At 68.0% G+C, this 93,690-nt stretch carries 90 protein-coding genes, 1 tRNA gene, 1 other RNA gene and 1 pseudogene (1 of these 93 only partly in view); 37 read left to right on the top strand and 56 right to left on the bottom strand.

The window, feature by feature from the left end:
• Positions 1–481 (top strand): integrase core domain-containing protein (locus tag FA743_RS06255; protein ID WP_246054850.1); only part of this gene is annotated, 481 nt, incomplete at its 5' end.
• A 665-nt stretch (positions 482–1,146) separates the two neighbouring features.
• On the opposite strand, the gene FA743_RS06250 is transcribed toward FA743_RS06255, so the two are convergent.
• From FA743_RS06250 to FA743_RS06240, 3 genes are all read right to left on the bottom strand, one after another.
• Positions 1,147–2,814, bottom strand: coding sequence for a mechanosensitive ion channel family protein (locus FA743_RS06250; RefSeq protein ID WP_136885003.1), 1,668 nt, complete (start codon positions 2,812–2,814; stop codon positions 1,147–1,149).
• A 227-nt stretch (positions 2,815–3,041) separates the two neighbouring features.
• Positions 3,042–3,548, bottom strand: coding sequence for a hypothetical protein (locus tag FA743_RS06245; protein ID WP_136885002.1), 507 nt, complete (start codon positions 3,546–3,548; stop codon positions 3,042–3,044).
• Between the two features lie 108 nt (positions 3,549–3,656).
• A complete protein-coding gene (locus tag FA743_RS06240; protein WP_169308784.1) occupies positions 3,657–4,655 on the bottom strand; it encodes a PRC-barrel domain-containing protein in 999 nt (332 codons plus the stop codon).
• A gap of 400 nt (positions 4,656–5,055) precedes the next feature.
• On the opposite strand from FA743_RS06240, the pseudogene FA743_RS20895 reads away from it, so the two are divergent.
• The 4 genes and pseudogenes from FA743_RS20895 to FA743_RS06230 all read left to right on the top strand — a co-directional run.
• Positions 5,056–5,151 (top strand): annotated as a pseudogene (locus FA743_RS20895) (IS5/IS1182 family transposase); the annotation flags it as partial.
• Between the two features lie 187 nt (positions 5,152–5,338).
• The gene (locus tag FA743_RS06235; RefSeq protein ID WP_136885000.1) at positions 5,339–5,479 is read left to right on the top strand and encodes a Hint domain-containing protein; all 141 of its coding nucleotides are present in this window, start codon (positions 5,339–5,341) and stop codon (positions 5,477–5,479) included.
• Positions 5,480–5,923: 444 nt separating this feature from the next.
• Positions 5,924–6,100 carry a hypothetical protein gene (locus FA743_RS20240; RefSeq protein WP_169308783.1) on the top strand — a complete coding sequence of 59 codons (177 nt, stop codon included), beginning with the start codon at positions 5,924–5,926 and terminating at the stop codon, positions 6,098–6,100.
• 530 nt (positions 6,101–6,630) lie between these two features.
• The gene (locus FA743_RS06230; RefSeq protein ID WP_136884999.1) at positions 6,631–9,312 is read left to right on the top strand and encodes a calcium-binding protein; all 2,682 of its coding nucleotides are present in this window, start codon (positions 6,631–6,633) and stop codon (positions 9,310–9,312) included.
• A gap of 228 nt (positions 9,313–9,540) precedes the next feature.
• Here FA743_RS06230 and FA743_RS06225 read toward each other — a convergent pair.
• Together FA743_RS06225 and FA743_RS06220 are read right to left on the bottom strand one after the other, a co-directional pair.
• Positions 9,541–9,615, bottom strand: a tRNA-Glu gene (locus tag FA743_RS06225).
• A 112-nt stretch (positions 9,616–9,727) separates the two neighbouring features.
• Positions 9,728–10,657 (bottom strand): AEC family transporter, encoded by a 930-nt coding sequence (locus FA743_RS06220; RefSeq protein ID WP_169308782.1) that lies wholly within the window; start codon positions 10,655–10,657, stop codon positions 9,728–9,730.
• Positions 10,658–10,726: 69 nt separating this feature from the next.
• Here FA743_RS06220 and gatC point away from each other — a divergent pair, with 69 nt between their 5' ends.
• From gatC to rnpB, 5 genes are all read left to right on the top strand, one after another.
• Positions 10,727–11,014 carry an Asp-tRNA(Asn)/Glu-tRNA(Gln) amidotransferase subunit GatC gene (gene gatC / locus FA743_RS06215; protein WP_136884997.1) on the top strand — a complete coding sequence of 96 codons (288 nt, stop codon included), beginning with the start codon at positions 10,727–10,729 and terminating at the stop codon, positions 11,012–11,014.
• Entirely contained in the window at positions 11,011–12,495 is a 1,485-nt protein-coding gene (gene gatA / locus FA743_RS06210) for an Asp-tRNA(Asn)/Glu-tRNA(Gln) amidotransferase subunit GatA (RefSeq protein WP_136884996.1), read from the top strand. The genes gatC and gatA overlap by 4 nt, the downstream gene beginning before the upstream one ends.
• 29 nt (positions 12,496–12,524) lie before the next feature.
• Complete coding sequence (locus tag FA743_RS06205) at positions 12,525–12,875, top strand: hypothetical protein (RefSeq protein WP_136884995.1); 351 nt, start codon at positions 12,525–12,527, stop codon at positions 12,873–12,875.
• A gap of 5 nt (positions 12,876–12,880) precedes the next feature.
• A complete protein-coding gene (locus FA743_RS06200) occupies positions 12,881–13,597 on the top strand; it encodes an N-acetylmuramoyl-L-alanine amidase (protein WP_136884994.1) in 717 nt (238 codons plus the stop codon).
• Positions 13,598–13,630: 33 nt separating this feature from the next.
• Positions 13,631–14,007: RNase P RNA component class A (rnpB, locus tag FA743_RS06195), an RNA gene on the top strand.
• A 10-nt stretch (positions 14,008–14,017) separates the two neighbouring features.
• On the opposite strand, the gene FA743_RS06190 is transcribed toward rnpB, so the two are convergent.
• The 5 genes from FA743_RS06190 to nth all read right to left on the bottom strand — a co-directional run bounded on the left by FA743_RS06190 (position 14,018) and on the right by nth (position 18,860).
• A complete protein-coding gene (locus FA743_RS06190) occupies positions 14,018–14,458 on the bottom strand; it encodes a hypothetical protein (RefSeq protein WP_169308781.1) in 441 nt (146 codons plus the stop codon).
• 91 nt (positions 14,459–14,549) lie between these two features.
• Positions 14,550–15,731 carry an endolytic transglycosylase MltG gene (gene mltG, locus FA743_RS06185; RefSeq protein ID WP_211242206.1) on the bottom strand — a complete coding sequence of 394 codons (1,182 nt, stop codon included), beginning with the start codon at positions 15,729–15,731 and terminating at the stop codon, positions 14,550–14,552.
• Positions 15,731–16,993, bottom strand: coding sequence for a beta-ketoacyl-ACP synthase II (gene fabF, locus FA743_RS06180; RefSeq protein ID WP_136884991.1), 1,263 nt, complete (start codon positions 16,991–16,993; stop codon positions 15,731–15,733). The genes mltG and fabF overlap by 1 nt, the downstream gene beginning before the upstream one ends.
• 179 nt (positions 16,994–17,172) lie before the next feature.
• The gene (locus tag FA743_RS06175) at positions 17,173–18,147 is read right to left on the bottom strand and encodes an adenosine kinase (protein WP_136885027.1); all 975 of its coding nucleotides are present in this window, start codon (positions 18,145–18,147) and stop codon (positions 17,173–17,175) included.
• A gap of 50 nt (positions 18,148–18,197) precedes the next feature.
• Positions 18,198–18,860: an endonuclease III gene (gene nth, locus FA743_RS06170; protein ID WP_136884990.1), complete on the bottom strand. Its 663-nt coding sequence runs from the start codon at positions 18,858–18,860 to the stop codon at positions 18,198–18,200.
• A gap of 233 nt (positions 18,861–19,093) precedes the next feature.
• Here nth and FA743_RS06165 point away from each other — a divergent pair, with 233 nt between their 5' ends.
• Together FA743_RS06165 and FA743_RS06160 are read left to right on the top strand one after the other, a co-directional pair.
• Entirely contained in the window at positions 19,094–19,765 is a 672-nt protein-coding gene (locus tag FA743_RS06165) for a YiaD family glycine zipper/OmpA-like lipoprotein (RefSeq protein WP_136884989.1), read from the top strand.
• 102 nt (positions 19,766–19,867) lie between these two features.
• A complete protein-coding gene (locus FA743_RS06160; RefSeq protein ID WP_136884988.1) occupies positions 19,868–20,659 on the top strand; it encodes a FadR/GntR family transcriptional regulator in 792 nt (263 codons plus the stop codon).
• A gap of 78 nt (positions 20,660–20,737) precedes the next feature.
• On the opposite strand, the gene FA743_RS06155 is transcribed toward FA743_RS06160, so the two are convergent.
• The 5 genes from FA743_RS06155 to FA743_RS06135 form a co-directional block, all read right to left on the bottom strand.
• Entirely contained in the window at positions 20,738–21,307 is a 570-nt protein-coding gene (locus FA743_RS06155; RefSeq protein WP_136884987.1) for a F0F1 ATP synthase subunit B, read from the bottom strand.
• Positions 21,304–21,945 (bottom strand): F0F1 ATP synthase subunit B', encoded by a 642-nt coding sequence (locus tag FA743_RS06150; RefSeq protein ID WP_136884986.1) that lies wholly within the window; start codon positions 21,943–21,945, stop codon positions 21,304–21,306. The genes FA743_RS06155 and FA743_RS06150 overlap by 4 nt, the downstream gene beginning before the upstream one ends.
• 76 nt (positions 21,946–22,021) lie before the next feature.
• Positions 22,022–22,258, bottom strand: a complete 237-nt coding sequence (locus FA743_RS06145; RefSeq protein WP_090743205.1) for a F0F1 ATP synthase subunit C — start codon at positions 22,256–22,258, stop codon at positions 22,022–22,024.
• An 83-nt stretch (positions 22,259–22,341) separates the two neighbouring features.
• Positions 22,342–23,091, bottom strand: coding sequence for a F0F1 ATP synthase subunit A (locus FA743_RS06140; protein WP_228461176.1), 750 nt, complete (start codon positions 23,089–23,091; stop codon positions 22,342–22,344).
• A gap of 2 nt (positions 23,092–23,093) precedes the next feature.
• A complete protein-coding gene (locus tag FA743_RS06135) occupies positions 23,094–23,441 on the bottom strand; it encodes an AtpZ/AtpI family protein (RefSeq protein WP_136884985.1) in 348 nt (115 codons plus the stop codon).
• A 198-nt stretch (positions 23,442–23,639) separates the two neighbouring features.
• On the opposite strand from FA743_RS06135, the gene FA743_RS06130 reads away from it, so the two are divergent.
• Genes FA743_RS06130 through FA743_RS06120 form a run of 3 tightly spaced genes read left to right on the top strand, consistent with a single transcriptional unit; the run spans position 23,640 to position 25,772 of the window.
• On the top strand, positions 23,640–23,996 hold the full coding sequence (locus FA743_RS06130) for an ArsR/SmtB family transcription factor (protein ID WP_135312981.1): 357 nt from the start codon (positions 23,640–23,642) through the stop codon (positions 23,994–23,996).
• A complete protein-coding gene (locus FA743_RS06125) occupies positions 23,980–24,858 on the top strand; it encodes a PfkB family carbohydrate kinase (RefSeq protein ID WP_136884984.1) in 879 nt (292 codons plus the stop codon). The genes FA743_RS06130 and FA743_RS06125 overlap by 17 nt, the downstream gene beginning before the upstream one ends.
• A complete protein-coding gene (locus tag FA743_RS06120; protein ID WP_136884983.1) occupies positions 24,855–25,772 on the top strand; it encodes a pseudouridine-5'-phosphate glycosidase in 918 nt (305 codons plus the stop codon). The genes FA743_RS06125 and FA743_RS06120 overlap by 4 nt, the downstream gene beginning before the upstream one ends.
• Here FA743_RS06120 and FA743_RS06115 read toward each other — a convergent pair.
• The 5 genes from FA743_RS06115 to FA743_RS06095 all read right to left on the bottom strand — a co-directional run bounded on the left by FA743_RS06115 (position 25,769) and on the right by FA743_RS06095 (position 33,262).
• Entirely contained in the window at positions 25,769–26,833 is a 1,065-nt protein-coding gene (locus FA743_RS06115; RefSeq protein WP_136884982.1) for a patatin-like phospholipase family protein, read from the bottom strand. The genes FA743_RS06120 and FA743_RS06115 overlap by 4 nt on opposite strands.
• A 102-nt stretch (positions 26,834–26,935) precedes the next feature.
• The gene (gene prfB / locus FA743_RS06110) at positions 26,936–28,063 is read right to left on the bottom strand and encodes a peptide chain release factor 2 (RefSeq protein ID WP_136884981.1); all 1,128 of its coding nucleotides are present in this window, start codon (positions 28,061–28,063) and stop codon (positions 26,936–26,938) included.
• Positions 28,064–28,249: 186 nt separating this feature from the next.
• Entirely contained in the window at positions 28,250–30,796 is a 2,547-nt protein-coding gene (locus FA743_RS06105; RefSeq protein WP_136884980.1) for a penicillin-binding protein 1A, read from the bottom strand.
• A 109-nt stretch (positions 30,797–30,905) separates the two neighbouring features.
• Complete coding sequence (locus tag FA743_RS06100) at positions 30,906–32,132, bottom strand: N-acetylmuramoyl-L-alanine amidase (RefSeq protein WP_136884979.1); 1,227 nt, start codon at positions 32,130–32,132, stop codon at positions 30,906–30,908.
• Complete coding sequence (locus FA743_RS06095; protein WP_136884978.1) at positions 32,129–33,262, bottom strand: pyridoxal phosphate-dependent aminotransferase; 1,134 nt, start codon at positions 33,260–33,262, stop codon at positions 32,129–32,131. Before FA743_RS06095 ends, FA743_RS06100 begins: the two co-directional genes overlap by 4 nt.
• 187 nt (positions 33,263–33,449) lie before the next feature.
• On the opposite strand from FA743_RS06095, the gene FA743_RS06090 reads away from it, so the two are divergent.
• Complete coding sequence (locus FA743_RS06090; RefSeq protein WP_136884977.1) at positions 33,450–34,202, top strand: DsbA family protein; 753 nt, start codon at positions 33,450–33,452, stop codon at positions 34,200–34,202.
• A gap of 43 nt (positions 34,203–34,245) precedes the next feature.
• On the opposite strand, the gene FA743_RS06085 is transcribed toward FA743_RS06090, so the two are convergent.
• From FA743_RS06085 to FA743_RS06060, 6 genes are all read right to left on the bottom strand, one after another.
• Positions 34,246–35,679 (bottom strand): mannose-1-phosphate guanylyltransferase/mannose-6-phosphate isomerase, encoded by a 1,434-nt coding sequence (locus FA743_RS06085; RefSeq protein ID WP_136884976.1) that lies wholly within the window; start codon positions 35,677–35,679, stop codon positions 34,246–34,248.
• 215 nt (positions 35,680–35,894) lie between these two features.
• Positions 35,895–39,509 carry a vitamin B12-dependent ribonucleotide reductase gene (locus tag FA743_RS06080; protein ID WP_136884975.1) on the bottom strand — a complete coding sequence of 1,205 codons (3,615 nt, stop codon included), beginning with the start codon at positions 39,507–39,509 and terminating at the stop codon, positions 35,895–35,897.
• Positions 39,510–39,920: 411 nt separating this feature from the next.
• Positions 39,921–40,475: a 5-formyltetrahydrofolate cyclo-ligase gene (locus FA743_RS06075; protein WP_136884974.1), complete on the bottom strand. Its 555-nt coding sequence runs from the start codon at positions 40,473–40,475 to the stop codon at positions 39,921–39,923.
• Complete coding sequence (gene mgtE, locus FA743_RS06070) at positions 40,472–41,872, bottom strand: magnesium transporter (protein WP_136884973.1); 1,401 nt, start codon at positions 41,870–41,872, stop codon at positions 40,472–40,474. The genes FA743_RS06075 and mgtE overlap by 4 nt, the downstream gene beginning before the upstream one ends.
• A 36-nt stretch (positions 41,873–41,908) precedes the next feature.
• On the bottom strand, positions 41,909–42,694 hold the full coding sequence (locus FA743_RS06065; RefSeq protein WP_136884972.1) for an inositol monophosphatase family protein: 786 nt from the start codon (positions 42,692–42,694) through the stop codon (positions 41,909–41,911).
• A 124-nt stretch (positions 42,695–42,818) separates the two neighbouring features.
• Entirely contained in the window at positions 42,819–43,178 is a 360-nt protein-coding gene (locus FA743_RS06060) for a helix-turn-helix domain-containing protein (protein ID WP_136884971.1), read from the bottom strand.
• Between the two features lie 189 nt (positions 43,179–43,367).
• Here FA743_RS06060 and FA743_RS06055 point away from each other — a divergent pair, with 189 nt between their 5' ends.
• On the top strand, positions 43,368–44,336 hold the full coding sequence (locus FA743_RS06055) for an NADPH:quinone oxidoreductase family protein (protein ID WP_136884970.1): 969 nt from the start codon (positions 43,368–43,370) through the stop codon (positions 44,334–44,336).
• Between the two features lie 105 nt (positions 44,337–44,441).
• A complete protein-coding gene (locus FA743_RS06050; protein ID WP_136884969.1) occupies positions 44,442–45,188 on the top strand; it encodes a Bax inhibitor-1/YccA family protein in 747 nt (248 codons plus the stop codon).
• A 68-nt stretch (positions 45,189–45,256) separates the two neighbouring features.
• Here FA743_RS06050 and FA743_RS06045 read toward each other — a convergent pair whose 3' ends face one another.
• The 4 genes from FA743_RS06045 to rplU all read right to left on the bottom strand — a co-directional run bounded on the left by FA743_RS06045 (position 45,257) and on the right by rplU (position 47,782).
• Positions 45,257–46,267 carry an LLM class flavin-dependent oxidoreductase gene (locus FA743_RS06045; protein ID WP_136884968.1) on the bottom strand — a complete coding sequence of 337 codons (1,011 nt, stop codon included), beginning with the start codon at positions 46,265–46,267 and terminating at the stop codon, positions 45,257–45,259.
• A gap of 120 nt (positions 46,268–46,387) precedes the next feature.
• Positions 46,388–46,960 carry a GNAT family N-acetyltransferase gene (locus FA743_RS06040; protein ID WP_136884967.1) on the bottom strand — a complete coding sequence of 191 codons (573 nt, stop codon included), beginning with the start codon at positions 46,958–46,960 and terminating at the stop codon, positions 46,388–46,390.
• A 123-nt stretch (positions 46,961–47,083) separates the two neighbouring features.
• Entirely contained in the window at positions 47,084–47,356 is a 273-nt protein-coding gene (gene rpmA / locus FA743_RS06035) for a 50S ribosomal protein L27 (RefSeq protein ID WP_135312997.1), read from the bottom strand.
• A gap of 12 nt (positions 47,357–47,368) precedes the next feature.
• On the bottom strand, positions 47,369–47,782 hold the full coding sequence (gene rplU, locus FA743_RS06030; protein ID WP_136884966.1) for a 50S ribosomal protein L21: 414 nt from the start codon (positions 47,780–47,782) through the stop codon (positions 47,369–47,371).
• A 301-nt stretch (positions 47,783–48,083) separates the two neighbouring features.
• Between rplU and FA743_RS06025 the strand changes: the two genes are divergently transcribed.
• Positions 48,084–49,055 carry a zinc-binding metallopeptidase family protein gene (locus FA743_RS06025; RefSeq protein WP_136884965.1) on the top strand — a complete coding sequence of 324 codons (972 nt, stop codon included), beginning with the start codon at positions 48,084–48,086 and terminating at the stop codon, positions 49,053–49,055.
• A gap of 18 nt (positions 49,056–49,073) precedes the next feature.
• Here FA743_RS06025 and FA743_RS06020 read toward each other — a convergent pair whose 3' ends face one another.
• On the bottom strand, positions 49,074–50,891 hold the full coding sequence (locus tag FA743_RS06020; protein ID WP_136884964.1) for an ABC-F family ATP-binding cassette domain-containing protein: 1,818 nt from the start codon (positions 50,889–50,891) through the stop codon (positions 49,074–49,076).
• Between the two features lie 127 nt (positions 50,892–51,018).
• Between FA743_RS06020 and FA743_RS06015 the strand changes: the two genes are divergently transcribed.
• The gene (locus tag FA743_RS06015) at positions 51,019–52,017 is read left to right on the top strand and encodes a Fe(3+) ABC transporter substrate-binding protein (protein WP_136884963.1); all 999 of its coding nucleotides are present in this window, start codon (positions 51,019–51,021) and stop codon (positions 52,015–52,017) included.
• Between the two features lie 205 nt (positions 52,018–52,222).
• A complete protein-coding gene (locus FA743_RS06010) occupies positions 52,223–53,161 on the top strand; it encodes a nucleoside hydrolase (protein ID WP_136884962.1) in 939 nt (312 codons plus the stop codon).
• Here FA743_RS06010 and FA743_RS06005 read toward each other — a convergent pair.
• The 9 genes from FA743_RS06005 to pyrH form a co-directional block, all read right to left on the bottom strand.
• Complete coding sequence (locus tag FA743_RS06005) at positions 53,120–53,863, bottom strand: OmpH/Skp family outer membrane protein (RefSeq protein ID WP_136884961.1); 744 nt, start codon at positions 53,861–53,863, stop codon at positions 53,120–53,122. The genes FA743_RS06010 and FA743_RS06005 overlap by 42 nt on opposite strands.
• Positions 53,863–56,163 (bottom strand): outer membrane protein assembly factor BamA, encoded by a 2,301-nt coding sequence (gene bamA / locus FA743_RS06000; protein WP_136884960.1) that lies wholly within the window; start codon positions 56,161–56,163, stop codon positions 53,863–53,865. Before bamA ends, FA743_RS06005 begins: the two co-directional genes overlap by 1 nt.
• A gap of 101 nt (positions 56,164–56,264) precedes the next feature.
• Positions 56,265–57,596, bottom strand: coding sequence for an RIP metalloprotease RseP (gene rseP, locus FA743_RS05995; protein WP_136884959.1), 1,332 nt, complete (start codon positions 57,594–57,596; stop codon positions 56,265–56,267).
• On the bottom strand, positions 57,584–58,750 hold the full coding sequence (gene dxr, locus FA743_RS05990) for a 1-deoxy-D-xylulose-5-phosphate reductoisomerase (RefSeq protein WP_136884958.1): 1,167 nt from the start codon (positions 58,748–58,750) through the stop codon (positions 57,584–57,586). Before dxr ends, rseP begins: the two co-directional genes overlap by 13 nt.
• Before the next feature lie 3 nt (positions 58,751–58,753).
• A complete protein-coding gene (locus tag FA743_RS05985) occupies positions 58,754–59,596 on the bottom strand; it encodes a phosphatidate cytidylyltransferase (protein WP_136884957.1) in 843 nt (280 codons plus the stop codon).
• A complete protein-coding gene (uppS, locus tag FA743_RS05980) occupies positions 59,593–60,324 on the bottom strand; it encodes a polyprenyl diphosphate synthase (RefSeq protein WP_211242200.1) in 732 nt (243 codons plus the stop codon). The genes FA743_RS05985 and uppS overlap by 4 nt, the downstream gene beginning before the upstream one ends.
• 7 nt (positions 60,325–60,331) lie before the next feature.
• Entirely contained in the window at positions 60,332–60,895 is a 564-nt protein-coding gene (gene frr / locus FA743_RS05975) for a ribosome recycling factor (RefSeq protein WP_136884956.1), read from the bottom strand.
• Positions 60,896–60,985: 90 nt separating this feature from the next.
• A complete protein-coding gene (locus FA743_RS05970; protein WP_136884955.1) occupies positions 60,986–61,777 on the bottom strand; it encodes an ion transporter in 792 nt (263 codons plus the stop codon).
• A 7-nt stretch (positions 61,778–61,784) separates the two neighbouring features.
• Entirely contained in the window at positions 61,785–62,510 is a 726-nt protein-coding gene (gene pyrH, locus FA743_RS05965; protein ID WP_136884954.1) for a UMP kinase, read from the bottom strand.
• Between the two features lie 82 nt (positions 62,511–62,592).
• On the opposite strand from pyrH, the gene miaA reads away from it, so the two are divergent.
• Complete coding sequence (miaA, locus tag FA743_RS05960; protein ID WP_136884953.1) at positions 62,593–63,483, top strand: tRNA (adenosine(37)-N6)-dimethylallyltransferase MiaA; 891 nt, start codon at positions 62,593–62,595, stop codon at positions 63,481–63,483.
• Between the two features lie 138 nt (positions 63,484–63,621).
• Positions 63,622–64,686: an AraC family transcriptional regulator gene (locus FA743_RS05955; RefSeq protein WP_136884952.1), complete on the top strand. Its 1,065-nt coding sequence runs from the start codon at positions 63,622–63,624 to the stop codon at positions 64,684–64,686.
• A 92-nt stretch (positions 64,687–64,778) separates the two neighbouring features.
• Here FA743_RS05955 and FA743_RS05950 read toward each other — a convergent pair whose 3' ends face one another.
• Together FA743_RS05950 and FA743_RS05945 are read right to left on the bottom strand one after the other, a co-directional pair.
• Complete coding sequence (locus FA743_RS05950; protein ID WP_136884951.1) at positions 64,779–65,522, bottom strand: RlmE family RNA methyltransferase; 744 nt, start codon at positions 65,520–65,522, stop codon at positions 64,779–64,781.
• A gap of 1 nt (position 65,523) precedes the next feature.
• Positions 65,524–66,645: a Ppx/GppA phosphatase family protein gene (locus FA743_RS05945; protein WP_136884950.1), complete on the bottom strand. Its 1,122-nt coding sequence runs from the start codon at positions 66,643–66,645 to the stop codon at positions 65,524–65,526.
• Between the two features lie 177 nt (positions 66,646–66,822).
• On the opposite strand from FA743_RS05945, the gene FA743_RS05940 reads away from it, so the two are divergent.
• Entirely contained in the window at positions 66,823–68,274 is a 1,452-nt protein-coding gene (locus tag FA743_RS05940) for a TrkH family potassium uptake protein (RefSeq protein ID WP_136884949.1), read from the top strand.
• Here FA743_RS05940 and FA743_RS05935 read toward each other — a convergent pair.
• Positions 68,271–69,632, bottom strand: coding sequence for a peptidoglycan-binding domain-containing protein (locus FA743_RS05935; RefSeq protein ID WP_211242199.1), 1,362 nt, complete (start codon positions 69,630–69,632; stop codon positions 68,271–68,273). The two genes, FA743_RS05940 and FA743_RS05935, sit on opposite strands and share 4 nt — an antisense overlap.
• 121 nt (positions 69,633–69,753) lie before the next feature.
• Here FA743_RS05935 and FA743_RS05930 point away from each other — a divergent pair, with 121 nt between their 5' ends.
• Genes FA743_RS05930 through glyS form a run of 3 tightly spaced genes read left to right on the top strand, consistent with a single transcriptional unit; the run spans position 69,754 to position 73,360 of the window.
• Positions 69,754–70,680 carry a glycine--tRNA ligase subunit alpha gene (locus FA743_RS05930; protein WP_136884948.1) on the top strand — a complete coding sequence of 309 codons (927 nt, stop codon included), beginning with the start codon at positions 69,754–69,756 and terminating at the stop codon, positions 70,678–70,680.
• On the top strand, positions 70,677–71,153 hold the full coding sequence (locus FA743_RS05925) for a DUF6446 family protein (protein WP_136884947.1): 477 nt from the start codon (positions 70,677–70,679) through the stop codon (positions 71,151–71,153). Before FA743_RS05930 ends, FA743_RS05925 begins: the two co-directional genes overlap by 4 nt.
• The gene (gene glyS / locus FA743_RS05920) at positions 71,153–73,360 is read left to right on the top strand and encodes a glycine--tRNA ligase subunit beta (RefSeq protein ID WP_136884946.1); all 2,208 of its coding nucleotides are present in this window, start codon (positions 71,153–71,155) and stop codon (positions 73,358–73,360) included. The genes FA743_RS05925 and glyS overlap by 1 nt, the downstream gene beginning before the upstream one ends.
• Positions 73,361–73,428: 68 nt before the next feature.
• Here the strand turns inward: glyS and FA743_RS05915 are convergent, their stop codons facing one another.
• The 12 genes from FA743_RS05915 to FA743_RS05860 all read right to left on the bottom strand — a co-directional run bounded on the left by FA743_RS05915 (position 73,429) and on the right by FA743_RS05860 (position 82,197).
• Positions 73,429–74,208, bottom strand: coding sequence for a succinate dehydrogenase iron-sulfur subunit (locus FA743_RS05915; protein ID WP_136884945.1), 780 nt, complete (start codon positions 74,206–74,208; stop codon positions 73,429–73,431).
• Between the two features lie 12 nt (positions 74,209–74,220).
• On the bottom strand, positions 74,221–75,045 hold the full coding sequence (locus FA743_RS05910) for a hypothetical protein (RefSeq protein ID WP_136884944.1): 825 nt from the start codon (positions 75,043–75,045) through the stop codon (positions 74,221–74,223).
• Positions 75,042–75,365 (bottom strand): hypothetical protein, encoded by a 324-nt coding sequence (locus FA743_RS05905; protein WP_136884943.1) that lies wholly within the window; start codon positions 75,363–75,365, stop codon positions 75,042–75,044. Before FA743_RS05905 ends, FA743_RS05910 begins: the two co-directional genes overlap by 4 nt.
• A 4-nt stretch (positions 75,366–75,369) precedes the next feature.
• Entirely contained in the window at positions 75,370–75,735 is a 366-nt protein-coding gene (locus FA743_RS05900) for a hypothetical protein (protein WP_136884942.1), read from the bottom strand.
• Complete coding sequence (sdhA, locus tag FA743_RS05895; protein ID WP_136884941.1) at positions 75,735–77,537, bottom strand: succinate dehydrogenase flavoprotein subunit; 1,803 nt, start codon at positions 77,535–77,537, stop codon at positions 75,735–75,737. The genes FA743_RS05900 and sdhA overlap by 1 nt, the downstream gene beginning before the upstream one ends.
• Positions 77,538–77,544: 7 nt before the next feature.
• The gene (locus FA743_RS05890) at positions 77,545–77,934 is read right to left on the bottom strand and encodes a succinate dehydrogenase, hydrophobic membrane anchor protein (RefSeq protein ID WP_135313024.1); all 390 of its coding nucleotides are present in this window, start codon (positions 77,932–77,934) and stop codon (positions 77,545–77,547) included.
• A gap of 12 nt (positions 77,935–77,946) precedes the next feature.
• Positions 77,947–78,339, bottom strand: a complete 393-nt coding sequence (sdhC, locus tag FA743_RS05885; protein WP_136884940.1) for a succinate dehydrogenase, cytochrome b556 subunit — start codon at positions 78,337–78,339, stop codon at positions 77,947–77,949.
• A gap of 269 nt (positions 78,340–78,608) precedes the next feature.
• Positions 78,609–79,643 (bottom strand): MaoC family dehydratase, encoded by a 1,035-nt coding sequence (locus tag FA743_RS05880; RefSeq protein WP_136884939.1) that lies wholly within the window; start codon positions 79,641–79,643, stop codon positions 78,609–78,611.
• An 8-nt stretch (positions 79,644–79,651) separates the two neighbouring features.
• On the bottom strand, positions 79,652–79,858 hold the full coding sequence (locus FA743_RS05875; protein ID WP_136884938.1) for a DUF1737 domain-containing protein: 207 nt from the start codon (positions 79,856–79,858) through the stop codon (positions 79,652–79,654).
• Positions 79,858–80,409, bottom strand: a complete 552-nt coding sequence (locus tag FA743_RS05870) for an NnrU family protein (protein WP_136884937.1) — start codon at positions 80,407–80,409, stop codon at positions 79,858–79,860. The genes FA743_RS05875 and FA743_RS05870 overlap by 1 nt, the downstream gene beginning before the upstream one ends.
• 42 nt (positions 80,410–80,451) lie before the next feature.
• A complete protein-coding gene (locus tag FA743_RS05865; protein WP_136884936.1) occupies positions 80,452–81,294 on the bottom strand; it encodes an HpcH/HpaI aldolase/citrate lyase family protein in 843 nt (280 codons plus the stop codon).
• Between the two features lie 81 nt (positions 81,295–81,375).
• A complete protein-coding gene (locus tag FA743_RS05860) occupies positions 81,376–82,197 on the bottom strand; it encodes a sulfite exporter TauE/SafE family protein (RefSeq protein WP_342774372.1) in 822 nt (273 codons plus the stop codon).
• 92 nt (positions 82,198–82,289) lie between these two features.
• Between FA743_RS05860 and mdh the strand changes: the two genes are divergently transcribed.
• The 10 genes from mdh (at position 82,290) to FA743_RS05810 (ending at position 93,476) form a co-directional block, all read left to right on the top strand.
• A complete protein-coding gene (gene mdh / locus FA743_RS05855; protein ID WP_136884935.1) occupies positions 82,290–83,252 on the top strand; it encodes a malate dehydrogenase in 963 nt (320 codons plus the stop codon).
• A gap of 301 nt (positions 83,253–83,553) precedes the next feature.
• Positions 83,554–84,747 (top strand): ADP-forming succinate--CoA ligase subunit beta, encoded by a 1,194-nt coding sequence (sucC, locus tag FA743_RS05850; protein ID WP_136884934.1) that lies wholly within the window; start codon positions 83,554–83,556, stop codon positions 84,745–84,747.
• Positions 84,748–84,827: 80 nt separating this feature from the next.
• On the top strand, positions 84,828–85,712 hold the full coding sequence (gene sucD / locus FA743_RS05845; protein WP_136884933.1) for a succinate--CoA ligase subunit alpha: 885 nt from the start codon (positions 84,828–84,830) through the stop codon (positions 85,710–85,712).
• A 69-nt stretch (positions 85,713–85,781) separates the two neighbouring features.
• Positions 85,782–86,183, top strand: a complete 402-nt coding sequence (locus FA743_RS05840; RefSeq protein WP_136884932.1) for a hypothetical protein — start codon at positions 85,782–85,784, stop codon at positions 86,181–86,183.
• Between the two features lie 34 nt (positions 86,184–86,217).
• Positions 86,218–89,184 carry a 2-oxoglutarate dehydrogenase E1 component gene (locus tag FA743_RS05835; protein ID WP_136884931.1) on the top strand — a complete coding sequence of 989 codons (2,967 nt, stop codon included), beginning with the start codon at positions 86,218–86,220 and terminating at the stop codon, positions 89,182–89,184.
• A gap of 4 nt (positions 89,185–89,188) precedes the next feature.
• A complete protein-coding gene (odhB, locus tag FA743_RS05830; protein ID WP_136884930.1) occupies positions 89,189–90,712 on the top strand; it encodes a 2-oxoglutarate dehydrogenase complex dihydrolipoyllysine-residue succinyltransferase in 1,524 nt (507 codons plus the stop codon).
• Positions 90,713–90,800: 88 nt separating this feature from the next.
• Positions 90,801–91,055, top strand: coding sequence for a hypothetical protein (locus FA743_RS05825; protein ID WP_136884929.1), 255 nt, complete (start codon positions 90,801–90,803; stop codon positions 91,053–91,055).
• A gap of 1 nt (position 91,056) precedes the next feature.
• The gene (locus FA743_RS05820; RefSeq protein WP_136884928.1) at positions 91,057–91,449 is read left to right on the top strand and encodes an MAPEG family protein; all 393 of its coding nucleotides are present in this window, start codon (positions 91,057–91,059) and stop codon (positions 91,447–91,449) included.
• A 72-nt stretch (positions 91,450–91,521) separates the two neighbouring features.
• On the top strand, positions 91,522–92,916 hold the full coding sequence (gene lpdA / locus FA743_RS05815; protein ID WP_136884927.1) for a dihydrolipoyl dehydrogenase: 1,395 nt from the start codon (positions 91,522–91,524) through the stop codon (positions 92,914–92,916).
• Between the two features lie 107 nt (positions 92,917–93,023).
• Positions 93,024–93,476, top strand: a complete 453-nt coding sequence (locus tag FA743_RS05810) for a lytic transglycosylase domain-containing protein (protein ID WP_136885024.1) — start codon at positions 93,024–93,026, stop codon at positions 93,474–93,476.
• A gap of 31 nt (positions 93,477–93,507) precedes the next feature.
• Here FA743_RS05810 and FA743_RS05805 read toward each other — a convergent pair whose 3' ends face one another.
• Positions 93,508–93,690, bottom strand: partial view of a lytic transglycosylase domain-containing protein gene (locus tag FA743_RS05805; RefSeq protein ID WP_136884926.1) — the end only. 438 nt of this gene lie beyond the right edge of the window; only the last 183 of its 621 coding nucleotides appear in the window; the start codon falls outside the window, past its right edge; its stop codon occupies positions 93,508–93,510.

Raw genomic sequence — 93,690 nt, 5'->3', positions numbered from 1 at the left:
GGTTCGCAAAACCACCATAGAGACCCGCGACCCGGTTATGGCCGGCCGCTGCGCAATTTTTGGGGCTGCGCAGGCGGACATAACCTTCAACAGCGCGTCATTCCCAACATGCTACGGCAAGGAGTTCACCGATCGTCTGTTCGGCCTTCGCCGCCGGGGGCCCACCGGCAACCACGATTTTGACCGCCTCCGCGCCGATCTCGGCATCGAGCATCGCCTGGCCCCGCCCATGCACCCGCAGACCAACGGCATGGTCGAACGCTTCAACGGCCGGATCGAGGACGTCCTGCAAAGCCACCGCTTCCGCAGCGGCGAGGATCTGGAACAGACCATCCTGCGCTATGTCCGGCTCTACAACGGTCAGCTTCCGCAATCGGTGCTGAAGGGCCGAACGCCCATCGATGCGCTCAAGGACTGGCAGAAACAAAGGCCGGACCTGTTCAGGAAGCGGCCTTATAATCACGCGGGATGTGACACCTAAGTCCTGTCCTGGAAAGATTTGGCTTTCCGGTCGACCGGGATCTTTATTTTCGCTTAAAGACTTTTTCACTTCGGCCTGTCGATCATCCGTTCAGGGCGCGGGAGTTCGGAGCCAGGATCGAACCCATGAATCCAGCTATCTGAAACCAGAAACAGTTCCTTATGCGCCCCATTCCGGATGATCGCGTAAATCTTCGCCGGACCGCGTTCTTTGTGGCAGGATCGATCCTGGGCGAGTTTCAGGATGGGAGGCGAGGATGCGGACCTCTCTTCACAACCAGGCAACGAAGCCCCCGAAGATCCAGGCAAGCACCGATCCGGCCTGACGGGTGGCGGAGCCTTGGCATCTTGGAGCAGGCCGTCTGCGAGGTGGCGGAGCAGGGACAGCATCCATGACCGAAGCCCCGTGGCGTGCAGGCCCACGCGGGCGCAGGAGGCTGTGGCAGTGGCGCTGCGCAAGTTCCTGCTGCTGCCGCCGGATGACCTCCGGTCGGTGGTGCGGGAGTGCCGACGGGCCGAACGCCCATCGATGCGCTCAAGGCCTGGCGGAACCAAAGGTCGGAGGTCTTGGGCAAAAAGACCGGATCATCACGCAGGATGTGACAGATCGCTTGCGGGACCGAGAAGGCCCGGCGACCGGGATCTTGCGCGGGGCCCGGGCCATGGTCACCTGCTCCATTCCGCAAGCGCCGGAGAGGCAAAGACGCGGTTGCCTGTGTCCTCGTCAAGCTGGGCCGCGCGGGCGATCAAGCGTTCCCGGACGGCGCAGGCCACCTCCCATGACGTGTTCGGATCGGCGCAGGGGACGCTGAACCAGACTTCGATCCCGAAAACGTCCTGATCGGCCACGGAGACGCTCGAGCCCTCGAGGTCCCCCATGTTCTCTCCGATGTCCAGCGCAGCCACTTCTCTCAGCGCACCGTCAAAGGCCTTGCGCAACGCGTCGATGTCGGCATGCGGGTCCAGTTTCAGCTTGATGACACGCAGCATCGACGGATCCTGCAGCGTCCAGTTCGAGAACGTTTCCGACACGAACTCCCTGACGGGGACGATCAGGCGCGTGCTGTCCCAGTTGCGCAGCTGGACGAAGGTCATGTTGATCCGCTCGACATGGCACAGCTCGCCCTGATAGACGACCCGGTCTCCGACGCGCGCCGAGTGGTTCATGGCGATCTGCAACGAGGCCATGATGTTGCTGAGCACGTCACGCGCGGCGTAGCCCAAGAGCAGGGTGATCGCCCCGGCAGAGGCCAGAAGGGACACACCGAGGTTTCCCGGCAGATTGGCAGAGGACAGCACGATTCCGACGCCGATCAGGAAGACGACGACGACAAGGATGCGTCTGGCTGCGTTCAGGCGCGTCGCCAATGTGCGGGCCTCGGCCTGCTTCGCCAGGGTCAGATCGACATCCTCGCCCGGTGCGACCAAGCCGTTCAGCAGCGCTTCGATGCTGCTGACGATGAACAGAAGCAGCGCCGTGACGAAGCCCGCGGCGATGGCGGGGGCAAGAAACACGTCGATGCGCCCCGAGAACACGAAGACGTTGCCGGTGACCCACCAGACAAGTCCGGTCACGCTGGCGATGATGAGGGGCATCGACGAGGCCGCGAGGATGCCTGTCGTCACCTCCCCCCGGGCATGGTGTCTGGCAAACTGAAGCAGACGATGGATGATCCGGCCCAGCAGGATCGACACGAGGACCAGCACGGGAAGGCCGATCCATTCCCATCGCATCAGCCCGCCGGCGGTCTTTTTCGTCAGCACCGAAGGCAGCGCCGTCTCGAACCGTGACGGCCCGTATCTGTCGTGCAATGCGGGGATATCCCGGACCGTCTCGACAGGGAAAACCCAGACAGGCTCGTCCATGCCTTCGGCCAGGATGCGGTTCAGGCGAATTTCAGCAGGCACGAGGTCCAGGCTGAGGTCGCGCAGCAGAAGCGAGCGGCGGGGCTCGCCGGCCATCGCATCGCTGTCGCTGCCCTGCGTGTGCAGACCGTCGGGACGATCCAGCAAGGCCGACCAGTCCAGCACGACCTTCCGTTCGATGATCTCGTAGAGGTCATGCGCAAGCTCGGGCCCCTCGGTCGCCTGCCGGGCGGGCGACAGCCCTCCCAGGTCGAGCACATGCGCTGCGGCGTCCCAATCCTCGTCATCCGCGGCCCGCAGGAAGCTTGCCATCGCGGCGCGCGGAGTCTCTCGGTTGATCCGTTCGGGAGCAGGACCCAAAGCTGTATTCAACGGCGGTGTCTCGAAACTGCTGTCCTGCGCCAGGAGTGGCAGCGTTCCCAAGCCGGTCGAGAGCCAGATGAAGATCAGAAGAATCGTTTTTTTCATTCAGCTTGCTCGTCGTTGGATTGGAGGGATCGCCCTGCCGCAGGAGTGTCTCGCGTTCAGACCCGAAAGGGCAGATGCGGACCCGGAGGTCAGTCATCTGCCTTTTGGAAGCGGCAGGCCTATTTTTGCACCGGCTGTGACGCGAGGCCAACTATAAAGGTCCCGGCGCAATCGCGCCGGGACCTTCGGTCCGTCCAGATGCCGCGCGGGCACCCGATGACCATGGATCAGTTGGCAGGCGTCGTTGCCGGCTCTTCAAGCGGGACGGTCGTGGTGTCCGTCTCGGCTTCGACAGGCGCCGGGGCCGGCACGTCGGTGGGCTCTTCGATCTCGACGGTGACGCTTTCCTGACCATCAGTCTCGCCGATGTCAGTGCTTGCCTCGGGGGTCGGCGCCACTGGTGCAGCCGGCTCTTCGACCGGGACAGGCGCCTCGGAGGCATCCGGATCAGCCATGTCGGTTTCCGGCACGACAGGCTCGGCCACCGGATCCTCGTCGGTCACCACCGGTGCCGGCGCCGCGTCGGAAGTCGCCTCGGTCGTCTCGTCCATGGTCTCCGTCTCGTCATCACCGCTGAACATGGGAACGATGAAGAAGAAGATGACCAGAAGAGCCACGACCCCGATGATGATCGGGACAACCTTGGACTTCTTTTCCTCTGGTTTGCTCTGATGGCCGGCAGTCGCGTGACGGTCGGCGGGATCGTTGGGGTCGTGAAGGGGCGGTTGGGCCATGGGGCGGGTATCCTTGTTCAAAACGGCAAAAGGCGGTCAATCACCTCGACGCGAGAGACCGCCTGAGACAGGTGGCGGCTGCGGGAACCCGCAGCCGCCTTGTCCCGATCAGTTCACGCCTTCGTATTCCGGCATGTCCTCGATCTCGGCCGAGGGTGCGGCGATGTAGCCGCGTAGGTCCTCGCCTTCGACCGCCTGCTGGAACGACACGTCGTCCATGGTGAAGGCGACGTCGCGCTCGCCCATACCCAGCATGCCGCCCACGCCCACGATGACCTGTTCGATCTGGCCGTCGGTGGTCATGACCAGGTCGTTGACCTGCCCGATGACTTCATCATCGGCCGAATAGATGTCGACGCCCTCGACGGTTTCCGCCGTCAGCATCGTGACGTCTGCGGCCTCATAGCCTTCGCGCATCTCCATCGCGCCCATCTCGGCGCCGGTCACGTCGACGGCAGGCTCTTCCTGGTTCACGTCGACATTGGCCTCGCCGCCATCCTGGATCTCGACATTCGGCTCGGGAGCGGCGGCAATGTTGACATCTGCCTCGCCACCTTCCTGGATATCGACCTGCGGCTCTTCGCTGGTCAGGTTGACTTGGGCTTCTTCCGCCGCATCGACGTCCACATCGGCTTCCGCCTCACGGACATTGACCTCGGCTTCGGCATCGCTCACGACGATGTTTGGCTCGGGGGCAACGTAGTTCACGACCGGCTCCGGGGTGTCGACCATGACGCGCGGCTCGCCCTCGACCACCTCGACGGTGGGATCGGCCATCCGGACGCCGACGATCGGCTGCGGAATGTCGACGGTGACGGTGGGCGGGGCCTGGGTCACGGTGATCGTGGGCGCGCATTGCTCGACGGTCACCTGCGGGGGGGCCTGCTGCACGGAAACGGTGGGCTCGGGCTGCTCCACGTTCACTTCGGGGGCCGACTGCGACACGTTAACGTCGGGGGCGGGGACTTCGACATCGACCTGCGGTTCGGCCTGATCGACGACCACTTCGCCGCCGGCAACGGGCGCCGTGGTCGCCGCATCCTGAGCCATGGCCGTGCTTGCGAAGATGGCGGTGGCAGCAACGCTACCCATGAGTTTGATAAGCATATGGCTGTATCCTTTCAGCATTGAATTGAAGTCTTCGATGCCGCTCCAACACAAGTCGGTGTGATTTGTTTCGAAACCCGGGGTTAAAAAATTTGAAGACAGGCCGCTGGATTATATAAATGCAGATGATGCAAGCGCATGCCATGAGCAATATATGGCCCAATATTCGAGGCAAGTCAGAGGACTATCGCGCGGGCAACCTTTATCAATGGAACATCTTCACGCGGGGCCTGAAAGCTTGAGGTCTAAATAGTTATCTTTATAAATGAGCATCTTGATTTGTCGAATGGCGCGTCAACCCTAAATATTTATTCATGAGACCGAAGTCCGTCGCCTCTCCACGGTTCAACTGGGCCCATTCATCAGTTCTGCGCGATGCTTCTGGCGAGTGAAGCGCGGATGGTACGACGCATTGAGGGCCGATGCGCCAGCGAAGACCCTCGATGATCACAGGAAGCGTTGGAGCGACCACGGGGTCTTCGCCCGCATCATGATCTGGAGGGCCCCATCGAGTGGTCCATGTCGAAGGTCAGTGCATCGTCGGCCCTTGGTCCCTTGATACGAAGGCTTCCCGTGCCGGCGGGCGGTCTTTCAGCAAGCTGCGCGGCCCGACGGCGTTTGCGTCACGTCGCCACCGTTTTCGGGGTCAGGGCGAAACGGTATTTCACGGTCCGAGCACCACCATGTACCGAACCTTCGAGGAGATCTGCGCCATCTGCGTCACCACCGGCACGCGGATCGATACGCCGCCCGGACAGGTTGCCGTCGAGGCGTTGCGCGTCGGCGATCTGGTGGCGACCCGCAGGGGCGCCCTGCCCCTGTGAATGTCGACCGTTCACCGACCAGCCGTCGAAGCATCGGCCTGATGGGCGACGGGCCTTTGCGGGGGGCTGATCGAAGATCGAAGAGACGCCGCCCGCGCGTTTCCGTCGGACGCTGCGCAAGGGCTTTCCCGTCTGCAGAGGCCCGGTCTGCACGGCCTCATGCCGACGCGCGAACAAATCCGATCAGACGACCCTGGATTGCAACCTTGAGACGAAACCCATTTCAAACGCCTGATTGATTGCGGCGCTTGCATCGCGAAATGGCGCGGATCTGCGGGCGTGACGGACTCCCCCGGACCCCGAGCCTTTGCTGCGGTCGAGCGCCTGTCTGACCTGGCCATTCATGGGCCTTCGACCGGCGAACCTGTTCGAAAAGTCAGGTTCGAACGCACTAAACCGTAGGGTATGCATAGATGTGTTTATTTCCCCAGTAAGAGGTTTCCCGTGCAGCCATTGAATGACCAGCGAAATCTGCGCGCCTGTGTTTCGGCAGATGACCTGAAGCTGATCCTCTCGGCCGTTGGCGCCTATGCGCATAACCGAGAATATCGCGAATTGATCGAGCGCCTGGAAACAAAGGCCGCAAATCTGGGCATCGTCCAGATGCGCAAGACCAAGTGATCCCCCAGGGAACCGCGTCGGCAGTCTAACATTCAGACCGCTGGCCGTCCTCAGGCATGGGCGGTCGTTCCGGCTGCCGGATTCGGTTTCCGCCCCTCCCTGTCCTGAACCATGCTGCCGCATCCAGCGTCCCGGGGATCTTCCCTCCGGGACGCTGTTCGTTTTGAAGCATCCGCCGGCGTGACGGCGCCGAGCGCAGCGCCGCTTCGGCAGGTCTCCGCCGGAACCGCAGCCATGGGCACCTTTCGCTGTGGCACCGCGAAAAATCTCCGGGACGCGGTTAATCAATTTTTAACATTATAACTTTAAAACAAATTGTTATCAGGCGCTTCTCGCCTTCGAGGAGTCATCGTCCTATGACAAGACAGCCTGGACATCCCTCTCTCCACGCACATTATATGCGTGTTCTGACTGTATCATTTTCAACTCATGGTTGTAGAATCGGTTCCGCCCCCCTGCCGAACACGACGGTTTACTGATAGCCCTCGCCCGGCAGACGCAGACACATCATCGTGACAGGAAGACAGCGCATGGGCGACACGACCAACCTGAACATCATCAATCTGCAGGTCGAGGCGCGCGATCAGATGGCCGCCGACAGGGCGAATGGCAGCTACGAGGCCAATCTTCGCGCCGACAGCAAATACTACCTCTGGCAGAGTGAGTTCCAGACGGTCCCGGTCGGCATGCACGGCAGCCCCGAGCTTTATGCGGCGGGATTGCGGGACTCCCTTCCGCTGGTCACGACCCTGCGCATTCCCTTCAACCTTCACAGCTTCGACGCCCAAGGTAACCTAGACCCCGAGTTCGAACGCTTCCTCAGCGCGGCCGCCAAGGAGGGGTTCACCTTCATCTTCGGCCAGTTCGAAGGGACTGCCCAAAGCCTCGGTGTGAGAGGCCCCAACCAGATCGGACAGGCGCGCGACACCCTGTCGGGGCCGGTCTATGACAAGATGGAGGCCGCCTGGACCGACATGCTGAACTGGCTTGACCGGAACCCCGATGTCGACCGGGCGGTGTATGGGCTGGAGGTGGTGAACGAACCCGCCGCCTACAATCAGGCCACCTTCCTGGCCGAGGCCCGCTGGCCCGCCCTGCAGGAATTCGTGACGCTTTATGCCGAACACATGGTCGACCTGGGCCAGATGATCGCCGATCGGTCAGATGCCAAGGTCCTGGTGGGCGGCTGGAACTATTCCGGTCAGTTCGCGGAGCTCGAGCGCGTCCAGATGGGCGATGTCACGGCACTCGACTACATCCGCGACGGTCTGGGCGATGATCTGGTCTGGTCGGCCCATTGGTACCCGGGCTGGAACGAGACCAAGGGCATGTCCGACCCCGATCAGGTCCGCGCGGTGCTGGAGACGGTCTTCCGGCCGATCCTGGGCGATGCGGTCATCCTGACCGAGACGAACGCGCCGGGCAACTCCGCCTACAATCTGCGCCACGAGAATGCCGAGGTGCGCGGGCTGACCGCCACGTACGAATGGTTCGCCGACAATGGCATTTCGACGGCTTGGTTCACCGGCAGCCAGTATGGCGCCTCGGTCCTGTCGCGCATGGATGCCGACGGGACCCTGCGCTTCGTGCAGCAGGCCAGCTACGCCGCCGCCCATGACGCGATGACCCTGGGCCACCAGGACCCTGCCCATGCGGCGGGCGAACTGGTCCGCCCCACCCTGATCGAGGGATGGCTGCGCAACCAGACCAGCGACCCCGATTATGACTCCCGCAATCCTTTTGATGCAGCGCGCTCCCTGGGGCTGGCCGCCGGGCATGGCGGCAATGACACGCTGATGGGCCATGCCGAGGCCAACAACTTCCTCTATGGCGGCACCGGCAATGACCGGGTGATCGGCAACGCGCTTGACGATTTCCTCTATGGCCAGGACGGCAATGACGTCGTCGATGGCGGCGGCGGCGGCCATGACCATCTGTTCGGCGGGCGCGGCAACGACACGCTGATCGCAGGCAAGGACGTCACCCAGATGCAGGGCGGGGCGGGGGCCGACAGCTTCGTGCTGCATCCGCAGGGCAAGGCGATCATCGTCGACTTCAATCCCTCTGCTGGCGACAGCTTCAGCATCGACGGGCTGTCCCTGACCCGGGCCCAGTTCATCAGCAATGCCCGCAGCGTGAACTGGGACAATCACGGGGCCCGCGACATGATCGTGACCCTGCCGGACGGCGGCTCGATCACCTTCGTGGGCATGGGCGAGCGGATCCAGGAGGTGGCAGGCGCCCTGCGCGCGCCCCAGGCCCTGCCCGACCGGCCCCAGCCCCAGCCCGCCCCGCAGCAGCCGCAGCCCGAACCCCAGCCGGTACCGCAGCAGCCCGCGCCGCTGCCCCAGACCCCCACCCTGCCCGAACAGAGCGGCAGCATCGGCGACAACCGCGCGAACCTGATCCGGGGCGACTGGAAGGACGACGTGCTTGCCGGCAACGGCGGCAATGACGTCCTTTACGGGAATGGCGGCAACGACCGGCTGTCCGGGGACAGTGGGAACGACACGCTGCACGGCGGACAGGGCAACGACCTGCTGTCCGGCGGCCTGGGCGACGACCTGCTTCACGGGGCAGTCGGCAACGACACGCTGGACGGCGACGACGGGAACGACAGGCTGCACGGGGGTCAGGGCAATGATCTGTTGCGCGGCGGAAATGGCAATGACCTGCTGTTCGGCGAGGCGGGCAACGACACCCTGTCGGGCGGCACCGGCAACGACACCCTGTCGGGCGGTGGCGGGAACGACCTGCTGCGTGGCGATGCCGGCAACGATATCCTGCGCGGCGATACCGGGAACGACACGCTGGAGGGCGGTGCCGGGGCCGACACGCTCTATGGGGGGCAAGGCAAAGACCTGCTTCTGGGCGGCAGCGGCAACGATCGGCTGCAGGGCGATGGCGGCGACGATCGCCTGGATGGCGGCACGGGCCGGGATCTGGCCTATGGCGGTGCCGGGGCCGACACCTTCGTCTTCGCCAGCAGCGGTCGCGGGAACATGCTGACCGTGACGGATTTCCGGACCGGCCAAGGCGACATGCTGGAGATCGAGGGCAGCCTTCTGGGCAGCTCCGTCTCGATCGAGGCTCTGGCGCAGCGCACCACCATCAGCCGCGACGGCACGCTGATCGAGTTCGACCAGGGCAGCAGCATCCTGCTGCAGGATCACTACCAGCGGCTGACCGCAGATAGCGTGGACTTCATCTAGCAGGTCGCAGCGCGATATGGGGGTGATCGAATGCGATCATCCCCGCATCGCGAGATATCAGCTTTCGTCTGACGTGAGGCGGCCGTTCATGGACGCATGTCCCGCCCTCGGCGCCGGGCTGCGCGACCGCACTTTTCCAGATGACCGGGGCCTTGAGATCACGCAAGACAAGCCACCGGGGACAGGCGCAGCCTGTGCGGCACTTTCGTCTTGATCAGGGGAAGGAAGTGGCAGCCCGTAGGGGAGTCGAACCCCTCTTTTCAGGTTGAAAACCTGACGTCCTAACCGATAGACGAACGGGCCACTTTTCCGCGCTGCCAGTCTTCCCGGCGGCGTGAGGCGGTGTTTAGGGAAAGCTGCCGGGGGCTGCAAGCCAAAATTCCTGCGAAAGACGAAAAAACCTGCGCCGACCCGGTCAGGCCCCGAAAAACCCAGCCAGGACAAGCCACAGGGGCAGGCTCAGCGCCGCCAGCACCGTCTGCCAGGTGAAGATCGCGGCGTAGAAATCCGCGTCGCCGCCCATCTGCCGCGCCAGGATATAGCCCACGGGCGCCCCGGGCGCCGCCGTCGCCAGAAGGCCCGAGGCCAGTTGGCCGGCAGGAAGGCCCAATGCCAGCGCCGCACCCAGGAAGATCACCGGGCACAGCGCCAGCCGCAGCCAGACCCCCAGCCACAAGGCGGGATCGCGCTGCCAGAGGCGCGCCGGATCGATCCCCGCGCCCACCGCCAGCAGGCCGACGGCCAGCGCCCCCTGCCCCAGCCAGTCCAGCGGCGCCAGCAGCGAGGCGGGCAGCACCACCCCCGACAGGTTCAGCGCCAGACCCGCCGCGCAGGACAGCACCATCGGGTTGCGCCCGATCTCGGCCCCGATGCGGCGCAGGGCTCCCGAGGGGCGCGGCCCGTCCGACAGCAGCGTCAGGGCCACGATGGCCGAGATGTTGAAGGCCGGGATCAGGAAGGCGAAGGCCACCGCAAGATCGCCAAGTGCTGCCGCACCGAAGGCCTGGGCCGCCACCGCCAGGATCAGCAGCGAGTTGAACCGCAGCGCGCCCTGGAACAGCGAGCTGGCGCGCGGCCCCGCCTCGCCCCGGCGCCGCGCCCAGATCAGCGCCAGCGCCCCGGTCAGCGCGAAGGCCAGCGCCAGCGCCCCCAGATAGGGACCAAGCCGCCCGATCGACAGGTCCGACCGATAGATCGAGGTCAGCAGGATCGCGGGGAACAGCACGCGATAGCCCAGCTGCTCGATGCCCGGCCAGCTGGTGGCGCCGATCAACCCGCCCCTCCGCGCCAGATGGCCCAGCAGGACCAGCGCGATCACCGGCAGGATCGACAAAGCGGCGTGCATGGGCACCTCCCTGCGGCTTGCGGCCTTTCGCGCGGGGTTGTAGACCCGCCCGCAACGAAAGGAAACGTCATGTCGATCACCGAGGATCAGGCCCGCAAGGTCGCGCATCTGGCGCGCATCGCGGTCGATGAGGACGCCCTGCCGGCCCTGGCGCGCGAGCTGGACAGCATCCTGCAGTTCATGGACCAGCTGAACGAGGTCGATGTCGAGGGCATCGAGCCGATGACCGGCGTCACCCCGATGCGCCTGAAGCGGCGCGAGGACGTGGTGAGTTCGGGCGGCATGGCCGACCGGATCCTGTCCAACGCGCCCGACGCGCGCGAGGGCTTCTTTGCCGTGCCGAAGGTGGTGGAATGACCGATCCGAACCGACTGACCATTGCCGATGCGCGCGACGCCCTTGCGCGCGGCGATCTGACCGCCGTCGAGCTGACCGAGGCCTGCCTGACCGCCATCGAGGGCGCCGGCACGCTGAACGCCTTCGTCCACCACACCCCCGACATGGCGCGCCAGATGGCCTCCGCCGCCGATGCGCGGCTGAAGGCCGGCGACGCGGCGCCGATGACCGGCATTCCGGTGGGCATCAAGGACGTGTTCTGCGTGAAGGGCGTGCCCTCCCAAGCGGGCAGCCGCATCCTGCAGGGCTTCGTGCCGGAATACGAGTCGACCGTGACGCGGAACCTGTGGACCGCGGGCGCGGTGATGCTGGGCAAGCTGAACCAGGACGAGTTCGCCATGGGCTCGACCAATGAATCGAGCTGCTACGGCCCGGCGGTGAACCCTTGGCGGGGCGCGGGCGGCGTGCAGCTGACGCCGGGCGGCAGCTCGGGCGGCTCGGCGGCGGCGGTGGCCGCCGATCTGTGCTTGGGCGCGACCGGCACCGATACGGGCGGGTCGATCCGCCAGCCCGCCGCCTTCACGGGCACGGTGGGGCTGAAGCCCACCTATGGCCGGGTCAGCCGGTGGGGGGTGATCGCCTATGCCTCCAGCCTGGATCAGGCCGGGCCGATGACGCGGACCGTGCGCGATGCCGCGATCATGCTGGGCGCGATGGCATCCGCCGACCCGCAGGACAGCACCTGCGCCGACCTGCCGGTGCCGGATTTCGAGGCCGCGCTGACTGGCGACATCCGCGGCAAGCGGATCGGCATCCCGCGCGAGTACCGGATGGAGGGCATGCCCGACGCCATCGACGCGCTGTGGCGCGAGGGGGCCGACATGCTGCGCGATGCCGGCGCCGAGATCGTCGACATCAGCCTGCCGCATACGAAATACGCCCTGCCCGCCTATTACGTCATCGCCCCGGCCGAGGCCTCCTCGAACCTCGCGCGCTATGACGGGGTGCGCTACGGGCACCGCGCCAGCCTGGGCGCGGGCGAGGGCATCACCCGGATGTACGAGAAGACCCGCGCCGAGGGCTTCGGAGCGGAAGTGCAGCGACGCGTGATGATCGGCACCTATGTGCTGTCGGCAGGCTTCTACGACGCCTATTACAACCGCGCCCGCCGCGTGCGCGCGCTGATCAAGCGCGATTTCGACCGGGCCTTTGCCGAGGGGATCGATTCGATCCTGGCCCCCGCCACCCCCTCGGCGGCCTTCCCGCTCGGCTCGGTGGACAAGGGCGATCCGGTGCAGATGTACCTGAACGACGTCTTCACCGTGACGCTGAACCTGGCGGGCCTGCCCGGCATCTCGGTCCCGGTGGGGCAGGATGCGCAGGGCCTGCCGCTTGGCCTGCAGCTGTTCGGCCGCCCCTTCGAGGAAGGCGCGCTGCTCAACCAGGCCGCCGTTCTGGAACGGGCGGCGGGATTTGTGGCCAAGCCGGATCGCTGGTGGTAACGTCACGCGAACGGCATGTCGGAGGCAGGATGCGCAGTGCTTTGGTGATGGTGGTGCTGGCGCTGGCCGGTTGCGGGGAACATCGGGGCTGGAACCCGAATTACGGGTTCGGCGAGGACCCCTACGGCCAGTACAAGACGGCGCGCGAGGTCACGCTGATGACCGGCGGCACCACCCGTCAGGGCATCCCGGTCGCCCTGCCCGCCCTGTCGCCGACCCCGGCCCAGATCGCCGGGCGCGACCCGGTCCTGCCGCCCCCCACCGCCGGCATCCGGCAGGTGCCGGTCAGCGGCGAGACGCAGGCGCCCCCCCGCCTGCCCGCCCTGCGCCCGGCCCCGGCCCTGCCCGTGGCGACCGCCCCTTCGGCCACGACCCCCTGAGAGCCATGCCCGGGACGACGGGCCTCAGCCCCAATCACGGCGACCGGCGCGGCCATCGCCCGTCGCTGATCGTCCTCCATTATACCGGCATGGCGGATGCGGCCTCGGCCCGCGCCCGGCTCTGCGAACCCGCGGCCGAGGTCAGTGCCCATTGGCTGATCGCCGAGGATGGCACGACCGAGGCCCTGGTCTGCGAGACCCGCCGCGCCTGGCACGCGGGCGCGGGCGGGTGGCAGGGCGCGGATGACCTGAACAGCCGGTCCATCGGGATCGAACTGGCCAATCCCGGCGACCGCCCCTTTCCCACCCCCCAGATGGCCGCGCTGCGGACCCTGCTGCACGCCATCATGGCCCGCTGGCAGATCCCCCCCTCAGGCGTCATCGCCCATTCCGACCTCGCCCCGGGCCGCAAGATCGATCCCGGCCCCCGCTTCGATTGGGAGGGGCTCGCCCGCGACGGCCTCGCGGTCTTCGCCCGCCTCGCGCTTTCCGACCGCGACCTGCCTCCGGGCCCGCCTTTGCCCGCGCTGCTCGATGCCCTGGGCTATCCCGCCACCGACGACCCCGCCCTGCGGCTGCACGCCTTCCGGCTGCGCCACAGCCCCTGGGCCCAAGGCCCCGAGACCCCCGACGACCGCCGCCTTGCCCTTCGCCTCCTGCAGCGGTCCGAAAATATCCCGGGGGAGTCGCCCTTGGGCGACGGGGGCAGCGCCCCCTCTTGACGCCCACCCCCCGCCCCGCCATACGGAGCGCGCGCGGAGGGCTGGATGACCGCGGTGCGGCGACGCGTCGAGGAAAGTCCGGACTCCATGAGGCAACGGTGCCGGGTAACGCCCGGCGGGGGCAACCCTAGGGACAGCGCCACAGAGAACAGACCGCCCGTCTTCGGACAGGTAAGGGTGAAACGGTGGGGTAAGAGCCCACCGGGGGGCTGGCAACAGCGCCCGCATGGCAAGCCCCACCGGGAGCAATGCCGAATAGGGATCGCGTGCGGGGGCAACCTCGCAGGGCCGCCTTGCCCCAGCAGATCCGGGTAGGCAGCTAGATCCGGCCGGTAACGGCCGGACCAGAGGAATGGTCATCCAGCCGCGCAAGCGGTGGACAAAATCCGGCTTACAGGCCCTCCGCGCATCCAGACGGGCTCATTTCTTCTTGCCGCGCGCCTCGGTGGCGGTCGCGATGGCATTGGCGGCCTCGCCCTGCATCTTCTGGGTGAAGGCGACCATCTGCGCGGCATAGGTCTCGGACCAGTCGGCAAAGGCGTTGCTGCCCGACCCGCCGCCGGCGGACATGGCCTTGGCGCGCATCTCCTCGCCCTGCTTCTGCATGGCGGCGAACTGATCCTCCCAGACCTTCTGCATCTGCTGCCACTGCGCCTTCATGGTCTCGCTGGCGCCTTCCATCCGGGCGACGATCTGGCTGTTCACCTCCTGCTGCTGCTGCAGGGCCGAGGTCTGCCATTTGCGCGCCTGCTCCATCGCCTCGTCCTGGCCCTTGGCCATGGCGGCCTGCCATTCGGTCAGGCGTTCCTGAAACTGGCGGGCATTGTCGGTCAGCGTCTTCAGCATGTCGGGCAATATCATCGCGGCTTCTCCCAAGGTGATGGGACCATGCAAGAGGCCCCCGGATGCAAGCCTGCGTCCGGGGGCCCCGTTTGTCAAATACCCTGTCTTATCAGCCGTCGGTCTGCACCGGACTGTCCGTCGGCAGACCCTGCTGCGCCTCGATCTCGCGCCAGCGGGCGACGGCGGCATTGTGCTCGTCCAGGGTGCGGCTGAAGGCATGGCCCCCCGTCCCGTCGGCCACGAAGAACAGGTAATCCGTCTCGTCCGGGTTCAGCGCCGCGTTGATCGCCGCCCGGCCCGGATTGGCGATGGGCGTCGGCGGCAGCCCGTCGATGCGGTAGGTGTTGTAGGGCGTGGTCGTGTCCAGTTCCGACCGCCGCAGGCCGCGATCCAGGATCCCCTGCCCGCCCGTCACGCCATAGATCACCGTCGGGTCGGTCTGCAGCCGCATCCCCTGGCGCAGGCGGTTCACGAAGACGCTGGCAACCTGCGGGCGCTCGGCCGCCTGCCCGGTTTCCTTCTCGACGATCGAGGCCATGATCAGCGCTTCCTCGGGCGTCTCGTAGGGCATGCCGAAGGGCCGCGCCTCCCATTCCTCGGCCAGGATCGCGGCCTGCCGCTCGGCCATGCGGGCCAGCAGCGCGTTGCGGTCGCCGCCCCGCTCCAGCAGGTAGGTGTCGGGGGCAAGGCTTCCCTCGGCGGGCGTTTCGGCCACCTCGCCGGTCAGGAAACTGGCGGCGTTCAGCGCCTCGACCACCTGCCAGCTGGTCACGCCCTCGGCCATGACGAGGCTCAGGCGCACATCGGCCAGCTCCTCGGCGGCGGCGATCTCGTCGGGGCGCGCGCCCTCTGCCGGGTTCCAGCGCGCCATGTCCTCATAGGCGCCGGTCTCGGGGTTCATGTCGCGCAGGATGACGCTGTTCTCGCGCACGCCCACCCGGATCAGCACCTCGGTCCCGCAGGTCGAGGCCCCGCCCGAGGTGACCGCGCCGACGATCTCCTCCATGCTGGCGCCCGGCGGCATCAGGAAGCTGCCGAATTTCAGCTCGCGCGACTTGCCCAAGGCATCGGCGCCCGCGCGAAAGATGTAGGCGTTGGAGATCGCGCCCTGCGCCGCCAGCTGGTTGCTGACCGCATTCAGGCTGGCCCCCGGCGCGATCTGCACGCATTGCGCCACCGCACTGGGCCCCGGCCCGCTGAACTCGCGCTTGGCCCAGGCCACGGCGGCGGCGGCCGCGATCAGCAGCACGATGGCCAGCGTCAGGAAATTCGAGGCGATGTTGCGCCAGATCATCCCGCGACCTTCCCCAGAACCAGGCTGGCATTTGTGCCGCCAAAGCCGAAGCTGTTGGACAGCGCGATGTCGACGCGGCGCCGCACGGCGGCATTCGCGGCCAGATCCAGCCTGGGCGTGACGGCGGGATTGTCCAGGTTGATCGTCGGCGGGCAGATCTGGTCGCGGATCGCCAGGATGCAGAAGATCGCCTCGACCGCGCCGGCCGCCCCCAGCAGATGCCCGATGCTGGATTTCGTCGACGACATCACCGCGTTCGGCGCGTGATCGCCCAGCAGGCGCTCGACCGCGCCCAGCTCGATCGTGTCGGCCATGGTGCTGGTCCCATGCGCGTTGATATAGTCGATCCGGTCCGGGGTCAGCCCGGCGCTGCGCAGGGCGGCCTCCATCGCCCGGTATCCGCCATCGCCATCCTCGCTCGGCGCGGTGATGTGATAGGCGTCGCCCGACATGCCATAGCCCAGCACCTCGGCATAGATCTTCGCGCCGCGGGCCGTGGCGTGCTCATATTCTTCCAGCACGACGACGCCCGCCCCCTCGCCCATCACGAAGCCATCGCGATCGGCGTCATAGGGGCGGCTGGCCGCCTGAGGATCATCCGCGCGCTTGGTGGACAGGGCCTTGCAGGCGTTGAACCCCGCGATGCCGATCTCGCTGATCGGGCTTTCCGCCCCACCCGCGATCATCACGTCGGCATCGCCATAGCGGATCATCCGCGCTGCGTCCCCGATCGCATGGGCCCCCGTCGAACAGGCCGTCACCACCGCATGGTTCGGCCCCTTGAAGCCGTAGCGGATCGACACCTGGCCCGAGATCAGGTTGATCAACGCGCCGGGAATGAAGAAGGGCGAGACCCGCTTGGGCCCCCGCTCCTTGATCAGCACGGCGGTTTCCGCGATCGAGGACAGCCCGCCGATCCCCGATCCGATCATCACGCCGGTGCGCAGCCGGCTCTCCTCGTCCTCGGGCTGCCAGCCCGCATCCAGCACCGCCTGATGCGCCGCCGCCACCCCATAGAGGATGAAGTCGTCCACCTTGCGCTGGTCCTTGGGCGCCATCCAGTCGTCGGGATTGAAGGTCCCCGCGGTGCCGTCGCCACGCGGGATCTCGCAGGCATAGGTGGTGACCACATCCTTGGCATCGAAGCGCGTGATCGGCCCGGCACCGGACCGCCCGGCCAGCAACCGCTCCCACGTCGCCTCGACGCCCGAGGCCAGTGGCGTGACCATGCCCAATCCGGTGACAACTACCCTGCGCATCGGCATTTTCCTCACCTGCCCATAATTTGCGCCGTCATACACGCGCACCCCCTGCCGCGCAACGTCACGAAACCGCGACGCACCGGTCATGCGCGCTGCCCCGCCCTTTCATCTTGGCAGAAATATCCTCTGGGGGTCCGGGGGGCGAAGCGCCCCCGGCGGTCGCGGGACGCAAGACCTCAGACCAGCCGCTCGGCCCGGAACAGCGCCCGGATGTCAGCCTCGGGGCGGGGGCCCACATGCCCGATCACCTCGGCCGCCGCGATGCAGCCCATGCGCCCGGCAACCTGCAGCGGCACGCCCGTCGCCAGGCCGAAGATCAGCCCGGCGGCGAACTGGTCGCCCGCCCCGGTCGCATCGACCGGCACCACCCGGTGCACCGGCGCGGTGACCCGCTCGCCGTCGCGGATCAGGATCGCATCCTCGCCCGAGCGGGTGCAGACGACCGTGCCGCAATCGGCCACGGCCAGGCGCAGCGCCTCCTCCAGATCCTCGACCTGATACAGCGCCTGCCATTCATGGACATTGCCGATCACGTAATCCATCCGGCCCGCGACCAGCTGGCGGAAGTCGTCGCGGTGGCGGTCGACGCAGAACGGGTCGGACAGCGCGATGCCCGCCTGCCCGCCCGCGCGGTGGATCTCATCGGTGGCCTTCAGGAAAGCGGCCTTGCCCTTGGGCTTGTCGAACAGATAGCCCTCGAGAAACAGCCAGCCCGCGCCGTCGAAGACCTGCGGGGCGACATCCTCGGGGCCGAGTTCGGCCGAGATGCCCAGATAGGTGTTCATCGACCGCTCGCCATCCGGGGTCACGAAGATGATCGTGCGCGAGCTCGGCAGGTCCGACCCCGCCACGGGCGCGTTCACGAAGCGCGTCCCCGCCCCCTCGGTCTGCCCGGCATAGAGCCGCCCGATCTCGTCATCGGCCACGCAGCCGATGAAGGCGGTGCGCAGGCCCAAGCCGCCGATGCCGGCCAGCGTGTTCGCCACGCTGCCGCCCGCGACCATGCGCGCCTGATCGCGGCGCGCCGAATGGTCGTCGGCCTGCGCAGCCATCAGATATTCCGACCGCCCCCGGTCGACCAGCTGCATGATCCCCTTGGTGATGCCCAGCTGGGCCAGACGCGCCTCCTCTGTCGGCGCGATGATGTCCATGACGGCATTGCCGATGCCCACCACATAGGGGCCCGGATCTTGGGATGATGTCACGCGGTCTTCTCCTCATAGGGGCACAGGTCGTGGATCGGGCAGACCCCGCAGCGGGGCTTGCGCGCCTGGCAGATATAGCGGCCATGCAGGATCAGCCAGTGATGCGCATGGGTCTGGAAGCGGGCGGGAACATTGTCCTCGATCGCGCGCTCGACCTCGTCCACGTCGCGGCCCGGCGCGATGCGGGTGCGGTTGCCGACGCGGAAGATATGGGTGTCGACCGCCTGCGCGGGATGGCCGAAGGCGCAGGACAGGACCACGTTGGCCGTCTTGCGACCGACGCCGGGCAAGCGCATCAGCGCCGCCCGGCTGTCGGGCACCACGCCGTCATATTCCTCGACCAGGATGCGCGACAGGGCGATGACATTCTTGGCCTTCTGCCGGAAGAGGCCGATGGTGCGGATATGCTCGGTCACGCCCTCGACGCCCAGCTCCAGCATCCTGGCGGGCGTGTCGGCGCGGGCGAACAGGTCGCGGGTGGCGCGGTTCACGCCGACATCGGTCGCCTGCGCGGACAGGGCCACCGCCACGACAAGCGTGAAGGGGTTGACGAATTGCAGCTCGGTCTCGGGGGCCGGGTTCGCCTCGGCCAGCCGCGCGAAGATCGCGACCTGGGGGCCGAAGGGCAGCGCGGGGGGCGGGCGTTTCGGAAGGGCCATGCCCGCTTTTGACCGCCCGGGCGATACTTTGCAAGCGCCCGCCCGGTGACGGGTTCGGGCCGCCCATCCCGCAACCTTTACGAAAGCGTGTCTTCCCTTTGGCGCCGATCTGCGACAGCTTGCCACGCATCAAGGGCGCCTTTCGGGAATCGGACCAGATCCGGCACCGGGTGCCATGACCACGCGGGCGCGGCGAGGGATCGCCTGCCCGGATCCAAAGGAAAGGGAGCCCGATGACACTCCGCACCACCAGCCTTCTTGCCGCCTCCGGTCTGCTGATCCTGGGCGCCTGCGCCCCGGCGATGACCAATACCGGAACCGGGGCCACCGGCCTCAGCCGCACCCAGCAGGGCGCCCTGGCCGGGGCCGCCGTGGGCGCGCTTTATGGCGGCACGCGCGATTCCGACGGCAGCGGGCGCAGCCGGGATGCGGCGCGCGGCGCCATCGTGGGCGCGGCGGCGGGCGCCATCGCCGGCAATATCCTGGACCGTCAGGCCGCCGCCCTGGAGCAGTCGATCAGCAACCCCAACGTGCAGATCGTGAACCACGGCAGCTACCTGCAGGTCACCCTGCCCGAGGGCATCCTCTTCGCCACCGACTCGGCCGCCGTGTCGGGGCCGGCGCAGACGGATCTCTATGCCGTCGCGCGCAACCTCAACCAGTATCCCGACAGCCGGGTCGAGGTTCTGGGGCATACCGACAACACCGGCAGCGCCGCCTATAACCTGGACCTGTCGCAGCGCCGCGCCCAGTCCGTGGCGGGCATCCTGGCCGCAGCAGGCGTTGCGCAGAACCGTCTGGTCGCGGTGGGCCGCGGGCTGACCCAGCCCGTCGCCTCGAACGCGACGGAGAGCGGACGCGCGCAGAACCGCCGCGTGGACATCATCATCCGCCCGACGCAATAAGCGCCGCAACCGACGACCAGGGGGCCGGGTCCTGCGCCCGGCCTCTTTGATTCGGGCCCGTCCGGGCTTAGGATGACGCTCCCAGACAACCCGGACCCCCTTATGCCCGCTCCCCCCATCCCCGACACGCCCTTCCAGCCGATCGACCCGACCCGTCTTGCGGATGCGGTCGTGGCGCAGATCGAGGCGCTGATCCTGCAGGGCGTCCTGCGCCCCGGCGAACGCCTGCCCGGAGAGCGCGATCTGGCGGGTCGGATGGGCGTCAGCCGCCCCTCGCTGCGCGAGGCGCTGGCGGCGATGCAGGCGGACGGGCTGCTGGTCACCCGCCCCGGCGACGGTGTCTTCGTGGCGCAGGTGCTGGGCAGCGCCTTTTCGCCCGCGCTGGTGCGGCTGATCTCGCGCCATCCGCAGGCGGCGGACGATTACCTGACCTTCCGCAAGGATCTGGAGGGTCTGGCCGCCGAACGGGCAGCGCTGGCGGCGGGCGAGACGGACCTGCAGGTGCTGGACCGGATCGTGCAGTCGATGCGCCATGCCCATGTCAGCCCCGATCCCCAGATCGAGGCCGAGCTGGACGCCGATTTCCACATGGCCATCGTCGAGGCCAGCCATAATGTCATGGCGCTGCACATGATGCGCGCGCTGCAAGATCTGCTGCGGCAGGGGATGCTGTTCAACCGCCCCCGGATCTTCGCCAGCCCCGAGCTGCGCGACCGCATCCTGGACCAGCACATCGCCATCAATGACGCGCTGCAGATGCGCGACGGCGCCGCCGCCCGCGCCGCGTTGGAGGATCACTTGGATCTGGTGGCCCGCACGCTGATCGCGCAGCGCCGGGCCGACGACCATGCTGCCGTCGCGCGCCTGCGCCTGCGCAACCGCGCCGAGCCGTGACTGCCCTGAGCCGTGAACGCGAAAGGCCCCCGGCGCATCTGCACCGGGGGCCTTTTTGTCGTCACTGTCCGTTGACTGTCAGTTCAGCCGACGCGCCACATCTTCGATGGCGTCGTCGATCCCGGCCGAGCGCTTGCCGCTGCCGACCTGCTGCATCAGGATCTGGGTCGCGGCCGCCATCGCGGCCTGCACCGCGCTGTCGCGAACGGCCCGCACCGCCTCGCTTTCCGCGCTGGCGATCTGGTCCTGCGCGCCCTGCAGGCGACGCTCGATCGAGCGGGCCAGATCGGCCTGGGCCTTGGCGGCCTGCGCCTCGGCCTCGCGCTTGGCATTGGCCACGATCTGGTCGGCCTGGGTCTTCACCTCGCGCTGGCGGCGCTCGTAGCTGGCATAGATCTCCTGCGCCTCCTCGCGCAGGCGACGGGCCTCGTCCAGATCCTTGCGGATGCCGTCGGCGCGCTTGTCCAACAGGCCCGCGACCATCGCCGGAACCTTGAAGTACAGCAGCACGGCGATGAAGCCGATGAAGGCCAGCAGCACGATGAAGTCCGTGTTGCGCAGCGAGAAGAAGCCGTAATCCCCGGGTGCCGCAGCGGCGGGGCCCGCCGCCAGAACCGAGGCGGTCAGGATGGCGATCATGCGGGTCATTGCACGGCCCCTTTCATGCGCCCGTCGAGGGCTGACGAGATGGTCGCCTCGTCCGCCTGCCCGCCGAAGCTGCGGACCAGTTCGGCGGTGACGTCGCGGGCAACCTCGCGCGCGCTGGCATCGGCCGACACACGGATCTCGCGGATGCGCGTCTCGGATTCCGCCGTGCGGGCGGCGATTTCGGCATCGGCCTTGGCGATTGCGGCATCCAGCTGGCCCTGGATCGTGGCGCGGTTCTGCGCGACGATGGCCTGGGCCTCGGTGCGGGCATCGGCCAGCGCCTTGTCATAGGCGGCCTCGGCCTCGCGGGCCTTCATCTTGAATTCCTCGGCGGCCATCAGATCGCCGGTGACGGCGCCCTGGCGGTCCGACAGCACCGCCGCGATGCGCGGCAGAGCCACGCGCGACAGCACCAGATACAGGACCACCAGCGTCACGATCAACCAGAAGATCTGGTTGCCGAAGGTGGTCATGTCCAGCTGCGGAAGTCCCACAGCCTCGACGTCCTGGCCCACGCCGGGGCGCACGCCCTCGGTCCCGGTGACCACGACGTTGCTCGTCGCGGTGTCGTCGACGACGACCGCTCCGTCAGATTGTCCGACCGCAGTGGTGGCGGCCTCTTGCAACAGGCTGAACATATCCTACCCCATGGCCTTTGAACGAACGAAGGGGCGGGGGGTCAGCCCCCCACCCCGCCGCAAGGATGGCGATGGATCAGACCGCAAACATCAGCAGAAGCGCGACGAGGAACGAGAAGATCCCCAGGGCTTCGGCGAAGGCCATGCCGATGAACAGCGTGGCGGTCTGGCCGGCGGCGGCCGACGGGTTGCGCAGCGCGCCTGCCAGGAAGTTCCCGGCCACGTTGCCCACGCCCAGAGCGGCAAAGCCCATGCCGAACGCGGTCAGGCCGACGCCGATGTACTGGCCCAGTTCTGCGATATCACCAGTCATAATTAGTCTCCTTGCGATTGGTAGTTTGGCGATCGAGGGGGATGCAGGCCCGCCGGGCGGGACCGCAGGTAAGGCGGCGTCCGTCAGTGCGACGGGTGCAGCGCATCCTTGAGATAGACGCAGGTCAGGATGGTGAAGACATAGGCCTGCACGAAGGCGACGAGCACCTCGAAGGCATACATCCCGATGACCGCGACGATGGCGATGGGGGCGACGGCGGCGATGGCCGCGAAGCCCGCGAAAACCTTGATGACCGCGTGACCGGCGATCATGTTGCCCGCCAGACGAATGGACAGGCTGAGGGGGCGCACGAAGTAGCTGATGACCTCGATCACGGCCAGGATCGGACGCACGGCCAGCGGGGCCGAGCGGACCCAGAACAGGTCGAGGAAATGCGCGCCGTTCTTGACGAAGCCGATGATCGTGACCCCGAAGAACACCGCCAGCGCCAGAACGCCGGTGACGGCGATATGCGAGGTGACGGTGAAGGCCATCGGCACCAAGCCCAGCAGGTTGGCGAAGACGACGAACATGAACAGCGTCAGAACGTAGGGGAAATAGCGCAGCCCGTCCTTGCCGGCGATGTCCTCGATCATCTTGTAGACGAGGCCGTAAGCCATCTCGGCCACGGACTGGGCGCGGTTCGGGACGATGGCCCGGCCCCGCGTGCCCATGACCAGAAGCGCGATCGCGGCGAGCGCAGTCAGCGCCAGCCACAGAGTCACGTTGGTCGGGGTGTACCAGGCGACCGCGCCGTCACCGAACAGCGGCCGGACCACGAACTGGTCCATCGGGTGGAATTCAAGGCCGCCGCCAGTCGCTTCCGTCGCCAAGGTCAATCCCTCTCGTCACTCTCCGGTCTGTCACCGGATTTTCGGTCCAACTCGGACGCGGTCCGCATCAAGGACTTGATGCCGGCCGCGAGGCCGAGGAAAATGAAGACGACCATCAGCAGGGGCGTGGTGCCCAGCAGATAATCCAGCCCGTAACCGATCACGAACCCCAGGCCCAATCCGGCCACAAGCTCGATCACCATGCGCCAGGCCAGATTGGCCTGTTCGTACTTTCCCATCGGGCTGGGGCCCTTGGGCTTGGGTGTCAGGGCGGCCAGCTTGGCCTCCAGTGCGCGCAGTCGGGCCTCGTCCTGGGCCCGGTCCGGCGCGTCCTGGGGTTCATCGGCCATGTTTTCCGCCCCCGACGCCGTTGGCCGGTGTCTAGGCGCTGGCGCCCCCCAAGTCAAGCGATGCAAGCCCCGGAACAACCCCTTGATCGGCATGCACTTTCCTGGCGCGCTCATTTCCCGGTGCCAGTTGCGTTCGCCATTCGGCTGCGCCATCATTCAACCGCCCGGTTGACCGTTCCCCGCACAAAGGCCCGCCCCATGACCCTGCCGCCCCCGCCCGACCGGCTGGATCTGATCTTTGCGGCCCTGGCCGACCCCACCCGCAGGCGGGTGCTGTCGATGCTGCTGGAGGACGACATGGCGGTCAGCGACGTGGCCCAGCCTTTCGAGGTCAGCCTGGCCGCCATCTCGAAACATCTGGGCGTGCTTGCAGCCGCCGGCCTGATCCGGCAGGAACGGCGCGGGCGGATCACCTGGTGCAAGCTGGACCCGGGAGGGATGCGGACGGCCTCGGTCTGGATGCAGGGCTTCGGGCAGTTCGACCCGGTGGATCTGGACGATTTCGAACGCTTCCTGCAGACGCAGATGGGGGATGACGATGACCAAGACGCCTGACGTGCTGTGCATCGGGGCCATGCTGTGGGACGTGATCGGCCGCGCCCCGCGCCGCATGGCGCCGGGCGCCGACGTGCCGGGCCGCATCCGCCACATCCCCGGCGGGGTGGCGCTGAACGTGGCGATCGCCCTGGCACGATGGGGGTTGGTGCCCGCCGTTCTCTCCGCCGTGGGCCGCGACCCCGAGGGCGAGGCGCTGATCGCCCAGGCCCTGCGGCTTGGGGTGGTGACCGACCATCTGGCGCGCGACACCGGCCTGCCCACCGACTGCTACATGGGGATCGAGGACAGCGAGGGGCTGATCGCCGCCATCGCCGATGCCCACAGCCTGGAGCAGGCGGGCGGCGCGATCCTGGCACCGCTGGACGCCCTGCCCGGCTGGACCGGCCCCGTGGTGCTGGACGGCAACCTGACCGAGGACCTTCTGGCCGCCATCGCCCGCGATCCCCGGCTGGCGCAGGCCGACCTGCGCGTGGTGCCCGCCAGCCCCGGCAAGGCCGAGCGGCTGGAGCCGCTGATCGCCGCCCGGCGCGGCTGCTTCTATCTCAACCGGCTGGAGGCCGAGATCCTGGCGGGCCGCGCCTGCCCCGACGCTGCTTCCGCCGCGCAGGCCGTGGTCGCGCGCGGCGCGGCGCGGGTACTGGTCACCGACGGCCCCCTTCCGGCGGCCGAGGCGATGGCCAACGGCCCGACGCTGATCCACCGCCCCCCCGCCGTCACCGTGGCCCGCGTGACCGGCGCGGGCGACTGCTTCCTGGCGGCCCATCTGGCCGCCGAACTGACCCACGAGCCGCGCGATGCGGCCCTGGCCCGCGCCGTCGAGGCCTCGGCCGCCCATGTTTCCGGAAAGGATGTCCCGTGACCCAAGCCCCGCTCACCTATGCCCCCGAGGTCGCCGACGCACTGGCGCAAGGCCGCCCCGTAGTCGCGCTGGAATCGACGATCATCACCCATGGCATGCCCTGGCCCCAGAACCTGGAGATGGCCGAGACGGTCGAGGCCACCATCCGCGAAGGCGGCGCCACCCCCGCCACCATCGCCGTGATGGGGGGCCGCATCCATGTCGGCCTGACGCCCGAGGCCCTGCGCGCGCTGGCCCAGACCCCGCCCGCCGAGGCCATGAAGCTGAGCCGCGCCGATCTGGCCGTCTGCCTTGCCACTGGCCGCACCGGCGCCACCACCGTCGCCGCGACCATGATCTGCGCGCATCTGGCGGGCATCCGGGTCTTTGCCACCGGCGGCATCGGCGGCGTGCATCGCGGTGCCGAGGACAGCTTCGACATCTCGGCCGATCTGCAGGAACTGGCGCAGACCCCGGTGACGGTGGTGGCTGCGGGCGCCAAGGCGATTCTGGATCTGCCCAAGACCTGGGAGGTGCTGGAGACGCTCGGCGTGCCGGTCATCGCCTATGGCCAGGACAACCTGCCCGCCTTCTGGTCCCGCGATTCGGGACTGCGGGCGCCCCTGCGCATGGACAGCCCCGAGCAGATCGCGGCAGCGGCCGACATGCGCGCGGCGCTTGGCCTGAGGGGCGGGCAGCTGGTCGCCAACCCGATCCCCGTCGAGGCCGAGATCGCACAGGACGTCATCCTGCCGGTGATCGAGCAGGCGCTGGCCGAGGCGCAGGCCCAGGGCATCGCCGCCAAGGCGGTCACGCCCTTCCTGCTGTCGCGCATCTTCGAGCTGACCGAGGGCCGCTCGCTGGAGTCGAACATCCAGCTGGTGCTGAACAATGCGCGACTTGCCGCGCGGATCGCCGCGGCGATGACGGCCTAGATCGGACGCATGCTGGGAAACAGCGAGGCCAGATCAAAGCTGTCCTCGCGGTTCAGCTTGGCCCCGTGATCGTGCAGGAACGTGTCGGCCGCCACCTGCCCCGCCGCCTTCATCGAGGCCAGCAGGCCGTGGCGCGGCATGGTCTTGGACCGGGCGGACAGGTCGTTCATCAGCGCGTCGTCGTCGATCAGGTGCAGCAGCACGTTCTTCATCGCCTCGCCCTCCAGCCGGCCTTCGGCATAGAGGCGCTTGACGAAGTTGATGGCGCGCAGCTGCGCCATCAGCGAGCTGTTGAAGCTGACCTCGTTCACCCGGTCCGAGATCTCGACCGGGCTGCGCGGCAGCACGTCCCGCATCAGCGGGTTGATCGCCACGATCAGGATGTCGCGGGGCAGATGTGACCGATAGAGCGGGAACAGCGCCGGATTGCCGGTGAAGCCGCCATCCCAGAAGGATTCGATCCTGCCGGTGTCGGGGTCAAAGATCTCGACCGCCTGAAACAGGGTCGGCAGGCAGGCCGAGGCCATCACCGCCTCGGCCGTGGCCTGCGCGCCGGTGAAGACCTTGATCCGCCCGCTGCGCACATTGGTCGCGGCGACGTAGAGCGCCGGGCCGGGCTCGCAGGCGAAGTCGGAGAAGGGCAGGTCGCTCAGCATCCGGCCAAGCGGATTGACGTAGAAGGGGCCGTAATCATAGGGGCTGAACAGCCGCGTCAGATTGTCCATCCATGCGGCGGGCGAGACCATCTCGGTCCAGCGCTGCAACCCGCGCGGCATGGGCAGGACCGACCGCATCCAGCGGACCACGCGGTTGTCGCTGACCTCGCCGACCTGCGACCACAGCGCGTCCAGGTTCTCGCGCGCCGCCTGCCGTCCCGCGAGGCCCGTGCGGGCCGCCAGCCCGGCCTTCAGCGCCGCCCCGTTGAGCGCCCCCGCCGAGGTGCCGCTGATCGCCGCGAATTCCAGCCAGGGCTCGTCCAGCAGCCGGTCCAGCACCCCCCAGGTGAAGGCGCCATGCGCGCCGCCGCCCTGCAGGGCCAGATTGATGCGTTTGTGATCCATCGCCGACCCTCCGACATGCTGCGTCATGCGAAGCATATCGCGGAAGGCCGCCGCGATCCACCGTTTATGCTGCAGTGCAGCATGTCCGCCGGAAGCGGGGCGTCAGTCGGTGGCGTTGGCCTCGGCGCGGCTCTTGCCGGCCACGTCCAGCGCCAGCGTGGCCGCCATGAAGCGGTCCAGATCGCCGTCCAGCACGCCCTGCGTGTCGCTGGTCTCCTCGGAGGTGCGCAGGTCCTTGACCATCTGATAGGGGTGCAGGACGTAGGAGCGGATCTGGTTGCCCCAGCCCGCATCGCCCTTGGCCGCATGCTGGGCGTTCACCTCGGCGTTCCGGCGGTCCATCTCCATCTGGTACAGGCGCGACTTCAGCGCTGCCATGGCGTTGGCGCGGTTCTGGTGCTGCGACTTTTCCGACGAGGTCACCACGATATTGGTCGGAAGGTGGGTGATGCGCACGGCCGAGTCAGTGGTATTGACGTGCTGGCCGCCCGCGCCCGACGAGCGATAGGTGTCGATGCGGATGTCGCGGTCGGGGATGTCGATCTCGATATTGTCGTCCACCACCGGATAGACCCAGATCGAGCTGAAGGAGGTGTGCCGCCGCGCCGCGCTGTCATAGGGGCTGATGCGGACCAGCCGGTGCACGCCCGATTCCGATTTCAGCCAGCCATAGGCATTATGCCCGGTGATCTTGTAGGCGGCACTGCGGATGCCGGTCTCCTCGCCCTGCGTCTCGGCCAGCAGCTCGACCTCGTAGCCCTTCTTTTCGGCCCAACGCACATACATGCGCGCCAGCATGGATGCCCAATCGCAGCTTTCCGTGCCGCCCGCGCCCGCGTTGATCTCCAGAAAGGTGTCGTTGCTGTCGGCCTCGCCGTTCAGCAGTGCCTCCAGTTCCTTCTGCGCGGCATCCTTTGCCAGCGCCTTCAGGTTCGCCTCGGCCTCGGTCACAAGATCCGCATCGCCCTCGGCCTCGGCCAGCTCGACCATCTCGGCATTGGCGGACAGGTCCTCCTCGATCCGGCGATAGGTGTCGATCGCCTCGGACAGGGCCTGGCGCTCGCGCATCAGCTTCTGCGCGCGGGCGGGGTCGGACCACAGATCGCCATCCTCGATCATGGCGTTCATCTCTTCCAGCCGATGCGGCGCGGTCGTCCAGTCCAGCCGCTGCCCCAAGAGGGTCAGCGAACGGCGGATGGCCTCGATGGTGGACTGCGTCTCGGCGCGCATGGGCGGGTTCCTTCGGTCTGGCGTCAGGTCCGGGGTGATACCGTGCCCCGCCGTCTTGGGCAAGACCGCCGCCGGAGCTGCCTTTGGCGCCGACGAAAGCCGAGCCCCCTGCATTGGTCCTGAAATATCCCGGGGGGTCCGGGGGGCTGGCCCCCCGGCCATCGCGGGACGCAACTCTGCGGCGCCTCAGTACAGCCCGCCCGAGGACATCGTCCCGAAATCCGTCCGCCCCGGGATCACCCGCGTCTCGCCGGTCGAGGTGGTGACCGAGGTCGCGGACCCCGCCCCGGCCTCCCAGGGCAGGATCACCACGTCATCGCCGAAGCCCGCGACGACGTAGGGCGCCAGCCAGTCGGGATCCATCCCCTCGCGGAAATACTCGGCCACGACATTGGGGCCGGTCGCATCGTCGGGCAGCCGCTGGCCGGTCACGCGGTCGATCTTGACCCAGTAGCCGCCCGGCGGAACCTTGAACTCGGTGCCGCCATATTCCGCCACCGCCTCGCGCATGAAGGCGTTGAAGACCGGAACGCACAGCGTGCCGCCGAAGGCGCGCTCGCCCAGGGTCCGGGGCTGGTCATAGCCGATATAGCAACCCGCGACGATATTGCTGGAATAGCCGATGAACCACACGTCCTTGGCATCGTTCGTCGTGCCGGTCTTGCCCGCGATCGGCACCGGCAGGTCGACGCCCGAGCCCGAGCCGCGCTCGACCGCGCCCTCCAGCATCGAGGTCAGCTGATAGGCGGTCACCGCGTCCAGCACCCGCTCGCGGTTGGTGTCGATGACCGGGCCCTGCCCTGCCGGCAGCGCCTGCATCCCGCAGGTCTGGCAGACGCGCTGGTCGTGGCGATAGACGGTGCGGCCGCGTCGGTCCTGCACGCGGTCGACCAGCGTGGGTTCCACCCGCTCGCCGCCATTGGCGAACATCGCATAGGCCGCGACCATCTTGAACAGCGTCGTTTCCTGCGCGCCAAGCGCATTGGCCAGGAAGGGCGACAGCGCGTCGTAGACGCCGAAGCTCTCGGCATATTCGGCCACCCGCTCCATGCCGATATCGTCGGCGATGCGGATGGTCATCAGGTTGCGCGACTGCTCGATGCCGGTCCGCAGGGGCGTCGGGCCGTAATAGCGCCCGGACGAGTTCTGCGGCTCCCACAGCCCCTGGGGCGTGTTGATGCTGATGGCTTCGTCCACGACGATGGTCGCGGGGGTATAGTTGCTGTCCAGGGCGGCGGCATAGACGAAGGGCTTGAAGCTTGAGCCCGGCTGGCGCTGCGCCTGCGTCGCGCGGTTGAAGACCGAGCTTTCATAGGAAAACCCGCCCTGCATCGCCAGCACGCGGCCGGTGTTCACGTCCATCGCCATGAAGCCGCCCTGCACCTCGGGCACCTGCCGCAGGGTCCAGCGCAGGAAGCTGCCATCGGCGTCGCTGGTCATGGCGCGGACCAGCACCACCTCGCCCACCCGGACCAGATCGCCCGCGACCTCCGCGCGCGCGTCCAGATCACCCGTCTCGCGGTCCAGCCGGCGGGCCCATTGCACGTCGGCGGCGGGGATCCAATGGCCGGGGCCCGCCTCCTCGATCCCCTCGATGCCGATCCGCGCATCGCTGGCGCCGACCTCCAGCACCACGGCGGGGCGCCAGCCGGGGATGTCGCGTGGCAGGCGCAGGTCCCACAGCGCGCCGCGCCAGGCGGCCTCGTCGGCCAGCGCCTCGGGGGCGATCGTCTCGCCGGTGCCGCGCCAGACGCCACGGTTGCGGTCGAACTCCTCCAGCGCCTGCTGCAGCGCGGTCGCCGCCTCGGATTGCAGCTCGGGATCCAGGGTGGCGCGGATGGTCAGGCCGCCGCCGAAGAACTCGTCCTGGCCGAATTCCAGGCTCAGCTGGCGGCGGATCTCGTCGGTGAAATAGTCGCGCGGGGGCAGCTGGCGCTGGAACGAGGGGAAGTCGCCGTTCTGCACCGTGCGCAGCGGCAGCCGCGCCTCGGCCTCATAGGTGGCCTGATCCAGATAGCCGTTCTGCCACATCTCGCGCAGGACATAGTTGCGCCGCTCGGTCACCCGCTCCTTGGCGCGGACGGGGTGATAGCGGCCCGGCGCCTGCGGCATGGCGGCCAGCATCGCGGCCTCGTGCGGGGCCAGTTCGGTCAGCGACTTGTTGAAATAGGTCTGCGCCGCCGCCACGATGCCGAAGCTGTTCTGGCCCAGGAAGATCTCGTTGACATACAGCTCCAGGATCTGGTCCTTGGTCAGCGTGCGCTCCAGCCGCGCGGCCAGGATCAGCTCCTTGACCTTGCGTTCGACGCTGCGGTCGCTGGACAGCAGAAAGTTCTTCATCACCTGCTGGGTGATGGTCGAGGCCCCGCGCACGCTGGACCCGCCCGAAGCCAGCGCCTCGTAGGCCGCCCCCAGGATGCCGCGCAGGTCATAGCCCGGATGGCTGTAGAAGTTCTTGTCCTCGGCGCTGACGAAGGCCTGCTTGATCAGGTCGGGGACCTCGTCGATGGGCACGAACAGGCGCCGCTCCTCGGCGAATTCGTCGATCAACTGGCCTTCTGCGGAATAGATGCGGCTTATGGTCTTGGGCGAATACTGCGCCAGCGTCTCGTGGCTGGGCAGGTCGCGCGAATAGATCCAGAAGATGCCGCCCACGGTCAGCGCCGCGAAGAAGGCGGCCGTCACCACCCAGGAGAAGATCGCACCGAAAAAGGACAGGATGACTCGCAGCACGGGATGGGGTCGCCTTTCGCAGCTTCGGGCCGTCTATAGCGAGGCCGCGCCCGCCGGTCAAAGCAACTGTGCGACAGGTCGGGACCGGGCCTGCGCGCCCTGCGGCCCGTCAGTGCCGCAGCAGCCCCGCGCGGGCCTGCTCGTCGCGCCACCAGCCGGTCGTGGCCTCGGCCACCGCCTCGACCATGCGCGCGCGCCATTCCGGATCGGTCAGGTTGGCCAGGTCGGTCTGGTCCGAGATGAAGCCCAGTTCCAGCAGCACTGACGGGATGTCGGGCGATTTCAGGACCGAGAAGGCCGCCCCCTGCACCGGGCGGCCATGCAGCCCGATGCCCCGCAACGCCATGCGCGAGGTCAGAAGCCGCGCGAAGGCCTCGGACCGGGGCTGGGTGTCCATGCGGGCGAAATCCATCAGCGCCATGGCCAGCGCATCGTCCTGCCCGCGCAGGTTCATCCCCGCCAGCAGGTCGTCGCGCTGATGGCGCAGTGCCAGCTGCGCCGCCGCCCGGTCGTCCGAGGCCGGGTTCCAGACATAGACCGTGGCCCCCGCCGCCTGTCCCTGAGGCAGTGCATCGGCATGCAGCGACATCAGCAGATGCGACCCCGAAGCCCGGGCGGCGGTCATCCGGTCCTCCAGCCGCACATAGACGTCGCTGTCGCGGGTCATGGCGACGGTGACGCCCCGCGCCTCCAGCGCCCGGCGCAGTTCCAGCGCGAAGGTCAGGACCAGCGCGGCCTCGGTATCCGTGCCCGCCTGCGCGCCGGGATCGAAGCCACCATGGCCCGGATCCAGCGTCACCGTCAGCCCCGGCGCGCGGGGCGGCGCCTCGGGCATCTGCGCGGGCTCGGGCAGGTTGCGCAACGCCGCCGCCGCCGAGGGGCGGGGCGAGAAATCGTCCGGCGCGACCGGCTCCAGCGCGACGCGCAGCCGCGCCTCGGGGCCTTGGGTCCGCAGGCCCGCGCGGGCCACGCGATAGGGGCCGGGCAGCTCGATCACCAGCCGCGACCAGCCGCGCCGGAAGCTGCCCCACCGGATCGCCGGGGCCATGTCATGGCCGAAAAGCTGCGCGGGGTCCTGCCCGGTCAGGTCGACGCCCTGCAGATCGACCACCAGCCGCGCCGGATCACCCACCAGGAAGGCCCGCCACGGCACGGGCCGGTCCAGCGCCAGCTGCAGCTGCAGCGCCTCGGGGCCGAAGACGCGCTGCCACCAGCCCGCAGGCGCGGGCGTCAGGGCCGATCCGCCCAAGGCCAGGCGCGCGGGTTCCGCCTGCGCCGCCTGGAAGGGCGCGGCCAGCAGCAGGACCAGCAGCAGAAGAAGGGCACGAAGCCTCATCGCGCCGCCATGAAGGCGGTGAGCCGGGCCAGGCCCTCGGCGATGTCCGCCGTGGCGCGGGCATAGGAAAAGCGCAGCGTCCGCGCGCCCCGGTCGGGGTCGAAATCGAGGCCCGGCGTGACCGCGACTCCGGCCTTTTCAAGGATCTCCGCCGCGAAGCTGACAGAATCCTCGGTCAGGTGCGACACGTCGGCATAGATGTAGAAAGCCCCCTCGGGCGGGGCGATGCGGTCGAAACCCGCGCGCGGCAGCCCCTCCAGCATCAGGCGGCGGTTTTCGGCATAGACGGCGCGGTTCGCCTCGGCCTCGGGGATGCAGTCCAGGGCGGCCAGCGCCGCGACCTGGCTGGCATGGGGCGGGCAGATGAACAGGTTCTGCGCCAGCCGCTCCACCGTGCGCACCATGTCGGGCGGCACCACCATCCAGCCCACCCGCCAGCCGGTCATCGAGAAATACTTGCTGAACGAGTTCACCACCACGACCTCGTCGGTCACCTCCAGCGCGCTGTGGCAGCGGTCGCCATAGGACAGCCCGTGATAGATCTCGTCCGAGATGACGGCCATGCCCCGCGCCCGCGCGGCCTCCGTCAGCGCCGCCAGTTCCGGCACCGTCAGCACCGTCCCCGAGGGGTTGCCGGGCGAGGCGAGGATCAGCCCCTCCGCCTCTGGCAGATCCTCGGGGCGCGGCTGATAGCGGTCCTCGGCCCGGGTCGGAATGCCCACAGGCGTCAGCGACATGGCCCGCAGGATCTGGCGATAGCTGGGATAGCCGGGGAAGCCCATCGCCACCCGGTCCCCCGCATCGAAAAGCGCCGAGAAGGCCAGGATGAACGCCCCGCTGCTGCCCGGCGTCACCACCACGCGCGCCGGGTCCAGATCGACCCCGTACCAGCGCCGGTACAGATCCGCGATCCCCTGCCGCAGCGCCGGCAGGCCAAGCGCCACGGTATAGCCCAGGGGCTGTTCCAGCGCCGCCGCCAGCGCGCGGCGCGCGCCTGTCGGGGCGGGGGTGCCGGGCTGGCCCACCTCCATGTGAATGATGTGGCGGCCCGCCGCCTCGGCTTGGGCGGCAGCCGCCATGACGTCCATCACGATGAACGGGTCTACCTGTCCGCGCAGGGAAGATCGCATGGCTCGGCCTCTTCTTTTTGGCATGGTAATAGCGCGGGACGCAGCCACGCTCCAGTTCTTTGCGCAACCTTTCATCGCGTCATGCGGGCGGCACGGGGGCGTCACGGGGGCGTGTTCGGCCATTCTTGCCAAAGCCCCCCGCCCCGGTCCAAGCTGCGCGCGACATGAACTGGAAGGTCCCTCCCGGATGACACGCCTGACCGCCGCCCTTCTGCTGAGCGCCAGCACCGCGCTTGCCACGCCCGCGCTGGCCTTCGACATCACCGCCATGACCGACGAGGAACAGGCGGCCTTCGGCGCGGCCGTGCGCGACTATCTGATGGAGAACCCCCAGGTCCTGATCGAATCGATCAACGTGCTGGAAGCGCGCCAAGCCGAGGCCGGGGCGCAGAACGACCTGGCGCTGGTGGCCGACAACCGCGAGGCGCTGTTCGACGACGGCTACAGCTGGATCGGCGGTAATCCCGAGGGTGACCTGACCATGGTCGAATTCATCGACTATCGCTGCGGCGTCTGCCGGCAGTTCAACCAGGAGGTCTTCGACGCCGTCGAGGAAGATGGCAACATCCGCCTGATCCTGAAGGAGTTTCCGATCTTGGGCGAGGACAGCGAGATGTCCAGCCGCTTCGCCATCGCGGTCCACCAGATCGCCGGCGACGAGGCCTATCTGCGCGCCCATGACGCGCTGATGGAGATGCGCGCGCCCGCCTCGATGGCCGCGCTGAAGGGCATCGCCCGGGACATCGACGTCGATGCCGACGCGATCGAGGCGCATATGCCGACCGAGGCGGTCACCGCGATCCTGCGCCGCAATCGCGAGCTGGGCGAGACCATGGCGATCGAGGGCACCCCCACCTTCGTCATCGGCGACCAGATGCTGCGCGGCGTGCCCCGCGTCGGCGTGGCCGAAACCATCACCCGCATCCGCGAGACGATGTAACCGGGCAGGGGGTCAGCGGTCTGCTGACCCCCTGCCCCAGGTCCTAGTCTGCCGAGCTGCGGGAATAGACGTCCTCGTAGCGGATGATGTCGTCCTCGCCCAGATAGCTGCCGGTCTGCACCTCGATCAGCACCATCGGCACCTTGCCGGGATTCTCCATCCGGTGGACGGCGCCCAGGGGGACGTAGATCGACTGGTTCTCGGTCACCAGCGTCACGCTGTCGTCGACGGTCACGCGTGCGGTGCCCGACACGACGATCCAGTGTTCCGACCGGTGGACATGGCTTTGCAGCGACAGCGCCGCGCCGGGCTTGACCACGATGCGCTTGACCTGGAAGCGGTCTGCCAAAGCCACCGTCTCGAACCAGCCCCAGGGGCGGTGGTCGCGGGGAAAGGCCTCGGCCTGCTTGGCACGCTTGGCCTTCAGCGCCGAGACCGCCAGCCGCACGTCCTGCGCCCGGCTGCGGTCCGCGACCAGCACCGCATCCGAGGTCGCCACGACCATCAGGTCGCGCAGCCCGATGCCCACGACCTTCAGGTCGTCGCTGTCCGAGCGCAGCAGCACGTCCTGACAGTCGATGGCGGTCGAGTTCGCATCCGCCACCACGCCATGCTCCGAGGGCGCGTGATCCAGCGCCTCGCGCCAGACCGCGTCCCAGCCCCCCAGATCCGACCAGCGCCCCGAGAACTGCACGACGGTCAGGTTGTCGGCCTTTTCCATCACCGCATAGTCGATGGAATTGTCCTCGACCGTCAGCCAGGGCGCCTTGGCCAGCCGCAGGAAGCCCAGATCCAGCTGGGCCTCGCTCAGCGCCTGCCCGACCGGGTCCAGATAGGCGGGGGCATGGGCGCGGAAGGCCTCGATCATCACCCGGGCGGAAAACAGGAAGATGCCCGCGTTCCACAGGTAATTGCCCGCCGCCAGCATCCGGTCGGCCCGGTCCGCGTCGGGCTTTTCGACGAAGCGCGCCAAGGGCTGGGGACCTGTGCCGGTCGAGGCCAGTTCCAGATAGCCGTAGCCCGTCTCGGCGCGGTCGGGGGTGATGCCGAAGGTGACGATCCGGCCCTGCCGCGCGGCCTCGGCCCCTTCGGCCACCGAGGCGGCGAAAGCTGCGGCATCCGGGATCACGTGATCCGAGGGCGCGACCAGCACCAGCCCCTCGGGGTCGGTTTCGGCCACCATCAGGGCGGCGGCGAGGATCGCGGGGGCGGTGTTGCGCCCGGCGGGCTCGATCACGATGCGCCCGGCCGCGATGCCCGCCTGTTCCAGCTGCTCGGCCACGATGAAGCGAAAATCGGAATTCGTCATCACCACCGGTGCGGCGAAATCCGGGCCCGACAGCCGCCGGGCCGAGGCCTGGAACAGCGTCTCGTCGCCCGTCAGCGCGGCGAACTGCTTGGGAAAGCTCTTGCGCGACACGGGCCACAGCCGCGTGCCCGAGCCGCCCGCCATCAGAACCGGGGTAATCTTGGTCATTCCAGTCTCCTTCCGGGCTGGCCTGCCCGCTGTCCCGAACACCGCGCACCCGGGTCGACACCACTCAAGGGCGAGTCGCCGCCCGCGTCAAGGCATGCCCAAGGCCCTAGCCCGAACGGTCTGAAACTTCCATCCGATCTTGCGATCCGCCCGGCCCCCGTGACCGAAAAGCCCCCCGGCGCACAGGCGTCGGGGGGCCGGGCGAGAGGCGGCGCTCAGCTGCAGCCGCTGGTGCCGCCGCAGGTGTTGCACTTCATGCAGGTGCCGTTGCGGACCAGCGTGTAGTTGCCGCATTCGCCGCAAGGATCGCCCTCGTAGCCCTGCATCCGGGCCTTGGCGCGCAGATCCATGCCGGTCTGGAAGACCGCCGCCCCCTCGGCCAGGCCGGTCGCCACGGCGGCGGTCGACACCCCTGCCTGCAGCGCCATCAGGTCCTGCGGCATCCGCTTGCGCAGGTATCCCGCACTGCTGATCTGCTTCAGCATGGTCAGCGACTTCAGCTCGGACTGGCGGGTAGCGGGGGCGCTGCGCCCCTCGTCCTCGCCGCCGCCCAGATCGTCGAAGCTGGCGCCGGTGGGCGCGACATGGGCCAGATCGGTGCGGTCCAGATAGCTGACGGCCAGCTCGCGGAACACGTAATCCAGGATCGAGGTCGCGTTCTTGATGCTGTCATTGCCCTGCACCATGCCCGCAGGCTCGAAGCGGGTGAAGGTGAAGGCATCCACGAACTCCTCCAGCGGCACGCCGTATTGCAGGCCCACCGACACGGCGATGGCGAAGTTGTTCATCATCGCCCGGAAGCCCGCACCCTCCTTGTGCATGTCGATGAAGATCTCGCCCAGCTTGCCGTCGTCATATTCGCCGGTGCGCAGATAGACCTTGTGCCCGCCCACGATGGCCTTCTGGGTATAGCCCTTGCGGCGCTGCGGCAGCTTTTCGCGATTGGAACGCACGATCTCCTTGACGATGATGCGTTCCACGATCTTCTCGGCCAGCACCACGGCCTTCTCGTGGGTCGAGCCATGGGCCAGAACCTCCTCGGCCTCCGCGTCATCCTCGACCAGCGCGCTTGCCAAGGGCTGCGACAGCTTGGATCCGTCGCGATAGAGCGCGTTGGCCTTGATCCCCAGGCTGTGGGACAGCTCATAGGCGGCCAGCGTCTCCTCGATCGAGGCGCTGGACGGCATGTTGATCGTCTTGCTGATCGCGCCCGAGATGAAGCTCTGCGCCGCCGCCATCATGCGGATATGGCTGTCCACCGACAGATAGCGTTTGCCGGTCTTGCCGCAGGCATTGGCGCAGTCGAAGACGGGCAGATGTTCGGCCTTCAGATGCGGCGCGCCTTCCAGCGTCATGGTCCCGCAGACATGGTCGTTGGCGGCGTCGATCTGGGCACGGGTGAAGCCCAGGTGGCGCAGCAGGTCGAAGGTCGGATCGGCCAGCCGGTCCGCCGGGATGCCAAGCGTGCCGCGGCAGAAATCCTCGCCCAGGGTCCATTGGTTGAAGACGAAGCGGATGTCGAAGGCCGAGGACAGCGCGCCCTCGACCTTCTCGATCTCGCGCGCCCCGAAGCCGTGACCGGCCAGCGAGGCATGGTTGATCGCCGGGCAGTTGCCAAGCGAGGCGTGGCCCACCGCATGGCCGATGATCTCCTCGATCTGGGCCGAGGGGTAGCCCAGCTTGGCCAGGGCTGCGGGCACGGACTGGTTGATGATCTTGAAATAGCCGCCGCCCGCCAGCTTCTTGAACTTGACCAGCGCGAAATCGGGCTCGATCCCGGTCGTGTCGCAATCCATGACCAGACCGATCGTTCCGGTGGGCGCGATGACCGTGGTCTGGGCGTTGCGGAAGCCATGCGCCTGGCCCAGGGCCAGCGCCTCGTCCCATGCGGCGCGGGCCAGGGCCGTCAGCGCGGGGTCGGGGCAGTTGGCGGCGTCCAGCGCCACGGGGGCGACGTTCACGCCCTCGCATTCCGTGCCGTGGGCGGCGGCGCGGTGGTTGCGGATCACCCGCAGCATATGGTCGGCGTTCCGCGCATGGCCGGGGAAGGCGCCCAGTTCGGCCGCCATCTCGGCGCTGGTCGCATAGGCCACGCCCGTCATGATGGCCGACAGCGCCCCGCACAGCGCGCGGCCCTCGGCGCTGTCATAACCCAGCCCCATGTTCATCAGAAGCCCGCCGATATTGGCGTATCCCAGCCCAAGCGTGCGGAAATCATAGCTGCGCTGCGCGATCTCCTTGCTGGGGAACTGTGCCATCAGCACGCTGATCTCCAGCGTGACGGTCCAGAGCCGGCTGGCATGGACATAGGCATCCGCGTCGAAGCGGTCCCCGGTCCAGAAGGTCAAGAGGTTCATCGAGGCCAGGTTGCAGGCCGTGTCGTCCAGGAACATGTATTCGCTGCAGGGATTGCTGCCCCGGATCGGCCCGTCCTCGGGGCAGGTGTGCCAGGCGTTGACCGTGTCGTGGAACTGGATGCCCGGATCGGCGCAGGCCCAGGCCGCGTGGCCGATCTGGTCCCACAGCTCGCGCGCGCTTACGGTCTTGGCGACGCGGCCATCGGTGCGGCGGATCAGCTCCCACGGGGCATCCTCGCGCACGGCGCGCAGGAAGGCATCCGTCACCCGGACCGAGTTGTTCGAGTTCTGGCCCGAGACGCTGACATAGGCCTCGGAATCCCAATCCGTGTCATAGGTCGGGAATTCGATGCTGTCGAAACCCTGCCGGGCATATTGCAGCACGCGGTTGATATAGGTCTCGGGGATCATCGACCGCTTGGCGGACCGGATCGCGGCCTTCAGGCCCGGATTGGCTGCCGGATCGGTGGCATCCGCCGCCGCCCCGTCCCAGGCCCGGATCGCCGCGAAAATGCCGTTCAGCTCGCGCTCGTGCAGCTTGGAGCCGGCGACGAGGCTGGCGACCTTCTGCTCCTCGATGACCTTCCAGTTCACGAAGGCCTCGATATCGGGATGGTCCATGTCGCAGATGACCATCTTGGCCGCCCGCCGCGTGGTGCCGCCCGACTTGATCGCGCCCGCCGCCCGGTCGCCGATCTTCAGGAATCCCATCAGGCCCGAGGACTTGCCGCCGCCCGACAGCTTCTCCCCCTCGCCGCGCAGGGACGAGAAGTTGGTGCCGGTGCCCGAGCCATACTTGAACAGCCGCGCCTCACGGACCCACAAGTCCATGATGCCGCCCTCGTTCACCAGATCGTCGCTGACCGACTGGATGAAGCAGGCATGGGGCTGGGGATGCTCATAGGCGCTGGTCGAGGCCTTCAGCTTGCCGGTCTGGTAATCGACATAGAAATGCCCCTGCCCCGGCCCGTCGATGCCATAGGCCCAGTGCAGGCCGGTGTTGAACCATTGCGGGCTGTTCGGCGCGGCCATCTGGCGGGCCAGCATTAAGCGCATCTCGTCGTGATAGGCGCGGGCATCTTCTTCTTTGGAAAAATACCCCCCTTTCCAGCCCCAATAGGTCCAAGCCCCGGCCAGCCGGTCGAAGACCTGCCGCGCGCTCGTCTCGCCACCAAAGCGCTGGTCTTCGGGCAGCTGCGCGAGCGCCGCCTCGTCGGCGACATGGCGGTAGAGGAACTCGGGAACGCCCCTCTCACGCACGGGCTTCAGCCGTGCGGGCACGCCCGCCCGGCGAAAGTATTTCTGCGCGATCACGTCGCTGGCGACCTGGCTCCAGCCCTGCGGGACCTCGACGGCCTCGTTGCGGAACACGATGGTGCCGTCGGGATTGCGGATCTCGCTCAGCGTGGTGGTGAAGCCCACGTCGCCATAGGCTCCGCCGGTCTGGGTGGTGAAACGCCGTTCGATCTTCATGGCCGACCTGTCCTATTCCTCATCCCGAAGGCCGCGCAACCGCAAGCACCCGCCCGGAGGCAGAGACGAGGGGCACGCGGCCCCGAGGGTGCAAGACAGGCGACGTTCTGGGGGCAGCCCCGTTCAGGGCTACCATATCTTGTGCCATTATGGCGATAACCCACAAATTGGTCTCATTTCGGCTGTCATTCAACTGATTTATTTCGCGACTGCGGCCCGAAAATCCGTTGACAGGGAAGGCGCAAAGACCCCGCCAGATTCGCACACAGGACCGGTGGCAAGGCCGTTCGGGATCCGGAAGGGCGCGGCATTTCCGCAAGCCCGACAGGGACTTGCCAAGGGTCGTTCAGCACTTGTCCACAGGCTTATCCGGGGCTCGTCCCCAGGTTGCGCACAGCCGGTGCAGAAACGTCACGCCAAGCGGGATTCCGCGCAGGGCCGGATCGGTCCGCGATCGGTTACAATCAGATCCAACGGCTGATCAAAGGGCTCTGCCGGGATGGCGGGCAGCTCCTGGACGGCAAAGGCCAGCCCGATGGCCTTCACCGGCCCAGATTTCCGCAGCAATTCCAGCGTCCTGTCGTAGAACCCGCCGCCATAGCCCAAGCGGTTGCCTGCCCGGTCGAACCCCGCCAGCGGCACGATCAGCACCGAGGGCGTCAGGACCGGCGCCGATTCGGGCGGATGCGCGGTGCCGAAGGGCCCGGGCTGCAACGCGTCCTCCTGCCAGAGGCGGAAGACCAGCGGCCGGGCGGGGCCGGTCACCACCGGCAGGACCACCGGGCCGTCATGGGCCGCCAGCGCGGGGCGTGGATCGGCCTCGCCGCGCATCGGCCAGTACCCGGCCAGCACCGCGCCAGGGTAAGCAGTCAGCGCCGCCGCCAGATGCCGGTCCAGCCCGCCCTGGTCGCCCCCCGCCGCGCGGGCGGCCAGCGCGCGGGCACGCAGGGCAGACTTGTCGGTCACGTCAGCACGCTGGAGGCAAGCCCGAGGAAGGCGAAGAACCCCACCACATCGGTCACCGTCGTCACGAAGGTCCCCGAGGCCAGCGCAGGGTCGGCCCCCGCCCGTTCCAGCGCCAGCGGGATCAGGATGCCCGCCAGCGCGGCGATGGCCATGTTCACGATCATCGCGATGCCGATGACCACCGCCAGCGACACCCCGTCGAACCAGACCCAGGCCACCACCCCCATGACGATGGCGAAGGCCAGCCCGTTCAGCAGCCCCACCGCAGCCTCGCGCCGCACGACGCGCCAGACATTGCTGCCCGACAGGCTGCGGGTCGCCAGGGCGCGCACCGCGACGGTCAGCGTCTGGGTTCCGGCGTTCCCGCCCATCGAGGCCACGATGGGCATCAGCACCGCAAGCGCCACGACCTCCTGGATGGTCGTCTCGAAGACCGCGATGACCAGCGAGGCCAGGATCGCCGTCACCAGATTGATCATCAGCCAGGGCAGGCGCTGGCGCAGCGTCTCGCGCACACTGTCCGAGATGTTGCTCTCGTCGCCCACGCCGGCCAGGCGCAGGATGTCCTCCTCGTGTTCCTCGTCCAGCACCGACATGGCGTCGTCGATGGTGATGACGCCCACCAGCCGGTCATGGCGGTCGACGACCGGGGCCGAGATCAGGTGATACTGGTTGAAGACATAGGCGACATCGCCCTCTTCGGCGAAGGCGCTGACGGTGCGGAAGCTCTCCTCGGCCAGATCGCGCATCGTCGCCTCGCGCGGCGAGGCCAGAAGCCGCCCGAGCGTGACATAGCCGGTGGGATGGCGGCGCGGATCGACCAGGATCACGTGATAGAACTGTTCGGGCAGCCACTCCTCGGCGCGGATGAAGTCGATGGTCTCGCCCGCGGTCCAGTGTTCGGGGGCGGTCACCACCTCGGATTGCATCAGGCGGCCGGCGGAATATTCGGGATAGGCCAGGGACTGGCGCACGGCGGCGGCATCGCTGTCATCCAGCGCCGACAGGATCCGGGCGCGCTCGGGCTCGTCCATGTCCTCGACCAGATCGACGACATCGTCGCTGTCCATCTCGCGCACGGCCTCGTCCACGACGGCACGGGGCAGCAGCTCCAGCACTTCGTCGCGGATCGATTCGTCGATTTCCGACAGGATCTCGCCGTCGATCTCGTCGGAATACATCACCAGGAACTGCCGGCGTCGGGCCGGCGCCAGCCGTTCGATCAGGTCGGCGATGTCGGCGGCATGCATCGGCTCCAGCGCGGCATTCAGCCCGGGCCGGTCCTGCTGGTCGATGGCCTCGTCGATGCGGGCCATCAGATCCGCGCCCAGGCCGTAATCGTCCTCGGTCCGGTCGGGCTGGGCCCTGCTCGGGTCGGTGTGCGGATCGTCGGCCATCATGCCCCCTGTCGGTCTGTGGTGGTGTAGGGCCTCTCAGCCGTTCAGCAGATCCAGCGCGGCGCGGTGCAGCTCGGCCGATCCTGCCGCGATGACCTGACCGCCCTCCGCCGCAGGTCCGCCCTGCCAGTCGGTGACGATCCCGCCCGCCGCCTCGACGACGGCCAGCGGTCCCGCGATGTCATAGGATTGCAGCCCGGCCTCGATCACCAGGTCGATCTGGCCAAGCGCCAGCAGCGCGTAGGCATAGCAGTCCAGCCCATAGCGCGTCAGCCGCACCCGGTCGGCGACCCGGTGAAAGGCCGCGGCCTCGTCGGGCGTGCCGATCTGGGGAAAGGTGGTCAGCAGCAGCGCGCCGTCCAGGCCAACGCCGGTGCGCACCTGCAGGGGGCGCGTCCCCAAGGGGCCGGTCAGCCGCGCCTGTCCTAGCCCGCCCTCGAAGCGCTCGCCCAGATAGGGCTGGTCGATCAGGCCGTAGAGGATGTCCCGCCCGTCCGAGAGGCCGATCAGAACCCCCCAGCTGGCCGCGCCGCAAAGGAAGGCGCGGGTGCCGTCGATCGGATCCAGGATCCAGGTCAGGCCGCTGCTGCCGGGGGTCGCGCCATATTCCTCGCCCAGGATGGCGTCATCGGGACGGGCCCGGGCCAGCACCTCGCGCATCGCCCGTTCGGCGGCGCGGTCGGCCTGGGTGACCGGGTCGAAGTCGGCGGTGCGCTTGTTGTCGGCAGCCAGATCGGCGTTGCGGAACCACGGCAGAATGGCCGCCCGCGCCGCGTCGGCCATCTCATGCGCGGTGCGGATGATCTGCAAAGCGTCCTGCATGGCGGCCTCCTGATGTCCCGGTCCGGACGGTGTAGCCGGTCCGGGGGCAAGGGGCCAGACGTCATGAGGCGCCGGTCAGGGCCGTCGTCCGGCGGCCACATGGCGCGCGGGACGACGGATGGGCTCAGGCCGCGTCGGACAGGACGCGCGCCAGTTCGAAGATCTGGCGGCGCTGCGCCTCGGGCATGCCGTAATAGGCACGCACCAGTTGCAGGGCTTCCTTGTCGGCGAAGATGTCGCCCTCGACCACGCCGGGCATCTCGCTGTCCATCAGGCCTTCGAAGAAGAAGCTGACCGGCACATCCACCGCCTGCGCAATGTCCCACAGACGCGAGGCCGAGACGCGGTTCATGCCGGTCTCGTATTTTTGGATCTGCTGGAACTTGATTCCGACCTTGTCGGCCAGCTGCTGCTGGGTCATCCCGATCATCCAGCGGCGATGCCGAATGCGCTTTCCGACGTGAACATCTACGCTGTGTTTCATTGACCAATCCCCTGCAATCACAAGCGGCAGTAACCCGGGGATGCACAATTTTCGAGTGTCAACTTCGGCAATTGCCGGTATTCTGACCAAAAGGACAGGTCAGTACAGTGCCGGCGAAGACCTGGCGCCCCGACCCTGCGATAGAAGGAACATGCCGCGAACCCGCAGCAGCCCCATCCCGGAGTACAGATGACCGACATGATTCGCGCCGCCCGCATCGAAACCCTGGGGCAGGATCCCGTGATCGCCCGGATCCCCCTGCCCCAGGCCCAGCCCGGACAGGTCCTGCTGCGCATGTCCGCCGCCGCGCTGAACTTTGCCGACGTCCTGCAGGCCAAGGGCCAGTATCAAGAGCGCCTGGCCCCGCCCTTCGTCCCGGGGCTGGAGGGGGCGGGCACCGTGCTGGCCTGTCCCCCGGACAGCGGCCTCGCCCCGGGGATGCGCGTGGTCGTCTCGGCCCCGGCGACGCTGGCCGAGGTGATCGCCGTCCCGCCGCAGGCCGTGCAGCCCATCCCCGATGCGATGAGCTTCGAACAGGCGGCGGGGTTCCAGGTGGCCTACGGGACCAGCCACCTGGCCCTGACCGCGCGGGGACAGCTGGCCGCGGGCCAGACGCTGGTCGTGCTGGGCGCCGCGGGCGGCGTCGGGCTGACGGCGGTGCAGATCGGCGTGGCGCTTGGCGCCCGGGTGATCGGCGTGGTGCGCGGCGCCGACAAGATGGCCCCGGTGCGTGAAGCCGGCGCGCAGGAGGTCGTCGACAGCACGGACTGCCCCGACCTGCGCGCCACCCTGCGCGAGATGGGGGGCGCGGATGTGATCTACGACCCCGTCGGCGCCGAGCCCGGCGAGGCCGCCTTCGGCGCGCTCCACCCCGGCGGGCATTTCCTGGCGATCGGCTTTGCCGGAGGCCGCCCGCCGGTCCTGCCGCTGAACCATGCGCTGGTCAAGAACATCACCATCCACGGCTTCTACTGGGGCAGCTATCGCAGCCTCGATCCCCAGGCCCTGCGCGCCAGCATGGCGGCGCTGTTCGAGCTGTTCGCGGCGGGCCGCCTGCACCCCGTCGCCAGCGACATCCTGCCGCTGGAGCGGGTGGCCGAGGGCTATGACCTGCTGCGGCAGGGGCGCAGCATCGGAAAGGTGGTCATCACCTTGTGAACGCGAACGCTTTGACAGGGGAACGGCATTGAAATGCGCGCCGTTTCGCCCGATATTGGCAGCATAGTCGGGCCAGACCCGACACGACCTTTTGGGGAGACTTCGATGGCAGATTACAACACGTACCGTACCGCGCAGGGCGTCGGCACCCGCCAGGCGGTGGTCGATCAGGGCCTGCGGGCCTACATGAACAAGGTTTATGGGCTGATGGCGGTCGGCATGGGTGTGACCGCCGTCGCCGCCTTCGGGATCTCGACCGCCGCCGTCTCGGCGGATGGTCAGTTGACCGGCCTCGGCGCCGCGATCTACACCTCGCCGCTGCGGTGGGTGATCATGTTCGCGCCGCTGCTGATGGTCTTCGCCTTCGGCGCCGCGATCAACCGGCTGTCCGTCACGGCGGCGACCGGCATGTTCTATGCCTTCGCGGCCCTGATGGGCCTGTCGATCAGCTCGATCTTTCTGGTCTACACCTCGGTGTCGATCGTGCAGACCTTCCTGGTGACGGCCATCGCCTTCGCCGGTCTGTCGCTCTACGGCTACACGACCAAGAAGGACCTGTCGGGCTGGGGCACCTTCCTGATGATGGGCCTGATCGGCCTGATCGTCGCCTCGATCGTCAACATCTTCCTGCAATCCTCGGCGATGCAGTTCGCGATCTCGGTCATCGGCGTGCTGATCTTCGCGGGCCTGACCGCCTATGACACGCAGAACATCAAGAACACCTACCTGCAGATGTCCGGCTCGGATGCCGACTTCATCGGCAAGTCCGCGATCATGGGCGCGCTGCGCCTCTACCTGGACTTCCTGAACCTGTTCATGTTCCTGCTGCAGTTCATGGGCAACCGCGAGTAATCCTCGCCACAGCCACTGAACACAAAAGGCCCCCGGATCGGGGGCCTTTTTTCATGGTGGGTGGCCGATCAGGCTGCCTGTTGCAAAGCCAGCCCCGAGGCCGCTTCAGCGGCGATCTCGAAGCTGCGCAGGCGCGCGGTGTGGTCATGGATCTGCCCGGTCAGGATCAGCTCGTCGGGGCGATAGGTCTCGACGAGCCGCGCCAGCTGATCCTCGACCTCGGCCCGTCCGCCGACCGCGCTGATGCGCAGGGAATGATCCACCGCCTGCCGCATGCCCGCGCCGATCTCGGCATCGATGTCGCGCACGGGGCGGGGCAGCTTGCCCGGCTGGCCGGTCCGCAGCCGCGCGAAGGCCAGCTGCATGGTGGTGCGCAGATAGGCCGCCTCACCCGCATCGTCCGCGGCAAAGACGTTCGCCGCCAGGATCGCATAGGGCTTGGATCCCCAAGGCGAGGGGCGGAACCGCTCGCGATAGATCGCCAGCGCGCGGTCCAGCTCGTCGGGGGCGAAATGGCTGGCAAAGGCATAGGGCAGGCCCAGATGCGCCGCCAGCTGAGCACCGAAGGTGCTGCTGCCCAGGATCCAGACCGGCAGGTTCGTGCCCTCGCCCGGCAGTGCCCGCACCGCCGCCCCGGGACGCTCGGGCCCCAGATAGTCCAGCAGCTCGACCACGTCCTGCGGAAAGCTGTCAGCCATCGGATCGCGGCGCAGCGCGCGCACCACGGCGCCGTCGCCGCCAGGCGCGCGGCCCAGCCCCAGATCGATGCGGTCGGGAAAGACGGTGGCCAGGGTCCCGAAGGCCTCGGCCACGGTCAGGGGCGCATGGTTGGGCAGCATGATGCCGCCCGCGCCCACGCGGATGGTCCGCGTCGCCTGCGCCACCAGCCCGATCAGGACGGCGGTCGCCGCACTGGCGATGCCGGGCATGTTGTGATGCTCGGCCAGCCAGAAGCGGTGATAGCCCCAGCCCTCGGCGCGCTGCGCCAGGTCGATCGTGTTGCGGATGGCATCCTGCGCCGTGCTGCCCTCGGGCACCGGCGACAGGTCGAGAAGGGAATAGGGGAGATGCTGTGTCATCCCCAGCATCTAGTCCGCCCGCCCGCCATTGCAATGACGGGCCTGCATTGGTCCGCAAATATCCTCGGGGGTGAATTGGCCGGCACGGCCAAGAGGGGGCGCGAGCGCCCCCTGCCACCCTCAGCCCATCTTGCGCAGATAGGTCCATGTGGGCACACGCGCGCCCCGTGCCACCGACCAGCTTTCGGCATCGCCCAGATAGACGAAGCCGCAATTGGTCAGCACCCGAGCCGAGCCGGGATTGTCCTGGAAGACCTCGGCGAACAGCGTCCGCGCGCCATGCGGGTTGGCCGCGACCAGCGCCGCGACGGCCTCGGTCGCGAAGCCCGTGTTCCAGAAGCCCGCGCCCACCCAGAAGCCCAGCTCGGACTGCGCGCCCTCCATCCGGGTCAGCGAGACGACGCCCAGCAGCTCGTCCAGCTGCTGATCGGATCCATCGATCGCCCAGACATCCTCGGTCCGGTCGGCCGTCAGTGCCCGCGCCACGAAATTTTCGGCCGCCCCGCGCGGCAGCGGATGGGGGATCGCGCGCGTCCCCTCGGCCACCCGGCGGTCGGCGGTGTAATGCGCGATCAGCCCGGCATCGGACACGCGCAACGGGCGCAATGTGAAACGTTCGGTCGTGATGACGGGCTGCAGCGGCGCCCCCGCATCGACGGTGCGGAGGTCGTCCAAGCGGCTCCCCTCCCTCATGGGTGCAGACATCACCATGTTTCCTCCCAGAAAAATCGATCAATCAAAAAACGGAACGCTCCAAATGGCGCGGGGGACCGGCTTTCGCCGATCCCCCCTTAACATCGAAATGTTGCGTTCGGGTTACTCGGCGGCCTCGAGGCTCGCGGGGACGATCGAGATGAACGTGCGGCCCTTCAGGCCCTTCTTGAAGCTCACGTGACCGTCGGTCAGCGCGAACAGGGTGTGATCCTTGCCCATGCCGACATTGACGCCCGGCCACCAGGTGGTGCCGCGCTGACGGGCAATGATGTTGCCGGCGATGGCGGCCTGGCCGCCGAACAGCTTGACGCCAAGACGGCGTCCCGCGCTGTCGCGGCCGTTGCGGGAGGAACCGCCTGCTTTCTTGTGTGCCATGGGTCGTTCTCCTTAGGCTTCAGCGGCGTCTTGGGCCGGTTTCGTGGCAGTGGCCGGCGCGTCGCTGGCCTCGGTCTTGGTGCGGGCGCCGACGGCGGTCTTCACGCCGGTCTTCTCGGCACCGCTTTCCAGAACGTCGGTGACGCGCAGCAGCGTCAGCTGCTGGCGATGGCCGCGCGTGCGCTGCGAGCTGTGCTTGCGGCGGCGCTTGACATAGGTCACGACCTTGTCGGCCTTGATCTGGTCGATCACCTCGGCCTGCACGCAGGCACCGGCGATCAGCGGCGCGCCTAGGGTCGAGCCGACCATCAGCACGTCGTTGAACTGGACCTTGTCGCCAGCGGCAGCGTTCAGCTTCTCGACACGCAGGACATCGCCCGCCTGCACCTTGTACTGCTTGCCGCCCGTTTTCAGAACTGCGAACATCGCGTCTTCCTTTGTCATCCGCGTCCTGCGGCCCCGGCCTTTCGGGCGGTGTTCACGGGGGTTTCCCCGCCTTCGGACTGCGCACCCCTGACAGGGTGTCGTTGAAATAAAATCGACCGGCCCAGGGCGCATGCCCGGCCGGTCCGGCGCATGTCGCCCATTCCGGCGCCCAAGTCAAGACCCCGACGGCCCTGCGCGCAGCCCGGGCAGGACTGCCGATCCAAGACAGGGCAGGACGGCGCGGAACCGTGCGCCCCCGGCCCGGCTTGTACCCTGCCAGTCACAGGACGCCGTTTCCCACATGCAACGTTTCTCTTGTCCCCAATGCGGGACACGCGCCTATTTCCACAACCTCACCTGTCTCTGCGGGGCCGAGATCAGCTTCGACCCGGTCGCGATGCAGATGAGCACCACCGCCGCCCATTGCGCCAACCGCCGCTCGATCGACTGCAACTGGTCGTCCCGCGCCCCCGGCAAGCTGTGCCGGTCCTGCGCCATGTCGCAGGTCGTGCCGGTCCTGCATGTGGGCGACAACCAGAACCTTCTGGCAGGGGCCGAACGCGCCAAGCGGTGGGTGCTGGTCAACCTGGCCCAATGGGGCTGGTTCACCGATGCCGACCCGGGCCGCCGCCCGCGCTTCCTGATGCTGTCCGAAGTCACGGGCGGGCGCGCGCAGCAGATCATCATGGGCCATGACGCCGGCGAGATCACCATCAACGTCACCGAGGCCGATGCGCTGATCCGCCTCAAGCGGCAGCGCGATCTGGGCGAGCAGTACCGGTCCATGGTCGGCCATTTCCGCCACGAGCTGGCGCATTTCCTGTTCGACCGCCTGTCCGCCGCGCCCGAGTTCCAACCGGCCTTCCGCGAGATCTTCGGGGACGAGCGTCAGGATTATGCCGAGGCGCTGCGCCGCCACTATGCCGAGCCGCAGGACCCGGGCGAGGATTACATCACCCCCTATGCCACCGCCCATCCCCACGAGGACTGGGCCGAGACGGTGGCCCACCTGCTGCACCTGACCGATTTCACCGACAGCTTCGTCAGCGCGGGCCTGAGCATGGAAGGCGTGCCCCCCGACTTCCAGCCCTATGCCGAAACAGACACGGCGCGCCTGCTGACCATCGCGGCCGAGGTCGCGATCGCGGTCAACGACATCAACCGCGCCTTGGACAACCGGGATCTGTATCCCTTCGTGCTGACCCTGCCGGTCGGGCGCAAGATCGCCTTCGCGCATGGCTGGCTGCGCGACCATCTGTCGCGCAACGCCTGACGGGCAGAGGGCGGCCGGTCAGACGGCCGCCTTCTCCTCCAGCGCCAGCCATTCCTCTTCCGCATCCATCAGCGCGGCCTGCCGTTCGCTCAGCGCCATGCTGGCCTTCTCGAACTTGGCGGGGGCCTGGGCGAAGAGGTCCGGATCGGCCATGAACTCGGACAGCTTGGCGATCTCGGCCTCCAGCCGGGCGATCAGGGCGGGCAGCTCCTCCAGCCGGTGCCGCTCGGTGAAGCTGAGGCCGCCCTTGCCCGGCTTGGCAGGCGCCGATGCGGGTGCGGCGGATGCCGGACGCGTCGACTGCGCCTGCGGTTCCTCGGGTTCGACCTGGCCCTTCTGGGCCTGATAGTCGGTCCAGCCGCCGGCATAGACGATGGCACGGCCATCGCCTTCCATCGCCACGGTGGTGTCGGCCACGCGGTCGATGAAATCGCGGTCGTGGCTGACCAGCAGCACGGTCCCGTCATATTCGCCCAAAAGGTCCTGCAGCAGGTCCAGCGTCTCGACATCCAGATCGTTGGTCGGTTCGTCCATCACCAAGAGGTTCGAGGGCCGCGCCATCAGCCGCGCCAGCAGCAGACGCGCCTTCTCGCCGCCCGACAGGCTGCGCACGGGCGCGCGGGCCTGCGCATCGTCGAACAGGAAATCCTTCAGATAGGCCACGACATGCTTGGGATTGCCCCGCACCATGACCTGATCGGCCCGGCCCGAGACGCGCATATCCGGATCGCCGGTCAGCGATTCCCAAAGGGTCTGGTCGGGGTTCAGCGCGGCGCGGGCCTGGTCGAAGACCGCGATGTCCAGATTGGTGCCCATCTGCACGGTCCCCTGGTCGGGGGCCAGCTCTCCGGTCAGCATCTTGATCAGCGTGGTCTTGCCCGCGCCGTTGGGGCCCACGAAGGCGATGCGGTCGCCACGCTGGATGCGCAGATCGAAGGGATGCAGGATCACCTTGTCGCCGAAGGCCTTCGAGATGCCCCGCGCCTCGACGACACGCTTGCCCGAGGTGGTACCGCTGTCGAAGGCCATCGCGGCGGTGCCCTGACGGCGGATCTGGCTGCTGCGCTCGGCCCGCAGGTCGGCCAGCGCGCGGACGCGGCCCTGGTTGCGCTTGCGGCGGGCGCTGATCCCCTCGACCGCCCACCGGGCCTCGGCCTTGATCTTGCGGTCCAGTTTGTGGCGGGCGTCATCCTCGGCCGCCCAGGTGGCCTCGCGCCATTCCTCGAACCCCTCGAAGCCGCGCTCCTGGCGGCGCACGGCGCCGCGGTCGATCCACAGCGTCGCCTTGGTCAGGCGGCGCAGGAAGGCGCGATCGTGGCTGATCAGCACGAAGCCCGCGCGGGTCTGGGACAGATGCTCCTCCAGCCAGCCGATCGCCTCGATGTCGAGATGGTTCGTCGGCTCGTCCAGCAGCATCAGTTCGGGCGCCTGTGCCAGCAGCCGGGCCAGCGCCGCGCGGCGGCGCTCCCCGCCCGAGGCGGTGGCCACGGGGCGGTCGGGGTCGAACTTCAGCCCCTCGGCGGCCATCTCGACGCGGTATTCCTCGCCATCGGGCAGCCCGTCGCGGGCGAAATCGCCAAGCGTCTCGAAGCCCGCCAGATCGGGATCCTGTTCCATGTAGCCGGTCGAGACGCCGGCGGAGAGGACGACCTCGCCCTTGTCGGCCTCGACGAAGCCCGCCATGACCTTCATCAGGGTGGACTTGCCCGAGCCGTTGCGCCCGACCAGCGCGACGCGGTCGCCCGGCTGGACGGTCAGGGAGAGACCGTCGAAAATGGGATCGCCGCCATAGGTCAGCGAAATCTCGGAAAGTTGCAGAAGGGGTGTGCGTGCCATGCCCGCGCCCTAGCGCGCAGGCCGCGCGCGGTCAATGCGTCCCGAACGTCGGGGGGTCGCGGTAATGCTTGACAGCTTTGGTCGGAATTGTCAGAAGGCGGGCAATATCCGACCAAAGGAGTTAACAATGCGTCCTGTCATCCTCGCCTCGCTTCTGGGAGCCACCGCCCTGCCCGCCTTCGCGCAGGAGGTGAACGTCTATTCGCACCGCCAGCCCGAGCTGATCCAGCCGCTGATCGACGCCTTCACCGCCGAGACGGGCATCACCGTGAACGCGGCCTTCGTCGACAAGGGCATGGTCGAGCGCCTGCAGGCCGAGGGCGACCGCTCGCCCGCCGATCTGGTGCTGACCGTGGACGTGGCCCGCTTGGGCGAGGTCAAGGAGGCGGGCGTGCTGCAGACGGTCGATGACGAGGCGCTGGACGTCATCCCCTCGGGCCTGCGCGACGACGACAACCAGTGGTTCGCCCTGACCACCCGCGCCCGCATCGTCTATGCCAGCACCGAGCGCGTGGCGGATGGCGAGGTCACCACCTACGAGGATCTGGCCGATCCGAAATGGGAAGGCCGCATCTGCACCCGCAGCTTCACCAACGACTACAACGTCGCGCTGACCGCCGCCTTCCTCGCCCATCACGGCGAGGAGGAGACCGTGGCCTGGCTGGAGGGCGTCAAGGGCAACCTGGCCAAGCGCCCCGAGGGCGGCGACCGCGATCAGGTCAAGTCGATCTGGTCGGGCGAATGCGACATCAGCCTGGGCAACACCTATTACATGGGCGCGATGCTGAAGGATGACGAGCAGAAGGACTGGGCCGAGGCCGTCCGCATCGTCTTCCCGACCTTCGAGGAGGGCGGCACGCATGTGAACGTCTCGGGCATGGCGATGACCGCCTCCGCCCCCAACCGCGACGCGGCGCTGCAGCTGATGGAGTTCCTGGCCAGCGACGAGGCGCAGCGCATCTATGCCGAGACGAACAACGAGTTCCCCGTTTCGGAAGGCGTGGAGCGGTCCGAGCTGGTTGCCAGCTGGGGCGATTTCACGCCGGACGATCTGCCCCTGTCCGAGATCTCGGACCTGCGCCCGCAGGCGCTGGACCTGATCGAGCGGGTGAATTTCGACGGTTGATCCGATAAGGCAGGGGGGCCAGCCCCCCGCCGTCCACCGGTCCTCGGACCGGTGGCGGACACGATGGACGGCCCCCGGGATATTTTTGCCAAGATGAAAGGGCGAGACGGAAGTGGTCTTTGCAAGGGAAAGGCGTGAGCAAGGGCTTGCGCCTTTTTTGATGGTGGCGCACAAAACCGCGTTTGGCGAGACTGAGGGGCTCAGGATGGCGCAGAAGATCATCATCGACACCGATCCGGGGCAGGACGATGCCGTGGCCATCCTGCTGGCGCTGGCCTCGCCGGAGCTGGAGGTTCTGGGCATCGTGGCGGTGGCCGGCAACGTGCCGCTGGCGCTGACCGAGGTGAATGCGCGCAAGATCGTCGAGCTGGCGGGCCGGGACGACGTGCCGGTCTTTGCGGGTTGCGACCGGCCTTTGGCGCGGGCGCTGGTCACCGCCGAGCATGTGCATGGAAAGACCGGGCTGGACGGGATCACGCTGCCCGCGCCTCGCCTGCCCCTGCAGGCGCAGCACGGGGTCGATTTCATCGTCGAGCTGCTACGCCGCGAGGCCCCGGGCACGGTCACGCTGGTGCCCATCGGGCCCCTGACCAACATCGCCGAGGCCTTCCGCCGCGCGCCCGACATCATCACTCGGGTCGCGCGGATCGTGCTGATGGGCGGGGCCTATTTCGAGGTGGGCAACATCACCCCGGCGGCCGAGTTCAACATCTTCGTCGATCCCGAGGCCGCGGCCGAGGTCTTCGGATCGGGCGTGCCGCTGGTCGTCATGCCGCTGGACGTGACTCACAAGGCGCTGACCGATCGCGACTGGATCGAGGCGATGCGTGCCTTGCCCGGGCGCTGCGGACCCGCCGTCGCGGGCTGGACGGATTTCTTCGAGCGCTTCGACACGGCGAAATACGGCAGCCAGGGCGCGCCGCTGCACGATCCCTGCACCATCGCCTGGCTGCTGGAGCCGGGCCTGTTCCAGGGGCGCGAGATCAATGTCGAGATCGAGACCGAGGGCCGGTGGACCACCGGCATGACGGTCGCGGACTGGTGGCGGGTCAGCGGGCGGGCGCCCAATGCGCTGTTCCTGAACGAGGTCGACCGCGACGGGCTATTCGACCTGATCCGGGACCGCATCGCCCGCCTGCCCTGAGTCCTCCGCCTGCCCCGAGCCGACCATCTCCTCGGTCAAGGGCGCGTCGGGGTCGGGCAGCGGGACCACGCCCGCGCCGTCACCGATGCGCTGGTCCAGCGTGGTGATCAGCTGCTGGGTGACGTCGATGGCGTCCAGCGACACGAAGACCGTGCGCCGGTCCAGGACCGCGACCGCGCCCCGGTCCGACATCACCTGACCCATCACCGGCAGGGCGGCGCGGAAAAAGGCGGCACGGTCGGCCTCGGCCCAGCCATTCAGATCCTGCACGGCCTGGGCGCGCTCGCGGCGGATGCCGGTGGCGCGCAGATCGAAGCTTTCGGCCAGGCGCCGGAACTCGGCGGCGGGCAGCGTGGCGCGCTGTTCGGTCAGCTGCGATTCCTCGGTCGACAGAAGCCGGGTCAGCCGCTCGTTCTCGTCGGCGACGATGTCGCCCTCGGCCTCCAGCCGCGCCTGCGCACGCAGGCCCCAGGCCGAGGACAGGTACAGCAGGTCCAGATCCAGCGTCAGCACCGGCGCGCGGTCCGACAGCGCGGTGTCCGGGGCGGCGATGGTGCCATTGGGCAGGCTGGGCGGCGCCGCGAGGGGCGGGACGCCCGGGGGGGCGGGCAATTCGGCAGGGGCCTCGCCGGTCCCCGCCTGCTGGGCTGTGGCGGGCCCCGCCGCCAGCATCAGACACAGAAGGGCCCGCCCCATCGGCATCAGAAGTTCGTCTGGATCGTCAGGTCGAAATTCTGTTCCAGGTCATAGTCTTCCTTGCGCACCGCCTGCGAGAAGTTGAAGCGCAGCGGCCCGATCGGCGTGGTCCAGAAGATCGAGGCGCCGACCGCGCCGCGCACATACATGCTGTCGTCGATCTCGGCCATGTCGGTGCCCGAGGTCCGGTCCAGGCCCCAGAGCGAGCCGACATCGGCGAACAGGCCGCCCGAGATCCCGTATTCCTCGGGCAGGCCGATGGGAAACTGCGCCTCGGCGCGGGCCGCCCAGTAGTAATTGCCGCCCAGGCCGTCCTCGTTCTCGGCCTCAAGGTCGCGAGGGCCGAAACCGTTCGGCTCGAAGCCGCGGATGCGGTTGCCGGTGCGGAAGCGGTCCAGGATCCAGGTCTCGTAATCGCCATAGCTGTAGATGGCCCCGGCCTCGAGCTCGGCGCGCAGGGTCACGCTTTCGCGCCAGGCGGTGCTTTCCACCCCGGCCAGCGCGGTGGTGGTGATCGTCTTGGTGTCGCCGCCCGCGCCCGCGAAATCCTGCGAGAAGCGGAAGCGATAGGCGGTCAGCGGGTCCAGCCCGGTGCGGCGCGAATCCCAGTTGTAGGTATAGCCGATGGCCGAGGTGATCCGCGATCCCACGTCGTCGATCAGCAGCTGCGAGCTGGTCTCGGGAACGCTGCTCAGGTCGTCTTCCGAGATGCGATAGCGCAGCTCGATCCGGGCGTTCTCGGAAATCGGGAACTCGATCGACGGCTGCACGCGGATCGAGCGGGTGTCGTAATCCGAGTTCAGGCTTTCCGTCTCGCTGTAATTGGCCGAAAAGCCGAAGCGCAGATCGCGGCCCAGGAAATAGGGCTCGACGAAGTTGACGCCCGCCGCGCGGTCGCCGCTGGCCGTGGACAGCTGCACGCCCAAGGTCTGGCCGCGCCCCAGGAAGTTGCGCTCGGTCAGGCCGATGTTGAAGCCGACCCCCGAATTGACCCCGTAGGCCGCGCCAAGCGACAGCGAGCCGGTGGGCTGCTCCTCGACATTGACGCCGACGATGACCTGATCGGGGCCGCTGCCCTGCCGCGTCTCGACCTGGGCATCGGTGAAATAGCCAAGCGCGCGGACACGCTCGGCCGAGTTGCGGATCTCGCGCGGGTTGAAGGGATCGCCCTCGACGGTGTTGAACTGGCGGCGGATCACCTCGTCCAGGGTGGTCGTGTTGCCCTCGATGTCGATGCGCTCGACGAAGATGCGCTGGCCACGGGTCAGGGCGAAGGTCAGATCCAGGCTCTGGTTCTGCGGATTGCGGGTGACGCGCGGCTCGATGCTGATGAAGTCCAGGCCCTGCTGGATGGCGACCGTCTCCATCCGGCGGATGGTCGTGTCGATGATCGAGGGGTTGTAGACGCCGCCCCGCTGCACCCGGTTCTGCTCGGCGAAGATCGCGGCATCGACCCCGGGGATCTCGGACACGGTGTCCACGCGGCCGAAGCGATAGCGCGGGCCTTCCTCGATGCTGAAGGTCACGAAGAAGGCGTCGCGTTCGCGCGCGATCTCGGGGGCGGTGCCCTGCACGCGGAAATCGGCATAGCCCTGCGAGCGGTAGAAGTCGGTCAAGAGCTGCTCGTCCAGCGGGATGCGCTCGGGCGCGAAGGTGTCGCGACGGATGAAGGTGCGCAACAGGCCCGCCTGCTTGGTTTCCAGCACGTTGCGCAGGCGGCGGTCGGAAAAGGCGCGGTTGCCGACAAAGCTGATGCGCTCGATTTCGGTCACGTTGCCTTCGCGGATCTCGAAGACCAGATCGACCCGGTTGTTGCTGCGGCGGATGATCCTGGGATCGACGCGGGCGGCCAGGCGGCCCTCGGCGGCATAGATCTGCGCGATGGCCTGCGCGTCCTGGATCGCCTGGCTGGGCTGATAGACGCGGCGCGGCTGGCTGCGGATGATTTCCGTCAGGCGGTCGTTGTTCAGGCGGCGGTTGCCCTCGAAGCTGATCTGGTTGACGATCGGGTATTCGCTGACCCGCACGACCAGCTGGCCGCCCTGCGGGACCAGCTCGACCGTCTCGAACAGGCCCGAGCCCTGCAGGCGCTGCAGCGCGTCGTTGATCTGGCCGGGGCTGACATCCTGTCCCACCGGCAGATCCAGCGTCGACAGCACGGCCCCGGTCTCGATCTGCTGGTTGCCCTCGACGCTGATGGCGCTGAAGACCACCGCCTGCGCAGGCCCCGGGATCAGCCCGACCGGCATCGTGATCGCCAAGGCCGCCATCAGCGCGACCGCGCCCTTGCCCAGTTTCCGTTCCATCGAAGTCCCTCTTGTTCCGGCCTGCACGCGCCCTCTTCGGGCTGTCGTTTTGCCTACGGTCTTTGCCTGAACAGGGCGGGCCTGTCAAAAGCGCATGCGCCCTATGGGCAGAAAAGATCGTTCGTGAGGCCGAAAACCATCAGCGACAGCACCGCCGCCATGCCGATCGCCGTCAGCAGGTTCAGCGCCTTGTCCGAGGGCGGGCGCCCGCGCAGCGCCTCGTAGGTGTAGAACATCAGGTGCCCCCCATCCAGGACGGGAATGGGCAGCAGGTTCAGGAACCCGATCGCCGCCGACAGGACCGCGATCCACCACAGGAAGTTCGCGCCCCCCGCGCTGGCCGCCTGCCCCGTGCTTTCCGCGATGCTGATCGCGCCGCCCAGGTTGCAGGTGCCGATCTGGCCCGAGATCATCGCCCACATCCCCGTCAGGGACGAGGTGATGATCCCCCAGGTCTGGATCGCGCCCAGGGACAGCGCCTCCAGCGGCCCGGCGCTGCGGGTCTGCGGCGCGAAGAAGCTTTCGCCCCCGGTGACCCCGATCAGCCAGCGCTGCTCGAAGCCGCCGCCCTCGGCGGGCAGGTCGGACAGCTTGGGGCGCAGCGTCACGTCCAGTTCGCCCGCGCCCGCGCGCCAGAGACGCAGGGACAGGGGCTCGCCCTCGGCGGCCTCGACCGCCTCGCGCATCTGGGTGAAGCGTGCGACCGGCTCGCCGTCGATGGCCAGCACCACGTCGCCCGCCCGCATCCCGGCCTCGGCCGCCGCACTGCGCGGCGCCACGCCGCTGATGCGCGCGGGCATCGGGTCGGGCCCGGCGACGGTCAGGGTCTGGCCGTCCCGCTCGACCTGCCAGGGATGGGTCGTGGCGGCGGGCAAAGTCTCGGTCGCGGCGCCGATGTCGCGCCAGCTTTCGACAGGCAGATCGCCAAGCGCCAGGATGCGGTCGCCGGGCTGCAGCTCGTTGGTGATGGCGGGCGGCGCGTCGCTGATGGTGCCCACGCGCACCTCGTCCACAGGCAGACCCTGCACGATGGCGAAACCGCCGAAGATCAGGATCGACAGCACGAAGTTGAAGACCGGCCCCGCCAGCAGCGTGGCGAAGCGCGCCCAAAGCGGCGCGCCCTGCAGCGTCTGGCGGCGCAGGGCTGGATCGACCGCCTGCCCCGGCCCGGCGCTGGCCGCGTTGTCGTCGCCCAGAAACCGCACATAGCCGCCCAAGGGCAGCGCCGCGACCTGCCAGATGGTCCCCCGCCGGTCGGTGCGCGCATAGAGCCGCGGGCCGAAGCCCACCGAAAAGACCTCGGCCCGGATGCCGGACCAGCGCCCGACGATGTAATGGCCGTATTCGTGAACCGTCACGATCACCGCCAGCGCGACGACGAAGGCCGCCAGCGTCCAGAGCGTGCCGGTGGTCTGGGCGATCATGTCAAGCATCGGGCGGCCTTTCGTCGGGCAAGATTGTCCCAGTCCAGGACCGAGGCAAGGTCGACCGGATCGCGGCCAAAGCCTTCCTCGCCCGACAGGGCGGCCAGCGTGTCCTCGACCCGGGGGGCCATGTCGGTGAACCGGATGTTTCCGGCAATGAAATCGTCCAGCGCCTGTTCCTTGGCCGCGTTAAAGACCGCGCCGGCTGCACCGCCCGCCGCCATGACCTCGCGCGCCAGGCGCAGGGCGGGCCAGCGGGCCTCGTCGGGGGCGCGGAATGTCAGGCTGCCGATGGCGGCCAGATCCAGCGCGGCCACCGGCAGGGGGCGGCGGTCGGGCCAGTGCAGGGCAAAGCCGATGGCATGGCGCATGTCGGGCGCGCCCAGATGGGCGATGGTGCCACCGTCATGATGGGTGACCATGGCGTGGATGATCGACTCGGGGTGGACCAGCACCTTGATGCGGTCGGCGCCCAGACCGAACAGCTCCTTCGCCTCGATCACCTCCATCGCCTTGTTAAACATCGAGGCGCTGTCGATGGTGATGCGCTGCCCCATGGCCCAGTTGGGATGGGTCGAGGCCTGATCCACCGTCGCCGTGGCCAGCCGCTCCAGCGGCCAGTCCCGGAAGGCACCACCCGAGGCGGTCAGGGTCACATCCTTGACGCTGTCGAGGTTCTCGCTGCCAAGCACCTGAAAGACGGCGGAATGTTCGCTGTCGACCGGCAGGATCGTGGCGCCCGAGCGTGCCGTGGCGGCCCGAAGCAGGCTGCCCGCGCAGACCAGTGATTCCTTGTTGGCCAAGGCAAGCACGCCGCCCTGCGCCAAGGCCGTCAGGCCCGGCGCCAGCCCTGCGGACCCCACGATGGCCGAGAGGGTCCAGTCGGCGGGACGGGCGGCGGCCTCGATCAGCGCGGCGGTGCCGGCCCCCGCCGCAATGCCACTGCCGTCCAGCGCGGCGCGCAACTCGTCCAGCAGCTCGTCATGGGCGGTCACCGCGATCTCGGCCCGCAAATCGCGCGCCATCTGCGCCAGCAGCGCGATGTTGCGCCCGCCGGTCAGCGCCACGGTATGATAGGTCGCCGCCCCGCCCGCATGCCGGATCAGATCGACGCCGTTCGCGCCGACCGAGCCGGTCGCGCCGAAGATGGAAATGCGTCGCATCGGTCAGTTCACCACGGGCAGGCTGGTCAGGAATCCGATCACCATGGTGGCCAGCACCGCGCCCGTCACTGCGTCAAAACGATCCATGAAACCGCCATGGCCCGGGATCAGGTTCGAACTGTCCTTGACGCCCGCCCGCCGCTTCAGCCAGCTTTCGGCGATGTCGCCCATCTGGCCCGCGAAGCAGACGATCGGCGAGACCCAGATCAGCGCCACGTCGCCCTGACCCCAGATCCACAGGCCGGCCCCCAGAAGGCAGGCACCGATCCATCCCGCCACGCTGCCCGACCAGGTTTTCTTGGGGCTGAGCGAGGGCCAGAACTTGGGCCCGCCGATCATCCGACCGAAGAAATAGCCGAACGTGTCCGAGATGATGATGACGCCCATCAGCCACAGCACGAAGTTCAGCCCGTAAGCCTCTCGGAACACGACCAGTTCATAGGCGACCAGCAGGATGGCGGTGCCGAAGATCGCATAGGTCGCACGGTCGCGGGTGGCGGCGCCCGGCAGGCCCAGCAGGATCGGCAGCAGCAGCGCCAGCCAGGCCAGCGGATGAAAGTCGGTCAGGGCCAGCGCCTGCGACACGCCCGCGATGGCGGCCAGCGCGATGGGGCGGGAGCGCCCGAACAGGGTCACGTGGCGGGCCGGGTTCTTCCACCCGGTCATCGCCGCCAGTTCCCAGAAGGTGATGGCCGAGATGACCGCCATGGCCAGGCGCAGCCACAGCCCCTCGGCCACGGCTAGCATCACCCCGATGCCCAGAAGCACCAGCGTGGAGGCGACGCGCCGCGACAGGTCCCCCCATTTCCCGGGGGCGGCCCCGCGGGGGATCCGGCTCTCCGTCATGCGCCCCCGAAGCGGCGGTCGCGCAGGCCAAAGCGGTCCAGGATCGCCGCCAGATGATCGGGGGTGAAATCGGGCCACAGGGTCGGCGTGAACTCGTATTCCGAATAGGCCGCCTGCCAGGGCAGGAAGTTCGAGACCCGCGTCTCGCCCGAGGTGCGGATCACGAGGTCGGGATCGGGCTGTCCGGCAGTGTCCAGGCAGGCCTCCAGATCGGCCTGGCCCGGCGTCTCGACCTCGCCCCGGGCGATCTTGTCGGCGAGGCGCGTCGAGGCGCGCAGCAGTTCGTCCCGGCCGCCATAGTTGATGGCGACGGTCAGGTTCAGACGCGTGTTCCCCGCCGTGCGGGCCTCGATCGCGGCCATCAGGTCCTGCAGCTTGCGGTCCAGCCGCTCGCGCCCGCCGATGAAGCGAAGCCGCACGCCCTCCGAGGCCATGCCTTCGGCCTCGTACTGGATGTAGCGGCGGAAGATCTTCATCAGCCCGAGGACCTCCTCGGTCGAGCGCTTCCAGTTCTCGGTCGAGAAGGCATAGACCGTCAGCCAGTCCACGCCCAGCTCGGGGCAGGCCCGCACGATCTGCTTGACCCGCTCGGCGCCCCGGCGGTGCCCGACCAGACGCGGCCAGCCGCGTTCGGTGGCCCACCGGCCGTTGCCGTCCATGATGATGGCGACGTGGCGGGGCTGTGCGCCCCCGTCAGATACCGCCGCTGCGCCCCGAGCCAATGCCATTGCCGTCTCAGACCTGCATGATTTCGGCCTGCTTGGCCGTCAGCGCCTCGTCCACCGCCGCGATCATGCGGTCGGTCAGGGACTGGATCTCGGTTTCGTACAGCTTCTGGTCGTCCTCGGGCATGCCGTTGGCCTTGCCCTTCTTGACCCGATCCATGCCGTCGCGACGCACGTTCCGGATCGAGACCCGGGCGCTTTCGGCATATTGGGCGGCGACCTTGGTCAGCTCGCGGCGGCGTTCCTCGTTCAGCTCGGGGATCGGCAGCATGATGATCGTGCCGTTCAGCTGCGGGTTGATGCCCAGGCCGCTTTCGCGGATGGCCTTCTCGACCTTGCCGACCATGGCCTTGTCCCAGATGTTGATCGTCACCATCCGCGATTCCGGCACGTTGACCGTCCCCAGCTGGTTGATCGGGGTCATCTGCCCATAGGCGTCCACCTGCACCGGGTCCAGCATCGAGGCCGCGGCCCGTCCGGTGCGCAGGCTGGAAAATTCGCCGCGCAGGCTGTCCATGGCACCCTTCATGCGCCGTTCCAGATCGTCGGTGTCGATGTCGATGTCCTCAGCCATGTGGACTGCCTTCTGTCTTGATTTTTTCCGCTTGTAACCACTCTGCCGCAGCTTGGCAAAGCCTTTGCCTGCACATTCGGCAAGCTGTGATCAGGATCGCGTGCCCCCGCCCTCCTGCCGGGACAGGCGTTCCTCGATGGTGGTCAGGCGCGCCAGCACCTCGTCGCGATAGGCCTCGGTGGCGGCATTGCCTTCCTCCTGATGGGCCTCCTGCATCGAGTTCACGATCAGGCCGACCACCAGGTTCATCACCGCAAAGGTGGTGACCAGGATGAAGGGCACGAAGAAGATCCAGGCCTGCGGGAACACCTCCATCACCGGGCGCACGATGCCCATCGACCAGCTTTCCAGCGTCATGATCTGGAACAGCGAATAGGCCGAGTTGCCCAGATCCCCGAACCAGTCGGGAAAGGCCGCCGCGAACAGCTTGGTCGCCATCACCGCGAAGATGTAGAAGATGATCCCCATCAGCAGGAAGACCGAGGCCATGCCGGGCAGGGCCGACAGGAACCCCTCGACCACGCGGCGCAGGCGCGGCGTGACCGACACGATGCGCAGCAGACGCAGGATGCGCAGCGCGCGCAGCACCGACAGCCCTTGGGTCGCGGGCATCAGCGCGATGCCCACCACGATCACGTCAAAGATGTTCCAGCCGTCGCGGAAGAAGCGCGGGCCGCGCGCGAACAGCTTCAGCCCGATCTCGACCACGAAGATCATCAGGCACAGCGCGTCCAGCGCCAGGATCAGCGGCCCCGCCGCCGCCATCAGCGTGCGCGAGGTCTCCAGCCCCAGGATCAGGGCGTTGAACAGGATGACGGCCATGATGAAGGCCTGGGCCCGGGGGCCGTGGATGAACGCGTCGACGCGCGCGCGCAGGGTCATGGCAGGCTCAGTGATGGACACGGGTATAGGTTCCGCGCCCCTCCAGGATCGACCGGAACCCGCCCGGCGCATCCAGCGAGAAGACGATGATCGGCAGCTTGTTGTCGCGGGCCAGCGCGATGGCCGAGGCGTCCATCACGCCCAGATGCTTCTGCAGCACCTCGTCATAGGTCACATCGCCATAGCGCTGCGCATCCGCGTGCTTGACCGGATCCTTGTCATAGACCCCATCGACCTTGGTGCCCTTGAAGATGACCTCGCAGTTCATTTCCGATGCGCGCAGGGTCGCGGCCGTGTCGGTGGTGAAATACGGGTTTCCGGTGCCGGCGGCGAAGATCACGATGCGCTTCTTCTCCAGATGGCGGATGGCGCGGCGGCGGATATAGGGCTCGCAGACCTCGTCCATGCGGATCGCGCTGATCACGCGGCAATGCAGGCCCCGCGCCTCGAGCGAGGATTGCATGGCCAGCGCGTTCATCACCGTGGCGAGCATGCCCATATAGTCGGCGGTGGTCCGCTCCATCCCCTGCGCGCTGCCCTGCAGCCCGCGGAAGATGTTGCCGCCGCCGATGACCATGCAGACCTCGACGCCCATCGCCTGCACGGCCTCGACCTCGCTGGCGATGCGGGCGACGGTGGGCGGATGCAGGCCATAGCCCTGGTCGCCCATCAGCGCCTCGCCCGAGATCTTCAGCATCACGCGGCCATATTGCCTGGGGGTCTCGGTGGTCATCGGGGGGCTCCTGTCGCCGGTCGCTTTCATCGCGCCGTTAAATGTCGCAAAAGGCCCGAAGGTTCAACTGCCCGGAGGACCCATGCGCGACCCTGACCTGACACAGATCGACGCCTCGCGCCACCTGCTGATCGCGGGACCGACCGCCAGTGGCAAATCGGCGCTGGCGCTGGCCGTGGCAGAGGCACAGGGCGGGCTGGTGGTCAATGCCGATGCGCTGCAGGTCTGGTCCTGCTGGCGGGTGCTGACGGCGCGCCCCTCGGCGGCTGATCTGGCGGCGGCGCCCCATGCGCTTTACGGCCATGTCGCGCCGGGCGAGGTCTGGTCGGTCGGCGACTGGCTGCGCGAGGTGGCGGCCCTGACCGGGCAGCGGCTGATCGTGGCGGGGGGCACCGGGCTGTACCTGACCGCGCTGACGCGGGGGTTGGCACCGATCCCCGCCACGCCGCCGGATCTGCGCCGCCTGGCCGATGCGCGGCTGGCCGAACCGGGCGGTCTGGCGGCGCTGGTGGCCGAGCTGGACGCCCCCTCGCGCGCGGCCATCGACCTGCAGAACCCCGCCCGCGTCCAGCGAGCGTGGGAGGTCTGGCAGGCCACCGGGCGCGGCATCGCCGACTGGCAGGCCGACACGCCGCCACCGCTGATCGCCCCCGCCGAGTGCCAGCGCCTCGTGATCACCGCCGACCGCGACTGGCTGGCGGAGCGCATCGCCCTGCGCTTTGACACCATGCTGGATCAGGGCGCGCTGGACGAGGTGCGCGCGATGCTGCCCCTCTGGGATCCGGCGGCGCAATGGGCCAAGGCCATCGGCGCGCCCGAGCTGATCGCCCATCTGCAGGGCCATCTGACGCTGGCGCAGGCGCGCGAGCGGGCGGTCATCGCCTCGCGCCAATATGCCAAGGCGCAGCGGATCTGGTTCCGGGGGCGGATGCGCGACTGGCAGATGTGGCAGGCCGGCAACGCAACTGCGTGAACTCGCGTTCTGATTGCGAAACCTCTGCTGCGTCAACCGCGTTTTCATAATGTGAGGCCAAGGATGCTGTAAGGCGTGCCACGGGGCACGCGCTGACGCATCACGGCCCCTGCACCTTGTTGATCGGACGCGGACATCATGACGCTTTGGGGTCGCACGCACTGGCAGGAGGGGTTCCCCTTCTCTCCGACACGGCTGAGGCCACAGGCCCCTGCCCGACCGCCCTGCGCCGCCGAGGCGGTGACCGCGGCCCGCATCCCCGAGGCCGGAACCCCGCCGATCCCCTGGGCCGCGCCGACCGATGCTGCGGGACCCATGACGCATCCCGACCCGGTACCAAGCGCCGCGCCCTCCCGTCTTGCCCCCCACCGGCCCGGTCTCAGGCTGATGCCGCTGGCCGCCTTTGCCTGGGCCGGGCCGGGGGTTCGGCGCGGCGGCACCCCCGCCCTGCCCCGCACGCGCCCCGAGCACCTGCTGATCTGGCTGGTCTCGGGCCGGATGCGCCTGCAGATCGCGCGGCAGGCGACCGAGATGCAGCCCGGCTCGCTGCGTTTCATCCCCGCCGGCACCGCCTTGGCCGCCCATCCCCTGCCCGGGGCCGAGGGGCATGTCCTGACCCTCGCCCCCGATCTGACGACCGATCTGGACCCAGCCCTGCCCCGGCAGGTGACCGCCGGTCATCCGGGCGCGGGCGGTGCGGCCCTGCTGGTCACCCTGCGCGATCTGGCCGACGAGGCCGCGCGGGCCACAGACCGCCGGGCGCTGGCCTGCCATCTGAACCTTCTGTCCCTGCGCCTGTCGCGTCTTGATCCCGAACCGGGCCGCGTCCCTGCCGCCACGCGCGGGAATGCGGCCAATGCCGACGCACCCCGCCCCGACCGCCCGCTGGTCGAGCGGTTCTTGGCGCTGGCGGCGGTCGAGCTGGGCCAATGCCGCAGCCTCGCGGGGCTGGCGCAGGATCTGGGCACCACGCTGACGGTCCTGGACCGCAGCTGCCTCGAGGCGCGGGGACGTCGGGCGGTGGACCTGCTGCACGGGCTGCGGCTGGACCGGGCGGCCGAGCTGCTGCGTCACACCGACTGCCCTCCGGGGCGGATCGCGCAGGATCTGGGCTATGCCAGCCACGCCCACCTGACCCGCGCCTTCGTGACCGCCACCGGCCGCACGCCCGAGGCCTATCGTGTGCAGATGCGCCAGCCGTGAGGTCAGACGGACCTCCGCCCTCAGCCTTTCATCGTCCTGAAAGCATCCATCGCAGCGTGACGTCTGCCCGGCGGCCGACAGAAACGCCCCCGTCAGTCCTGGTCAGCCTGCTCGCGTCCCTTGAACCCGGTGGCCACCACGAACTTCTCGGACGAATCGCTGCGGCTGGCCGGAGGCTTGACGTTGACGACCTTGGTGAAGCGCTTCTTCAGCAGGGTCTGCATCTCGACCTCGGCGCCGCCCGCCAGCACCTTGGCGACGAAGGTGCCGCCCGGCTCCAGCACGTCGAAGGCCAGCTGCGCTGCCGCCTCGACCAGCGCCACGATGCGGATGTGGTCGGTGCCCTTGTGCCCCGAGCTGGAGGCCGCCATGTCCGACATCACCACATCGGCCGGCCCGCCCAGCCAGGCCTTGACCTGATCGTCGGCCCCCTCGGCCAGGAAATCCAGCACATGGATCTCGGCGCCGGGGATCTGGTCGACCTCCTGCAGGTCCAGCCCCAGCACGCGCCCGACCTTCTTGCCCGATTTCTCGCCCAGGGAATTCACGCGGGCCACGGCCACCTGGCACCAGCCGCCGGGCGCGCAGCCCAGATCGACCACGCGCGCGCCGGGCACCAAAAAGCGGTACTTGTCGTCCAGCTCCAGGATCTTGTAGGCCGCCCGCCCGCGATAGCCCTCGCGCTTGGCACGCACCACGTAAGGGTCGTTCAGCTGCCGTTCCAGCCACAGGGTCGAGGACAGCTTGCGCCCCTTGGCCGATTTCACGCGCACGCGCAGGTCGCGGGCGCCGCGGCCGCTGGTCTTGCCCTCGCGGCTGGTCGGTGTCTTCGTCATCTCATGCCACTCCGTTCAGGCCGTCCGGCGTCAGGACCCCATCGCGCACCATCTGAGCATAAAGCAACCCCTCGCGCAGCCCGCGATCGGCCACCGACAGCTTGTTGGTGGGCCAGACGCGCATCAATGTCTGCAGGATCGCCGCCCCCGACATGATCAGCGCATGCCGCTCGCGCCCGATGCGCGGATCGGTGCGCCGTCCCTCGGGACCCAGCTGCAGATAGGAATGGATCACCCGGTCGATCTGGTCGCTGGTCATCTCCAGCCCGTCCACCTTGGTGCGGTCATAGCGGCGCAGGCCCAGGAAACTGGCCGCGACCGTGGTCACGGTGCCCGAGGTGCCGATGATCTGGAACCCCTCGTCGGGCGATCCGTCCGCATAGGGGGTGAAGTTTGCCAAGGCCTCCTCGAAGAACCAGCTCATCAGCGCGAAGCGGCCCTGATCGTCCTCCACATCGGCGAACTGATCGCGCAGCGTCGCCACGCCCAGGGGCACGCTGATCCAGTCCACGACCCGCGCGCCGCCGGGCTGCGGATTGCCGAAGCCGTCCGCCAGCCGCATGATCGCGCGGGGACGTTCCTTGGGCTCCACGTCCTCGAGGTCGATCCAGACCAGTTCCGTGGACCCGCCGCCGATATCGACGACCATCAGCGTCTCGGTCTTGTGGCTGACCAGGGGCGCGCAGCTGATCACCGCCAGCTGCGCCTCTTCCTCGGAGCCGATGATCTCGATCGGCAGGCCGGTCTCGCGGCGGATGGTGCGCATGAAATCGCGGCTGTTGCGGGCCCGGCGGCAGGCCTCGGTCGCCACAAGGCGCATGTTGCGGACCTTGTGCTGGTCCAGCTTGCGCCGGCAGACCTGCAATGCGTGGATGGTACGCGCCATCGAACTGCGGGACAGGCGTCCCGAAGCTTCCAGCCCCTGACCAAGCTGAACCGGCTTGGAGAAGCTGTCGATGACCTGGAACTGACTGCCCGTCGGACGGGCAATCAGCATCCGGCAAGAATTCGTCCCGAGGTCCAGCGCAGCATAAAGCGGCCCTTCCTCGGGAAGTCGGGTGCCTGACGGCTCGACCGTGATGTTCGGGAACGCGCCCGCACCCGCAGGACGCTTGGGCGTCATGACACACGCCCTCCGATGACTGGTTGCATAAAACGTAACCTGCCCGGAGGGACCATTCAAGGGGCGGCGGGCGCGATGCGGTGCCGATCGGACGATCCCGCGGGGCCGGGCCGAGGAAGTTCCGGCGCTTGTGCGGCCCGTCTTGACGCGCGGACGGGCGCGCGGCAAGCAGGATCGATGATCGACCTCCGCCCCGTAGCCCATCCGATCGGCAGGATCCTGACCGTCCTCGGGGCCTTCATGCTGGCGCCCATGGCGGTGGACTGGTGGCATGGCGATCCGCACTGGGAGGTCTTTTTGCAATCCAGCGCTCTGACCATGGTGGCGGGGCTGCTGGTCTCGACCGCGACGGCGGGGCGCTATGACCACTTGAGCCTGCATCAGGCCTTCCTGCTGACCTCGGGGATCTGGCTGGTGCTGCCGCTGTTCGGCTGCCTGCCCTTCATGCTGGGCATGCCCAATGCGACCTTCACCGACGCGATGTTCGAATCGATGTCGGGGTTCACCACCACCGGCACCACGGTCTTTCCGGCGCTGGACGATCTGGCGCGGGGCATTCATCTGTGGCGGGCGATCCTGCACTGGGCCGGGGGGCTGGGGATCGTCGTCGTCGCCATGGTCTTCCTGCCGGTGATGAAGGTCGGCGGCATGCAGTTCTTCCGGTCCGAGGGCTTCGACACGCTTGGCAAGGTGCTGCCCCGCGCGGGCCAGATCGCCGGAGAGATGACCCGCCTCTACCTGATCCTGACGGGCGCCTGCCTCGTCACCTACCTGCTTCTGGGGATGAGTGGCTTCGACGCGGTCGTGCAGGCGTTCAGTACCGTCTCGACCGGCGGGTTTTCCAACTACGATGCCAGCTTCGGCGCCTTTCTGGGGCCTGCGGAATGGGCGGCCTGCGTGTTCATGGTGCTGGCCTCGATCCCCTTCATCCGCATGGTGCAGCTGATGCGCGGGCAGGCGCGGCCCCTGTGGCGCGACACGCAGGTGCGGGCCTATCTGCGCTGGATCGCCTATGCCTGCATCATCATCCTGCTCTATCGCGTCCTCTGGCTGGGGCAGACCGGGGATCCCGAGGAATTGCTGCGGGAAACCGTGTTCAACACCATCTCGACCTTCTCGGGCACGGGCTTCGCCTCGACCGACATGACGGGCTGGGGGCATCTGTCGCTGACCGTGCTGATCATCTGCGGGCTGATCGGCGGCTGCACCGGGTCGACGGGCTGTTCGGTCAAGGTCTTCCGCTATCTGGTGCTGTTCGAGGCGGTGCGCGCCCAGATCCGCCGCATGCAGTCGCCGCACCGGGTCTATCCGCTGCGCTATGACGGCCATCCGCTGGAGCAGGACGTGGTCGATTCGGTCATGGCCTTCTTCACGCTGTTCTTCCTGACCTTCGGGCTGCTGATCGTCGGTCTGTCGCTGACCGGGCTGCATCCGCGCACCGCCCTGACCGCCGCCTGGACCGCCATCGCCAATATCGGCCCTGTCTGGGGCCCCGAGATCACCCCGAACGGATCCATCGCCGAATTCCCGACCTCGGCCAAATGGCTGATGACCCTCGGGATGTTCCTCGGCCGGCTGGAATTGGTCTCGGTCCTGGTGCTGCTGCTGCCGCGCTTCTGGCGGGCCTAGGGCAGGACGGGGGACGCGGCGTCGGGGGCGGAGATCGTTTCGGGGGGAGGGCCTGCGGGGTCCATGGGCGCGGGTGCCTCGGTCGCGCCGGGGGCGTGGCGGGCCAGGCTGTCGCTGAGCTCGGCGGTCAGCCGGGCCTGCGTGTCGGGATCGGCTGCGGGCCAGATCAGCACCCAGCCCTCGGCCCGGCCGTCGCGGACCCAGCCTTCGGCGGCGCCGATATGGGCGTCGTTGGCGCCCCGCAGGGTGACATGGCCCTGCCGCACATTGCGGTCCGGCGCGGGCACCCAGCCAAGCGCGGTCACCAGCCCCGCCAGATCCAGCAGCTCCTGCTGGCCGCCCGGCTGGCTGAACAGGATCAGCGCCGCGCCCGAGCCGTCGCGGGGCCCATAGATCGACAGCGCCCGCTCGGCCCGGTCGAATTGCAGCGCGCCCATCGGCGCGGCCACGGTCAGCCCGGTCGCGTCGTCGCGCAGCGGGGCGACCCCCATCCGGTCGCGCCACTCCGCGCGCGCGGCGATCAGGTGCTGCAGCGCGGTGCCGGGATCGGTCGAGGCCCGGCCTTCGGCGATCTCTGCCCGGATCGCGGCGCGGGTCATGGGACCGTCCTTGCCGTCGATCTCTCCGGCGTAATGCCCGGCCCATCGCAGCGCGCGCTGCACCTCGTGCAGAGGCGGCAGCGGTTGCGCCGCATCGGGCAGCGGCAGGTCGGGCGCCTGCCCTTCGTCCAGCGGCTGTCCCAGATCGGCCCCGTCGACGCGCATCGCATCCTCGGGGATCAGCCCGGCCTCGGCCAGCACCGGCAGCCAGGCCCGCGCGGCCTCCTCCGCCACCGGGCCCAGGGCCACGGCAAAGCGCCCCTCGGGCAGATCCCAAAGACCCGCCCCGGGGAACTCCTCGCGCGTCCGGGCCAGCGCCGCCTCGGCCTCGGCGCGGTCGGCAAAGCTTGCCAGCTGCAGGAAGCTGCCGGGCGGCGGCGAGGCCACCGGCGCGGTCGCGTCCCCAAGGCCCGCCTCGGGACCACCCCCCGCCGGCGTCAGCGCCGTGCCCGGCGCCGGCACGCTGACGAAGCTGTCCCCCGGCACCGCACCCGCCGCGCGCAGATCGCGCAGCCGCGCCTCGGCCTGGGCCGGGTCCAGCGGCCCGAGCGCGATCCCGGTCCAGCCGCCCGGCAGCGGCAGCGTCACCACATCGTCGAACCGCGCGGCCCAGCCCGCCGCGGCTTCGGTCGCGGCGCCGGGCAGGCGCTTGGCCTCCAGCCGGATCACCGCCTCCTGCGCCAGCGCCATCCCCGGCAGCGCCGTTGCCAGAACCATCGCCGCCACGCGCCGCCGCATCGGGGTCGCCTTGCCCATCATCCTGCCCCTGCCATCCTGTCGCGGGACCGCTGCCCGCTGCCCGGCCTTTATTGACCCTGTGGCACCCTGCGCCTAGAAGACGCGGGCGCCCTGCCCCCGATTAATGCAAAAGGACGGCCCGATGACCAGCCCCAACCGACCCCGCAGCTTCCAGGAGATCATCTTGGCGCTGCAGACCTATTGGGCGGCACAGGGCTGCGCCATCCTGCAGCCCTACGACATGGAGGTCGGCGCGGGCACCTTCCACCCGGCGACCACGCTGCGCGCCCTGGGCAGCCGGTCCTGGGCCGCCGCCTATGTCCAGCCCTCGCGCCGCCCCACCGACGGGCGGTACGGAGAGAACCCCAACCGGCTGCAGCACTACTACCAGTATCAGGTCATCATCAAACCCTCGCCCCCCGACCTGCAGGAACTGTATCTGGGCAGCCTGCGCGCCATCGGGCTGGACCCGATGGTCCATGACGTCCGCTTCGTCGAGGATGACTGGGAATCCCCCACCCTCGGCGCTTGGGGCCTGGGATGGGAGGTCTGGTGCGACGGGATGGAGGTCAGCCAGTTCACCTATTTCCAGCAGGTCGGCGGGCATGATTGCAAGCCGGTCTCGGGCGAGCTGACCTACGGTCTGGAACGTCTGGCCATGTATGTGCTGGGCGTGGAACATGTCATGGACATGCCCTTCAACGATCCCGACGCGCCCATCCCGCTGTCCTATGGCGACATCTTCCGCCAGACCGAACAGGAATACAGTCGCTGGAACTTCGACCAGGCCGACACCGACACGCTGTTCCAGCATTTCAAGGATGCCGAGGCCGAATGCGCCCGCATCCTGGGCGCGGACCGCACCGACAGCGCGGGCCGCGTGATCCCGATGGCCCATCCCGCCTATGATCAGGCGATCAAGGCCAGCCATATCTTCAACCTTCTGGATGCGCGCGGCGTCATCTCGGTCACCGAGCGGCAGGCCTATATCGGCCGGGTGCGCACGCTGGCCAAGGGCTGCGCCGATCTGTTCCTGACCACCGATGCCGCAGGCGGGGTCGCCGCATGAACTGGGGCAAGGTCGCGGCCCTGGCCCTGCTGGGCAGCGCCATCGCCGCAGGCGGCGGCATGTGGTATGCGCAGGAATACGGCTATTACGAGCCCATCGACGCGACCGGCCCCGGCGCCGCGCTGGCGGTGACGACCCCCGCAGGTGAGCAGGCGCTGACCCTGACCGGCTTCGAGGGGATCGACGCGGACAGCTCTCCGCTGCGCTGGCGGGCCTGCACGACGGTCGAGGCGATGCCCGCCGACGCCATCCCCTTCGAGGGCGCCACGCCGCTGAACGCCCCGCGCTGGTTCGACTGCTTCGACGCCGCGCAGATCGGCGCCGATCTGGCCGACGGCACCGCCCGCGCCGTCCTGTCGGTCAGCGACATCCGCCCCGACGTGGACCGGGTGCTGGCCGTCTATCCCGACGGCCGCGTCTATGGCTGGCACCAATATGTTGACAAGACCCCGGAACGCGGAGTGATGGACTGATGCCCGACCTGCTGATCGAACTGCTTTCCGAGGAAATCCCCGCCCGCATGCAGGCCCGCGCCCGCGAGGACCTGAAGCGCCTGGTGACCGAGGGGCTGGTGCAGGCGGGCCTGATCTATGCCGGCGCCGGGGCCTTCTCGACCCCCCGCCGCCTGACCCTGACCGTCGAGGGCCTGACCACCCACAGCCCCACCACCCGCGAAGAGCGCAAGGGCCCCCGCACGGATGCCCCCGAAAAGGCGCTGGAGGGCTTCCTGCGTTCCACCGGCCTGACCCGCGACCAGCTGGAAGCGCGCGACGACAAGAAGGGCCAGGTCTGGTTCGCCACGATCACCCATGAGGGCCGTCCCGCCTCTGCCATCGTCGCAGAGGTCCTGGACGCCACGATCCGCGCCTTCCCCTGGCCCAAATCCATGCGGTGGGGCGCGGGCAGCCTGCGGTGGGTCCGCCCGCTGCACGCGATCCTCTGCATCCTCTCCGACGAGGCGGGCGCCGAAACCGTCCCCCTGACCGTCGATGGCATCACCGCCGGCAACACCACCCGCGGCCACCGCTTCATGGCTCCCGACGCCTTCCCCGTCACCGGGTTTGACGACTACGCCGCCAAGCTGCGCCGCGCCCGTGTCATGCTGGATGCCGAGGAACGCGCCTCCGAGATCCGGTCGCAGGCCGAGAACCTGGCCTTCGCGCGCGGCTGGCAGATCGTCCCCGACGAGGCGCTGCTGGCCGAGGTCGCGGGCCTCGTCGAATGGCCCGTCCCCCTGATGGGCGTGATCGAGGATCGCTTTCTGGCCCTGCCGCCCGAGGTGCTGCAGACCTCGATGAAGGAGCATCAGAAGTTCTTCTCGGCCCGCAACCCGAAGACGGGCCGGATCGAGGGCTTCGTCACCGTCGCCAATATCGAGACCCCCGATGACGGCGCCACGATCCTCGCCGGCAACCAGCGCGTGCTGGCCGCCCGCCTGTCCGACGCCGCCTTCTTCTGGGAGAACGACCTGCGCGAGGCCAAATCTGGCATGGCGGCCTGGGCCGAGGGCCTGACCTCGGTGACCTTCCACAACAAGCTGGGCTCGCAGGCCGACCGCATCGCCCGCATCGCGGCGCTTGCCCGCGAGATCGCGCCTCTGGTCGGCGCCGACCCCGATCAGTCCGACCGCGCCGCCCGTCTGGCCAAGCTGGACCTGCGCTCGGCGATGGTCGGAGAGTTCCCCGAACTGCAGGGCACCATGGGCCGCTACTACGCGCTGGAGGCCGGAGAGCCCGAGGCCGTGGCCGACGCCACCCGCGACCACTACGCGCCGCTCGGCCCGTCCGACGCGGTGCCGACCGCGCCCGTGTCGGTCGCCGTGGCGCTGGCGGACAAGATCGACACGCTGACGGGGTTCTGGGCGATTGATGAAAAGCCGACGGGGTCGAAGGACCCCTATGCGCTGCGCCGGGCGGCGTTGGGGGTGATCCGGCTGGTATTAAGCAATAAAATCCGACTGCGCCTGAAAGACCTGATTACATCGCATAGCGTGCGCGTGCTTCCAGATACCTACAGTGAAGTGCAAGAGAACGCGCATGTAATAGATCAGGGATCGCAGAAGCATATTCGTGAAAAGTACGATATAGTTGCGCTTGCAAAAGAGGAAGGGCGGCACGTCACACTCCATTTTTGGAAATTTGACGATGAAGAAAAAGTGCACCTAAATTCCTTCCTCCACGACCGCCTCAAGGTCCATCTCCGCGATCAGGGCATCCGCCACGACATCATCGACGCCATCCTCGCGCAGGAGGGTAACGACGACCTCGTGCAGGTGGTGAACCGCGCCACTGCCCTGAACGACATGCTGCAGACCGAGGACGGGAAAAACCTCACGCAGGGCCTCAAGCGCGCCGGCAACATCCTGGCGCAGGCCGAGGAGAAGGACGGCGTCGAATACAGCTTCGGCGCCGACGTGAAGTTCGCCGAGACCGACGAGGAACGCGCCCTCTTCACCGCGCTGGACACCGCTACGCCCGCGATCCGCCACGCCATGGCGTCAGAGGACTTCCCCGCCGCCATGTCCGCCATCGCCGCCCTGCGCAGCCCCATCGACGCCTTCTTCGAGGCCGTGCAGGTGAATGCCGACAGCCAGATCCTGCGCCGCAACCGCCTGAACCTGCTCTCGCGCATCCGCGACGCCGGCCGCCAGATCGCGGACTTCACCCGCATCGAGGGATAGACGAAAGGCCCGGAGTTCTCGCTCCGGGCCTTCTTCTTTGTCCAAATACCCACTTGCAACCGGTCGGATCAGACCGCGCGTTCGACCATCATGTGCTTGATCGACGCGATCGCCTTGGCCGGGTTCAACCCCTTCGGGCAGGTATTGGTGCAGTTCATGATCGTGTGGCAGCGATACAGCTTGAAGGGATCCTCCAGCTCGTCCAGACGCTCGCCGGTGGCCTCGTCGCGGCTGTCGATGATCCAGCGATAGGCGTGCAGCAGAGCGGCGGGGCCCAGATAGCGGTCGCCGTTCCACCAGTAGGACGGGCAGGCGGTCGAGCAGGAGGCGCAGAGGATGCACTCGTAGAGCCCGTCCAGCTTCTTGCGATCCTCGATCGACTGCTTCCATTCCTTGCCCGGCGTGGGCGTCTTGGTTTGCAGATAGGGGTTCACCGAGGCGTGCTGGGCATAGAAATGCGTCAGGTCGGGGACCAGGTCCTTGACCACCGCCATATGCGGCAGCGGATAGATCGACACGTCGCCCTTCACCTCGTCGATGCCATAGATGCAGGCCAGATGGTTGCCGCCGTCGATGACCATCGCGCAGGATCCGCAGATCCCCTCGCGGCAGGAGCGGCGGAAAGCCAAGGTCGGGTCGATCTCGGATTTGATCTTGATCAGCGCGTCCAGCATCATCGGGCCGCACTTGTCCAGATCGATGATATAGGTGTCCAGACGCGGGTTGTCACCCGTCTCGGGATCCCACCGATAGATCTTGAACGTCTTGACGTTGGTGGCGCCGACGGGCTTGGGCCAGGTCTTGCCGACCCGGATCTGGCTGTTCTTGGGCAGGGTGAACTGAACCATGGGATGCTCCTTTCAGAGAGTGCCTTCGGACGGCGATGGCGCCGTAAACAGGGGTTGCGAGCGAGAGACCAGATCGGCCACCCGGTCGCGGGCATGGGGGTTCAGCGCCAGCCCGTTCAGGCGGCGCAGGAATTCGGTGGCATTCGCGCTCAGCTGCTCCATGCCGCGCCCGTCCAGCGGCGGCAGGGCATCGAGGCGGGCCGGATCGATCCCGGCCAGGTCCAGCAGCTGGCGGCCCGGACGCTCGGGATCGGGCTCGTCCTCCAGCTTCAGCCGGGTGACACGCTCGGGGCCGAGCGCCGTCGTCAGGCGCCGGATCAGGTCGCCCCAGCCGGGCAGATCGGCAGTCTCGGCCTGAAACGCCTCCCAGGTGCCGCGATAGCCGTCCGTGCGCACGGCCTGCGCCCAGACCGAGGGCAGCCACGCGGCCATGCGGCGGGTATAGATCGCGACCTGCGGGGCAAAGCCGCGCGCGGCGGCCTGATCCATCAGCGGCGCCAGCAGGTCAGGCAGAGCCGGATAAAGCCGCGTCTCGCCGCCATTGCCCGGCATCGCCCCGGCCAGGTTCTCGTGGCTGAGGATGACCGTCTGCGGCCCCTCGGGCAGCGTGTCGAGAACCACGCCGAAGGCATCGGACAGCGCCAGACGAAGATCGGGGTCCCGGTACAGGCTGGCGGCGACGGCCGCGCGGCCCAGGGGGCGCATCGGCGTGCCCTCCTCGGGGGTCCGCACGATCAGCACGTCCGACAACGCCTCGGACGACCGGCGCAGGAAGCGCTGCAGCGAGGTGGTGCCGGTCTTCTGGACGCCGACATGCAGGATCAGCGGGCGGCTCATGTCGCGCCCCGCCAGCCGGGCTGGTCGGCCAATGCCCGCACGGGCATCTGTCCCGAGCGGCGCTGGACGCAGCGGCTGAAGACCTCGGACGGATCGCGGCCGCGCAGGTAATCGCCGCTGATCTCCAGCTCGATCCCGCCATAGCCGCGGGTTCCGCTGTTTCCCGAGCCCACGCCCATGGCAATGCTGCCGCGTGGGCCCTGGGCCAGATCCGCATCGCGCAGGCACACGCGCTCGGCCTGATCCACCGGGATCGGACCGCAGGCCGCCACGACTGCCACCAAAGGCAGCCAGACGACGCGCCGTGCCTGCGCGATCATGGCCTTACGCCGTGCGCGCCGCAGCGGCGATGCACTGCGTCGTGGTCGGCCGCGAGACGATCGACGCCACGCTGTCGGCCGCGCCCGTCACACCTGACCGCGACATCTGGGCGATGTCGATCAGTTCGGCGGTGGTGGCGTTGTTGATCACGCAATCGGTATAGGGCGAGACGTTCACGCCCGGCAGGCGGCGCTGCATCTCGCTGTCCACCACGTTGCGGGCGATCTGACGCGAGGCGGCGTCCAGCACCGTGGGCGCGGTCGCGACAGGGGCCGAGGGAACGACAGGTGCCGCGACGGGGATCGGGGCGACGCAGCCCGCCAGGGTGGCGACGGCGAGCCCGCAGGCGGCAAGAAGATTGAAACGCATCAGTAAACCCTTTTTTTCGGAGCGATCTTGGTCAGGTCGATCCCGCCGTCTTCGGCCTTTGTCAGGGGCTCCAGGTGAACGGGGCGGTAGGCCAGTTTAACCTTGTTCCCATCGACCCAGGCAAGCGAATGCTTGCGCCAGTTGGCGTCATCCCGCTCAGGATAATCCTCGTGCGCATGTGCGCCCCGGCTTTCCTTGCGGGCCTCGGCCGCGACGATCGTCGTCAGGGCGTTGGGCATCAGGTTGGTCAGCTCCAACGTTTCCATCAGGTCCGTGTTCCAGATCAATCCGCGATCCGTCACTTTCAGGTCATCCAGCTTCCCGGCGATGGCGCCCATCTTCTCCATCCCCTCGGCCAGGGTCTTGTCGGTCCGGAAGACGGCGGCATCGGCCTGCATGGTGCGCTGCATCTCGTCGCGCAGCTCGGCCGTGCCGGTCGTGCCCTTGGCGTGGCGCAGACCGTCGAAGCGGTCCAGCGCCTTCTCGACCTGGCTCGGATCGGCCGAGGGCACAGCCCCCACGCGGTCGATCACGTCGCCCGCCCGGATCGCCGCGGCCCGGCCAAAGACCACCAGGTCGATCAGGCTGTTCGAGCCCAAGCGGTTCGCGCCATGCACCGAGGCGCAGCCGGCCTCGCCCACGGCCATCAGGCCGGGGAAGATCGCGTCGGGGTTTTCCGGCGTCGGCGCAAGGACTTCGCCCCAATAGTTCGTGGGAATGCCGCCCATGTTGTAATGCACGGTCGGAATGACCGGGATCGGCGCGCGGGTCAGATCGACGCCCGCGAAGATCTTGGCGCTTTCGCTGATGCCCGGCAGACGCTCGTTCAGGGTCTCGGGCGGCAGGTGCATCAGGTTCAGGAAGATGTGGTCCTTGTCGGGACCCACGCCGCGACCCTCGCGGATCTCCAGCGTCATGCAGCGGCTGACCACGTCGCGGCTGGCCAGATCCTTGTAGGTGGGGGCATAGCGCTCCATGAAGCGCTCGCCTTCCGAGTTTGTCAGATAGCCGCCCTCGCCGCGCGCGCCCTCGGTGATCAGGCAGCCCGAGCCGTAGATGCCGGTCGGGTGGAACTGCACGAATTCCATGTCCTGCAGCGGCAGCCCGGCCCGTGCGACCATGCCGCCGCCGTCGCCGGTGCAGGTATGGGCGCTGGTCGCGCTGAAATAGGCGCGGCCATAGCCGCCCGTCGCCAGCACCACCATCTTGGCGTTGAAGATGTGCATGGTGCCGTCGTCCAGCTTCCAGCAGACGACCCCGGTGCAGCGCCCGTCGGTGACGATCAGGTCCAGCGCGAAATATTCGATGAAGAATTCCGCGTTATGCTTGAGCGACTGGCCATAGAGCGTGTGCAGGATCGCGTGGCCGGTGCGGTCGGCGGCGGCGCAGGTGCGCTGCACCGGGGGGCCTTCGCCATATTCGGTCGTGTGGCCGCCGAAGGGGCGCTGGTAGATGCGGCCATCCTCGGTGCGGCTGAAGGGAACGCCGTAATGCTCCAGCTCGTAGACCGCCTTGGGGGCCTCGCGCGCCAGATACTCCATCGCGTCGGTGTCGCCCAGCCAGTCCGACCCCTTGACGGTGTCGTACATGTGCCATTGCCAGCTGTCGGGGCCCATGTTGGACAGCGAGGCGGCGATGCCGCCCTGCGCCGCGACGGTGTGCGAGCGGGTCGGGAAGACCTTGGTCACGCAGGCCGTGCGCAGGCCCTGTTCCGCCATGCCGAGGGCGGCCCGAAGGCCCGCGCCGCCGGCCCCGACGACGACGACGTCATAGTCATGCGTAATTGTTTCGTAGGCTGCCATGTCGTCCTCAGATCGCAATGATGGTGAAGGCCATCTTCGCCAGCGCGAAGATCGCAGCGGCGATGACGCCCCAGCCGAAGATCGCGATGGCGACCATGGTCAGCTGCTGGGCGGTGCCGTGGACATAGTCGGCGATGGCGCCGCCCTGCGAGCCCTTGATGAAATGCAGCATCCCCACGATCACGAACAGCGCGGTGATGATGCCCGGGAAGGGCCGGCCGAAATGGGCCACGACCTCGGGCTGGCTCAGGCCGATGGCCCCGCCGACCGCGATCAGGAAAAGCGGCGTCAGGATGACCAGCGCATAGCTGCTCATCGTGATGTTCCAGTGATGCGTGGTGCCCGAACGGGCCGAACCCAGGCCCGAGGCCGCCTTGCGGGGGGTGATATAGCGCATGATGCGGGGCCCTCAGCTGACGAAGAAGATGATCAGGCTCAGGATCGTCAGGACGACCGAACCGATGATGATGCCCCAGGAGGCGCGCTTGGCGTTCTCGATCTCCAGCCCCAGGCCGTTGTCGTAGAACAGGTGCCGCACGCCCGACAGCGCGTGGAACCACAGCGCCCAGGCCGAGGCCGTCATGACCAGAAAGCCCAGCCAGGACCGCAGCACCCAATCGGCGGCCGCGAAGGCGCCGGGGCTGCTGACGGCGGCGACCAGCCACCAGACCAGCAGCACGATGCCCGCGACCAGCGCGTGACCGGTGATCCGCGTCAGGATCGAGGTCACGGCGGGAATGGGCAGGCGATAGACCTGAAGATGGGGGGAAAGCGGCCGGTTACCCCGGTTCACGTCGGCCATTGGCGGCCCTCCTTTGTCGGTTCAGCTTGATCCCGGCGCAGGGCCCCCGATGGGCTGGGCTGGCCGCGCGGGCTGGCGATTGGTGCCGTTCTTGACCCCATAGATGCCCTCTGTCACCTGCAACGTCCACCCCGCGCGCCGATTTGCCGCGGAAACGGGGCTTTGTGATCACAGTCGCGGCGGCTGTGATCACAAGTAACCATCGTCTCGGGCGATGCAGCGGCAACAGGTCCGGCAGCGGGTGATCCGGGGCGAGTCGGGGCATGGCGTCAAAGGGGCATCAGCGCCCAGTAGTCCAGATCCAGCAGCACGTCGGGCAGGTACTTCCCCTGATCGTCGCGCAGCATCATGGCCGCGCTGTCGCCCTTGGTGGCGACCAGGCGCAGCCGGATCGCGCCCACGCCCGGCGCCCCTGTCGGCGCCGTGTCCAGCACCTCGGACCAGGCTCGCACCGTGTCGCCCGCAAAGCAGGGCGCGGCATGGGCGCCCGCGTTCAGCGCCACGATCATCTGCGCATTGGCCAGCCCGTTGAAGGACAGCGCGCGGGCCAGACTGATGATGTGGCCGCCATAGATCAGCCGCTGCCCGTCGGGGCGATGGGTCGTGTCGAAATGGACCTTGGCGGTGTTCTGCCACAGGCGGGTGGCCAGCATGTGCTCGGCCTCCTCGATGGTGACGCCATCGACATGGTCGATCTTCTCGCCGATGGCATAGTCGGACAGGCGATGCGGCTCGCCCGCCAGATCGAAATCATAGCCGTCGAAGGTCAGCCCGTCCGGCACCAGCAGATCGGCGGCCTCGACCGCCGGGGCCAGATCGGGAACCACCGGATCGGGGCTGGGCGCGGCGGCATCGCGCTTGCGCACCATCACCCATCGCACATAGTCCAGCACCGCCTCGTCCATCTGGTTCAGCCCGGTGGTGCGCACCCAGACCACCCCCGCCTGCCCGTTCGAGGTCGCACGCAGCCCGATCACCTGGCTTTCGGCGCGCAAGGTGTCGCCCGGCCAGACCGGCCGCAGCCAGCGCCCCTGCGCATAGCCCAGATTGGCGATGGCGTTTAGGCTGACATCCGGGACGGTCTTGCCGAAGACCGTCTGGAAGGCCAGCAGGTCGTCCAGCGGGCTGCCGTCCAGCCCGCAGGAGATCGCGAACTCGTCCGAGGAATACAGCGCATGCCGCGCGGGATAGAGCGCATGGTACAGCGCCCGTTCCCCCTCGGCCACCGTGCGGGGAACCGCGTGGCGGATCGTCTGGCCGATCGTGTAATCCTCGAAGAACCGTCCCGGATTGGTCTTGGTCATCGGCGTTCCTATTGCTGGCCCAGCTTCATGTCGGGGTGATAGTCGACCGTGACCTGCTTGGTCACGGCCTGCGCCATGCGCATGACCCCCTTGACGGGATCATGCGCCATCGTGGGGCTGCCCTGCAGCGACCAGCCCTTGGACAGGGCCTCGCTGACGCGGTGGCAGAACTGCGAGGTGTCGTCCTCGGTGATGCAGCGATAGAGCGTGGTCATCAGGCACCTCCGAAGGGCCAGGGGCCGATCCAGCCGTGGATCAGGCCGACGACGATGGTGACGATGATGGCGCCGGCCACGGCCATCGCCTCCTTGCGGGCCGGGAAGGGTCCGGTCGGGCGGACCCAGGGGCCCGCGCGGTTGATCATCGCCATCTCGACCGGCACCCAGGCCAACAGGCCGCCGAACAGGATCACCGCCGCCAGATCGCCGTTCACCAGCAGATGCGCGAGCGCCCAGAGCGCGAAGCCCGTCAGCTGCCGGTGGCGCACATGGGCGGTGATGCGGGTCTTCATCCCGTCCGCCGCATAGAAGTAGAAGGCGACGACGATCAGCAGGTTGTTGATGCCCGTGGTGGCCGCCGTGCGGTCCCACCAGACCGGGCCATAGGTCCGTTGGTAGCCCACCACCATCAGCAGGACCGAGATCACCAGAAGCACGGCCACCAGCCCCTTGCCCCGGTCGCCCATCGCCGCCCGCCGCTCGGGCGCGACGCGCTTGAACAGGTGGGCGGCCCACCACAGGGCCACACCTAGAATGAGGATCAGCATCTGGCTTCCTTTCGCTGGATCGCTTCGGCGCGCAGACTGCGCCTATTGCGCCATGGCCGCAATCGCCTCTGCCCGGTCCAGGGTCTTGCGGGCGGTGTCCACATGCAGATTCTCGACGATCCGGCCATCCACGACGGCCACCCCCCTGCCCTCGGCGGCGGCGGCCTCGAAGGCCTCGATCTGGCGCCGGGCCGTGTCGACCTCGGCCTCCGAGGGGGCGAAGGCGGCATTGGCGATGTCCAGCTGCGCGGGATGGATCAGGGTCTTGCCGTCAAAGCCCATGTCGCGGCCCTGCTCGCATTCGGCGCGCAGCCCGTCCTCGTCCTTGAAGGCGTTGAAGACGCCGTCGACGATCACCACCCCATGCGCCTTGGCCGCCAGCAGGCACAGCCCCAGCCCGGCCATCATCGGCAGGCGGTCGGCGCGGTGGCGGCTGCCCAGCTCCTTGGCCAGATCGTTGGTGCCCATCACCATGCCCTGCAGGCGCGGATGGGCGGCGATGGCGGCGGCGTTCAGCATGCCCAAGGGCGTCTCCATCATCGCCCAGAGCGGCGTGTCGGGGATCAGCGCGGCCACCCGGTCCAGATCGGCGGGGCTGTCCACCTTGGGGATCAGCACCGCATCGGCGGGCAGGTCGATGCAGGCCCGCGCGTCCTGCTCGCCCCAGGCCGAGGTCAGCGCGTTGATCCGCACGATCCGCGCCCGGGCGCCGTAATCCTGGGCCAGCGCCTCGGCCAGCGACGCCCGGGCGGCAGGCTTGGCGTCAGGGGCGACGGCATCCTCCAGGTCGAAGATGATCGCATCGGCGGCCAGGCCGCGCGCCTTCTCCATCGCGCGGGCATTGGCGGCGGGGATATAGAGAACCGAGCGATAGGGGCGGGCCATGCGGAACCTCCGGGCAATGATGTTGCGCGACGCTGCCCCGGCGCGCCACAAATGGCAAGCCGAAATTGCCGCACTGCGGCATCAGCCCGCGACGGCCTGCCAGATCAGCCGCAGCGACACGGCCAGCAGCCCCCAGGTGATCAACTGGTAGAACAGCTTCGGCGGAATCACCCGGACCAGCCGCAGCCCCGCCCAGACCGCCACCAGCGACAGGGGCATCAGCACCGCCGCCGTCGCCAGATTGGCCAGCGACAGCTGCCCGAGCGCGGCATAGGGGATCAGCTTGATCCAGTTGCCGATGGCGAAGAACCAGGTGGTCGTGCCCGCATAGATCAGCGGCGACAGGCGCAGGGGCTGGGCATAGACCTGCCACAGGGGCGCGCCCGCATGGCTGACGAAACTGGTATAGCCCGCCATCCCGCCCCAGATCGTCGCCGCCGCCCCCGAGGCGCGGCGCGGCGCACCCTCCCGCAGTGGGCGGATCAGGGCGTTCAGCGCGAATCCCAGCCCGATGACGCCCACGATCAGCGTCACGCCCCGAACCGGCACGATGCTGGCCGTGGCCCAGCCCACCGCGATCCCCGCCATCGCGCCCGGCAGGGCCAGCATCAGCACGCGGCGGTCGAAATTGCGCCGGAAGGCGATCAGCCCGCCCACATCCGAGACGACATAGATCGGCAGCAGCAGCCCCGCCGCCTGCACCGGCGACATGACCAGCGACATCAGCGGGACCGAGATGATGCCCACCATCGCCAGCCCGCCCTTGGACAGGCCCACCGCGATGGCCGCCACCACGGCCAGCGCCCAGCCCGTGACCGACAGCTCCAGCATCAGGCCCCTCTCCCCCTGCATGACGCGCAAGCTGTGGCGCGCGACCGGGCGATTGGCAAGTGTTGGCGCCATCAGTGGCCCCGGCGCGTGGCGATCCCTTGCGCATTCATGCACGACCCCTTACCCCTGCCGCAACATTCCACCACAGCATTCGGAGGTTACCCATGGCCCGACCCAAAATCGCACTTATCGGTGCGGGGCAGATCGGCGGCACGCTGGCGCATCTGGTCGCGATGAAGGAGCTGGGCGATGTCGTCCTGTTCGACATCTCGGAAGGCACGCCGCAGGGCAAGGCCCTGGACATCGCTCAGTCCGGCCCGTCCGAGGGCTTCGATGCCCGCATGAAGGGCGCCAACGATTACGCAGACATCGCCGGCGCCGATGTCTGCATCGTCACCGCAGGCGTGCCGCGCAAGCCGGGCATGAGCCGCGACGACCTGTTGGGCATCAACCTCAAGGTCATGAAATCCGTGGGCGAGGGCATTGCCAAGCATGCCCCCGACGCCTTCGTGATCTGCATCACCAACCCGCTGGACGCCATGGTCTGGGCGCTGCGCGAGTTCTCGGGCCTGCCCCACAACAAGGTCTGCGGCATGGCCGGCGTGCTGGATTCGGCCCGCTTCCGCCATTTCCTGTCGCTGGAGTTCAACGTCTCGATGCGCGACGTGACGGCCTTCGTGCTGGGCGGGCATGGCGACACGATGGTGCCGCTGACCCGCTATTCCACGGTCGCGGGCATCCCGCTGCCCGATCTGGTCAAGATGGGCTGGACCACGCAAGAGAAGCTGGACGGAATCGTGCAGCGCACCCGCGACGGCGGCGCCGAGATCGTCGGCCTGCTGAAGACCGGCAGCGCCTTCTATGCCCCCGCGACCAGCGCCATCGAGATGGCCGAGGCCTATCTCAAGGACCAGAAGCGCGTGCTGCCCTGCGCGGCGCATGTGGACGGCGCCTATGGCCTCAAGGGCATGTATGTGGGCGTCCCGACCGTGATCGGCGCGGGCGGGGTCGAGAAGGTCATCGACATCAAGCTGGACCGTGACGAGCAGGCGATGTTCGACAAGTCCATCGACGCCGTGAAGGGCTTGGTCGAGGCCTGCAAGGGCATCGATTCCAGCCTCGCCTGATCCTGCCGTCCCTAGACTGACCTGCGGCGCGTCCCCGGACGCGCCGTTTGCATGTCGGCCCTTCGCGGGGCGCGGGGATGCGGGGTTTACACTTGGCCGCTCACCTGAACGTGACTGTTCCACGTGCGAATCACCCGGGCTACCTCTACTGCCGGACACTTTGTGATCACAGCCTTTCTACCTGTGATCACATTAAGCGACTTCCCGCCGGTTTTCGGCATTTTACGGGGATTCCGTTTCAGACAGCCCTCGCCCTGTGGCACAACGCCCCAAATCAGTCGAACCGAACGAGGGGGTCGCGATGAACATTCACGAATACCAGGCCAAGGCGCTGCTGCGTCAATACGGCGCGCCGGTCAGCGATGGCCGCATCGTGATGAAGGCCGACGAGGCCAAATCGGCCGCAGGCGAAATGGACGGCCCGCTCTGGGTGGTCAAGGCGCAGATCCACGCAGGTGGACGCGGCAAGGGCAGCTTCAAGGAAGCCGCCGCCGGCGAGAAGGGCGGCGTGCGCCTGGCCAAGTCGGTCACCGAGGCCGAAGAGATGAGCCGCCAGATGCTGGGCCGCACGCTGGTCACGCACCAGACCGGACCGGCCGGCAAGCAGGTCAACCGCATCTATATCGAGGACGGCAGCGACATTTCGCGCGAGCTGTACCTGGCCCTGCTGGTCGATCGCCAGACCAGCCGCGTCAGCTTCGTCGCCTCGACCGAGGGCGGCATGGACATCGAGGAGGTGGCCGAGCACACCCCCGAGAAGATCGTGACCTTCAGCGTCGATCCCGCCTCGGGCCTGTCGGATTTCCACGGCCGCCGCGTGGCCTTCGCCCTGGGTCTGGAGGGCGCGCAGGTCAAGCAATGCGTGGCCCTGGTCAAGAACCTCTATCGCATGTTTATCGAAAAAGACATGGAGATGCTGGAGATCAACCCGCTGATCGTGACCCCCGAGGGCCAGATCAAGTGCCTCGACGCCAAGATGGGCTTCGACAACAACGCGCTCTATCGCCAGCAGGACATCCTGGCCCTGCGCGACGAGACCGAGGAGGACAGCAAGGAGCTGGCCGCCTCCAAGTTCGACCTGAACTACATCGCGCTGGACGGCGAGATCGGCTGCATGGTCAACGGCGCCGGTCTGGCGATGGCCACGATGGACATCATCAAGCTGTTCGGGGCCGAGCCCGCCAACTTCCTGGACGTGGGCGGCGGTGCGACCACCGAGAAGGTCACCGAGGCGTTCAAGATCATCACCTCGGATCCCAACGTCAAAGGCATCCTGGTCAACATCTTCGGCGGCATCATGCGCTGCGACATCATCGCGGAAGGCATCATCGCCGCCGTGAAGGAAGTCGGCCTGCAGGTCCCGCTGGTCGTGCGTTTGGAAGGCACGAACGTGGAACTGGGCAAGGAGATCATCGCCAACAGCGGGTTGAACGTGATCGCCGCCGACGACCTCAAGGACGGCGCCGAGAAGATCGTGAAAGCGGTCAAGGGCTGATCCATCCGGGCGCGCGACAGCCGCGCGCCCTCCTCTGGAACATCGCCGCGCAGGTGCGCGGCTTACGCAAGGAGGCCATGATGGCCGTTCTCGTCGACAAGAATACCAAAGTCATCTGCCAGGGGATCACCGGATCCCAAGGCACCTTCCACACCGAACAGGCGATCGCCTATGGCACGCAGATGGTCGGCGGCGTCACGCCCGGCAAGGGTGGCACGGACCATCTGGGCATGCCCGTGTTCAACTCGGTCCACGAGGCCGTGGCGGTGACCGGCGCGAATGCGTCCGTGATCTATGTCCCGCCCCCGTTCGCGGCGGATTCGATCCTGGAGGCCATCGACGCGCAGGTGCCGCTGATCGTCTGCATCACCGAAGGCATCCCGGTGCTGGACATGATGCGCGTCAAGCGCGCCCTGCAGGGATCGCAGTCGCGCCTGATCGGGCCGAACTGCCCCGGCATCATGACGCCGGACGAATGCAAGATCGGCATCATGCCGGGCAGCATCTTCCGTCGCGGGTCCGTGGGCGTCGTGTCGCGCTCGGGCACGCTGACCTATGAAGCGGTCAAGCAGACCTCGGACGTGGGTCTGGGCCAGTCCTCGGCCGTCGGCATCGGTGGCGACCCGATCAAGGGGATGGAACATATCGACGTGCTGCGCATGTTCCTGGACGATCCCGAGACCGAATCGATCATCATGATCGGCGAGATCGGCGGATCGGCCGAGGAAGAGGCCGCCGAGTTCCTGGCCGAGCAGAAGGCCAAGGGCAACTGGAAGCCGACCGCAGGCTTCATCGCCGGGCGCACCGCGCCTCCGGGCCGTCGCATGGGCCATGCCGGCGCGATCGTCTCGGGCGGCAAGGGCGATGCGGAATCCAAGATCGAGGCCATGAAGAAGGCCGGGATCGTCGTCGCGGACAGCCCCGCCGGTCTGGGCGAGGCGGTTCTGCGCGCGATCAAGGGATGATGATTTGATTGCCCGCCCCTCATGCTTATGTACGGGGGGCGGGCAGCCATCACGAAAGGGGCCGACACAGTGACAGCACAGCGCGCCATCGCGCCACAGCCACGCCGGACGCAGCTTGCGACCGGTCGTGGTGTTCCGCTGTCGCTGATCGCCCTTCTGGGCCTGACCGCCTGCGGGGACCGGATGACGAACGACATCCTGCCCGGCGGCATCCCGGCCCGCACCGACCTGCACGCGGCCAGCGGGCTGCCGCCCGCCAGCGTCCGCACGGTCGCCCGTCGCGCCTTCGGCTGGCGGGTGATCTATCAGCCCTCAGCCATCCCGCCCGCCGACCTGCCCCGCGCCGAAAGCCGCGCGGCGGTGGCGCTCTGCGGTCTGGAACGCCGACCGCCGCTGCGCATCGTGCAGCAGCCCAGGGTCGATCCCTCGGCCGATCCCGGTGCCCGCCTCTTCGACATCTACTGCGCCTGACCCATCCCATATTTGCCCTGAACGGGGACCAGCCATGACCGACCAGCCAAAAAACACCGATTTTCACGATTCCTCGTTCCTGCAGGGCCATAACGCGGCCTGGGTGGAACAGCTTTACGGCCAGTGGGCCAAGGATCCGGCGGCGGTCGACGCGGCCTGGGGCACCTTCTTCCAGGGTCTGGGCGACGATCAGGACGACGCCATCCGCGAGGCCGAGGGCGCCAGCTGGGCCCGCGCCGACTGGCCGCCCGCCGCCACCGACGATACCACCGCCGCGCTGACGGGCGAATGGCCCGCGGCCTCCAAGGCCGATGCCGGCGCCGCGGCGAAGAAGATCGTCGAGAAGGCCGGGGAAAAGGGCGTTGCGCTGTCGACCGCCCAGGTGCGCCAGGCGGTGCTGGACAGCATCCGCGCGCTGATGCTGATCCGCGCCTTCCGCATCCGCGGCCACCTACATGCCAAGCTGGACCCGCTCGGCCTGCGCGAGATGCCCGAGAACGGCGAGCTGGACCCGGCCACCTACGGCTTCGGCCCCGGTGACATGGACCGCCCGATCTTCATCGACAATGTGCTGGGCCTCGAGATCGCCTCGATCCGCCAGATCGCCGACCTGATGACCCGGACCTATTGCGGCACCTTCGCGCTGCAATACATGCATATCTCGAACCCCGAGGAGGCCGCCTGGCTGAAGGAGCGGATCGAGGGCTATGGCAAGGAGATCGCCTTCACCCGCGAAGGGCGCCGCGCGATCCTGAACAAGCTGGTCGAGGCCGAGGGCTTCGAGAAGTTCCTGCATGTGAAATACATGGGCACCAAGCGCTTTGGCCTCGACGGGGGCGAGGCGCTGATCCCGGCGATGGAGCAGATCATCAAGCGCGGCGGCGCGCTTGGCGTGAAGGAGATCGTCTTCGGCATGCCCCACCGGGGCCGCCTGTCGGTGCTGGCCAACGTGCTGAGCAAGCCCTATCGCGCGATCTTCCACGAATTCCAGGGCGGCAGCTTCAAGCCCGAGGATGTGGACGGTTCGGGCGACGTGAAATACCACCTAGGCGCCAGCTCGGACCGCGAGTTCGACGGCAATACCGTGCACCTGTCGCTGACCGCCAATCCCAGCCACCTCGAGGCCGTGAACCCGGTCGTTCTGGGCAAGGCGCGGGCGAAAAGCGATCAGCTGGGCGACACGACGCATCGCACCTCGGTGCTGCCGATCCTGCTGCATGGCGATGCGGCCTTTGCCGGCCAGGGCGTGGTCGCGGAATGCCTGCAGCTGTCGGGCATCCGGGGCCACCGCACGGGCGGCTGCATCCATATCGTCGTGAACAACCAGATCGGTTTCACCACGGCGCCGCATTTCAGCCGCACCTCGCCCTATCCGACCGACATCGCGCTGATGGTCGAGGCGCCGATCTTCCACGTGAACGGCGACGATCCCGAGGCCGTGGTCCATGCCGCCCGCGTGGCCATCGAGTTCCGGCAGAAGTTCCGCAAGGACGTGGTTCTGGACATCATCTGCTATCGCCGCTTCGGTCACAACGAAGGCGACGAGCCGATGTTCACGAACCCGGCCATGTACACCAAGATCAAGCAGCAGAAATCGACGCTGCAGCTCTATACGGAACGTCTGGTCGCCGATGGCCTGATCCCCGAGGGCGAGATCGAGGACATGAAGGCCGCCTTCCAGGCGCATCTGAACGAAGAGTTCGAGATCGGCAAGAACTACAAGCCGAACAAGGCCGACTGGCTGGACGGCAAATGGGCGGGCATGGATCGCGAGGGCACGGATTACGTGGCCGGCGAAACCGGCATCGCTCCCGAGGTGATGACCCAGGTCGGCCGCGCGCTGTCCACCGCGCCGGACGGGCTGACGCTGCACAAGACGGTGGGCCGCCTTCTGGAGGCCAAGAAGCAGATGTTCGAGACCGGCGAGGGCTTTGACTGGGCCACCGCCGAAGCCTTGGCCTTCGGCTCGCTGGTGACCGAGGGGCATGGCGTCCGCCTGTCGGGTCAGGACAGCGCGCGCGGCACCTTCAGCCAGCGCCACTCGGCCTTCACCGACCAGAAGTCCGAGGAACGCTACTATCCGCTGAACAACATCAGCGAAGGCCAGGCCCGCTACGAGGTCATCGATTCGATGCTGTCGGAATATGCGGTTCTGGGGTTTGAGTACGGCTATTCGCTGGCCGAACCCAACACCCTGACCCTCTGGGAGGCGCAGTTCGGCGATTTCGCCAACGGCGCACAGATCATGTTCGACCAGTTCATCTCGTCGGGCGAGAAGAAATGGCTGCGCATGTCGGGGCTGGTGATGCTGCTGCCGCACGGCTTCGAGGGACAGGGGCCGGAACATTCCTCGGCCCGCCTGGAGCGCTTCCTGCAGGGCTGCGCCGAGGACAACTGGATCGTCGCGAACTGCACCACGCCCGCGAACTACTTCCACATCCTGCGCCGCCAGCTGCATCGCGGCTTCCGCAAGCCTCTGGTGCTGATGACGCCGAAATCGCTGCTGCGCCACCCGATGGCTGTCAGCACCGCGGCGGAATTCCAGACCGGCAGCACCTTCCACCGCGTGCTGTGGGACGATGCGCAGCGCGGCACCTCGCCCACGCAGCTGGTCCCCGACGACCAGATCAAGCGCGTCGTGCTGTGCTCGGGCAAGGTCTATTACGACCTTCTGAAGGCGCGGGACGAGGCGAAGATCACCGACACCTACATCCTGCGTCTGGAACAGTTCTATCCCTTCCCCGCGCAGGCGATGGTCAAAGAGCTGGGCCGCTTCAAGCAGGCCGAGGTGATCTGGTGCCAGGAAGAGCCCAAGAACCAGGGCGGCTGGAGCTTTGTCGAGCCCTATCTGGAATGGGCGCTGGAACGGCTTGGCGCCAAGCACACGCGGGCGCGCTATGCGGGCCGGAACGCGGCGGCCTCGGTCGCCACGGGTCTCGCCTCGCGCCACAAGGCCGAACAAGAGGCGCTGGTCGCCAACGCTCTGAACCTCGAAGGATGATCCGATGACCACCGAAGTCCGCGTGCCCACCCTGGGCGAATCCGTCACCGAGGCCACGATCGCCACCTGGTTCAAGAAGCCCGGCGACCGGGTCGAGGTCGATGAAATGCTGTGCGAGCTGGAGACCGACAAGGTCACCGTCGAGGTTCCCAGCCCCGCCGCCGGCACCCTGGCCGAGATCGTCGCCGCCGAGGGCGAGACGGTCGGCCCCGATGCGCTGCTGGCGCAGATCACCGAAGGCGGCGAGGCCGAGCAGCCCGCCGCGAAACCCGCCAAGGCCGAAGCACCGGCCGACAAGACCGAGGACAAGACGACAATGAGCGGCAATTCCGTGGACGTGATGGTCCCGTCCTTGGGCGAAAGCGTGACCGAAGCCACCGTCGCCACCTGGTTCAAGAAGGCCGGCGACCGCGTCGAGGCCGACGAGATGCTGTGCGAGCTGGAAACCGACAAGGTCTCGGTCGAGGTTCCCGCCCCCACCGCCGGCGTGCTGGCCGAGATCCTGGCCGAGGAAGGTGCGACCGTCGACGCCAAGGCCCGCCTCGCCGTGATCACCGAAGGCGCCGCCGGCGCCGCGCCGGCCAAGCCCAAGGCCTCGGACGCGCAGGACACCGTGCTGGAGAATGCCGGCCCCGAAGAGATGACCCCCCGCAGCGATGTCGAGGACGCGCCCTCGGCCAAGAAGGCGATGGCCGAAAAGGGCGTCAGCCGCGATCAGGTCCAGGGCTCGGGCCGCGACGGTCGGGTGATGAAGGAAGACGTGGCCAAGGCGCAGGCCCCCGCGCCGAAAGCCGCCGCCCCCCGCGCGCCGTCGAACGCCAGCGATGCCGACCGCGAGGAGCGGGTCAAGATGACCCGACTGCGCCAGACCATCGCCCGCCGCCTGAAGGACGCGCAGAACACCGCGGCCATGCTGACGACCTATAACGAGGCCGACATGTCCGGCGTGATGGGTCTGCGCAACGAATACAAGGACGCCTTCGAGAAGAAGCACAAGGTCAAGCTGGGCTTCATGTCCTTCTTCGTGAAGGCTTGCTGCCACGCCCTGAAGGAAGTCCCCGAGGTCAATGCCGAGATCGACGGCACCGATGTCGTCTACAAGAATTTCGTCCATATGGGCGTGGCCGTGGGCACGCCCTCGGGCCTGGTGGTTCCGGTTGTGCGCGATGCCGACCAGAAGAGCTTTGCCGAGATCGAGAAGGAGATCGGTGCGCTCGGCCTGAAGGGTCGCGACGGCAAGCTGTCCATGGCCGAGATGCAGGGCGGCACCTTCACCATCTCGAACGGCGGCGTCTACGGCTCGCTGATGTCCTCGCCGATCCTGAACCCCCCGCAATCGGGCATCCTCGGGATGCACAAGATCCAGGAACGGCCCATGGTCGTGGGCGGTCAGATCGTCATCCGTCCGATGATGTATCTGGCGCTGTCCTACGATCACCGGGTCGTCGACGGCAAGGGCGCGGTCACCTTCCTCGTCCGCGTCAAGGAGGCGCTTGAGGATCCCCGCCGCCTGCTGATGGATCTCTGATCCGCACCGAGGGGGGCGCGCACCCGCGCCCTCCGCTACCTGCGGCCCGCATCCCCAGGGGCGGGCCACCCTCGCCGGAGCCCGACCCATGCAGCTGATCGTCCGCTATGCCCATGCCGACCCGACCGTCTTCCGCCGCGCCTTCGACGCCGATGCCGAGGATCGGGGCCGCAACGGCATGACCCTGCTGCAGCTCTGGCGCGAGGGCGACGGGCAGTCCTGGGCCCTGTTCCAGGTCGCCAATGCCAAGGCCGCCCGCGACTATCTGGACGGCGCCGCCACGACCTTCAACGCCCAGGCCGGCATCACCGCCGCCGAGCCCCATTTCCTGGAAACCGCCTAGGATGTCGCCCGAGATCACCGTCCTGGCCCTGGCGGGCCTGCTGCAGACGGCCCAGTTCGCCGCCTTCTCGGTCATGGCGCAACGCCAGATCGGCCCCAAGGCTGCGATGGGCCCGCGCGACAATGTCTCGGTCCAGCTGATCGGGACGGCCGGCCGCCTTCAGCGCGCCTTCGCCAATCATTTCGAGGGGCTGATCATGTTCACCCTCGCGGTGGTCGTGGTGACGCTCGGCGAGGCCGCCTCGACGCTGACCGCCGCCTGCGCCTGGATCTATCTCGCCGCCCGCCTCCTTTATGTGCCTGCCTATCTGCTGGGCTGGGTGCCCGGACGCTCGATCATCTGGGCGATCGGTTTCGCCGCCACGGTGGTGATGATCCTTGCCAGCCTCTTCTGACTTCATCTTGGTCCAAATATCCCGCGGGGGTCCGGGGGCGCGAAGCCCCCGGTCCGCGGTCAGACGAAAGGAATTCGCATGTATGATCTGATCGTGATCGGCGCCGGCCCCGGCGGCTATGTCTGCGCCATCCGCGCCGCCCAGCTGGGCCTCAAGGTGGGCGTGGTCGAGGGCCGCGAGGCGCTTGGCGGCACCTGCCTGAACGTCGGCTGCATCCCCTCCAAGGCCCTGCTGCATGCCAGCCACCTGCTGCACGAGTCGCAGGAGAACTTCGAGAAGATGGGCCTGATGACCAGCCCGGTCGAGGTCGACTGGACGAAGATGCAAAGCTACAAGGCGGACACCGTCGCAGGCAACACCAAGGGCATCGAGTTCCTGTTCAAGAAGAACAAGATCGACTGGATCAAGGGCTGGGCCAGCATCCCCGCCCCCGGCCGCGTCAAGGTCGGCGAAACCGAGCACGAGGCCAAGGCCATCGTCATCGCCACCGGCTCGTCGCCCGCCGCCCTGAAGGGCGTCGAGGTCGACAACGAGGGCGGCACCATCGTCGATTCGACCGGCGCGCTGGTCCTGCCGAAGATCCCGAAATCCATGATCGTGATCGGCGCGGGCGTGATCGGGCTGGAGCTGGGGTCGGTCTATGCCCGCTTGGGCGCCGAGGTGACGGTGGTCGAGTATCTCGACGTGATCACCCCCGGCCTCGATACCGAGATCCAGAAGCAGTTCCACAAGATCCTGGCCAAGCAGGGCCTCAAGTTCGTCATGGGCGCCGCCGTCAGTTCGGCGGAGATGACGGAGGGAGGCGCGAAGATCACCTACGCGCTGAGAAAGGACGACAGCCAGCAGAGCCTCGAGGCCGATGTGGTCCTCGTCTCGACCGGGCGTCGCCCGCATGTCGAAGGCTTGGGCCTCGAGGCGCTCGGCGTCGCGATGACCGATCGCGGCCAGGTGAAGGTCGACGCTCACTGGGCCAGCTCGGTCAAGGGCATCTATGCCATCGGCGACGCGGTGCCCGGCCCGATGCTGGCCCACAAGGCCGAGGACGAGGGCATGGCCGTGGCCGATGTCATCGCCGGCAAGCATGGCCATGTGAACTATGGCGTCATCCCGGCGGTGATCTACACCACCCCCGAGGTTGCCAGCGTCGGTCTGACCGAGGAGCAGGCGAAGGAGGGCGGCCGCAAGATCAGGATCGGCAAGTTTCCCTTCATGGGCAATGCCCGCGCGAAAGCGCAGTTCCAGGGCGAGGGCTTCGTCAAGCTAATCGCCGATGCCGAGACGGACCGGATCTTGGGCTGCCACATCATCGGCCCGTCGGCGGGTGATCTGATCCACGAGGTCTGCGTGGCGATGGAATTCGGCGCCTCGGCCGAGGATCTGGCCCTGACCTGCCATGCGCATCCGACCGTCTCGGAAGCCGTGCGCGAGGCGGCGCTGGCCTGCGGGTCCGGCGCCATCCATGCCTGAGTCCATCCATGTCTGAGAACGCGGCAGGAAGGGGGGCGTTGCCCCCCTTGGCGCTGGCGCGCCTCACCCCCCAGGATATTTCGGGACCGAAGCTGGGCCGGCGCGGGATGCTGCTGTCGGTGCTGGCCTTGGCGGCCTGTGGCGGGGGGCGGCGGTCCTCGGGTCCGGACGGGCGGGTCACCGGATCGGGGCTGTACCCAAACGAGACGCCCTATCTGCGGCGGCGGATCAATTACTGGGCGCGCCAGAACGGCGTGCCCGCCGCGCTGGTTCAGCGCGTGGTGATCCGCGAGTCGCAGCACCGCCCGGGCGCACGCAACGGTCGCTATTACGGGCTGATGCAGATCGCGCCGCAGACGGCGCGGACCATGGGCTATCGCGGGCCGGATCAGGGTCTGCTGGATGCCGATACCAACCTGCGCTATGGGGTGCGGTATCTGCGCGGCGCCTGGCTGGTGGCCGAGGGCGATTCCGATGCGGCGATCATGTGGTACACGCGCGGCTACTACTATGAGGCGCGGCGCAAGGGCCTGCTGAAGCGGACCGGGCTGCGGGACTGATCCCCCCGCGATCGATCCTAGGGACAGGCGATCAGCTGCCCGCGACGATGCGGACGTAGTTGCGCGTCTCGCGGAAGGGCGGGATGCCGCCGTATTTCTGCACCGCGCCCGGGCCCGCGTTATAGGCCGCCAGCGCCAGGGTCCAGTTGCCGAACTGATTGTACATCATCCGCAGATAGCGCGCGCCGCCGTTCAGGTTCTGCACCGGATCGGT

The organism is Paracoccus gahaiensis, from assembly GCF_005048225.1.
GTDB classification, from domain to species: domain Bacteria; phylum Pseudomonadota; class Alphaproteobacteria; order Rhodobacterales; family Rhodobacteraceae; genus Paracoccus; species Paracoccus gahaiensis.
The sequence above is the reverse complement of the archived record's forward strand: the minus strand, read 5'-3'. Positions and strand labels throughout refer to the sequence as shown.

What these genes read in the sequence shown, in the direction of transcription:
- FA743_RS06250 (WP_136885003.1), bottom strand. Translation starts at nt 2,814, where the DNA reads ATGAAAAAAACGATTCTTCTGATCTTCATCTGGCTCTCGACCGGCTTG.
- FA743_RS06245 (WP_136885002.1), bottom strand. Translation starts at nt 3,548, where the DNA reads ATGGCCCAACCGCCCCTTCACGACCCCAACGATCCCGCCGACCGTCAC.
- FA743_RS06240 (WP_169308784.1), bottom strand. Translation starts at nt 4,655, where the DNA reads ATGCTTATCAAACTCATGGGTAGCGTTGCTGCCACCGCCATCTTCGCA.
- FA743_RS06235 (WP_136885000.1), top strand. Translation starts at nt 5,339, where the DNA reads ATGTACCGAACCTTCGAGGAGATCTGCGCCATCTGCGTCACCACCGGC.
- FA743_RS06230 (WP_136884999.1), top strand. Translation starts at nt 6,631, where the DNA reads ATGGGCGACACGACCAACCTGAACATCATCAATCTGCAGGTCGAGGCG.
- FA743_RS06220 (WP_169308782.1), bottom strand. Translation starts at nt 10,657, where the DNA reads ATGCACGCCGCTTTGTCGATCCTGCCGGTGATCGCGCTGGTCCTGCTG.
- gatC (WP_136884997.1), top strand. Translation starts at nt 10,727, where the DNA reads ATGTCGATCACCGAGGATCAGGCCCGCAAGGTCGCGCATCTGGCGCGC.
- gatA (WP_136884996.1), top strand. Translation starts at nt 11,011, where the DNA reads ATGACCGATCCGAACCGACTGACCATTGCCGATGCGCGCGACGCCCTT.
- FA743_RS06205 (WP_136884995.1), top strand. Translation starts at nt 12,525, where the DNA reads ATGCGCAGTGCTTTGGTGATGGTGGTGCTGGCGCTGGCCGGTTGCGGG.
- FA743_RS06200 (WP_136884994.1), top strand. Translation starts at nt 12,881, where the DNA reads ATGCCCGGGACGACGGGCCTCAGCCCCAATCACGGCGACCGGCGCGGC.
- FA743_RS06190 (WP_169308781.1), bottom strand. Translation starts at nt 14,458, where the DNA reads ATGATATTGCCCGACATGCTGAAGACGCTGACCGACAATGCCCGCCAG.
- fabF (WP_136884991.1), bottom strand. Translation starts at nt 16,993, where the DNA reads ATGCGCAGGGTAGTTGTCACCGGATTGGGCATGGTCACGCCACTGGCC.
- FA743_RS06175 (WP_136885027.1), bottom strand. Translation starts at nt 18,147, where the DNA reads ATGGACATCATCGCGCCGACAGAGGAGGCGCGTCTGGCCCAGCTGGGC.
- nth (WP_136884990.1), bottom strand. Translation starts at nt 18,860, where the DNA reads ATGGCCCTTCCGAAACGCCCGCCCCCCGCGCTGCCCTTCGGCCCCCAG.
- FA743_RS06165 (WP_136884989.1), top strand. Translation starts at nt 19,094, where the DNA reads ATGACACTCCGCACCACCAGCCTTCTTGCCGCCTCCGGTCTGCTGATC.
- FA743_RS06160 (WP_136884988.1), top strand. Translation starts at nt 19,868, where the DNA reads ATGCCCGCTCCCCCCATCCCCGACACGCCCTTCCAGCCGATCGACCCG.
- FA743_RS06155 (WP_136884987.1), bottom strand. Translation starts at nt 21,307, where the DNA reads ATGACCCGCATGATCGCCATCCTGACCGCCTCGGTTCTGGCGGCGGGC.
- FA743_RS06150 (WP_136884986.1), bottom strand. Translation starts at nt 21,945, where the DNA reads ATGTTCAGCCTGTTGCAAGAGGCCGCCACCACTGCGGTCGGACAATCT.
- FA743_RS06145 (WP_090743205.1), bottom strand. Translation starts at nt 22,258, where the DNA reads ATGACTGGTGATATCGCAGAACTGGGCCAGTACATCGGCGTCGGCCTG.
- FA743_RS06135 (WP_136884985.1), bottom strand. Translation starts at nt 23,441, where the DNA reads ATGGCCGATGAACCCCAGGACGCGCCGGACCGGGCCCAGGACGAGGCC.
- FA743_RS06130 (WP_135312981.1), top strand. Translation starts at nt 23,640, where the DNA reads ATGACCCTGCCGCCCCCGCCCGACCGGCTGGATCTGATCTTTGCGGCC.
- FA743_RS06125 (WP_136884984.1), top strand. Translation starts at nt 23,980, where the DNA reads ATGACCAAGACGCCTGACGTGCTGTGCATCGGGGCCATGCTGTGGGAC.
- FA743_RS06115 (WP_136884982.1), bottom strand. Translation starts at nt 26,833, where the DNA reads ATGGATCACAAACGCATCAATCTGGCCCTGCAGGGCGGCGGCGCGCAT.
- prfB (WP_136884981.1), bottom strand. Translation starts at nt 28,063, where the DNA reads ATGCGCGCCGAGACGCAGTCCACCATCGAGGCCATCCGCCGTTCGCTG.
- FA743_RS06100 (WP_136884979.1), bottom strand. Translation starts at nt 32,132, where the DNA reads ATGAGGCTTCGTGCCCTTCTTCTGCTGCTGGTCCTGCTGCTGGCCGCG.
- FA743_RS06095 (WP_136884978.1), bottom strand. Translation starts at nt 33,262, where the DNA reads ATGCGATCTTCCCTGCGCGGACAGGTAGACCCGTTCATCGTGATGGAC.
- FA743_RS06090 (WP_136884977.1), top strand. Translation starts at nt 33,450, where the DNA reads ATGACACGCCTGACCGCCGCCCTTCTGCTGAGCGCCAGCACCGCGCTT.
- FA743_RS06085 (WP_136884976.1), bottom strand. Translation starts at nt 35,679, where the DNA reads ATGACCAAGATTACCCCGGTTCTGATGGCGGGCGGCTCGGGCACGCGG.
- FA743_RS06080 (WP_136884975.1), bottom strand. Translation starts at nt 39,509, where the DNA reads ATGAAGATCGAACGGCGTTTCACCACCCAGACCGGCGGAGCCTATGGC.
- mgtE (WP_136884973.1), bottom strand. Translation starts at nt 41,872, where the DNA reads ATGGCCGACGATCCGCACACCGACCCGAGCAGGGCCCAGCCCGACCGG.
- FA743_RS06065 (WP_136884972.1), bottom strand. Translation starts at nt 42,694, where the DNA reads ATGCAGGACGCTTTGCAGATCATCCGCACCGCGCATGAGATGGCCGAC.
- FA743_RS06060 (WP_136884971.1), bottom strand. Translation starts at nt 43,178, where the DNA reads ATGAAACACAGCGTAGATGTTCACGTCGGAAAGCGCATTCGGCATCGC.
- FA743_RS06055 (WP_136884970.1), top strand. Translation starts at nt 43,368, where the DNA reads ATGACCGACATGATTCGCGCCGCCCGCATCGAAACCCTGGGGCAGGAT.
- FA743_RS06050 (WP_136884969.1), top strand. Translation starts at nt 44,442, where the DNA reads ATGGCAGATTACAACACGTACCGTACCGCGCAGGGCGTCGGCACCCGC.
- FA743_RS06045 (WP_136884968.1), bottom strand. Translation starts at nt 46,267, where the DNA reads ATGACACAGCATCTCCCCTATTCCCTTCTCGACCTGTCGCCGGTGCCC.
- FA743_RS06040 (WP_136884967.1), bottom strand. Translation starts at nt 46,960, where the DNA reads ATGAGGGAGGGGAGCCGCTTGGACGACCTCCGCACCGTCGATGCGGGG.
- rpmA (WP_135312997.1), bottom strand. Translation starts at nt 47,356, where the DNA reads ATGGCACACAAGAAAGCAGGCGGTTCCTCCCGCAACGGCCGCGACAGC.
- rplU (WP_136884966.1), bottom strand. Translation starts at nt 47,782, where the DNA reads ATGTTCGCAGTTCTGAAAACGGGCGGCAAGCAGTACAAGGTGCAGGCG.
- FA743_RS06025 (WP_136884965.1), top strand. Translation starts at nt 48,084, where the DNA reads ATGCAACGTTTCTCTTGTCCCCAATGCGGGACACGCGCCTATTTCCAC.
- FA743_RS06020 (WP_136884964.1), bottom strand. Translation starts at nt 50,891, where the DNA reads ATGGCACGCACACCCCTTCTGCAACTTTCCGAGATTTCGCTGACCTAT.
- FA743_RS06015 (WP_136884963.1), top strand. Translation starts at nt 51,019, where the DNA reads ATGCGTCCTGTCATCCTCGCCTCGCTTCTGGGAGCCACCGCCCTGCCC.
- FA743_RS06010 (WP_136884962.1), top strand. Translation starts at nt 52,223, where the DNA reads ATGGCGCAGAAGATCATCATCGACACCGATCCGGGGCAGGACGATGCC.
- FA743_RS06005 (WP_136884961.1), bottom strand. Translation starts at nt 53,863, where the DNA reads ATGCCGATGGGGCGGGCCCTTCTGTGTCTGATGCTGGCGGCGGGGCCC.
- bamA (WP_136884960.1), bottom strand. Translation starts at nt 56,163, where the DNA reads ATGGAACGGAAACTGGGCAAGGGCGCGGTCGCGCTGATGGCGGCCTTG.
- rseP (WP_136884959.1), bottom strand. Translation starts at nt 57,596, where the DNA reads ATGCTTGACATGATCGCCCAGACCACCGGCACGCTCTGGACGCTGGCG.
- dxr (WP_136884958.1), bottom strand. Translation starts at nt 58,750, where the DNA reads ATGCGACGCATTTCCATCTTCGGCGCGACCGGCTCGGTCGGCGCGAAC.
- FA743_RS05985 (WP_136884957.1), bottom strand. Translation starts at nt 59,596, where the DNA reads ATGACGGAGAGCCGGATCCCCCGCGGGGCCGCCCCCGGGAAATGGGGG.
- uppS (WP_211242200.1), bottom strand. Translation starts at nt 60,324, where the DNA reads ATGGCATTGGCTCGGGGCGCAGCGGCGGTATCTGACGGGGGCGCACAG.
- frr (WP_136884956.1), bottom strand. Translation starts at nt 60,895, where the DNA reads ATGGCTGAGGACATCGACATCGACACCGACGATCTGGAACGGCGCATG.
- FA743_RS05970 (WP_136884955.1), bottom strand. Translation starts at nt 61,777, where the DNA reads ATGACCCTGCGCGCGCGCGTCGACGCGTTCATCCACGGCCCCCGGGCC.
- pyrH (WP_136884954.1), bottom strand. Translation starts at nt 62,510, where the DNA reads ATGACCACCGAGACCCCCAGGCAATATGGCCGCGTGATGCTGAAGATC.
- miaA (WP_136884953.1), top strand. Translation starts at nt 62,593, where the DNA reads ATGCGCGACCCTGACCTGACACAGATCGACGCCTCGCGCCACCTGCTG.
- FA743_RS05955 (WP_136884952.1), top strand. Translation starts at nt 63,622, where the DNA reads ATGACGCTTTGGGGTCGCACGCACTGGCAGGAGGGGTTCCCCTTCTCT.
- FA743_RS05950 (WP_136884951.1), bottom strand. Translation starts at nt 65,522, where the DNA reads ATGACGAAGACACCGACCAGCCGCGAGGGCAAGACCAGCGGCCGCGGC.
- FA743_RS05945 (WP_136884950.1), bottom strand. Translation starts at nt 66,645, where the DNA reads ATGACGCCCAAGCGTCCTGCGGGTGCGGGCGCGTTCCCGAACATCACG.
- FA743_RS05940 (WP_136884949.1), top strand. Translation starts at nt 66,823, where the DNA reads ATGATCGACCTCCGCCCCGTAGCCCATCCGATCGGCAGGATCCTGACC.
- FA743_RS05935 (WP_211242199.1), bottom strand. Translation starts at nt 69,632, where the DNA reads ATGATGGGCAAGGCGACCCCGATGCGGCGGCGCGTGGCGGCGATGGTT.
- FA743_RS05930 (WP_136884948.1), top strand. Translation starts at nt 69,754, where the DNA reads ATGACCAGCCCCAACCGACCCCGCAGCTTCCAGGAGATCATCTTGGCG.
- FA743_RS05925 (WP_136884947.1), top strand. Translation starts at nt 70,677, where the DNA reads ATGAACTGGGGCAAGGTCGCGGCCCTGGCCCTGCTGGGCAGCGCCATC.
- glyS (WP_136884946.1), top strand. Translation starts at nt 71,153, where the DNA reads ATGCCCGACCTGCTGATCGAACTGCTTTCCGAGGAAATCCCCGCCCGC.
- FA743_RS05915 (WP_136884945.1), bottom strand. Translation starts at nt 74,208, where the DNA reads ATGGTTCAGTTCACCCTGCCCAAGAACAGCCAGATCCGGGTCGGCAAG.
- FA743_RS05910 (WP_136884944.1), bottom strand. Translation starts at nt 75,045, where the DNA reads ATGAGCCGCCCGCTGATCCTGCATGTCGGCGTCCAGAAGACCGGCACC.
- FA743_RS05905 (WP_136884943.1), bottom strand. Translation starts at nt 75,365, where the DNA reads ATGATCGCGCAGGCACGGCGCGTCGTCTGGCTGCCTTTGGTGGCAGTC.
- FA743_RS05900 (WP_136884942.1), bottom strand. Translation starts at nt 75,735, where the DNA reads ATGCGTTTCAATCTTCTTGCCGCCTGCGGGCTCGCCGTCGCCACCCTG.
- sdhA (WP_136884941.1), bottom strand. Translation starts at nt 77,537, where the DNA reads ATGGCAGCCTACGAAACAATTACGCATGACTATGACGTCGTCGTCGTC.
- FA743_RS05890 (WP_135313024.1), bottom strand. Translation starts at nt 77,934, where the DNA reads ATGCGCTATATCACCCCCCGCAAGGCGGCCTCGGGCCTGGGTTCGGCC.
- sdhC (WP_136884940.1), bottom strand. Translation starts at nt 78,339, where the DNA reads ATGGCCGACGTGAACCGGGGTAACCGGCCGCTTTCCCCCCATCTTCAG.
- FA743_RS05880 (WP_136884939.1), bottom strand. Translation starts at nt 79,643, where the DNA reads ATGACCAAGACCAATCCGGGACGGTTCTTCGAGGATTACACGATCGGC.
- FA743_RS05875 (WP_136884938.1), bottom strand. Translation starts at nt 79,858, where the DNA reads ATGACCACGCTCTATCGCTGCATCACCGAGGACGACACCTCGCAGTTC.
- FA743_RS05870 (WP_136884937.1), bottom strand. Translation starts at nt 80,409, where the DNA reads ATGCTGATCCTCATTCTAGGTGTGGCCCTGTGGTGGGCCGCCCACCTG.
- FA743_RS05865 (WP_136884936.1), bottom strand. Translation starts at nt 81,294, where the DNA reads ATGGCCCGCCCCTATCGCTCGGTTCTCTATATCCCCGCCGCCAATGCC.
- FA743_RS05860 (WP_342774372.1), bottom strand. Translation starts at nt 82,197, where the DNA reads ATGGCGCCAACACTTGCCAATCGCCCGGTCGCGCGCCACAGCTTGCGC.
- mdh (WP_136884935.1), top strand. Translation starts at nt 82,290, where the DNA reads ATGGCCCGACCCAAAATCGCACTTATCGGTGCGGGGCAGATCGGCGGC.
- sucC (WP_136884934.1), top strand. Translation starts at nt 83,554, where the DNA reads ATGAACATTCACGAATACCAGGCCAAGGCGCTGCTGCGTCAATACGGC.
- sucD (WP_136884933.1), top strand. Translation starts at nt 84,828, where the DNA reads ATGGCCGTTCTCGTCGACAAGAATACCAAAGTCATCTGCCAGGGGATC.
- FA743_RS05835 (WP_136884931.1), top strand. Translation starts at nt 86,218, where the DNA reads ATGACCGACCAGCCAAAAAACACCGATTTTCACGATTCCTCGTTCCTG.
- odhB (WP_136884930.1), top strand. Translation starts at nt 89,189, where the DNA reads ATGACCACCGAAGTCCGCGTGCCCACCCTGGGCGAATCCGTCACCGAG.
- FA743_RS05825 (WP_136884929.1), top strand. Translation starts at nt 90,801, where the DNA reads ATGCAGCTGATCGTCCGCTATGCCCATGCCGACCCGACCGTCTTCCGC.
- FA743_RS05820 (WP_136884928.1), top strand. Translation starts at nt 91,057, where the DNA reads ATGTCGCCCGAGATCACCGTCCTGGCCCTGGCGGGCCTGCTGCAGACG.
- FA743_RS05810 (WP_136885024.1), top strand. Translation starts at nt 93,024, where the DNA reads ATGCTGCTGTCGGTGCTGGCCTTGGCGGCCTGTGGCGGGGGGCGGCGG.